110 protein-coding genes and 1 tRNA gene (2 of these 111 running past the window's edge) are annotated in these 112,609 nt (G+C 65.1%); 52 read left to right on the top strand and 59 right to left on the bottom strand.

What is annotated here, in order from left to right; all coding sequences use genetic code 11:
- On the bottom strand, positions 1–710 hold the 5' portion of the coding sequence (gene kbl / locus V3596_RS05725) for a glycine C-acetyltransferase (RefSeq protein WP_334276703.1). 490 nt of this gene lie to the left of the window's left edge; only the first 710 of its 1,200 coding nucleotides appear in the window; it begins with the start codon at positions 708–710; its stop codon lies off the left edge, out of view.
- Positions 711–806: 96 nt separating this feature from the next.
- Here kbl and V3596_RS05720 point away from each other — a divergent pair, with 96 nt between their 5' ends.
- Positions 807–1,385 (top strand): helix-turn-helix domain-containing protein, encoded by a 579-nt coding sequence (locus tag V3596_RS05720; protein WP_334276702.1) that lies wholly within the window; start codon positions 807–809, stop codon positions 1,383–1,385.
- Here the strand turns inward: V3596_RS05720 and V3596_RS05715 are convergent.
- Positions 1,347–2,642 carry a YihY family inner membrane protein gene (locus V3596_RS05715; RefSeq protein WP_334276700.1) on the bottom strand — a complete coding sequence of 432 codons (1,296 nt, stop codon included), beginning with the start codon at positions 2,640–2,642 and terminating at the stop codon, positions 1,347–1,349. The genes V3596_RS05720 and V3596_RS05715 overlap by 39 nt on opposite strands.
- A 19-nt stretch (positions 2,643–2,661) precedes the next feature.
- On the opposite strand from V3596_RS05715, the gene V3596_RS05710 reads away from it, so the two are divergent.
- Positions 2,662–3,072, top strand: a complete 411-nt coding sequence (locus tag V3596_RS05710) for a DUF2069 domain-containing protein (RefSeq protein ID WP_395386061.1) — start codon at positions 2,662–2,664, stop codon at positions 3,070–3,072.
- Positions 3,069–4,478 (top strand): FAD-binding oxidoreductase, encoded by a 1,410-nt coding sequence (locus tag V3596_RS05705; RefSeq protein WP_334276698.1) that lies wholly within the window; start codon positions 3,069–3,071, stop codon positions 4,476–4,478. The genes V3596_RS05710 and V3596_RS05705 overlap by 4 nt, the downstream gene beginning before the upstream one ends.
- Here V3596_RS05705 and V3596_RS05700 read toward each other — a convergent pair whose 3' ends face one another.
- From V3596_RS05700 to rpsO, 24 genes are all read right to left on the bottom strand, one after another.
- Positions 4,479–7,712, bottom strand: coding sequence for an efflux RND transporter permease subunit (locus tag V3596_RS05700; RefSeq protein WP_334276696.1), 3,234 nt, complete (start codon positions 7,710–7,712; stop codon positions 4,479–4,481).
- A gap of 10 nt (positions 7,713–7,722) precedes the next feature.
- Positions 7,723–8,880 carry an efflux RND transporter periplasmic adaptor subunit gene (locus V3596_RS05695; protein ID WP_334276695.1) on the bottom strand — a complete coding sequence of 386 codons (1,158 nt, stop codon included), beginning with the start codon at positions 8,878–8,880 and terminating at the stop codon, positions 7,723–7,725.
- Positions 8,881–9,088: 208 nt separating this feature from the next.
- Positions 9,089–9,679, bottom strand: coding sequence for an NUDIX hydrolase (locus V3596_RS05690; RefSeq protein ID WP_334276694.1), 591 nt, complete (start codon positions 9,677–9,679; stop codon positions 9,089–9,091).
- A complete protein-coding gene (locus tag V3596_RS05685) occupies positions 9,669–9,977 on the bottom strand; it encodes a DUF2818 family protein (RefSeq protein WP_334276693.1) in 309 nt (102 codons plus the stop codon). The genes V3596_RS05690 and V3596_RS05685 overlap by 11 nt, the downstream gene beginning before the upstream one ends.
- A 9-nt stretch (positions 9,978–9,986) precedes the next feature.
- Positions 9,987–11,459 (bottom strand): NADH-quinone oxidoreductase subunit NuoN, encoded by a 1,473-nt coding sequence (nuoN, locus tag V3596_RS05680; protein WP_334277349.1) that lies wholly within the window; start codon positions 11,457–11,459, stop codon positions 9,987–9,989.
- Between the two features lie 19 nt (positions 11,460–11,478).
- Positions 11,479–12,954, bottom strand: a complete 1,476-nt coding sequence (locus tag V3596_RS05675) for an NADH-quinone oxidoreductase subunit M (RefSeq protein WP_334276692.1) — start codon at positions 12,952–12,954, stop codon at positions 11,479–11,481.
- A 19-nt stretch (positions 12,955–12,973) separates the two neighbouring features.
- Entirely contained in the window at positions 12,974–15,022 is a 2,049-nt protein-coding gene (gene nuoL, locus V3596_RS05670) for an NADH-quinone oxidoreductase subunit L (protein ID WP_334276690.1), read from the bottom strand.
- 17 nt (positions 15,023–15,039) lie between these two features.
- Positions 15,040–15,354: an NADH-quinone oxidoreductase subunit NuoK gene (gene nuoK, locus V3596_RS05665; protein ID WP_395386056.1), complete on the bottom strand. Its 315-nt coding sequence runs from the start codon at positions 15,352–15,354 to the stop codon at positions 15,040–15,042.
- Complete coding sequence (locus V3596_RS05660) at positions 15,354–15,995, bottom strand: NADH-quinone oxidoreductase subunit J (RefSeq protein ID WP_334276687.1); 642 nt, start codon at positions 15,993–15,995, stop codon at positions 15,354–15,356. Before V3596_RS05660 ends, nuoK begins: the two co-directional genes overlap by 1 nt.
- A gap of 54 nt (positions 15,996–16,049) precedes the next feature.
- Complete coding sequence (nuoI, locus tag V3596_RS05655; protein ID WP_334276686.1) at positions 16,050–16,538, bottom strand: NADH-quinone oxidoreductase subunit NuoI; 489 nt, start codon at positions 16,536–16,538, stop codon at positions 16,050–16,052.
- Positions 16,539–16,622: 84 nt separating this feature from the next.
- Positions 16,623–17,720, bottom strand: a complete 1,098-nt coding sequence (nuoH, locus tag V3596_RS05650; RefSeq protein ID WP_334276685.1) for an NADH-quinone oxidoreductase subunit NuoH — start codon at positions 17,718–17,720, stop codon at positions 16,623–16,625.
- A 13-nt stretch (positions 17,721–17,733) separates the two neighbouring features.
- The gene (nuoG, locus tag V3596_RS05645; protein WP_334276684.1) at positions 17,734–20,091 is read right to left on the bottom strand and encodes an NADH-quinone oxidoreductase subunit NuoG; all 2,358 of its coding nucleotides are present in this window, start codon (positions 20,089–20,091) and stop codon (positions 17,734–17,736) included.
- 18 nt (positions 20,092–20,109) lie between these two features.
- Positions 20,110–21,480 (bottom strand): NADH-quinone oxidoreductase subunit NuoF, encoded by a 1,371-nt coding sequence (gene nuoF, locus V3596_RS05640; RefSeq protein ID WP_334276683.1) that lies wholly within the window; start codon positions 21,478–21,480, stop codon positions 20,110–20,112.
- A 13-nt stretch (positions 21,481–21,493) separates the two neighbouring features.
- Positions 21,494–22,003, bottom strand: a complete 510-nt coding sequence (locus V3596_RS05635) for an NADH-quinone oxidoreductase subunit NuoE family protein (protein WP_334276682.1) — start codon at positions 22,001–22,003, stop codon at positions 21,494–21,496.
- 8 nt (positions 22,004–22,011) lie between these two features.
- Positions 22,012–23,265: an NADH-quinone oxidoreductase subunit D gene (locus tag V3596_RS05630; RefSeq protein ID WP_334276681.1), complete on the bottom strand. Its 1,254-nt coding sequence runs from the start codon at positions 23,263–23,265 to the stop codon at positions 22,012–22,014.
- An 87-nt stretch (positions 23,266–23,352) separates the two neighbouring features.
- A complete protein-coding gene (locus V3596_RS05625) occupies positions 23,353–23,949 on the bottom strand; it encodes an NADH-quinone oxidoreductase subunit C (RefSeq protein WP_334276680.1) in 597 nt (198 codons plus the stop codon).
- Positions 23,946–24,425 (bottom strand): NuoB/complex I 20 kDa subunit family protein, encoded by a 480-nt coding sequence (locus V3596_RS05620; RefSeq protein ID WP_282825147.1) that lies wholly within the window; start codon positions 24,423–24,425, stop codon positions 23,946–23,948. The genes V3596_RS05625 and V3596_RS05620 overlap by 4 nt, the downstream gene beginning before the upstream one ends.
- Positions 24,426–24,557: 132 nt before the next feature.
- Entirely contained in the window at positions 24,558–24,917 is a 360-nt protein-coding gene (locus V3596_RS05615) for an NADH-quinone oxidoreductase subunit A (protein WP_334276678.1), read from the bottom strand.
- A gap of 194 nt (positions 24,918–25,111) precedes the next feature.
- A tRNA-Leu gene (locus V3596_RS05610) sits at positions 25,112–25,196 on the bottom strand.
- A gap of 196 nt (positions 25,197–25,392) precedes the next feature.
- Entirely contained in the window at positions 25,393–25,767 is a 375-nt protein-coding gene (secG, locus tag V3596_RS05605; RefSeq protein WP_334276677.1) for a preprotein translocase subunit SecG, read from the bottom strand.
- 61 nt (positions 25,768–25,828) lie between these two features.
- Complete coding sequence (gene tpiA / locus V3596_RS05600) at positions 25,829–26,578, bottom strand: triose-phosphate isomerase (protein ID WP_334276676.1); 750 nt, start codon at positions 26,576–26,578, stop codon at positions 25,829–25,831.
- Between the two features lie 10 nt (positions 26,579–26,588).
- Complete coding sequence (locus V3596_RS05595; RefSeq protein ID WP_334276675.1) at positions 26,589–27,575, bottom strand: NAD(P)H-quinone oxidoreductase; 987 nt, start codon at positions 27,573–27,575, stop codon at positions 26,589–26,591.
- Positions 27,576–27,615: 40 nt separating this feature from the next.
- The gene (pnp, locus tag V3596_RS05590) at positions 27,616–29,742 is read right to left on the bottom strand and encodes a polyribonucleotide nucleotidyltransferase (protein WP_334276673.1); all 2,127 of its coding nucleotides are present in this window, start codon (positions 29,740–29,742) and stop codon (positions 27,616–27,618) included.
- Between the two features lie 216 nt (positions 29,743–29,958).
- Entirely contained in the window at positions 29,959–30,228 is a 270-nt protein-coding gene (rpsO, locus tag V3596_RS05585) for a 30S ribosomal protein S15 (protein WP_334276672.1), read from the bottom strand.
- Between the two features lie 355 nt (positions 30,229–30,583).
- Between rpsO and V3596_RS05580 the strand changes: the two genes are divergently transcribed.
- The gene (locus V3596_RS05580; protein WP_334276670.1) at positions 30,584–30,997 is read left to right on the top strand and encodes an Hsp20/alpha crystallin family protein; all 414 of its coding nucleotides are present in this window, start codon (positions 30,584–30,586) and stop codon (positions 30,995–30,997) included.
- Here V3596_RS05580 and tsaD read toward each other — a convergent pair.
- The 10 genes from tsaD to uvrB form a co-directional block, all read right to left on the bottom strand.
- Positions 30,990–32,030, bottom strand: coding sequence for a tRNA (adenosine(37)-N6)-threonylcarbamoyltransferase complex transferase subunit TsaD (gene tsaD / locus V3596_RS05575; RefSeq protein ID WP_334276668.1), 1,041 nt, complete (start codon positions 32,028–32,030; stop codon positions 30,990–30,992). The genes V3596_RS05580 and tsaD overlap by 8 nt on opposite strands.
- A 4-nt stretch (positions 32,031–32,034) precedes the next feature.
- The gene (gene fdx / locus V3596_RS05570) at positions 32,035–32,370 is read right to left on the bottom strand and encodes an ISC system 2Fe-2S type ferredoxin (RefSeq protein ID WP_334276666.1); all 336 of its coding nucleotides are present in this window, start codon (positions 32,368–32,370) and stop codon (positions 32,035–32,037) included.
- Positions 32,371–32,390: 20 nt separating this feature from the next.
- Positions 32,391–34,247: a Fe-S protein assembly chaperone HscA gene (gene hscA, locus V3596_RS05565; protein ID WP_334276664.1), complete on the bottom strand. Its 1,857-nt coding sequence runs from the start codon at positions 34,245–34,247 to the stop codon at positions 32,391–32,393.
- Positions 34,248–34,250: 3 nt separating this feature from the next.
- Positions 34,251–34,769 (bottom strand): Fe-S protein assembly co-chaperone HscB, encoded by a 519-nt coding sequence (gene hscB / locus V3596_RS05560; RefSeq protein WP_334276663.1) that lies wholly within the window; start codon positions 34,767–34,769, stop codon positions 34,251–34,253.
- Positions 34,770–34,833: 64 nt separating this feature from the next.
- Positions 34,834–35,157 (bottom strand): iron-sulfur cluster assembly protein IscA, encoded by a 324-nt coding sequence (gene iscA / locus V3596_RS05555; RefSeq protein WP_334276662.1) that lies wholly within the window; start codon positions 35,155–35,157, stop codon positions 34,834–34,836.
- A gap of 11 nt (positions 35,158–35,168) precedes the next feature.
- On the bottom strand, positions 35,169–35,555 hold the full coding sequence (gene iscU / locus V3596_RS05550; RefSeq protein WP_334276661.1) for a Fe-S cluster assembly scaffold IscU: 387 nt from the start codon (positions 35,553–35,555) through the stop codon (positions 35,169–35,171).
- A 26-nt stretch (positions 35,556–35,581) separates the two neighbouring features.
- Entirely contained in the window at positions 35,582–36,802 is a 1,221-nt protein-coding gene (locus V3596_RS05545) for an IscS subfamily cysteine desulfurase (protein WP_334276660.1), read from the bottom strand.
- 25 nt (positions 36,803–36,827) lie between these two features.
- On the bottom strand, positions 36,828–37,361 hold the full coding sequence (locus V3596_RS05540) for a Fe-S cluster assembly transcription factor (protein ID WP_334276658.1): 534 nt from the start codon (positions 37,359–37,361) through the stop codon (positions 36,828–36,830).
- Between the two features lie 212 nt (positions 37,362–37,573).
- A complete protein-coding gene (locus tag V3596_RS05535; protein ID WP_334276657.1) occupies positions 37,574–38,083 on the bottom strand; it encodes a low molecular weight protein-tyrosine-phosphatase in 510 nt (169 codons plus the stop codon).
- Complete coding sequence (gene uvrB / locus V3596_RS05530) at positions 38,084–40,204, bottom strand: excinuclease ABC subunit UvrB (protein ID WP_416383962.1); 2,121 nt, start codon at positions 40,202–40,204, stop codon at positions 38,084–38,086.
- A gap of 152 nt (positions 40,205–40,356) precedes the next feature.
- On the opposite strand from uvrB, the gene V3596_RS05525 reads away from it, so the two are divergent.
- The 8 genes from V3596_RS05525 (at position 40,357) to V3596_RS05490 (ending at position 46,502) form a co-directional block, all read left to right on the top strand.
- The gene (locus V3596_RS05525) at positions 40,357–41,559 is read left to right on the top strand and encodes an amino acid aminotransferase (protein ID WP_334276655.1); all 1,203 of its coding nucleotides are present in this window, start codon (positions 40,357–40,359) and stop codon (positions 41,557–41,559) included.
- Between the two features lie 152 nt (positions 41,560–41,711).
- The gene (locus V3596_RS05520; RefSeq protein WP_334276654.1) at positions 41,712–43,019 is read left to right on the top strand and encodes a polyhydroxyalkanoate depolymerase; all 1,308 of its coding nucleotides are present in this window, start codon (positions 41,712–41,714) and stop codon (positions 43,017–43,019) included.
- The gene (gene rsxB / locus V3596_RS05515) at positions 43,016–43,690 is read left to right on the top strand and encodes an electron transport complex subunit RsxB (RefSeq protein WP_334276652.1); all 675 of its coding nucleotides are present in this window, start codon (positions 43,016–43,018) and stop codon (positions 43,688–43,690) included. The genes V3596_RS05520 and rsxB overlap by 4 nt, the downstream gene beginning before the upstream one ends.
- A 4-nt stretch (positions 43,691–43,694) precedes the next feature.
- Positions 43,695–44,354 (top strand): endonuclease III, encoded by a 660-nt coding sequence (nth, locus tag V3596_RS05510; protein WP_334276650.1) that lies wholly within the window; start codon positions 43,695–43,697, stop codon positions 44,352–44,354.
- 46 nt (positions 44,355–44,400) lie between these two features.
- Positions 44,401–44,616, top strand: coding sequence for a DUF904 domain-containing protein (locus V3596_RS05505; RefSeq protein ID WP_334276648.1), 216 nt, complete (start codon positions 44,401–44,403; stop codon positions 44,614–44,616).
- 2 nt (positions 44,617–44,618) lie between these two features.
- Entirely contained in the window at positions 44,619–44,963 is a 345-nt protein-coding gene (locus V3596_RS05500; RefSeq protein ID WP_334276646.1) for a cell division protein ZapA, read from the top strand.
- A gap of 283 nt (positions 44,964–45,246) precedes the next feature.
- Positions 45,247–45,693, top strand: coding sequence for an EVE domain-containing protein (locus V3596_RS05495; protein WP_334276645.1), 447 nt, complete (start codon positions 45,247–45,249; stop codon positions 45,691–45,693).
- A complete protein-coding gene (locus V3596_RS05490; protein WP_334276644.1) occupies positions 45,693–46,502 on the top strand; it encodes a sulfite exporter TauE/SafE family protein in 810 nt (269 codons plus the stop codon). The genes V3596_RS05495 and V3596_RS05490 overlap by 1 nt, the downstream gene beginning before the upstream one ends.
- A 34-nt stretch (positions 46,503–46,536) precedes the next feature.
- On the opposite strand, the gene V3596_RS05485 is transcribed toward V3596_RS05490, so the two are convergent.
- Positions 46,537–47,571 (bottom strand): GGDEF domain-containing protein, encoded by a 1,035-nt coding sequence (locus V3596_RS05485; protein ID WP_334276643.1) that lies wholly within the window; start codon positions 47,569–47,571, stop codon positions 46,537–46,539.
- Between the two features lie 300 nt (positions 47,572–47,871).
- Here V3596_RS05485 and V3596_RS05480 point away from each other — a divergent pair, with 300 nt between their 5' ends.
- The 6 genes from V3596_RS05480 (at position 47,872) to V3596_RS05455 (ending at position 52,955) form a co-directional block, all read left to right on the top strand.
- Positions 47,872–49,083 (top strand): BaiN/RdsA family NAD(P)/FAD-dependent oxidoreductase, encoded by a 1,212-nt coding sequence (locus tag V3596_RS05480; protein ID WP_334276642.1) that lies wholly within the window; start codon positions 47,872–47,874, stop codon positions 49,081–49,083.
- 183 nt (positions 49,084–49,266) lie between these two features.
- The gene (rpsU, locus tag V3596_RS05475; protein WP_007833691.1) at positions 49,267–49,479 is read left to right on the top strand and encodes a 30S ribosomal protein S21; all 213 of its coding nucleotides are present in this window, start codon (positions 49,267–49,269) and stop codon (positions 49,477–49,479) included.
- A 133-nt stretch (positions 49,480–49,612) separates the two neighbouring features.
- Entirely contained in the window at positions 49,613–50,059 is a 447-nt protein-coding gene (locus V3596_RS05470) for a GatB/YqeY domain-containing protein (protein ID WP_334276624.1), read from the top strand.
- 13 nt (positions 50,060–50,072) lie between these two features.
- Entirely contained in the window at positions 50,073–50,414 is a 342-nt protein-coding gene (locus tag V3596_RS05465) for a protein tyrosine phosphatase family protein (protein ID WP_334276623.1), read from the top strand.
- A gap of 145 nt (positions 50,415–50,559) precedes the next feature.
- Positions 50,560–51,159: a TRAP transporter small permease subunit gene (locus tag V3596_RS05460; protein ID WP_334276621.1), complete on the top strand. Its 600-nt coding sequence runs from the start codon at positions 50,560–50,562 to the stop codon at positions 51,157–51,159.
- Positions 51,160–51,161: 2 nt separating this feature from the next.
- Entirely contained in the window at positions 51,162–52,955 is a 1,794-nt protein-coding gene (locus V3596_RS05455) for a TRAP transporter large permease (protein WP_334276620.1), read from the top strand.
- A gap of 102 nt (positions 52,956–53,057) precedes the next feature.
- On the opposite strand, the gene V3596_RS05450 is transcribed toward V3596_RS05455, so the two are convergent.
- Together V3596_RS05450 and pmbA are read right to left on the bottom strand one after the other, a co-directional pair.
- Positions 53,058–54,143, bottom strand: coding sequence for a TRAP transporter substrate-binding protein (locus V3596_RS05450; RefSeq protein ID WP_334276619.1), 1,086 nt, complete (start codon positions 54,141–54,143; stop codon positions 53,058–53,060).
- Between the two features lie 140 nt (positions 54,144–54,283).
- The gene (gene pmbA, locus V3596_RS05445) at positions 54,284–55,666 is read right to left on the bottom strand and encodes a metalloprotease PmbA (protein ID WP_334276618.1); all 1,383 of its coding nucleotides are present in this window, start codon (positions 55,664–55,666) and stop codon (positions 54,284–54,286) included.
- 65 nt (positions 55,667–55,731) lie between these two features.
- Between pmbA and yjgA the strand changes: the two genes are divergently transcribed.
- The 3 genes from yjgA to V3596_RS05430 are packed head-to-tail and all read left to right on the top strand — an operon-like array spanning position 55,732 to position 57,324.
- Positions 55,732–56,277: a ribosome biogenesis factor YjgA gene (gene yjgA / locus V3596_RS05440; RefSeq protein WP_334276617.1), complete on the top strand. Its 546-nt coding sequence runs from the start codon at positions 55,732–55,734 to the stop codon at positions 56,275–56,277.
- A complete protein-coding gene (gene mog, locus V3596_RS05435) occupies positions 56,270–56,851 on the top strand; it encodes a molybdopterin adenylyltransferase (protein ID WP_334276615.1) in 582 nt (193 codons plus the stop codon). Before yjgA ends, mog begins: the two co-directional genes overlap by 8 nt.
- Complete coding sequence (locus tag V3596_RS05430) at positions 56,848–57,324, top strand: FKBP-type peptidyl-prolyl cis-trans isomerase (RefSeq protein WP_334276614.1); 477 nt, start codon at positions 56,848–56,850, stop codon at positions 57,322–57,324. The genes mog and V3596_RS05430 overlap by 4 nt, the downstream gene beginning before the upstream one ends.
- 8 nt (positions 57,325–57,332) lie before the next feature.
- On the opposite strand, the gene cysE is transcribed toward V3596_RS05430, so the two are convergent.
- Both cysE and V3596_RS05420 read right to left on the bottom strand, forming a co-directional pair.
- The gene (gene cysE / locus V3596_RS05425) at positions 57,333–58,106 is read right to left on the bottom strand and encodes a serine O-acetyltransferase (RefSeq protein ID WP_334276612.1); all 774 of its coding nucleotides are present in this window, start codon (positions 58,104–58,106) and stop codon (positions 57,333–57,335) included.
- A 100-nt stretch (positions 58,107–58,206) separates the two neighbouring features.
- Positions 58,207–58,947, bottom strand: a complete 741-nt coding sequence (locus V3596_RS05420) for an RNA methyltransferase (protein ID WP_395386027.1) — start codon at positions 58,945–58,947, stop codon at positions 58,207–58,209.
- Between the two features lie 136 nt (positions 58,948–59,083).
- On the opposite strand from V3596_RS05420, the gene V3596_RS05415 reads away from it, so the two are divergent.
- From V3596_RS05415 to V3596_RS05375, 9 genes are all read left to right on the top strand, one after another.
- Positions 59,084–60,034: an inositol monophosphatase family protein gene (locus V3596_RS05415; protein WP_334276609.1), complete on the top strand. Its 951-nt coding sequence runs from the start codon at positions 59,084–59,086 to the stop codon at positions 60,032–60,034.
- Between the two features lie 67 nt (positions 60,035–60,101).
- Complete coding sequence (mutS, locus tag V3596_RS05410; RefSeq protein ID WP_334276607.1) at positions 60,102–62,696, top strand: DNA mismatch repair protein MutS; 2,595 nt, start codon at positions 60,102–60,104, stop codon at positions 62,694–62,696.
- Entirely contained in the window at positions 62,696–63,532 is an 837-nt protein-coding gene (locus V3596_RS05405) for an alpha/beta hydrolase (protein ID WP_334276605.1), read from the top strand. The genes mutS and V3596_RS05405 overlap by 1 nt, the downstream gene beginning before the upstream one ends.
- Before the next feature lie 47 nt (positions 63,533–63,579).
- Positions 63,580–65,223, top strand: coding sequence for a CTP synthase (locus V3596_RS05400; RefSeq protein ID WP_334276604.1), 1,644 nt, complete (start codon positions 63,580–63,582; stop codon positions 65,221–65,223).
- Between the two features lie 116 nt (positions 65,224–65,339).
- Positions 65,340–66,626: a phosphopyruvate hydratase gene (gene eno / locus V3596_RS05395; RefSeq protein ID WP_334276603.1), complete on the top strand. Its 1,287-nt coding sequence runs from the start codon at positions 65,340–65,342 to the stop codon at positions 66,624–66,626.
- Positions 66,627–66,647: 21 nt separating this feature from the next.
- Complete coding sequence (ftsB, locus tag V3596_RS05390) at positions 66,648–66,917, top strand: cell division protein FtsB (RefSeq protein ID WP_334276602.1); 270 nt, start codon at positions 66,648–66,650, stop codon at positions 66,915–66,917.
- An 18-nt stretch (positions 66,918–66,935) separates the two neighbouring features.
- Positions 66,936–67,574: a nicotinamide riboside transporter PnuC gene (pnuC, locus tag V3596_RS05385; RefSeq protein ID WP_334276601.1), complete on the top strand. Its 639-nt coding sequence runs from the start codon at positions 66,936–66,938 to the stop codon at positions 67,572–67,574.
- Positions 67,567–68,244 carry an ATP-binding protein gene (locus tag V3596_RS05380; protein ID WP_334276600.1) on the top strand — a complete coding sequence of 226 codons (678 nt, stop codon included), beginning with the start codon at positions 67,567–67,569 and terminating at the stop codon, positions 68,242–68,244. Before pnuC ends, V3596_RS05380 begins: the two co-directional genes overlap by 8 nt.
- A 77-nt stretch (positions 68,245–68,321) precedes the next feature.
- Positions 68,322–70,004 (top strand): bifunctional metallophosphatase/5'-nucleotidase, encoded by a 1,683-nt coding sequence (locus V3596_RS05375; RefSeq protein WP_334276599.1) that lies wholly within the window; start codon positions 68,322–68,324, stop codon positions 70,002–70,004.
- 44 nt (positions 70,005–70,048) lie between these two features.
- On the opposite strand, the gene hslO is transcribed toward V3596_RS05375, so the two are convergent.
- From hslO to V3596_RS05355, 4 genes are all read right to left on the bottom strand, one after another.
- Positions 70,049–71,002: an Hsp33 family molecular chaperone HslO gene (gene hslO, locus V3596_RS05370; RefSeq protein WP_334276598.1), complete on the bottom strand. Its 954-nt coding sequence runs from the start codon at positions 71,000–71,002 to the stop codon at positions 70,049–70,051.
- Positions 70,999–71,526: a gamma carbonic anhydrase family protein gene (locus tag V3596_RS05365; RefSeq protein WP_334276596.1), complete on the bottom strand. Its 528-nt coding sequence runs from the start codon at positions 71,524–71,526 to the stop codon at positions 70,999–71,001. Before V3596_RS05365 ends, hslO begins: the two co-directional genes overlap by 4 nt.
- Before the next feature lie 70 nt (positions 71,527–71,596).
- Positions 71,597–72,376: a ferritin-like domain-containing protein gene (locus V3596_RS05360; protein WP_334276594.1), complete on the bottom strand. Its 780-nt coding sequence runs from the start codon at positions 72,374–72,376 to the stop codon at positions 71,597–71,599.
- Positions 72,377–72,394: 18 nt separating this feature from the next.
- Positions 72,395–73,225 carry an SOS response-associated peptidase gene (locus V3596_RS05355; protein ID WP_334276592.1) on the bottom strand — a complete coding sequence of 277 codons (831 nt, stop codon included), beginning with the start codon at positions 73,223–73,225 and terminating at the stop codon, positions 72,395–72,397.
- Positions 73,226–73,340: 115 nt separating this feature from the next.
- Between V3596_RS05355 and V3596_RS05350 the strand changes: the two genes are divergently transcribed.
- The 5 genes from V3596_RS05350 (at position 73,341) to V3596_RS05330 (ending at position 76,555) form a co-directional block, all read left to right on the top strand.
- A complete protein-coding gene (locus tag V3596_RS05350) occupies positions 73,341–73,640 on the top strand; it encodes a hypothetical protein (RefSeq protein ID WP_334276590.1) in 300 nt (99 codons plus the stop codon).
- Between the two features lie 131 nt (positions 73,641–73,771).
- Positions 73,772–74,515 (top strand): TerC family protein, encoded by a 744-nt coding sequence (locus V3596_RS05345; RefSeq protein ID WP_334276589.1) that lies wholly within the window; start codon positions 73,772–73,774, stop codon positions 74,513–74,515.
- Positions 74,516–74,556: 41 nt separating this feature from the next.
- Complete coding sequence (locus V3596_RS05340; protein WP_334276588.1) at positions 74,557–75,246, top strand: Bax inhibitor-1/YccA family protein; 690 nt, start codon at positions 74,557–74,559, stop codon at positions 75,244–75,246.
- A gap of 92 nt (positions 75,247–75,338) precedes the next feature.
- Complete coding sequence (locus tag V3596_RS05335) at positions 75,339–76,259, top strand: DMT family transporter (protein ID WP_334276587.1); 921 nt, start codon at positions 75,339–75,341, stop codon at positions 76,257–76,259.
- A gap of 134 nt (positions 76,260–76,393) precedes the next feature.
- Positions 76,394–76,555, top strand: coding sequence for a hypothetical protein (locus V3596_RS05330; protein ID WP_334276586.1), 162 nt, complete (start codon positions 76,394–76,396; stop codon positions 76,553–76,555).
- A 4-nt stretch (positions 76,556–76,559) separates the two neighbouring features.
- Here the strand turns inward: V3596_RS05330 and V3596_RS05325 are convergent, their stop codons facing one another.
- Positions 76,560–77,030: an Lrp/AsnC family transcriptional regulator gene (locus V3596_RS05325; RefSeq protein WP_334276584.1), complete on the bottom strand. Its 471-nt coding sequence runs from the start codon at positions 77,028–77,030 to the stop codon at positions 76,560–76,562.
- Positions 77,031–77,171: 141 nt separating this feature from the next.
- Between V3596_RS05325 and aptA the strand changes: the two genes are divergently transcribed.
- On the top strand, positions 77,172–78,491 hold the full coding sequence (aptA, locus tag V3596_RS05320; RefSeq protein ID WP_334276583.1) for an omega-aminotransferase AptA: 1,320 nt from the start codon (positions 77,172–77,174) through the stop codon (positions 78,489–78,491).
- A gap of 35 nt (positions 78,492–78,526) precedes the next feature.
- On the opposite strand, the gene V3596_RS05315 is transcribed toward aptA, so the two are convergent.
- The gene (locus V3596_RS05315) at positions 78,527–79,462 is read right to left on the bottom strand and encodes a class I SAM-dependent methyltransferase (RefSeq protein ID WP_334276582.1); all 936 of its coding nucleotides are present in this window, start codon (positions 79,460–79,462) and stop codon (positions 78,527–78,529) included.
- 109 nt (positions 79,463–79,571) lie between these two features.
- Between V3596_RS05315 and V3596_RS05310 the strand changes: the two genes are divergently transcribed.
- Both V3596_RS05310 and V3596_RS05305 read left to right on the top strand, forming a co-directional pair.
- Positions 79,572–80,078, top strand: a complete 507-nt coding sequence (locus V3596_RS05310; protein WP_334276581.1) for a (2Fe-2S)-binding protein — start codon at positions 79,572–79,574, stop codon at positions 80,076–80,078.
- A complete protein-coding gene (locus tag V3596_RS05305) occupies positions 80,075–82,306 on the top strand; it encodes a xanthine dehydrogenase family protein molybdopterin-binding subunit (RefSeq protein WP_334276580.1) in 2,232 nt (743 codons plus the stop codon). Before V3596_RS05310 ends, V3596_RS05305 begins: the two co-directional genes overlap by 4 nt.
- A gap of 10 nt (positions 82,307–82,316) precedes the next feature.
- Here V3596_RS05305 and V3596_RS05300 read toward each other — a convergent pair whose 3' ends face one another.
- The gene (locus tag V3596_RS05300; RefSeq protein WP_334276579.1) at positions 82,317–84,416 is read right to left on the bottom strand and encodes a TonB-dependent receptor plug domain-containing protein; all 2,100 of its coding nucleotides are present in this window, start codon (positions 84,414–84,416) and stop codon (positions 82,317–82,319) included.
- 78 nt (positions 84,417–84,494) lie between these two features.
- Between V3596_RS05300 and V3596_RS05295 the strand changes: the two genes are divergently transcribed.
- A complete protein-coding gene (locus tag V3596_RS05295; RefSeq protein WP_334276578.1) occupies positions 84,495–85,145 on the top strand; it encodes a YfiR family protein in 651 nt (216 codons plus the stop codon).
- An 8-nt stretch (positions 85,146–85,153) separates the two neighbouring features.
- Positions 85,154–86,773 carry an ATP-binding protein gene (locus V3596_RS05290; protein ID WP_334276576.1) on the top strand — a complete coding sequence of 540 codons (1,620 nt, stop codon included), beginning with the start codon at positions 85,154–85,156 and terminating at the stop codon, positions 86,771–86,773.
- 33 nt (positions 86,774–86,806) lie between these two features.
- Here the strand turns inward: V3596_RS05290 and V3596_RS05285 are convergent, their stop codons facing one another.
- Positions 86,807–88,429, bottom strand: a complete 1,623-nt coding sequence (locus tag V3596_RS05285; RefSeq protein WP_334276575.1) for an N-acyl-D-amino-acid deacylase family protein — start codon at positions 88,427–88,429, stop codon at positions 86,807–86,809.
- Positions 88,430–88,553: 124 nt separating this feature from the next.
- Here V3596_RS05285 and V3596_RS05280 point away from each other — a divergent pair, with 124 nt between their 5' ends.
- The 10 genes from V3596_RS05280 (at position 88,554) to V3596_RS05235 (ending at position 99,266) form a co-directional block, all read left to right on the top strand.
- The gene (locus V3596_RS05280) at positions 88,554–88,910 is read left to right on the top strand and encodes a DUF2946 family protein (RefSeq protein ID WP_334276574.1); all 357 of its coding nucleotides are present in this window, start codon (positions 88,554–88,556) and stop codon (positions 88,908–88,910) included.
- A gap of 180 nt (positions 88,911–89,090) precedes the next feature.
- On the top strand, positions 89,091–90,275 hold the full coding sequence (locus V3596_RS05275) for a TolC family protein (RefSeq protein WP_334276573.1): 1,185 nt from the start codon (positions 89,091–89,093) through the stop codon (positions 90,273–90,275).
- Positions 90,272–90,829, top strand: a complete 558-nt coding sequence (locus V3596_RS05270) for a hypothetical protein (RefSeq protein ID WP_334276572.1) — start codon at positions 90,272–90,274, stop codon at positions 90,827–90,829. The genes V3596_RS05275 and V3596_RS05270 overlap by 4 nt, the downstream gene beginning before the upstream one ends.
- Positions 90,826–91,920 carry an efflux RND transporter periplasmic adaptor subunit gene (locus V3596_RS05265; RefSeq protein WP_334276570.1) on the top strand — a complete coding sequence of 365 codons (1,095 nt, stop codon included), beginning with the start codon at positions 90,826–90,828 and terminating at the stop codon, positions 91,918–91,920. Before V3596_RS05270 ends, V3596_RS05265 begins: the two co-directional genes overlap by 4 nt.
- A gap of 9 nt (positions 91,921–91,929) precedes the next feature.
- Complete coding sequence (locus tag V3596_RS05260; protein ID WP_334276568.1) at positions 91,930–95,124, top strand: efflux RND transporter permease subunit; 3,195 nt, start codon at positions 91,930–91,932, stop codon at positions 95,122–95,124.
- Positions 95,125–95,145: 21 nt separating this feature from the next.
- Positions 95,146–95,517 carry a hypothetical protein gene (locus V3596_RS05255; protein WP_334276567.1) on the top strand — a complete coding sequence of 124 codons (372 nt, stop codon included), beginning with the start codon at positions 95,146–95,148 and terminating at the stop codon, positions 95,515–95,517.
- Positions 95,518–95,561: 44 nt separating this feature from the next.
- Positions 95,562–96,500 (top strand): DMT family transporter, encoded by a 939-nt coding sequence (locus tag V3596_RS05250; RefSeq protein WP_334276566.1) that lies wholly within the window; start codon positions 95,562–95,564, stop codon positions 96,498–96,500.
- Positions 96,501–96,543: 43 nt separating this feature from the next.
- Positions 96,544–97,533 carry a succinylglutamate desuccinylase/aspartoacylase family protein gene (locus V3596_RS05245; RefSeq protein ID WP_334276565.1) on the top strand — a complete coding sequence of 330 codons (990 nt, stop codon included), beginning with the start codon at positions 96,544–96,546 and terminating at the stop codon, positions 97,531–97,533.
- On the top strand, positions 97,530–98,186 hold the full coding sequence (locus V3596_RS05240; protein ID WP_334276564.1) for a DsbA family oxidoreductase: 657 nt from the start codon (positions 97,530–97,532) through the stop codon (positions 98,184–98,186). The genes V3596_RS05245 and V3596_RS05240 overlap by 4 nt, the downstream gene beginning before the upstream one ends.
- A gap of 99 nt (positions 98,187–98,285) precedes the next feature.
- Entirely contained in the window at positions 98,286–99,266 is a 981-nt protein-coding gene (locus tag V3596_RS05235) for a recombination-associated protein RdgC (protein ID WP_334276563.1), read from the top strand.
- 2 nt (positions 99,267–99,268) lie between these two features.
- On the opposite strand, the gene V3596_RS05230 is transcribed toward V3596_RS05235, so the two are convergent.
- From V3596_RS05230 to dusA, 3 genes are all read right to left on the bottom strand, one after another.
- The gene (locus V3596_RS05230) at positions 99,269–100,510 is read right to left on the bottom strand and encodes a DEAD/DEAH box helicase (protein WP_334276562.1); all 1,242 of its coding nucleotides are present in this window, start codon (positions 100,508–100,510) and stop codon (positions 99,269–99,271) included.
- Between the two features lie 31 nt (positions 100,511–100,541).
- Positions 100,542–101,090, bottom strand: coding sequence for a methylated-DNA--[protein]-cysteine S-methyltransferase (locus V3596_RS05225; protein WP_334277347.1), 549 nt, complete (start codon positions 101,088–101,090; stop codon positions 100,542–100,544).
- Between the two features lie 108 nt (positions 101,091–101,198).
- A complete protein-coding gene (gene dusA / locus V3596_RS05220) occupies positions 101,199–102,245 on the bottom strand; it encodes a tRNA dihydrouridine(20/20a) synthase DusA (RefSeq protein ID WP_334276561.1) in 1,047 nt (348 codons plus the stop codon).
- A gap of 123 nt (positions 102,246–102,368) precedes the next feature.
- Here dusA and V3596_RS05215 point away from each other — a divergent pair, with 123 nt between their 5' ends.
- A complete protein-coding gene (locus tag V3596_RS05215) occupies positions 102,369–103,811 on the top strand; it encodes a putative bifunctional diguanylate cyclase/phosphodiesterase (RefSeq protein WP_334276560.1) in 1,443 nt (480 codons plus the stop codon).
- Here the strand turns inward: V3596_RS05215 and V3596_RS05210 are convergent.
- From V3596_RS05210 to V3596_RS05195, 4 genes are all read right to left on the bottom strand, one after another.
- Positions 103,753–105,318, bottom strand: coding sequence for a hypothetical protein (locus V3596_RS05210; RefSeq protein ID WP_334276559.1), 1,566 nt, complete (start codon positions 105,316–105,318; stop codon positions 103,753–103,755). The genes V3596_RS05215 and V3596_RS05210 overlap by 59 nt on opposite strands.
- Entirely contained in the window at positions 105,315–106,187 is an 873-nt protein-coding gene (locus tag V3596_RS05205; protein WP_334276558.1) for an ABC transporter ATP-binding protein, read from the bottom strand. The genes V3596_RS05210 and V3596_RS05205 overlap by 4 nt, the downstream gene beginning before the upstream one ends.
- Positions 106,188–106,323: 136 nt before the next feature.
- Positions 106,324–106,854, bottom strand: a complete 531-nt coding sequence (locus V3596_RS05200) for a hypothetical protein (protein WP_334276557.1) — start codon at positions 106,852–106,854, stop codon at positions 106,324–106,326.
- Positions 106,855–106,877: 23 nt separating this feature from the next.
- The gene (locus V3596_RS05195) at positions 106,878–108,536 is read right to left on the bottom strand and encodes a formate--tetrahydrofolate ligase (protein WP_334276556.1); all 1,659 of its coding nucleotides are present in this window, start codon (positions 108,534–108,536) and stop codon (positions 106,878–106,880) included.
- Between the two features lie 222 nt (positions 108,537–108,758).
- On the opposite strand from V3596_RS05195, the gene V3596_RS05190 reads away from it, so the two are divergent.
- Positions 108,759–110,180 carry a putative bifunctional diguanylate cyclase/phosphodiesterase gene (locus tag V3596_RS05190; RefSeq protein ID WP_334276555.1) on the top strand — a complete coding sequence of 474 codons (1,422 nt, stop codon included), beginning with the start codon at positions 108,759–108,761 and terminating at the stop codon, positions 110,178–110,180.
- A gap of 6 nt (positions 110,181–110,186) precedes the next feature.
- Here V3596_RS05190 and V3596_RS05185 read toward each other — a convergent pair whose 3' ends face one another.
- The 3 genes from V3596_RS05185 to typA form a co-directional block, all read right to left on the bottom strand.
- Positions 110,187–111,308: an enoyl-CoA hydratase/isomerase family protein gene (locus V3596_RS05185; protein ID WP_334276553.1), complete on the bottom strand. Its 1,122-nt coding sequence runs from the start codon at positions 111,306–111,308 to the stop codon at positions 110,187–110,189.
- A 28-nt stretch (positions 111,309–111,336) separates the two neighbouring features.
- Positions 111,337–112,230 carry a DMT family transporter gene (locus V3596_RS05180; RefSeq protein WP_334276552.1) on the bottom strand — a complete coding sequence of 298 codons (894 nt, stop codon included), beginning with the start codon at positions 112,228–112,230 and terminating at the stop codon, positions 111,337–111,339.
- A gap of 106 nt (positions 112,231–112,336) precedes the next feature.
- Positions 112,337–112,609 carry the 3' end of a translational GTPase TypA gene (typA, locus tag V3596_RS05175; protein WP_334276551.1) on the bottom strand. It continues 1,551 nt past the right edge of the window, so 273 of the gene's 1,824 nt are visible here — the last part of the coding sequence; its start codon lies off the right edge, out of view — the gene reads right to left on this strand; its stop codon occupies positions 112,337–112,339.

Below are 112,609 nucleotides of genomic sequence, written 5' to 3'. Positions count from 1 at the left end.
ATGTCGATCTTGCCAAAGACATTGCGGTACTCATGCGTGCCGCGTCCGGTCTTGCCCAGGAAGCCGCTGGCATGGCATTCGTCGATGCCCAGCAGCGCGCCGTAGCGGTCACAGATCTCGCGGATCTTGTCGAGCTGGGCGATGGTGCCGTCCATCGAGAACACGCCGTCGGTGAACACCAGGGTGAAGCGGGCGCCAGCAGCCTTGGCTTCTTCTAGGCAACGCTCCAGGTCGGCCAGGTCGTTGTGCTTGTAGCGGAAGCGCTTGGCCTTGCACAGGCGGATGCCGTCGATGATGGAGGCGTGGTTCAGCTCGTCACTGATGATGGCGTCCTGCTCACCCAGCAGCGGCTCGAACAGGCCGCCGTTGGCGTCAAAGGCTGCTGCGTAGAGGATGGTGTCCTCGGTGCCGAGGAATTTGGCAAGGCGCTGTTCCAGCGTCTTGTGCAGGTCCTGCGTGCCGCAGATGAAGCGCACCGATGAAAGGCCGTAGCCGTGCGTGCGCAGCGCCTCGTGCGCTGCCTCGATCACGGCCGGGTGAGAAGACAGGCCCAGGTAATTGTTGGCGCAGAGGTTGATCACGTCGCGGCCGTCTGCCGTGTGCACCAGCGAACCCTGCGGCGTGGTGATGATGCGCTCGCTTTTGTAGAGGCCGGCTTCGCGGATGGCTTGCAGCTCCTGCTGCAGATGTTCGTAGAACGCTGTGGTCATGGCCTCACTCCTGGTGCACAATTCACTAAACAGAACGTAGTTCGGTATATCGAACTTTCGTGCAGTATCACGGAATTGCTTTTCAAGGTCAAGCTCATGTCCATTCCCGCGTCCGATGTTCTCGAGCCTCCCCGCGTGGGCGCCACCTTGCAGGCGCTGCGCCAGGCCCAAGGCCTGTCGCTGGACGAGCTGTCGCGCCGCGCCGGCGTCAGCAAGTCGATGCTCTCGCAGATCGAACGCAACCAGGCCAATCCGACCGTGGCCGTGGTCTGGCGTCTGGCGAACGCCTTGCGGGTGGAGTTGTCGGAGCTGCTCGGCGGCGAGCGACCGGCGGCGCCGGCCATTGAGACCGTGGCCTCGCATGCCACGCCCAGCCTCAGCAGCCCGGATGGGCTTTGCACCTTGCGCATCCTCGGCCCCATCGACCTGGCTGGCCAGTTCGAGTGGTATGAGCTGACGGTCCAGCCCGGCGGCTCGCTGGAATCAGCGGCGCATGAGCCGGGTTCTCGTGAGCACCTGAGCGTGCTCAGCGGTTCGCTGGAAGTGACGGCCGGCGGCAACAGCCAGGTCCTGAAGGCCGGCGAGACGGCCCGCTACGCGGTGGACGGACCGCATTCGATCCGCAACCGCGGCAAGTCAAACGCCAGCGCGCTGCTGGTTGTCCTGCACAGCTAGGAGTTCGGCCAAGGAGCAGCGCTGCCAGTCTGATCGGGCCCAGAGCGGCGCCAGCGGCCCGCCTGTCTCGGCCAGCAAGGCCTTGAGCAAGGGCTCGGCCCGCACCTGTTGCGGCGCGATCAGGAGCGCCAGGCGCTGCGCGCCCTCCTCTTCCAGCCGGCCAAGCCAGTCAAGCTCCTGCAAGGAATCAAGGATGGGCTCTAGCTGCAGCGGATCAACCCGCAGCCGCCGCGCCAGCGAGAGGCTGCTCAAGCCGCCCTCACCAGCTTGCTGGGCCTGCCACAGCATGCGCAAGGCATCCAGCCCCAGGCCCAGCTGCCAACCCGCCGTCTCGCGGCGCGGATGGATGCGCCCGGCCAGCGCCGGCGCATTGGCGGCCAGCAGCGCACCCGCCAGCACGATCACCCAGCCCAGGTACATCCAGATCAGGAAGATCGGCACAGTGGCGAAGGCGCCGTAGAGCGTCGAATAGGTGGGCACCTGTTTCATGTACCAGGCCAGGAGGCTCTTGGCGGCGTTGAAGCCCAGGGCGACGAATACACCGCCGGACAAGGCATGGCGCCAGCGCACATGGGTGTTGGGCACATAGTGGAAGAGCCCCGCCACGCCCAGCGTCAGGATGACGAACTCGATGGTGTTCAGCAGCGACTCCAGGCCGCCGGGCATCTTGGTGACCACGCCCTTGCCGGCAGAGATTGCATAGCTGGTGAAGGCCAGACTGCCGCCCAGCAGCAAGGGACCGAGCGTCAGCGCCGCCCAGTAGACCAGCACGCGCTGCGCAATCGGGCGCGGGCGTTTGACGCGCCAGATCACATTGAGCGTCCGGTCGATGGTCAGCATCAGGGTGAGCGCGGTGGCGCCAAGAAAGATCAGGCCCACCAGGCCCAGGCGATTGGCCTTGGCGGCGAACTGGGTCAGCGCCAGCATCACCGGGCGCGCGATGTTGTCGGGAATGAGGCTTTGCAGGAAGTACTTCTCCAGCGCCGTCTGGAAGGAGGCAAAGATCGGGAAAGCCGTGAACAGGGCCAGCATCACTGTGAGCAGCGGCACCAGCGAAATCAGCGTGGTGAAGGTCAGACTGCCAGCGGTGAGGCCCAGCCGGTCCTCCCGGAAACGCAGTTGCAGAAGGCGCACGCTCTCGCGCCAGGGCCATGCCGCCAGCACGGCGGGCAATTCAGAAATCAGCCGCCAGGCCGTGCCGGGCTTGTTTTCAGAGCTCTCAGCGGCGTCTGCGGTGTTGGGAATCGAAGTCGTCATGCTGGCTATGATGCCAGCCATGTCCAGTGCCCTGCCCGCCAAGCCCCTCACGCCCACCAATCGCAGCATCGCCAGCACCGAAGAACAGCTGTCGCGCTGGCTCGCACTGCTTGGCGTGGCGGGTCTTTTCGTGCTCTGCCTGGCCTGGGAACTCTGGCTCGCGCCCACGGGCCGCGGCACGCTGGCCATCAAGGCGCTGCCCCTGCTCCTGCCGCTGCTGGGCCTCTGGCGCTACCGGCTCTACACCTTCCGCTGGCTGAGCCTGATGATCTGGCTGTACTGTGGCGAGGGCCTCGTGCGTGCCACCAGCGAGCAAGGCATCGGCGCCTGGCTGGCCTGGGCTGAAGTGGCACTGTCGACCCTCGTCTTCATCGCCTGCTCGATGCAGGTGAGGCAGCGGCTGCGCGCCGCCAAAGCCGTGCAGCAATGAATGCCGCTGCGCTGCTGACCGAGCTGCGTGCCGCGGTCGGCGAGGCGCAGGTCCTGCAGGGCGAGGCTTGCGCGCCGTTCGAGCTCGACTGGCGCAAGCGCTGGCCGGGCAAGGCCCTGGCCGTGGTGCGGCCTGGCAGCACCGAAGAAGTCGCTGCCGCAGTGCGCGCCTGCGCAACGCATGGCGCAAGCTTGGTACCCCAAGGCGGCAACACCGGCCTGGTCGGCGGTGGCGTGCCGGATGCCAGCGGGCAGCAGGTGCTGCTGAGCCTGCAGCGGCTGAACCGCGTCCGCGAAATCGACAATGCCAATCTGACGCTGACGGCCGAGGCCGGATGCATCCTGCAAACCATCCAGGACGCCGCCGAGGCTCAAGGCCTGCTGTTCCCCTTGAGCCTGGCGGCCGAAGGCTCATGCACGATTGGCGGCAATCTCTCGACCAATGCCGGCGGCACCCAGGTGCTGCGCTATGGCAATGCCCGCGAACTCTGCCTCGGGCTTGAAGTGGTGACGGCCACCGGCGAAGTCTGGCAAGGGCTCTCGGGCCTGCGCAAGGACAACACCGGCTACGACCTGCGCGACCTCTTCATCGGCAGCGAGGGCACGCTGGGCATCATCACGGCAGCGACCCTGAAGCTCCATCCCCAGCCGCTGGCGCAGATGACGGCACTGGCCGCCTGTCCGACGCTTGAAGCCGCCGTGTCACTGCTGAGCCTGGCGCGAGCACGGGCCGGCTCAGGCCTGACCGGCTTCGAGGTAATGAATGCGTTCTCCTTGGCCCTGGTGCGCAAGCACCTGCCGCAACTGCGCCAGCCGCTTGCGGAATCACCCTGGACGGTGCTGCTGGAAATCTCCGACAGCGAGAGCGTTGCCCACGCCCGCTCGCTCTTCGAGGGCTTGCTGGAAGCCGCGCTGGATGCCGGCACGATCACCGATGCCGCCGTGGCGGAAAGCCAGGCGCAGTCCAAGACCTTCTGGCATTTGCGTGAATCGATACCGCTCGCGCAAAGCGAGGAAGGCCTCAACATCAAGCACGACATCGCCCTGCCCGTCTCGGCGATCCCGGCTTTTGTTGCGCAGACCGATGCAGCCCTGGCCCGGCAGTTCCCGGGCGTTCGCATGGTCGACTTCGGCCATCTGGGCGACGGCAACCTGCACTACAACGTGCAAGCGCCTGAAGGCGTGGCACCAGGCGAGTTCCTGAAGGCCAACGAGGCCGCAGTCAACGCCATCGTCTACGACCAGGTGGGCCGCTTTGGCGGCTCGATCTCGGCCGAGCATGGCATCGGCCAGTTGAAGCGCGAGGAACTGGCTGCGCGCAAGGACCCCGTCGCCCTGCACCTGATGCGGCAAGTAAAAAAGGCCCTGGATCCCCAGGGCCTCTTCAATCCGAATCGCGTCCTCTGATCAGTCCGCGCCCGGAGCCAGCTGTGCAGGCACGCGGCGACCGCGTGCGGCGTTCACACCCTTCTTCAGCACTCGGTAGATGAAGCGGATCAGCGTCAGGAACAGCAGGACTTCGACAAAGGTCGCCAGGAAGGCCCACAGGCCGCCCGCCGCGCCCCAGCGCGCAGCACGCGCATGGAACTTCGCTGCCATGCTGTCACGCTTGGTCTCGATGCTGTCGTAGAAAGTCGGCACCATCAGAAGCGTCAGGAAGGTCGAGGTGATCGTGCCACCGATGATGGCCACGGCCATCGGGCGGTAGAACTCCGCGCCCTCGCCGATGCCGATGGCCACCGGCATCATGCCGGCGATCAGTGCGAAGGTAGTCATCAGAATCGGGCGGAAGCGCTTGCGGCCTGCATGCATCAGCGCCTCTTCGCGACTCACGCCATTGGCCTCCTCCTGGCGCGCCGCGTCGAGCAGCAGGATCGCGTTCTTGGCCACCAGGCCCGCCAGCATGATGATGCCGATGAAGCTCATCAGGTTCAGCGTGCCCTTGGTCAGCAGCAGTGCCACGACCACGCCGATCAGCGACAGTGGTTGCGACAGCATGACGCCCAATGGCGCAGTGAAGGAGTTGAACTGCATCACCAGGATCAGATACATCAGGCCAATACCAGCCACCAGGGCGATGGTCATCGCGCTGAAGACTTCCTGCTGGTCCTTGGATCCGCCAGCCAGCTTGATGCCATAGCCTGGCGGGAAGTTCATCTTCTTGGCCAGGGCCATGGCGTCCTTCGTCACGTCGCCAGCGGCACGACCCTGCACGTTGGCGGAGACACCGATCACCCGTTTGCCGTCCAGGTGCTGAATTGTGGCCGGTGCCTTGCCCATGGTGATCGTGGCGATCTGGTCCAGTGGCACCATCTGGCCGGAACCGGCAACGGTGATCGGCAGACGCTCGATATTGCCGGCGTCCACGCGGTCGCTCGGCTGCAGGCGCACTGAGACATCACGTGTCACACCCGTCGGATCGACCCAGTCGCCCACCTGGATGCCTGCGAAGGCAACGCGCAGCGCGTTGGCCGCATCGCCCACCGAGATACCCAGCTGGTTGGCCAGGCCGCGATGCAGCTCGACCTGGAGCTCGTTCTGCGCGTTCTGCTGCGACAGCGCGACGTCGACTGCCCCTGGCACCTTGCGCAGCTGGCGCATGAAGTCCTCGGTCAGCTCCAGCAGCTTGCGGGTATCGGAGCCGTAGAAGCGGATCTGCACCGGCTTCTGGCCACCGCCGCCGCTGAAGTCATCGAGCACCGCAAACTCCGCGCCTGTCAGGCTCTCCAGATGCTTGCGCATCTCGGTGCCGATCTCCTGCGCGCTGCGCTTGCGCTCGTAGCTCTTGCCGATGTTGATGTAGAGCTTGCCGCCATTCACGTTGACGAAGGCGTCGGTGCTCTTCTTCTCCTTGATCAGCTGCGCCTTCTCCTCCACTGACGCCAGCTTGCGGCGGGCGTACTCGAGGCTGGAGCTCGGCGGCGTGCGCACTTCCACGGCAATGGTGTCGGAGTCGCTCGAGGGCAGGAAGCTGGTGCCACCGAACTTGACCTGCAGAAAGATGGCCAGCACGAAACTCAGGAAGGCAATCACGCCCATCTTGACGCGATGGTGCAGCGCCCAGGCGATCACGTTGCCGTAGCGGTCGGCCTGATGGTCGAACCATTCATTGAAGCGATGCAGGAGCTTGGAGATGCCCTTCTTCGGCTGCAGATGATGGTTCGGCGGGTCACCCCAGAAGGCCGACAGCATCGGATCCAGCGTGAAGGAGATCAAGAGGCTCACCAGCACCGAAGCCACCACGGTCAGGCCGAAGGGCCGGAACCATTCGCCCGAGATGCCGGGCATGAAGGCCACTGGCACGAACACCGCCACGATGGAGAACGTGGTGGCCGCCACGGCCATGCCGATTTCGGCCGTGCCCTTCAGTGCAGCCGTCATGCGGTCCGCACCACGCTCCATGTGGCGGACGATGTTCTCCCGGACGACGATGGCGTCATCGATCAGCACACCGATGGCCAGCGACAGGCCCAGGAGGCTCATGAAATTCAGTGTGAAGCCGAAAATCCAGACGGCGATGAATGCCGCAATCACCGACGTCGGCAGCGAGGTGGCCGTGATCAGGGTGGAACGCCAGGAGTTCAGGAAGGCATAGACCACGAAGATGGTCAGGCCGGCACCGAACACCAACGCATGGATCACGTTGTTGAGGCTGTCCTGTGCGTTCTTGCCGCCGTCCTGCGTAATCTCGAGCGTGGTGCCGGGCGGCAGCAGGTTCTTGTTGGCGTCATCGACCAGCTTGCGCACCTCGTCGGCCACGCTGACCGTGGAGGCTTCGCGCGAGCGGGTAATGGACAGGCCGACATTGGGCCGGCCATTGCGGATCGACAGGGTCTGGCGCTCGGAGAAGCCGTCCTTGACCGTGGCCACCTGGCCCAGGCGCACCAGCTCGTTGGCATTGCGCTTGATGACGATGCGCTCGAAGTCCACCGGCTGCGCGATGCGGCCGACCAGTCGGATGCTCTGGTCCTCGAACTCGCCGCGCACCTTGCCCACCGGGGCAGAGATGTTCTGGCGCTGCAGGGCGCTGGTGACCTCGCTGACCGAGACATTGAACTCGCGCAGCTTCTGACCCGACAGCAGGACCGAGAGCTCGCGGTTCAGCGAACCGAAGATCTCGACCGTGCCCACGCCGGCCACGCCGCGGAAGCGGTCGGCCAACTGGTCTTCCGCGATGCGCGAGATCTCGGCGTGGCTGAGCGTCTTGCTCTCAAGCGACACCTGCATGATGGGCTGGGCGGACGGGTCAGCGCGGCGGATGATGGGCTCGCGCATTTCCTGCGGCAGCTGATAGCGCACCGAGGCAATGGCGTTGCGCACGTCGTCGGCCGCCTCGATCATGTTCTTCTTGAAGTCGAACTTCAGGAAGAAGGTGGCCTGTCCTTCATTGGCGCCGGCCTGCACCTCGGTCACGCCAGGCACGGCGAGCAGCGGCTTCTCGATGCGATTGACGATCTCCCGCTCCGAGGTTTCGGGTGAGGCGCCGGGATAGGGAATGGAGACGAAGAGGAACGGCACCTCGACGTCGGGGTTCTGGTTGACGCGCAGCTTGGACAGCGCCATCAGGCCCAGCGCCATCAGGCTGATGATGCAGACGATGGTCGCTATCGGCTTCTTGATCGAAAAATCTGAGATCAGCATGGCGTGCTCCTCAGGCTGCGGCGGAGGCCGGTGCCGAAGCGGGCTTGGCAGCGGCCGGTGCGGCGGCCTTGACCGTTACGGCCGAGCCCTCCACCAGGGTACGGCTGGGGTTGCGCAGCACGATGTCACCCACCTTCAGGCCCGCAGCGACCACGTATTCGCCGCGGCGCTCGTCACGCGCGCCCAGGGTCAGCGGCTGGCGATGCAGCTTGCCGCCCTGCACGATCCAGGCATAGACCTGGTCGCCGTCGCGCTGCATGTCGGCGTCGTCCAGCATCAGGGCGGCGGACTTGACCGTGCGAACAAAGCCTTCACCATAGAGGCCCGAGACTGATGCGGCACGCTTGTCGTTCAGCTCAACCAGCACCGCGATCTGGCGGCTGACCGGATTGGCCGACACATCGATGCGTCGGATGCGGCCTTCGATGCGCTCCTGGCTGGCGCCGACGATGCGCAGGTCCACGTCCTGGCCCAGCTTCAGCTCGGCCCGGCGGTCGGCAGAGACGAAGCCTTCAAAACGCATGGAGCTCGGGTCGATGACCTTGAGCAGCTCCTTGCCGGTCTGGGCGGTGTCGCCGGGCGACACGCGGCGCTCGCTGATCACGCCGTCAAAAGGCGCGCGCACCTCGGTGCGGGCCATGTTCTGGCGGGCTGCAACCAGGCGGGCCTCGGCGGCGACCTTGTCGCTCTGCGTTGAGGTGCGGCGGTTGGCCGAATCCTCGAGCGCCTGCTGGGAAATCATGCCCTGAGCCTGCAGCGTCTTCTGGCGCTGGTACTGGCGCTCGGCCTGCTCGAAGTTCTCGCGAGCGGCACGGGCAGCTTCCTCTGCGGAGTTCAGGCTGTCACGGATGGAGGTGGCATCGAGTTGCACCAGCAGATCGCCGCGGCGCACCGTCTCACCGTTCTCCTTCAGCACATGCAGTACAACGGCAGAGAGCTCGGCGCGCAGATCGGCGCGCTTCTCGGGCTGGACGGCGCCGGTGATCAGCGGGCCGGTGCCGTGCTCGGATTCGCCCATGACAATCCGGTCTTCAACGGCCAGCTGCATGGTGGGCGTTTCCTTGCTTGCATCGTTCTTCTCGGCATTGCCGTTCTGGCAGCCGGAAAGGCCCAGCATCAAAGCCGCCACCAATACAGCCGTGGCAAAGGGAATGTGGCGCGTCGTCATGCTCTCTCCGAATGTGTTTTTTGGTGGGGCAACATCGCCCACTTGCAAAGCGGCGCAAGCATACCCATGCCGAATGACACAGCCATCAGTCATGTGACAAGTTGCGTAGTTCTGGCCGATCAGCTGCACCTGCGTGCGACGAACTGCAGATGGCCTGTTTCCGGAATCGTAATTTTTCCGCCGGCAGCCTGGCCGGACCAAGGCCAGACTACTTCTTCCAGGCCAGTTCCCACTCGCCGTCCTGCCAGCGGGTCAGCCACAGCAGGCCGATCAGGGTCTTGGCGTCGGTGAGCTCGCCATTGGCGGCCAGCGCGTCGAGCTCGGTCGTCGTGTGCGTGACGACGTCGAGGAACTCGCCTTCGTCGAGCTTGCGCTCGCCCTGGGTCAGGCCGCGTGCGAAAAAGATCTCTATGCCTTCGGTTGAGTAGGCAATCGCGTTGTGCAGCACGCCGGCATGCGCCCATTCCTTGGCGCTGTAGCCGGTTTCTTCCAGCAGTTCGCGCTTGGCGCAGGCCAGCGGCGATTCGTTCGGGTCCAGCTTGCCGGCTGGAAATTCCAGCATCACGCGGCCCATCGGGTGGCGGAACTGGCGCTCCATCAGCAACTGGCCCTTGTCCAGGATGGGCACGATCATCACGGCGCCCGGATGGACGATGTACTCACGGCCGGTTTCCTTGCCGTCGGGCAGGCGAACACGATCGCGGCGTACGTCGAGGAAGTTGCCGCGGAAGGCTTGCGTCGATTCGATCAGCGTTTCGCTGATCGCTGCATCGCCCTTGGCTGCATCGTCAGGCTTCATTGCGATGACGGCGCAGATAGCACCAGACAAAGCCGGGAAAGCCGAACACCAGGTAGACGCAAGCGGCCGCCGCGTAGAACTCCCAGCCTTGCGGCTGGCGTTGGCCCTGGCTGGCCTCGAGCGCGAAGCCGATGCCCAGGGTCAAGAGGCCAAGAAGCGCCAACTCCAGCAGGCGCCAGCCCACGTTCTTGTGCGCGAGGCGAGGCCCCACCAGCAGCAGCCGCGAGCTGAAATACGGCGCATTGGCCGAGATCAGCGCGACCAGCAACACCAGCCAGATGGCTGCAGACTGATTCATCCTTGTGGATCAGGAAGCCAGCGCGAGCAGGATGGCGCGCTTGCACATGTCCATCAGGCCGCCCGGCAGCAGACCGAAGACCAGCACCGCCACACCATTCAGCGACATGACCAGGCGCACGTCGGTGGGCGCGGTCAGCGGGCTGTTGTCGGTCGGCTCGTCGAAGAACATCACCTTGATGACACGCAGATAGTAGAAGGCGCCGATCAGTGACAACACCACGGCAGCGATGGCCAGCCAGAGGTACAGATTCACGCCGGTGCTCACCATGGCCTGCAGCACAGCCAGCTTGGCGTAGAAGCCAGCGGTCAGCGGAATGCCGGCCAGAGACAGCATGAACACCAGCATCATCAGCGCATACCAGGGGCTGCGGCGATAAAGGCCGGCCAGGTCGCCGATCTCTTCCGACTCATGGCCCTGGCGCGACAGCAGCAGGATCATGCCGAAGCTGCCCAGCGTGGTCAGCACATAGGTGACCGTGTAGAACATGGCCGAGCTGTAGGCGTTGGCAGCCGACAGCGTATTGAAGTTCACCACGCCGGAGGCCATGCCCAGGAGCATGAAACCCATCTGGGCGATGGTCGAGTAAGCAAGCATGCGCTTGAGGTTGGTCTGCGCGATGGCGGCGAGGTTGCCCACCACCAGCGAGACCAGCGCCATCACGATCAGCATCTGCTGCCAGTCCACGGCCAGGCCCACCATGCCGTCCACCAGCAAGCGCATGGTGATGGCGAAGGCTGCCAGCTTCGGCGCGGCGCCGATCATCAGCGTGACTGCGGTCGGAGCGCCTTGGTAGACGTCGGGCACCCACATATGGAACGGCGCCGCACCGAGCTTGAAGCCGAGGCCGGCCACGATGAAGACCAGGCCGAAGATCAGCACCGACTTGTTGACCGCACCGGCGCTGATCACTTCGAACACGCGCGGGATCGACAGCGAACCCGTGGCGCCGTACATCATCGACAGGCCGTACAACAGGAAGCCGCTGGCCAGGGCGCCCAGCACGAAGTACTTCATCGCTGCTTCGGTCGAAATTGCATGGTCACGGCGCAGGGCCACGAGCGCATACAGCGACAGGCTCATCAGTTCCAGGCCAAGATAGATGACCAGGAAGTTGTTGGCCGAGAGCATGACGCTCACGCCCAGCAGCGAGAACAGCGAGAGCGTGAACAGCTCGCCCTTGAGCATGTCGCGTGCGCCGGCATAGGGCCGCGCATAGACCAGGCTCACCATCACCGCCACACAGGCGAAGAAGGCCAGCAGATGGCCCATGGGGTCGGAGACCACCATGCCCTGCATGCCATATTCGGTCAGGCCGCTGTTGAAGTAGCCGATGTGCATCACGCCCACGGCCGCCAGCGTGAGCTGAGTCAGCAGATAGGTGGGTGTGCGGCGCGCATCGGTGACGAAGAGGTCGACCATCGCCACCACGCAGGCCATGGCCAGCAGGACGATTTCGGGATAGACCGAGAGCCAGTTCATAGTGTTCACCTTGGGCGCCTCAGTGGATCTTGGAGACGGCCACGTGCTTGAGCAACTCGGTCACTGAAGCGTGCATCACGTCGGTAAAGGGTTTGGGATAGACGCCCATGAAGAGCGTTGCCGCGGCCAGCACGGCCAGCATCGAGAACTCGCGGGCGTTCACGTCCTTGAGTTCGCGCACATGGTCGTTGCCAATCGCGCCGAAGTAGACGCGCTTGTACATCCACAGCGTGTAGGCCGCGCCGAACACCAGGGCCGTGGCCGCGATGGCACCTAGCCAGAAGTCGAACTTCACGGTACCCAGGATGACCATCCACTCGCCGACGAAACCGCCGGTGGCCGGCAGGCCGCAGTTGGCCATGGCGAAGAACAGCGCCAACGCCGCGAACTTGGGCATGGTGTTGACCACACCGCCGTAGTCGGCGATTTCACGCGAATGCACGCGGTCGTACAGAACGCCGATGCACAAGAACATGGCGCCGGACACGAAACCGTGCGAGATCATCTGCACGATGCCGCCGGAAATGCCGAGCTCGTTGTAGATGAAGAAGCCCAAGGTCACGAAGCCCATGTGCGCGATGGACGAATAGGCCACCAGCTTCTTCATGTCGGTCTGCACCAGGGCCACGAGGCCGATGTAGACCACGGCGATCAGCGACAGCGCGATGATGAACCACGACCAGTGATGCGCAGCATCGGGCGCAATGGGCATCGAGAAGCGCAGGAAGCCGTAGGCACCCAGCTTCAGCATGATGGCGGCCAGCACCACCGATCCACCGGTAGGCGCTTCGACGTGGGCGTCTGGCAGCCAGGTGTGCACCGGCCACATCGGCACCTTGACCGAGAAGGCGGCAAAGAAGGCGAAGAACAGCAGCGTCTGCGCATCCATGGCCAGCGGCAGCTTGTGCCAGGTGAGGATGTCGAAGCTGCCGCCCGACTTGGTGTAGAGGTACAGCAGCGCGATCAGCATCAGCAGCGAACCGGCCAGCGTGTACAGGAAGAATTTGAAGGCCGCATAGACGCGCCGCGGGCCGCCCCAGACACCGATGATGATGTACATCGGGATCAGCGTGGCCTCGAAGAACACGTAGAACAGCATGCCGTCGAGCGCGCAGAACACGCCGATCATCAGACCCGAGAGGATCAGGAAGGCGCCAAGGTACTGATGCGCACGCTCGGTGATCACCTCCCAGGCCGCGACCACGACGATCACGGTGATGAAGGCCGTCAGCGGCACGAACCACATCGAGATGCCATCCACACCCAGGTGGTAGTGGATATTGAAGCGTTCGATCCAGGGCAGGTTCTCGCTGAACTGCATCGCAGCCGTGCCGTTGTCGAAGCCGCTGATCAGCGGCAGCGTGACGGCAAGACCCGCAATGGCGGCCAGCAAGGCCATCCAGCGTGCGGCATTGGCCTGGTGTTCACGACCGAGCATCAGCAGCAGCACGCCGCTGACAACGGGCAACCAGATGGCAAGACTCAACAATCCCATTCTTCTTCTCCGCCTCTGATCAAAGACCCGCCAGGGCCTTGAATTGAGGCCACATATAGGGCCACAGCTGCCAGCTCATCAGGCCGATCACACCCAGGATCATCACCAGGGCGTACCAGTACAGGTGGCCGGTCTGGACTCGGCGCACGATGCCGGCAATGCCGCCCACCGCCTTGGCCGAACCATTGATCAGCACACCGTCGATCACCATGCCATCGCCGCCCTTCCAAAGGCCCGTACCAAGCAGGCGGGCCGCGCGGGCAAGGATGTTCTCATTGATCCAGTCCATGAAGTACTTGTTCTCGAGCACGACGATGACCGGACGCAAGACCTTGCCGATGGTGGCCGGAATGCTCGGCGCGACCATGTAGAACACATAGGCGGTAACGACGCCAGCCAGGGCCAGCCAGAACGGCAAGGCGGTCAGGCCGTGCGTGGCCATGGCCACGGCGCCATGGAACTCGTGGGCCAGCTCGCTCATCGCGTGGTGGACCTCGTGGTTCACGAAGATCGCGTCCTTGAAGAAGTCGCCGAACAGCATCGGCTGGATCGCCAGGAAGCCGATCACGACAGAGGGGATAGCCAGCAGGATCAGCGGCGCGGTGACCACCCAGGGCGACTCATGCGGCTCATGGTGCTCGTCGCCATGATCGTCGTGATGATCATGTTCGCCCGGGAATGGCTTGTGGTGGAAGTTTTCCTTGCCATGGAAGACCAGGAAGTACATCCGGAAGGAATAGAAGGCCGTGACGAAGACGCCGATGATCACCGCCAGGTAGGCGAACTGCGCGCCCGGCAAGTGGCTGGCATGCACCGCCTCGATGATCGAGTCCTTGGAGTAGAAGCCAGAGAACAGCGGCGTGCCGATCAAGGCCAGCGAACCCAAGAGCGAGGTGATCCAGGTGATGGGCATGTACTTGCGCAGGCCGCCCATGTTGCGGATGTCCTGGTCATGGTGCATGCCGATGATCACCGAGCCGGCACCGAGGAACAGCAAAGCCTTGAAGAAGGCGTGCGTCATCAGGTGGAACACGGCAACCGAGTAGGCCGAGGCACCCAGCGCCACGGTCATGTAGCCCAGCTGCGAGAGCGTCGAGTACGCGACGACGCGCTTGATGTCGTTCTGGATGATGCCCAGGAAGCCCATGAACAGCGCCGTGATCGCGCCGATCACCAGCACGAAGTTCAGCGCCGTGTCCGACAGCTCGAACAGCGGGCTCATGCGAGCCACCATGAAGATGCCGGCAGTCACCATCGTGGCCGCGTGGATCAGCGCCGAGATCGGGGTCGGGCCTTCCATGGAATCAGGCAGCCAGACATGCAGCGGGAACTGCGCCGACTTGCCCATCGCACCGATGAACAGGCAGATGCAGGCCACGCTCAGCATCATCCAGTCCGAACCCCACAGCGGCGCATTGAACTTGACCTGTGCCAGCTCGGCCGACTTGCCGAACAGTTCGGCGTAGTTCAATGAACCGCCATAGGCCACCAGCAGGCCGATACCGAGGATGAAGCCGAAGTCGCCCACGCGGTTGACCAGGAAGGCCTTCATGTTGGCGAAGATCGCCGTCGGCTTGGTGTACCAGAAGCCGATCAAGAGGTACGACACCAGGCCCACTGCTTCCCAGCCGAAGAACAGCTGCAGCATGTTGTTGCTCATCACGAGCATCAACATCGAGAAGGTGAACAGCGAGATGTAGCTGAAGAAGCGCTGGTAGCCCGGGTCTTCTTCCATGTAGCCGATGGTGTAGATGTGCACCATCAGCGACACGAAGGTCACCACGCACATCATCATCGCCGTCAGGCCGTCGACCAGGAATCCAACCTCCATCTTGAGGCCGCCAAGCACCATCCATTCATAGATGGTTTCGTTGAAACGGGCGCCGTCCACGGCGACCGACTTCAGCGTCATCGCCGAGATGATGAAGGCGATCAGCACGCCGAGGATGGTGATGCTGTGGGCACCGCGGCGGCCGATCTGCTTGCCGAAGAAACCGGCGGCGATGGCACCGACCAGCGGCGCCATCGGCACCGCGAGCAGCATGTTTTGCGAAAGTGTTGCGGACATCTTGATGCGTCTTCCCTTTAGCCCTTCAGCGCGTCGAGTTCTTCGACGTTGATGCTGGCGCGGTTGCGGAACAGCACGACCAGGATCGCGAGGCCAATGGCCGACTCGGCCGCCGCCACGGTCAGGATGAAGAACACAAACACCTGGCCCGCCATGTCACCCAGGTAGTGGGAGAAGGCGACGAAGTTCAGGTTGACCGCCAGCAGCATCAGCTCGATGGCCATCAGCAGCACAATCAGGTTCTTGCGGTTCAGGAAGATGCCGATCACCGACAGCGCGAACAGGATCGCGCCCAGCGTCAGGAAATGTCCCAGGGTCAATGCGCCCAGCATCATGCAGCTCCCGTGTTGTTGTCGGCTGCGGGCGCCGCAGGCGCCTCGACAGTCGGCGCCATCTTGATGATGCGCAGACGGTCGGCCTTCTTGACCTTGACCTGCTCCGAAGGGTCTTGCGAACGCGAGTCCTTGCGGCGGCGCAGCGTCAAGGCAATGGCGGCAATGATGGCCACCAGCAGCAGCACGGCAGCGATCTGCAGCGGATACAGGTAATGCGTGTAGACCTCGATGCCCAGCAGCTTGGTATTGCCGAGTTTGGCCGCGGCAGCGCTCAGTTCTGGCGCTTCCTTCAGTCGGAAGCCCGGCATCAGGATGGCGGCCATTTCCAGCGCGATCAGCACACCCACCAAGGCGGCCATCGGCAGGTGCTTCCAGAAGCCGTCCCTCACCCGGTCGCTGGTGATGTCCAGCATCATCACGACGAAGAGGAAGAGCACCATCACGGCGCCGATGTAGACCAGCACCAGCGTGATGGCCAGGAACTCGGCCTTCAGGAGCATCCAGACGCAGGAGGCGCTGAAGAAGGCGAGTATCAGGAACAGCGCCGAATGCACGGTGGACTTGGCCGTGATCACACGGACGGAAGCCCCCAGCAGCACGGCTGAGAAGACATAGAACAGGGCGGTGGTGATATCCATAGCTAGCTCGGCAAGTCCTAAGCAGCAGTCCTGGCTTGAACCAGGTCAGCCGACTCAGCGGTACTTGGCGTCGGCCTCCTTTTGGGCTGCGATCTGCGGTTCATAGCGATCACCCACGGCAAGCAACATCTCCTTCGTGAAGTAGAGGTCGCCACGCTTTTCGCCGTGGTATTCAAAGATCGAGGTTTCCACGATGGAGTCCACCGGGCAGCTTTCTTCGCAGAAGCCGCAGAAGATGCACTTGGTCAGGTCGATGTCGTAGCGCGTGGTGCGGCGCGAGCCGTCGTCACGCACATCGGACTCGATGGTGATGGCCATGGCCGGGCACACCGCCTCACAGAGCTTGCAGGCGATGCAACGCTCTTCACCGTTCTCATAGCGGCGCAACGCATGCAGGCCACGGAAACGCGGCGACAGCGGCGTCTTCTCTTCCGGGAACTGCACCGTGATGTTGCGCGACAGGAAATGGCGGCCGGTCAGGGCCATGCCCTTGAACAGCTCGGTGAGCAAAAAGCTCTTGAAGAAATGGGCGACTGAACTCATGCCTGCCTCCGCAGAGCCGCCTCAAGGAGGCAGGAGCCCCCTCGGGGGGCAGAGAACAAAGTGAACGTGGGGGCAGTCATTACGTCACTTCCAGATATTGAAGGGAGACTGAATCCACAGGCCGACCACGACCAACCAGACCAGCGTCACGGGAATGAAGATCTTCCAGCCCAGACGCATGATCTGGTCATAGCGGAAGCGCGGGAAGGTGGCGCGGACCCACAGGAAGCAGGTGACCACGAAGAAGGTCTTGCCGAACAACCAGCACCAGTTCCAGAAAGCCATCGAGTTCTTGATGAACTCGGGCGTATCCATGCCCAGCAGGCTGAACGAGATCGGTGCCGACCAGCCGCCCAGGAACAGCACGACCGCGAGGCACGACACCAGAATCATGTTGGCGTACTCGGCCAGGAAAAACATCGCGAACGACATGCCCGAGTACTCGATCATGTGGCCGGCCACGATTTCCGACTCGCCTTCCACCACGTCGAACGGATGGCGGTTGGTTTCAGCCAGGCCCGAGATGAAGTAGACGACGAAGATAGGCAGCAGCGGCAGCCAGTTCCACGACAGGAAGTTGACGCCCATTGAGGCAAATCGGCCGGTCTCTTGCGAGACGACGATGTCGGTCATGTTCATGCTGCCGCTGGTCATCAGCACGATCACAAGGGCAAAGCCCATGGCGATTTCGTACGAGACCATCTGTGCCGAGGCACGCAGCGCGCCGAGGAAGGCGTACTTGGAGTTCGAGGCCCAGCCGGCAATGATCACGCCGTACACCTCGAGCGAGGTGATGGCCATCAGGAACAGCAGGCCCGCGTTCACGTTGGCAACCGCCGCTTCCGGTCCGAAGGGCACGACCGCCCAGGCGGCCAGCGCCGGCATGATGGTCATGATCGGGCCGAGGAAGAACAGGCCGCGGTTGGCCTTGGCCGGTAGGATGATCTCCTTGAAGATCAGCTTCACGGCATCGGCAATCGGGGTCAGCAGGCCATAAGGACCCACGCGGTTCGGGCCCGGGCGGATCTGCGACCAGCCGATGGCCTTGCGCTCCCACAGCGTCAGATAAGCCACGCAGACCATCAGCGGCGCCACGACCGCAACGATCTTGAGCAGGCTCCAGACCACCGGCCACAGAGCGCCCAGCAGGGAGGCGCCGGTTTGGAAGAGGGTGTCGATCATGCTTGTTCCTGCCTCACACCTTGGCCACGGTCAGTGTGCCAAACAGGGCACCCAGCGCCTGTGTCTCGGCCAGACCGGCCGGCACGCGCACCACGTTGGCGGGCAGCGCGGCGTCGAGCTTGGCGCTCAACTGGGCCGAGCCGGCACCTTCCTGGCTGACCAGGATCTTGTTCGCTTCCGCCGTCAGGCCCAGCTGCTGCCACAGAGCGCTGGACAAGCTGGCGAACGGCGCATTGCGGGCGTCGTTGGTCAGTTGCAGCGAGGGGGCATTGCGGACCAGCGAATCGGTGGCGTAGATCGGCACGTCGGCCAGGCGTTCGAGCTTGGAAACATCGCCGCCCTCACCTGTCGTCAGCATCACGGCGGCATCGCCGGCGTTGCTCAGGCGAGCACTCAGGTCTGCATCGACACCCAGCGCTTCATTGCGAACCTGCTCGGAGCTCTCCTGCTCGAAGCCGCTCAGGCCCAGCACATTGGCCAGCACGCGCAGCACCTTCCAGCCCGGACGGGTTTCGGCCAGCGGCTTGACGACGCCGACGAAGCTCTGCAGGCGACCTTCGGCATTGACGAAGGAGCCCGAGGTTTCGGTGAACGGCGCGATAGGCAGCAGCACATCTGCGTAGTCGAGGCCTGTCTTGAACGGGCTCATTACGACGACCATCTCGGCCACCTGCAGCGCCTTGGCAGCAGCTGCGGCATTGGCCGAATCGAGCACTGGGTCGGTATTCAGGAGCAGCAGCGCCTTGAGGGCCGAAGTGCCGCTGAGCATCTGGCCAGCGTTCAGGCCACCCGCCACGGGCGTTGCGCCCACCAGCTGTGCCCCAACGGTATTGGCTGCAGCGGTCAGGTAGCCGACGCGGGCGCCAGTCTTGTCGGCAATCCAGTTGGCCAGCGACAGCAATTGCGCCGCTTGCGGATGTTGCGCGGCGGCATTGCCGAGCAGCAGCGCCTTGCGCTGGCCGCTCCACAGGGCAGCAGCGATGCGCTTGGCGGCTTCCGACGATTGCGCGGCCACCGGGGCTGCGACGCCAGCCAACTCGGCCACAGCAGCGGCCACGCCAGCCAGCTCAGCCAGCCAGGCACTCGGTGCGGCGACAACCCGCTCGGCCACATTCATCAGCCAATCTTCAACCGAGCCGGAGATGCTCATCACCTTGGCACCACGGCGGGCCGCCTGGCGCAGGCGCTGCGCAAACAGCGGATGGTCCTTGCGCAGGAAGGAGCCGATCACCAGTGCGCGGTCCAGCGTGCTCAGCTCGGCGATGGGCAGGCCCAGCCAAAATGCCTGAGGCCCTGCCTTGCCGGCCTCAGCCGCATTGCTGAAATCAGTATGGCGCAGGCGGTAGTCGACGTTCTGGCTGCCCAGGGCGCGAGTCAGCTGCGACAGCAGGTGCAGCTCTTCCACCGTGCTGTGGGCCGAGCCCAGCGCGCCGATGGAAGCGGCGCCATGATCATTCTTGATGCTCTTCAAGCCGTTGGCCACGTACTCCAGCGCCGTGGTCCAGTCAACGCTCTTCCAGGCGCCGCCCTGCTTGATCATCGGGGCGGTCAGGCGCGCATCGCTGTTCAGCGCTTCGTACGAGAAGCGGTCGCGGTCGGCGATCCAGCATTCGTTGACGTCTTCGTTCTCCAGCGGCACGACGCGCATCACCTGCTGGCCCTTGACCTGGACGATCAGGTTGGCACCAGTGGAATCATGCGGCGAAACGCTCTTGCGGCGCGACAGCTCCCAGGTGCGGGCGCTGTAGCGGAAAGGCTTGCTGGTGAGCGCACCGACCGGGCAGATGTCGATCATGTTGCCCGACAGCTCAGAATCGACCGTGCGGCCGACGAAGGTCTGGATCTCGCTGTGCTCGCCGCGGTGGGCCATGCCAAGTTCCATCTGGCCGGCAATTTCCTGGCCGAAGCGGACGCAGCGCGTGCAATGGATGCAACGGCTCATCTCTTCCATCGAGACCAGCGGGCCGATGTTCTTGTGGAACACCACGCGCTTCTCTTCCGAGTAGCGCGACTTGCCCGAGCCGTAGCCCACGGCCAGATCCTGCAGCTGGCACTCGCCGCCCTGGTCGCAGATCGGGCAATCCAGCGGATGGTTGATCAGCAGGAATTCCATCACGCCCTGCTGGGCCTTCAGCGCCTTCTCGCTCTTGGTGCGCACGATCATGCCTTGCGTCACCGGCGTGGCGCAGGCGGGCATGGGCTTTGGTGCCTTCTCCACGTCCACCAGGCACATGCGGCAGTTGGCGGCGATGGAGAGCTTCTTGTGATAGCAGAAGTGCGGAATGTAGGTGCCGGCCTTCTCGGCCGCATGCATCACCATGCTGCCTTCGAGCACCTCAATCTTCTTGCCGTCGAGTTCGATTTCAACCATGTTCTGTCCTGGCTCGGCTCAAGCCGCCTTCGCGGGTTGCGCGGTTTTTTGCGCCTGTTCGATCATCTGCACGAACTCGCTCTTGAAGTTCTTGATCATGGCGCGCACCGGCATTGCGGCGGCATCGCCCAGCGCGCAGATGGTGCGGCCCTGGATGTTGTCGGCCACGGAGTTCAGCAGATCGAGGTCGTCCTTGCGGCCTTGGCCGTTGGCGATGCGCTCGATCACGCGGTGCATCCAACCCGTGCCTTCGCGGCAAGGCGTGCATTGGCCGCAGCTCTCGTGGGCATAGAAGTAGGATAGGCGCAGGAGGCTGTTCACCATGCAGCGTGAGTCGTCCATCACGATGACGGCGCCCGAACCCAGCATGGAGCCGGCCTTGGCGATGGAGTCATAGTCCATCGTGCACTGCATCATCACTTCGGCCGTCAGCACCGGGGCCGACGATCCGCCAGGAATCACAGCCTTCAGCGTGCGGCCCTTGCGCACACCACCGGCCAGCTCCAGCAGCTTGCTGAACGGCGTGCCCAATGGAATCTCGTAGTTGCCAGGACGCTCGACGTCGCCCGAGATCGAGAAGATCTTGGTGCCACCGTTGTTGGGCTTGCCGATCTCCAGATAGGGCTGGCCGCCGTTGCGGATGATCCAGGGCACCGCCGCGAAGGTCTCGGTGTTGTTGATCGTGGTCGGTTTGCCGTACAGGCCGTAGCTGGCCGGGAACGGCGGCTTGAAACGCGGCTGGCCCTTCTTGCCTTCGAGCGACTCAAGCAAAGCGGTTTCTTCGCCGCAGATGTAGGCGCCGAAACCGTGGAAGGCATGCAGCTGGAAGCTGAAGTCCGAACCCAGGATGTTGTCGCCCAGCAGGCCGGCGGCGCGCGCCTCTTCCAGGGCCGCTTCAAAGCGCTCGTAGACCTCGAAGATCTCGCCGTGGATGTAGTTGTAGCCCGTCTTGATGCCCATCGCGTAGGCGGCGATGGCCATGCCTTCGATGACGATGTGCGGGTTGAACATCAGGATGTCGCGATCCTTACAGGTGCCCGGCTCGCCTTCGTCCGAGTTGCAGACCAGGTACTTCGCGCCCGGGAACTGGCGGGGCATGAAGCTCCACTTCAGGCCCGTGGGGAAACCGGCACCGCCACGGCCGCGCAGGCCCGAGGCCTTGACCTCGGCGATCACCTGGTCCGACGTCATGCCGGGCGCCTGGCCTTCAGCGACCGGAGCGCCGTCCTTGCCGAGGATCTTGCGCAGCGCCGCGTAACCGCCACGCGCTTCGTAGTCCTTCAGGCTCCAGTTCTTGCCATCGAGGCCGGCATAGATCTGCGGGCCGATGTGGCGGTCGTGGAAACAGGTCTCGATGCCTGTCGCTTGAAACTTGGAGAGATCCAGCATGCTAGTTCGACCCTCAGTTCTTGGCCGCGTGGGCACGCAGCGTGTCGACCAGCTCGTCCAGGCGCGAGGTGCTCATGAAGCTGCACATCTGGCGGTCGTTGACCAGCATCACCGGCGCATCGGCGCAGGCACCCAGGCATTCGCTCTTCTGCACGGTGAACATGCCGTCAGCCGTCGTGCCGCCCTGCTCGATGCCGAGCTTGTGGCAGAGATGGTCGAGTGCGTTTTGACCATCGCGCAGTTGGCACGGCAGGTTGGCGCAGACATTCAGCTTGAACTTGCCGACCTTCTGCTGGTTGTACATGTTGTAGAAGGTCGTGACCTCGTACACGGCGATGGCCGGCATGCCCAGATAGGCGGCAATCGCGTCTTCGCTCGCGCGCGAAACGAAGCCTTCTTCCTGCTGCACGATGGCCAGGCAGGCCATAACGGCCGACTGTTTCTGGTCGGCCGGGTACTTGGCAACCTCACGCGCAAAACGCGCGGCGGTAGCCTCGGTCAGGGTGTATTCAGCAGTGCTCATCGCAGTACTCATCGATCGATCTCACCGAACACGATGTCCATCGTGCCGATCACGGCCACGGCATCGGCAATCATGTGGCCGCGCGACATTTCGTCGAGCGCCGCCAGATGCGAGAAGCCTGGTGCACGGATCTTCAGGCGGTAAGGCTTGTTGGCACCATCGCTGACGATGTAGATGCCGAACTCGCCCTTCGGGTGCTCCACGGCAGCATAGGCCTCGCCTTCCGGCACGCGGAAGCCTTCGGTGAAGAGCTTGAAGTGGTGGATCAGCTCTTCCATGTTCGACTTCATGTCGACGCGCGAAGGCGGAGCCACCTTGTGGTTGTCGGTGATGACCGGGCCGGGGTTCTTGCGCAGCCATTCAACGCATTGCTGGATGATGCGGTTGGACTGGCGCATTTCCTCGACACGCACGACATAACGGTCGTACGTATCGCCTTCCACGCCGACCGGCACGTCGAAGTCCATCTTGTCGTAGACATCGTAGGGCTGGGTCTTGCGCAGGTCCCAGGCGATGCCGGAGCCGCGCAGCATGGCGCCGGTGAGGCCAAGATTCAGCGCGCGCTCGGGCGTGACCACGCCAATGCCCACGGTGCGCTGCTTCCAGATCCGGTTGTCGGTCAGCAATGTTTCGTAGTCGTCGACGTTCTTCGGGAAGCGCTTGCAGAAGTCGTCAATGAAATCCAGCAGCGAGCCCTGGCGGTTCTCGTTCAGCTGGGCGATCGTCTTGGCGTTCTTGATCTTGGAGACCTGGTACTGCGGCATCACGTCCGGCAGGTCGCGATAGACGCCGCCCGGACGGAAATAGGCCGCGTGCATGCGCGCGCCCGACACCGCCTCATACATGTCAAACAGATCCTCACGCTCGCGGAAGCAGTAGATGAGGATGTTCATCGCGCCGCAATCCAGGCCATGGCAGCCCAGCCACAGCAGGTGGTTCAGCAGACGCGTGATCTCGGCATACATCACGCGGATGTATTGCGCGCGGATCGGCACTTCCAGGCCCAGCATCTTCTCGATGGCCAGGCAGTAGGCATGCTCGTTGGCCATCATCGACACGTAGTCGAGGCGGTCCATGTAGGGCAGCGACTGGATATAGGTCTTGCTCTCGGCCAGCTTCTCGGTGGCGCGGTGCAGGAGGCCGATGTGCGGGTCGGCTCTTTGGATCACTTCGCCATCGAGTTCGAGGACGAGGCGGAGAACACCGTGCGCAGCAGGATGCTGCGGGCCGAAGTTCAGGGTGTAGTTTTTGATGTCGGCCATGAATCAGGACTCCCGCTGGGCCGCCCCGAGGGAGGCCTGCGCCCCCTCGAGGGGCAGCGAACGAAGTTGAGCGTGGGGGTCAAACATTTACAGCCCGCCGTAGTTGTCTTCGCGGATCACGCGCGGCGTGATTTCACGCGGCTCAATCGTGACCGGCTGGTAGATCACGCGCTTCTGCTCGGCGTCGTAGCGCATCTCGACATGACCCGAGGTCGGGAAGTCCTTGCGCATCGGGTGGCCGATGAAGCCGTAGTCGGTCAGGATGCGGCGCAGGTCTTCATGGCCTTCGAAGATGATGCCGTAGAGGTCAAAGGCCTCGCGCTCGAACCAGTTGGCAGCCGTCCAGATTGGAGTGACGGCGGCAACGCAGGGAAAGTCGTCGTCAGCAGCGAAAACCTTCAGGCGCAGGCGCCAGTTCTTGCTGACCGACAGCAGGTGCGTGGAGACGGCGAAGCGCGGGCCTTCGTAGCCACCATTGCCGTACTCGGAGTAGTCGAGGCCGCAAAGGTCGATCAGTTGCTCGAATTTCAGTTCCGGGTGATCACGCAGGATGGTGGCCACCTCGAAGTAGTCCTTGGGCGCTACGCGCAGCGTCAGCTCGCCAAGGGCACTCTTCAAATCGACGATTCGCTCGCCGAGTGCGGCTTGCAGCGCCGCCTGCAGGGTGTCGAGTTTCGTGCTCATGCGCGGGCAATCGTGTTTTCGCGACGGATCTTGGCCTGCAGCTGCAGGATGCCATAGAGCAGCGCCTCGGCCGTGGGCGGACAGCCCGGTACATAGACGTCCACCGGCACGATGCGGTCGCAGCCGCGCACGACGGAATAGCTGTAGTGGTAGTAGCCACCGCCATTGGCGCAGGAGCCCATCGATAGCACCCAGCGCGGCTCGGCCATCTGGTCGTAGACCTTGCGCAGGGCCGGCGCCATCTTGTTGCACAGCGTGCCGGCCACGATCATCAGGTCAGACTGACGCGGGCTGGGGCGGAACAACATGCCGAAGCGGTCGATGTCGTAGCGTGCCGCACCGGCGTGCATCATCTCGACCGCACAGCAAGCGAGGCCGAATGTCATCGGCCACAGGGAACCGGTCTTGGACCAGTTGATCAGCTTGTCGACCGAGGTGGTGACAAAGCCTTCTTTCAAAACGCCTTCAATACCCATAGCAAGCTTTCAAACGTTCGCAGCCCTTTTGGGCCGAGCGCCGGGCCGCTCCCAAGCCGGCCCCGTGGCCAGCCGCCAGGCTGGCATCCCTCCGGGGGATCGACCAATGTACCCATTGGGCGAGGGGCATCATCATTCCCAGTCCAGAGCGCCTTTTTTCCACTCGTAGGCAAAGCCCACGACGAGGATGCCCAGGAAAATCATCATCGCCCAGAAACCTGTCGCGCCGATTTCACGCAGGGACACGGCCCAGGGAAACAGGAAGGCGATTTCGAGGTCAAACAGGATGAACAGAATGGCCACGAGGTAGTAGCGCACGTCGAACTTCATTCGCGCGTCGTCAAAGGCCTCGAAGCCGCATTCGTAAGGGGAGTTTTTGGCCTGATCCGGCCGATTCGGGCCCATGATGTAGCCCAGGACCTGGGGGATGATCCCCACCGCTGCGCCGACCAAGATGAAGAGGATGACGGGTAGGTACTGATCCAGGCTCACAGCAATTGCTCTCGGTTGAACTGACTCACGACCTCCGGGCCGCAGATCAGCAAAAGCAACGGGCGCGCCGCCAGCGGTATTCTTCAATATCGCTCACGGACCGCGCCCGCCTTGTCCCCTGCAACGCATTCACGCTGCGACAGGGCGCACGGCCGTAGCATAAAGGCTCCAGCCCTTGCTCCGACCGAATAATCTGGTGCCGTCGGCGAGACTCGAACTCGCACAGCTTTCGCCACTACCCCCTCAAGATAGCGTGTCTACCAATTTCACCACGACGGCGTGTCGTATCGACTGACTTACTGAATTACCTTGCTGTTCGACTTGCGTGAGGATTGCTTACCGAACAGCCTCGCATTCTATACCGAAATATTGAGGCTCCAGAGGAGTCGAGCCCTCTTTCGCCTGTGTGAGATCAAGAGAATTGCAAGCACTGTGCGAGAGGCGTCACAGCGCTTGCGGGTCCCTCACTGTGGCTTCAGTTCGAGGCAGCCGAGGCGGCAGGCAGGGCATTCGGCACAGCCGTCGGCAGCGCGGCCGCGGAAGCTGCATCGGCACCCGGCGCGGCACGGTCCAGCACGGTTTGTGCGGAGTCCGTGGCCGGTGCGCTTGCGCGGTGGTTGGCCATGTAGGCCAGGGCCAGCGTGCAGACGAAGAAGACCGTGGCGCAGACGGCCGTGGTGCGCGACAGGAAGTTGGCGCTGCCCGTAGCACCGAAGAGGCTGCCCGATGCGCCGCTGCCGAAGGAGGCCCCCATGTCGGCACCCTTGCCATGCTGAACCAGCACCAGGCCGATCATCACCAGCGCGCTCAGCAGTTGCACCAGCAACACGATATTCATCATCACTTGCATTTCAAACTCTCCAGGTTTCTCGTATTCATTGCGAGCACAGCAAAAAGCCGCGCTCTCGCATTCAGGTTTGCGCAGCGCGGCAGATCGCTGCAAAGTCGGCCGCCTTCAAGGCAGCGCCACCAATCAGGCCGCCATCGATGTCAGCCTGCGCGAAGAGCTGGGCCGCGTTGTCCGGCTTGACGCTGCCGCCGTAGAGGATGCGCATGGCATCCGCCTTCTGCGTGGCGGCATGCAACTGGGCGCGCAGCACATGGTGCACCGCTTGAGCTTGCTCGGGCGTGGCAGTGAGCCCCGTGCCGATGGCCCAGACCGGCTCATAGGCCACCACGATTTCGCCGATGCAGTGCGTCAGCGTGTGGATCACCGCAGCCAGCTGGCGCTTGACCACGGCCTCGGTTTGACCCGCCTCGCGCTCCGCCAGCGTTTCGCCGACGCAGACGATGGGCGTGACGCCATGCGCCAGCGCAGCCTTGGCCTTGTCAGCCACCAACTGGTCGCTTTCGCGATGGAAGGCACGACGCTCGGAGTGACCGACGATCACGTAGCGGCAGCCGATGTCATGGAGCATGGCTGACGACACCTCGCCGGTGAAGGCACCCTGCTCGTGCGCTGAGCAATCCTGCGCGCCGAAGCCGATGCTCACACCAGTCAATGCCAGCGCGGTTTCGCTGATGTAGGGGAAAGGCACGCAGACCGCCACATCGGCATTCCACGGACCCGCCTCTTTCAGACCCGCCAGCAACACGGCATTGGCAGCGCGGCTGCCATGCATCTTCCAGTTGCCGACGACGAGTTTTCTTCTTTGGCTCATATCTCAATCCTCACCAGGCCAGCACGATCTTGCCGACATGCTCGCCCGACTCCATCAGCGCATGCGCTGAAGCGGCTTCAGACGCGGGCAGCTCACGATAGATGACCGGAGCGATTGCACGGCTGACCAACAAGGGCCAGACCTTCTCGCGCAGCTCCTTCGCCACGCCAGCCTTGAAGGCCAGCGAGCGCGGGCGCAACGTCGAGCCACTGATCGTCAGCCGACGACGCAAGACCTGACCCGCATCGAACTTCGCATCCACACCACCCTGCACCGCGATGATGACCATGCGGCCATCGTCAGCGAGGCATTGCACACCGCGCTCCACATAGGAGCCCGCCACCATGTCCAGGATCACATCGACACCGCGGCCACCCGTGGCGGCCTTGGCTTCCGCGACGAAGTCCTGCTCGCGGTAGTTGATCGCCACATCGGCACCCAGCTTCAGGCAGGCAGCGGCCTTGTAGTCATTGCCCACAGTCACCAGCACGCGCGCTCCAAAGGCTTTTGCCAGCTGAATGGCTGTCACGCCAATGCCGCTGCTGCCACCGTGCACCAGCAGCGTCTCGCCACCCTTCAACCCCGCCCGGCCGAACAAGTTCGACCAGACGGTGAACAAGGTTTCCGGCAGGCTCGCGGCCTCGGCCATGCTCCAGCCTTCGGGCACCGGCAGGCACTGAGCCAGCGGCGCTACGCAAGCTTCGGCATAGCCGCCGCCCGACACCAGCGCACACACCGCGTCGCCCAGCTTGAAGCCGGCCACCGCCAGCTCGCCCGCATCACCAGCGACGATGCGCCCCGCCACTTCCAGGCCAGGCAGATCGCTGGCGCCAGGCGGCGGCGGGTAGGCGCCCTTGCGTTGCAGCACGTCGGGGCGGTTGACGCCATACGCCTCAACCGCGATCAGGCATTCGCCCGCTCCGGCTTGCGGCAGCGGGCGCTCGATCACTTGCAGCACCTCAGGGCCGCCGGGGCGGCTGATGGCGATGGCGCGCATGTTTGCTCGCTGTCCTGCCTTGATGCGGCGCTTCGCCAGCTTATTGCTGGGGAGCTTCTGCAGCCGGCGCTGCGTCGCGCTCGATCAGGGCCTTCATCGACAGCTTGATGCGGCCCTTTTCGTCCGTCTCGAGGACCTTGACCTTGACGATCTGGCCTTCGCTCAGGAAGTCGGTGACCTTCTCGACGCGCTGGTGCGCGATCTGGCTGATGTGCAGCAGGCCGTCCTTGCCGGGCAGCAGGTTCACCAGGGCACCGAAGTCCAGGATCTTGGTGATCGGACCTTCGTAGACCTTGCCGATTTCGACTTCGGCGGTGATTTCCTGGATGCGCTTCTTGGCATGCTCGGCCTTGTCGGCGTCGGTCGAGGCGATCGTGATGGTGCCGTCTTCGCCGATGTCGATCGTGGTGCCGGTTTCTTCGGTCAGCGCACGGATGGTGGCGCCGCCCTTGCCGATCACGTCACGGATCTTCTCGGGGTTGATCTTCATCGTGTACAGACGCGGAGCGAACTGCGACACCTCGGTGTTGGCCGTGCCCATGGCTTCGACCATCTTTCCGAGGATGTGCAGGCGGGCTTCCTTGGCTTGCGCCAGCGCAACCTGCATGATTTCCTTGGTGATGCCCTGGATCTTGATGTCCATCTGCAGGGCCGTGATGCCGGCGGTCGTGCCGGCCACCTTGAAGTCCATGTCGCCCAGGTGATCTTCGTCGCCCAGGATGTCGGTCAGCACGGCGAAGCGGTTGGCATCCTTGATCAGGCCCATGGCGATACCGGCCACGTGGGCCTTCATCGGCACGCCAGCGTCCATCAGTGCCAGGCAGCCGCCGCAGACCGAAGCCATCGACGAGGAACCATTGGACTCTGTAATTTCCGAGACCACGCGCATCGTGTACGGGAAGTCTTCCTTGCTCGGCAGCGCAGCGATGAGCGCGCGCTTGGCCAGGCGGCCGTGGCCGATTTCGCGGCGCTTCGGGCTGCCCACGCGACCGGTTTCGCCGGTGGCGAACGGAGGCATGTTGTAGTGCATCATGAAGCGGTCTTCGAACTCGCCGGCCAGCGCGTCGATGCGCTGGGCGTCACGGTCGGTACCCAGCGTGGCAACGACCAGGCCTTGGGTTTCACCACGGGTGAACAGGGCCGAACCATGGGTGCGGGGCAGCACGCCGTTGCGGATCTCGATGGCGCGCACGGTGCGGGTGTCGCGACCGTCAATGCGGGGCTCGCCGGCCAGGATCTGGCCGCGGACGATGCGGGCTTCGATCTCGAACAGCAGGCCGTCGACTTCGACGCCGTCGAACTCAACGCCTTCGGCCTTCAGGGCTTCCTTGACGCTCGAGTAGACCGCGCGGCAGGCTTCCGTACGGGCTTGCTTGGAGCGGATCTGGTAAGCGGCGCGCAGCTTTTCTTCGGCCAGGCCGTTGACCTTGGCGATGAAGGGCTCGTTCTTGGCAGGAGCCTTCCAGTCCCACACCGGCTTGCCGGCGTCACGCACCAGCTCGTGGATCGCGTTGATGGCGATCTTGCTTTGCTCGTGACCGTAGACCACGCCACCCAGCATCACGTCTTCGCTCAGCTGGTCGGCTTCGGACTCGACCATCAGCACAGCGGCTTCGGTGCCGGCGACGACCAGGTCCATCTTGGAGTCGATCAGGGCAGTCTTGCCCGGGTTCAGGATGTACTCGCCATTGACATAGCCCACGCGAGCGGCACCGATCGGGCCGCTGAACGGGATGCCGGAAACGGCCAGGGCAGCGCTGGAAGCAATCAGGGCGGCGATGTCGGCCTGGACTTCAGGGTTCAGCGACAGCACGTGCACCACGACCTGGACTTCATTGAAGAAGCCCTCCGGGAACAGCGGGCGGATCGGGCGGTCGATCAGGCGCGAGGTCAGGGTCTCGAGCTCGCTCGGACGGCCTTCACGCTTGAAGAAGCTGCCGGGGATCTTGCCGGCGGCGTAGGTCTTCTCGATGTAGTCGACGGTCAGCGGAAAGAAGTCCTGGCCAGCCTTGGCCTGGGACTTGGCAACCACGGTGGCCAGCACCACGGTGTCGTCGATGTTCACCAGCACGGCACCCGACGATTGGCGGGCGATCTCGCCGGTTTCCATCGTGACGGTGTGGGGACCCCATTGGAAGGTCTTGGTGACTTTGTTGAACATGCTCATGTCATCTCCTCTTGAGTCGAGCCGCTTGCGGTGCGGGCTCAATACCGGGAGTGAAGCTGGGTTTGGCGGGATGCCATTCCATCGGGGTTCGTGATTCAAAACCCGATGGAATGACACATCGTCGCCACGTCAGCTCGTCTCCAGCTGCGGTTCAGAAAGACAAAGAGCCTGTGCTGGCTTTGCAGTCCAGACAGGCTCTTTCACTTCGTCGCCAGATTACTTGCGCAGGCCCAGCTTCTGGATCAGCGCGGTGTAGCGGTCAGCGTCCTTGCGCTTCAGGTAGGACAGCAGGCTCTTGCGCGTGTTGACCATCTTCAGCAGACCGCGACGGCCGTGGTGGTCCTTGGCGTGGGTCTTGAAATGGGGGGTCAGGTCGTTGATGCGAGCGGTCAGCAGAGCAACTTGGACTTCCGGGGATCCGGTGTCATTGGCGCTGCGAGCGTTCGACTTGACGATTTCTGCCTTCTTGATATCGGCGACTGCCATGGTGCGTTCCTAGATGTCGGAAGCCGCTGGGCAGCGCAATGCTAGCTCGCAGACGGTTTCCAGGTTTTAACTTGCGGTCACAGGTGAAACCGACCCGTGCCGTGCCTTGATTCACTACCAAGCCACGAATGGCCAAACAGCAAAACCTGCGGATTGTAGCCCAAGTCTGGGGGTTGCCCTGAAGGGGTGACCTGGAAGATGGCCAAGCGATCGGACTTGGGGCTGCTCGCGCCGCTTCCAAGTCCCTCGAACCTGTATTTCTTCAGGCCCTTGAAAGGCCTCTCGGCGGGCCAAGTTTGGGATTCATGGGCGCCGCAGCGTGCCTTGCAACCCACCCTCCCAAGGAGCGAAGACCATGTTTGTGATCCCCATGACCCGCCATTCCGCCGACCTGTCGCAACGCATCGAACGCCTGTTCAATGTCGACCCCGATGCCCGCGCCCTGCGCAGCCCGGCGCTGGACGTGACCGAAAGTGACCAGAGCTACACCCTGCAGCTGGACCTGCCCGGCATCGCCAAGGAAGCCGTGAAGATCCGCATTGAAGGCCGCCGCGTCAGCGTCGATGCCGAACAGGCCCTGCCGGTCGCCCTGCCCGATGGCGAGCGCGTCCTGCATCGTGAGCGTTCGGTGACCCGCTTCTCGCGCAGCATTGCCCTGCCCCAGGAACTCGACCAGGCCGGCTCCAGCGCCAAGCTGGAGAACGGTGTGCTGACCCTCTCCCTGGCCAAGCGCGTGCCGGCCGGTGCCGGCGAGCTGAGCGTCAGCTGACTTCGCCCAAGGCCCAGCGCGGCCGGACCTCGAATCCGCCGCCGCTGGGCGCCGTTGCACCGATGCCGCGTTGCAGGCGCAGCGCAGCCGCCATGGCGATCATGGCGCCGTTGTCGGTGCACAGGCTCAGCTCGGGGTAGTGAACGCGGATGCCGCGCTTGGCACAGGCCGCGTTCAACTGTTCGCGCAGCATCCTGTTGGCGCCCACGCCACCAGCCACGACCAGGCGCTTCAGCCCTGATTCCTTCAAGGCCAGCAGAGACTTTTTCAAAAGCACCTCGACGATGGCCGCCTGCGTCGACGCCGCCAGATCAGCCCGCTGCTGCTCGGTCGGCGCATCGCCCAGTTTCTTCACTTGCGTCAACACTGCTGTCTTCAAGCCGGCGAAGCTGAAGTCAGGCTTGCCGCTGTGCATCAGCGGCCGAGGCAAGGCAAAGGCTTCCGGATTGCCGGTTTCGGCCAACTTGGCCAGATGCGGGCCGCCTGGATAGGGAAGGCCCAGGAGCTTCGCGCTCTTGTCGAACGCTTCGCCTGCCGCATCGTCAATCGTTTCACCCAGCAGCTCGTAGCTGCCGACTTCATCGACGCGCATCAGCTGCGTGTGGCCGCCAGAAACCAGCAGGGCCACGAAGGGAAACTCCGGTGGATCGCTGGACAGGAAGGGCGAAAGCAGGTGGCCTTCAAGGTGATGAACCGCCATCGTCGGCTTGCCCAGCGCCGCGGCAAGCGATACAGCCACGCCCGCGCCGACCAGCAAGGCACCGGCAAGTCCCGGGCCTTGCGTGTACGCAATGACGTCAACATCGGCCAGCGAGGCCTGGGCACGCGCCAGGACCTCGCGGGTCAAGGGAATCACGCGGCGAATATGGTCGCGCGAGGCCAGCTCGGGCACCACGCCGCCATAAGCCTGGTGCATGGAGATCTGGCTGTGCAGGGCGTCGGCGAGCAGCTTGGGTGAGCCGCCCTGCTCGGTGAACTCGACCAGGGCCACGCCGGTCTCATCGCAACTCGACTCGAAACCCAGCACGCGCATGGCTTCAGCCTTCCTTGGCGTGATTGATCGAATACTTCGGAATCTCGACCGTCACGTCCTTCTGGCCCAGGATGGCCTGGCAGCTCAGGCGCGAGTTGGCCTCCAGGCCCCAGGCACGGTCCAGCATGTCTTCCTCGCCCTCTTCCATCTCGGACAGCGAGGCAAAGCCCTCGCGCACGATGACATGGCAGGTGGTGCAGGCGCAGACCTGGTCGCAGGCGTGTTCGATGTCGATATGGTTGTCCAGCAGCGCTTCGCAGATCGAAGTACCAGCCGGCGCTGTGACCGACCTGCCATCCGGGCAGTACTCGGCGTGCGGAAGAATCTTGATGATGGGCATGGGGGCCTCTGCCTAACTCTTTAAACCTGATCGATGTTGCGGCCAGCCAGGGCCTGATGGATGCCTCGGTTCATGCGCGCGGCGGCAAAGGCTTCGGTACCCTTGGCCAGCGCTTCGACGGCGGCATCGATGGCATGCGAGTCTTCGCCCTTGGCGGTTTCGTTCATGGCTGCCAAGAGCCTTGCAATATCGGCACGCTCAGCATCGGTCAGCAAATCACCGTCAGCGTTCAGTGCCGAATGCGTGGCGAGCAGCATGCGCTCGGCTTCCACGCGCGCTTCGCGCAGCGCGCGGGCCTGCATGTCCGACTCAGCGGAGGCGAAACCGTCCTTCAGCATGCCCGCAATCTGATCGTCCGACAGCCCGTAGCTTGGCTTGACCTGCACGGCAGCCTCGACGCCCGAGCCCAGCTCCTTGGCCGAAACGCTCAACAAGCCATCAGCATCGACCTGGAAGCTCACGCGGATGCGCGCCGCACCGGCCACCATCGGCGGAATGCCACGCAGCTCGAAACGTGCCAGCGAGCGGCATTCGCTCACCAGTTCGCGTTCGCCTTGCAGCACGTGGATGGCCATGGCGGTCTGGCCGTCCTTGAACGTCGTGAAGTCCTGCGCCTTGGCAATGGGGATCGTGGCATTGCGCTCGATCACACGTTCGACCAGGCCGCCCATGGTTTCAAGCCCCAGCGAAAGCGGGATCACGTCCAGCAAGAGGATCTCGCCATCGGCGGCATTGCCGGCCAGCTGATTGGCCTGGATGGCCGCGCCCAGCGCCACCACTTCGTCCGGATTCAGGTTGGTCAGCACCTCGCGGCCGAACAGCTCGCCGACAGCACGGCGAACACAAGGCATGCGCGTGGAGCCGCCGACCATCACCGTGCCCTGCACCGCATCGGGCTTCACCTTGGCATCGCGCAGCACGCGGCGCACCGAAGCCAGGGTCTTGGCAATCAAAGGTTCGGCCAGCGCCTCGAACTGGGCGCGGCTGACGATGACATTGAGCTCGCCGCCATCGAGGACGCAATGCAAGGCGGTGGAATCGACATCCGACAAGGCTTCCTTGGCCAGGCGCGCAGCGACCAGCACGGCCCGCTTGTCATGCGCGCTTTCGGCGCTGCGCCCGGACTGGGCCAAGGCCCAGTCGGCCAGCGCACGGTCAAAGTCGTCGCCGCCCAGTGCTGCATCGCCGCCGGTAGCCACGACCTCGAACACGCCCTGGGTCAGGCGCAGGAGCGAAATATCGAAGGTGCCGCCGCCGAGGTCGTAGACCGCGTAGAGCCCTTCGCTGCCATTGTCCAGGCCATAGGCAATCGCCGCGGCCGTAGGCTCGTTGATCAGGCGCAGGACATTGAGACCGGCGAGTTGCGCCGCATCCTTCGTCGCCTGACGCTGCGCATCGTCAAAGTAGGCCGGCACCGTGATCACGGCACCGAACAGGTCGTCGGCAAAACTGTCTTCGGCGCGATAGCGCAGGGTCGCCAGGATCTCGGCCGAAACTTCCACCGGCGACTTCAGGCCATGTCGCGTGTGCAGGCTCAGCATGCCCGGCGTGTCTTCGAACTCGTAGGGCAGCTTCTCGCGGTTGGCGATGTCGGCCAGTGAGCGCCCCATGAAGCGCTTAACCGAAACGATGGTGTTCTCCGGGTCTTCGGCCTGGGCCTCGAAGGCCTCGGCGCCAATCTGGCGTCTACCCTCATCCAGGTAGCGAACCGCTGAGGGCAGGATCACACGCCCCTGTTCGTCGGGCAGGCATTCGGCCACGCCACTGCGCACCGAAGCGACCAGCGAGTGCGTGGTGCCCAGGTCGATGCCGACCGCGATGCGACGCTCATGCGGATTGGGCGATTGGCCGGGTTCGGAAATCTGCAGCAAAGCCATGTCTTAGTGTCCCAGGGCGTCCAGGCGCTTATCGATGTCGGCGCGGAAGCGCGCCACGAACATCAGCGCCCTCACCCGCTTGGCCGCTTCGGCCGGATCATTCTTCTCGTCGAGCAACTCGCCGGCTTCGGCCAGCAGGCCGCGCTCACGGGCCAGCACTTGTTCGTCCAGCGCTTCAATGGCGGCCGCGCCGCTCGCCTCATCAAGCGCCTCGCGCCATTCCATCTGTTCCATCAGGAAGGCGGCCGGCATGCTTGTGTTCTCGTTGGCCTGCAAGGCCGCGCCACGCAGTTCGCAAAGGTAGCCTGCGCGCTTTTGCGGATCGCGCAGGCGCTGGTGCGCCTCGTTCACGCGCAGGGCCCATTGCATGGCCTGGCGCTGGGCCGATCCGCCTTCGGCGGCGAACTTGTCCGGATGGACCTTGGCGGCGAGTGCCTTCCAGCGCGCCTCGATATCGGCCGCATCCTGCGCAAAGCGCTGGGGCAGGCCGAAGAGGCTGAAGTCGTCGTCGTCGAGGCGCATGGTCGGTGGAGAAAGCAAAAAGCGCGGCCTTTCAAGCCGCGCCACTGTGGATGCCGCCCGGACTTTACACGCGGAAGGACTCGCCGCAGCCGCAGCGGTCCTTCTCACGCGGATTGCGGAACTTGAAACCCTCGTTGAGGCCTTCGCGCACGAAGTCGAGTTCGGTGCCGTCCAGGTATGGCAGGCTTTTCGGGTCGATCAGGATCTTCACGCCATGGCCCTCGAAGATCACATCCTCGGGCGCGAACTCGTCGGCGTACTCAAGCTTGTAGGCCAGACCCGAGCAGCCGGTGGTCTTGACGCCGAGGCGTACACCGACACCGCGACCGCGCTTTGCGATGTAGCGGGTGACATGGCGTGCAGCTGCTTCGGTCAGAGTGACGGACATCGGCTCAGCCCTTATTGCGAGTGCTTGGCGCGGTAGTCGTCCACCGCGGCCTTGATCGCGTCTTCGGCCAGGATGGAGCAATGGATCTTGACCGGCGGCAGCGCCAGCTCTTCGGCGATCTGCGTGTTCTTGATCGAGAGCGCCTGGTCCAGACTCTTGCCCTTGACCCATTCGGTCACCAGCGAACTGGAGGCGATGGCCGAACCGCAGCCATAGGTCTTGAACTTGGCGTCCTCGATCAGGCCCGTGGCCGGGTTGACCTTGATCTGCAGCTTCATCACGTCGCCGCAGGCCGGTGCGCCGACCATGCCCGTGCCCACGGTCTCGTCGCCCTTTTCGAAGGCGCCGACATTGCGGGGGTTTTCGTAATGGTCGATGACTTTTTCGCTGTATGCCATGGTGTTCTCCTAATTCGTTCGTTCGATCAGTGTGCTGCCCACTGGATGGTGCTCAGATCGATGCCGTCCTTGTACATGTCCCACAGCGGCGAGAGCTCGCGCAGCTTGGCCACGCGGTCTTTCAGTATCGTCACTGCGTAGTCGATTTCTTCTTCGGTCGTGAAGCGGCCGATGGTCATGCGCAGCGAGGAATGCGCCAGCTCGTCGCTGCGGCCCAGGGCGCGCAAGACATAGCTCGGCTCCAGGCTGGCCGAGGTGCAGGCCGAGCCCGAGGACACGGCAATGCCCTTCACGCCCATGATCAGCGACTCGCCTTCCACGTAGTTGAACGAGATGTTCAGGTTGTGCGGCACGCGGCGTTCCATGTCGCCGTTGACGAAGACCTGCTCGATGTCCTTCAGGCCGTTCAGGAGACGCTGCTGCAGCGCGCGGATGCGCTCGCCCTCGGTGGCCATTTCCTCGCGGGCGATGCGGAAGGCCTCGCCCATGCCGACGATCTGGTGCGTGGGCAGGGTGCCCGAGCGCATGCCGCGCTCATGACCACCGCCGTGCATCTGGGCTTCCAGGCGCACGCGCGGCTTGCGGCGCACATACAGGGCGCCGATGCCCTTGGGGCCATAGGTCTTGTGGGAAGCCAGGCTCAGCAAGTCGACCGGCAGCGTGGCCATGTCGATCTGCACCTTGCCGGTGGCCTGCGCCGCATCGACGTGGAAGATGATGCCGCGCTCGCGGCAGATCGTGCCAATGGCCGGAATGTCCTGAATGACACCGATCTCGTTGTTCACGAACATGACCGAGACCAGGATGGTGTCGGGCCGCAGCGCGGCCTTGAACACCTCCAGGTCGAGCAAGCCATCTTCCTTCACGGAGAGATAGGTCACCTCGAAGCCCTGGCGCTCCAGTTCACGCGTGGTGTCGAGCACGGCCTTGTGCTCGGTCTTCACCGTGATGATGTGCTTGCCGCGGCTTTGGTAAAAGTGGGCAGCGCCCTTGATGGCAAGGTTGTTGGACTCGGTGGCACCCGAGGTCCAGACGATTTCGCGCGGGTCGGCGCCGATCAGCGCAGCCACCTGCTCGCGCGCCTTTTCAACGGCGGCTTCGGCTTCCCAGCCCCAGGCGTGGCTGCGCGATGCCGGGTTGCCGAAATGCTCGCGCAACCACGGGATCATGGCGTCGACGACGCGCGGGTCTACCGGCGTCGTCGCGCCGTAATCCATGTAGATGGGGAAGTGAGGCGTCATGTCCATGAGACTTCTTCTTTTGGCTGGCTGCTTATTTGCTGAAGGCGTTGCCGAGGGCAAAGACCGAATTCGGGGCGGTGATGCGGATGGGCTTGACCACGGGCTGGCTGGAGATGGCGCGCTTGATGGGTGCTTCCTCGATGGTCACGCCCTTGGCCAACTGGTCTTCAACCAGCTTGCGCAGCGAAACGGAGTCGAGGTACTCGATCATCTTGGCATTGAGGCTGGTCCACAGCTCATGCGTGATGCACTTGCCGGTGTCTTCGCCCATGCAGTTTTCCTTGCCGCCGCAACCGGTGGCGTCGATCGGCTCGTCCACGGCGACAATGATGTCGGCCACCGTGATCTCGCTGGACTTGCGTCCCAGCGAATAGCCGCCGCCCGGGCCACGGGTGCTTTCCACCAGCTCATGGCGGCGCAGCTTGCCGAACAGTTGCTCGAGATAGGACAGGGAAATCTGCTGCCGCTGGCTGATGGCAGCCAGGGCAACCGGACCGCCGTTTTCGCGCAGCGCCAGATCAATCATCGCAGTGACGGCAAAACGGCCTTTGGTGGTGAGACGCATATCAAGCTCCTGATAGTCCGGCCCGATCCGGCGGATCGAGCCCTTGGCAGCGGCCAGTGCTCAGGTCCTGCCCATCCCAAGAATTCAAGCGCCAGCCTGGCGGGTTAACCCTTGGGTAAGTCCGACTATTTTACTCAATTATGGGCAGGCTTGCTGGGGACGCCCACGCGGCGGCCTGCAAGCCCCTGGCAAAGCTGGGGTTTGACCCAGCCTCAGGCGCCCGGGCTCTTGAGACGCTCGGCCAATTCGCCGGCAAGCTGGGCGCAGCGTGGCTCGATCAGGTCCAGCACCCGGTCAAAGCCGGACGGCCCGCCGTAGAACGGATCGGGCACGTCGGCATCACCCAGCAGCAAGGCCAACCGACCCTGCAACTCGGCCGGGCAACGCTTGCGCAAGGAGGCGAGATGCCCCTGGTCCATCGCCAGAACGAGATCGAAACGCTCAAAATCCGCGCGCTCAAAGCGGCGAGCCCGCTGCCGCGAGAGGTCGTAGCCGCGGTGCGCGGCATGCTTTTGCGAACGCTTGTCCGGCGGCTCGCCAACATGAAAGCTCTCCAGGCCGGCCGAGTCGACCAACACCTGCTTGTCGAGTCCGAGCTCGGCCAAGCGCTTTTCCAGCACGGCCTGTGCGGTGGGTGAGCGGCAGATATTGCCCGAGCAAACCATGAGCACGCTCAGACGCGGCTTGCGGCCCAGCATGCGGTCCAACAATGGCTTGATCACTCAGCGACTTCCCTTGGCAGCCTCGATCGGCACGATATTGTCGTGCACCGCAGCACCAAAGGCCTGCTCGCGCAGTTGCGCCAACTGGTCGCGCATGCGGGCGGCCTGCTCGAACTCGAGGTTGCGGGCATGCTCCAGCATCTTCTTCTCCAGCTGGACGATGCGCTTGCTCAAGTCCTTCTCGGACATCTCCTCGACCTCGGCCGCCGCGATCAACTTGTGATCGTCGCGACCCGGCTTGTCCGAGTACACGCCTTCGATCAGCTCCTTGATCCGCTTTTGCACACTGCGCGGCGTGATGCCGTTGGCCGTATTGAATTCGATCTGCTTGGCGCGGCGGCGTTCGGTTTCGCCGATGGCCTTGCGCATCGACTCGGTGATGCGGTCGGCGTAAAGAATCGCCTTGCCGTTCAGGTTGCGCGCCGCGCGGCCAATCGTCTGGATCAGGCTGCGCTCGGAACGCAGAAAGCCTTCCTTGTCGGCATCCAGGATGGCCACCAGGGACACCTCGGGAATATCCAGGCCTTCGCGCAGCAAGTTGATGCCGACCAGCACGTCGAAAGTACCAAGGCGCAGGTCGCGCAGGATCTCGACCCGCTCCACCGTGTCCACGTCGGAGTGCAGATAGCGCACCTTGACGCCGTTGTCGGTCAGGTAGTCGGTCAGCTGCTCGGCCATGCGCTTGGTCAGCGTCGTGATCAGCACGCGCTCGCCCACCTCGACGCGATGCCGAATCTCCTGCAGAACATCGTCCACCTGGTGAGTGGCGGGCCGCACTTCGACCTCGGGATCGACCAGCCCGGTCGGCCGCACCACCTGCTCCACCACCTGCCCGGCGTTCTGCTGTTCATAGGCAGCCGGCGTTGCGGAGACAAATACGGCCTGCCGCATCTTGCGTTCGAACTCCTCGAACTTCAGCGGCCGGTTGTCCAGCGCCGAAGGCAGGCGGAAGCCGTATTCAGACAGCGTCGTCTTGCGCGCGCGGTCGCCGTTGTACATGCCGCCGAACTGGCCGATCAGGACATGGCTCTCATCCAGGAACATCAGGGCATCGGGCGGCAGATAGTCCACCAGCGTGGGCGGCGGCTCGCCCGGCGCCGCGCCAGAGAGGTGGCGCGAGTAGTTCTCGATGCCCTTGCAGTGGCCCACCTCCTGCAGCATTTCGAGATCGAAACGGGTGCGCTGCTCCAGGCGCTGCGCCTCCACGAGCTTGCCTTCCTTGACGAAGAAGCCGAGCCGCTCGCGCAGCTCTTCCTTGATCGTCTCGATGGCCGCCAGCACTCTTTCCCGGGGCGTGACGTAGTGGCTGCTCGGATAGACCGTGAAACGCGGAATCTTCTGGCGGATCTGGCCGGTGAGCGGATCGAACAGCGACATGCTTTCGACTTCATCGTCAAACAGCTCGATGCGCAGGGCGAGTTCCGAATGCTCGGCCGGAAACACATCGATGGTGTCGCCGCGAACACGGAAATGGCCGCGGCTGAATTCCATCTCGTTGCGCGTGTACTGCATGCGAATCAGCTGGGCAATCACGTCGCGCTGGCCCATCTTGTCGCCGCTGCGCAGCGTCATCACCATCTGGTGATAGTCGCTCGGGTTGCCGATGCCGTAGATCGCAGATACCGAAGCCACGATCACCACATCGCGCCGCTCCAGGAGGCTCTTGGTGCAGGACAGGCGCAACTGTTCGATCTGCTCGTTGATCGCGCTGTCCTTCTCGATGAACATGTCCCGCTGCGGCACATAGGCCTCGGGCTGGTAGTAGTCGTAGTAGCTGACGAAGTACTCGACCGCATTCTTCGGGAAGAACTCGCGGAACTCGCTGTAGAGCTGGGCTGCCAGCGTCTTGTTGGGCGCGAACACGATGGCCGGCCGGCCCAGGCGGGCGATCACATTGGCCATGGTGTAGGTCTTGCCGGAGCCGGTCACGCCCAGCAGCGTCTGGTAGCTCAGGCCGTCGTTGATGCCTTCGCAGAGCTGGGCAATCGCCGTGGGTTGGTCGCCCGCCGGCGGAAATGGCTGGAAAAGCTGGAACGGCGAGCCTTCGAAGCTGACGAACTCGCCCTTCGGCTCTTCGCTGGCTTCCTCTGGAACGGGCATGACGGCAGTCGCTTTTTGCATCGGGAATTCCCTGAGCTGCCATCCCGCCGCCGCCTAGAATTGGCGTCGCTGACGTTGGCAACCAACAGCCCGACAGCGTAGCGCAGTCAAACCGGAAACGCCGGCCTGCCACCCAAGCCCTCATGCCACCGTACTGTCAGGAAAGAGCTTCCATGTCCTTGTTCTCCGCCGTCGCCATGGCCCCGCGTGACCCCATCCTGGGCCTCAACGAGCAGTTCAACGCCGACACCAACCCGGCCAAGGTCAATCTGGGCGTCGGCGTGTACTACGACGAGAACGGCAAGCTGCCGCTGCTGCGCTGCGTGGCCGAGGCCGAAGCCGGCATGCAGGCCGCCCCGAAAGCCCGCGGCTACCTGCCGATCGACGGCATCGCCGCCTATGACAAGGCCGTGCAGGGCCTGGTCTTTGGTGCGGACAGCGACATCCTGAAGGCCGGCCGCGTGGCCACGGTGCAGGCCATCGGCGGGACCGGCGGCCTGAAGATCGGCGCCGATTTCCTGCAGAAGCTCAATCCCGCCGCCAAGGTCCTGATCTCGGACCCGAGCTGGGAAAACCACCGCGCGTTGTTCACCAATGCCGGTTTCACGGTCGACGCCTATCCCTACTACGACGCCGAGAACCGCGGCATCAACTTCGCCGGCATGCTGGCCGCATTGAACGCAGCGCCGGCCCGTACGGTCGTCGTGCTGCACGCCTGCTGCCACAACCCGACCGGCTACGACCTGACCGCCGCCCAGTGGGAGCAGGTTGTTGCCGCCGTCAAGGCTCGCGGCCTGGTGGCTTTCCTCGACATGGCCTACCAGGGCTTTGGCGAAGGCATTGCCGAAGACGGCGCGGTAATCCAGCAGTTCCTGGCCGCCGGTCTGGACTTCTTTGTCTCTACGAGTTTCTCGAAGAGCTTCTCGCTCTATGGCGAGCGCGTCGGCGCCCTGAGCGTGGTCTGCGCCTCGGCTGACGAAACGGCCAAGGTCCTGAGCCAGCTCAAGATCGTGATCCGCACCAACTACTCCAACCCTCCCACTCATGGCGCACAGGTCGTGGCAACCGTGCTGGGCACGCCGGCCCTGCGCTCGATGTGGGAAGAAGAGCTGGCCGGCATGCGCGTGCGCATCAAGGCCATGCGCGGCGCCCTGGTGGCGGCCCTGAAGGCCGCTGGCGTCACTGCCGACCTGGAGTTCGTCACCCGCCAGAAGGGCATGTTCAGCTATTCGGGCCTGAATGCGGCCCAGATGCAGCGGCTGCGCAGCGAGTTCGGCATCTATGGTGTGGACTCGGGTCGCATCTGCGTGGCCGCGCTGAACGAAAAGAACCTGCCGGCAGTCGCCGCGGCCATGGCGGCCGTCATGCGCGGCTGAAGCTCGCTCCATCGATGTGCGCAAAGCGCCATTTTTTGGCGCCAAGGCCCCGATCTGGGGCCCAAACCCCGGATTGGTGCTGATGCTGCATTGCACAAATTGAGGCAAGATAGGGCCTTCCCTGCCCTGCCCCAAGCTCAAAGGTTGCCCACATGCTGTATCAGTTCTTCGAAACCCAGCGCGCCCTGCTGAGCCCCTTCTCGGAGTTCGCCAGCGCCTCGGCCAAGCTCTACAGCCACCCGCTGTCGCCCTTCACGCACACGCCGATGGCGCAGCGCGTCTCTGCCGGCCTGGACCTGATGCACCGACTGGCCAAGGACTACGAGAAGCCGGAATTCAATATCCGTGGCGTCGAGGTCGATGGCGTGGAAGTGGCTGTGCAGGAGCTGGTGCCGATCACCAAGCCCTTCTGTCGCCTCTTGCGCTTCAAGCGCTACACCGACGACGTGGCCGTGCTGACCAAGATGAAGGACCAGCCGACCGTGCTGGTCGTGGCGCCGCTCTCCGGCCACCACTCGACGCTCCTGCGCGAGACCGTGCGCACGCTCCTGAAGGACCACAAGGTCTACATCACTGACTGGACCGATGCCCGCATGGTGCCGACCGACGTCGGCGCCTTCCACCTGGACGACTACATCGCGTATGTGCAGGAGTTCATCCGCCACGTCGGCCCGAACTCGCATGTGATGTCGGTCTGCCAGCCCACCGTGCCGGTGCTGGCGGCGATTTCGCTGATGGCCTCCAACTGCGAACAGACCCCGATCACGATGACCATGATGGGTGGCCCCATCGACGCCCGCAAGAGTCCGACGGCCGTCAACAACCTGGCAATGAACAAGAGCCACAGCTGGTTCGAGAACAACGTCATCTTCCGTGTGCCGACGAACTTCCCGGGCGCTGGCCGAGCGGTCTACCCTGGCTTCCTGCAGCACACCGGCTTTGTGGCCATGAACCCCGACCGCCACCTGAGCTCACACTACGACTACTTCCTGGACCTGGTGCGCGGCGACGGCGACAGTGCCGAGTCGCACCGCCAGTTCTACGACGAATACAACGCCGTGCTGGACATGCCGGCCGAGTACTACCTCGAAACCATCAAGACCGTGTTCCAGGACTTCGCGCTCGTGAACGGCACCTGGGAAGTGAACGGCCAACTGGTGCGCCCGCAGGACATCAAGACCACAGCCCTGCTGACAGTGGAAGGCGAGCTGGACGACATCTCCGGCGCCGGCCAGACCCGTGCGGCGCACGACCTGTGCGAAGGCATTCCCAAGGGCCACCAGTTCCACTACGACGCGATCGGCGCCGGCCACTACGGCATCTTCTCGGGCCGCCGCTGGCGTGAAAAGGTCTATCCGGAGGTGCGCGACTTCATCGCCAAGTACCAGGCCAAGCCCTTGTCGCCCGCGGCCAAGGCGACGGCACCGGCCAAGCGCGCCCGAAAGCCCGCCGGCCGATGAGCTCGACAGCCCCGGACGAGCTGGCGAACCTGGTTCAACAGCTCGACCAGGCGCTGCCGCAAACCCAATGCACCCGCTGCGGATACCCCGATTGCCGCAGCTATGCCGCGGCCGTAGCGTCCGGCGAAGCCGAGATCAATCAATGCCCACCCGGTGGTGACGAGGGCGTGCGCCGCCTGGCTGCTCTGACCGGCAAGGCAATACTCGCGCTCAATCCCGAGAACGGCATCGAAGCCGCGCGCGCATTGGCTGTCATTGATGAGAGCTGGTGCATCGGCTGCACCCTTTGCATCAAGGCCTGCCCGGTCGACTGCATCGTCGGCGCGCCCAAGCAGATGCATGTGATCGTCAACGAGCAATGCACCGGCTGCGAGCTCTGCATCCCAGCCTGCCCGGTCGACTGCATCTCCATGGTCGAGGTCAGCGGTGGTCGCACCGCCTGGGAGGCCTGGAGCAAGCCGCAAGCCGATGAGGCGCGTCAGCGCTACCGATTCCATCAGATGCGGGTGGCTCGCGCCGAGGTCGAGAATGAAGAGCGCCTGCGCCAGAAGGCGCAAGCCAAGCTGGCTGACATTGCCGCGGCCTCCAAGCTCACCGATCCCAAGGCCCTGGATGCCAAGCGCGCCATCATCGAAGCCGCCCTGGCGCGCGCGCGGGCTCGCGCAAAATGAGGGCATGAATCCTCAGCAGATCCGCGAGTTCTTCGCCATCCTCGAGCGCGCCAATCCGGCGCCGCAGACCGAGCTTGAGTACGCCAGTGTGTTTGAGCTGTTGGCCGCCGTGCTGCTGTCTGCGCAAGCCACCGACGTGGGCGTCAACAAGGCGACTCGCAAGCTCTTTCCGGTGGCCAATACGCCGGCCAAGATTCTCGCGCTCGGCGTCGAGGGCCTGGAGGCCTACATCCGCACCATCGGCCTTTACCGCACCAAGGCCAGGAACCTGCACGAGACCTGCCGCATCCTGCTGGAGCAGCATGAGGGCAATGTGCCGCGCAGCCGTGAAGCGTTGGAGGCCTTGCCCGGTGTCGGCCGCAAGACTGCCAATGTCGTGCTCAACGTGGCCTTTGGCGAACCGACCGTGGCGGTAGACACGCACATCTTTCGAGTCTCCAACATCACGGGCCTCGCTCCTGGCAAGAACGTGATGGCCGTCGAACAGGGCCTGCTCAAGCGCATTCCGCCGGAGTACCTGGTCGACGCGCATCACTGGCTGATCCTGCATGGCCGCTATGTCTGCCAGGCTCGCCGGCCGCAGTGCGAACGTTGCGCGGTTGCCAACTGTTGCGACCACGGCCGCGCCCTGGCCGCCAAGGAGGCACGGACCCTGCCGGCCTGACGCCTACAATCAGCCGCCCGCGCTGCCACCATCAAGCCACGCATCCATGCCAAGCCTCACCGATCTTCTCGAACGCGTAGAGCGGCTGCTGCTGCGCCATGACGAACTCAAGCGCACCAACACGCTGCTGCAGGAACAGGTGCAAGCCCTGAGCCAGGAGCGCGACAGCCTGCGCTCGCGACTGGGCGCGGCCCGCTCGCGCATCGACGCCTTGCTCGAGCGCCTGCCCGTTGAAACCACCGAACCCGGGAAGAACAGCTGAATATGAAGCAGATGGAAGTCACCATCATGGGCCAGAGCTATCTGCTGGGCTGCCCCGAAGGCGGCGCTGACACGCTGGGCCGCGCCGTGGCCCAGGTGGACCGCGAGATGTGTGCGATCCGCGATGCCGGCAAGGTCAAGGCGCGCGAGCGCATCGCCGTGCTGGCAGCGCTGAATGTGGCCTATCAGCTGGCAGAGCAAGGCAGCAAGCCTGCAGCGGCGCCCAAGGCCACAGTGCCTGCGAGTACAGCGGCAGCCGCCCTGCCTCAAGACCTGCCTGAAAGCGAACTCGACGCTTTGATGCAGCGCCTCGATGCCGCCCTGGCCGAAGACGGTCAGTTGCTCTGAAGATCGCTGAGCCGGGCCCGGCCGGCGCGTAGAATCCACACTGTCCATCGCGTTCGCGTGAGTCTTATATTTCCTTGACCGATGCTCTATGAGCAGGGGCTTGGAACATCGCCCGGTTGGTGTGATCGTCTCGCGTCAGATGAACCCGAAGCTCGGCTGACCTCGCCCACCTGAATCCCCGGGTTCAGGAATGCGGCTCATGGCTCGCGATGGACACCTTTCTCCCTTCGTTTCTCCCTTCCAGACCACCGACCCAGCGAGGCCCACGGTGAATTATTGGTTGATGAAATCCGAGCCCGAAGAATGCTCGATCGACGACCTGGCCGCCGCGCCGGGCCAAACCGTCCCCTGGATCGGCGTGCGTAACTACCAGGCACGCAACTTCATGCGTGATGGCATGCACCTCGGCGATGGCGTCCTGTTCTATCACTCGTCCTGCCCGCAGCCCGGCATCGCTGGTCTTGCCGAAGTGGCCAGCAGCGCCTACCCGGACGCCAGTCAGTTCGACGTCAAGAGTCCCTATTTCGACGCCAAGGCCAAGCCCGACGAGCCGCGCTGGCTTCATGTTGACGTGAAGCTTCGCAAGAAGACCCGGCTTCTGAGTCTGCCCGAGATGAAGGCCGCACCCAAGCTGGCCACGATGCGCACGCTGCAACCGGGCAATCGACTGTCGATTACACCGGTGAGCCCTCAGGAATGGGCCGAGGTCTGCCGGCTGCTGGGTGTTTGATGGACGCTTTGCTGCTCGCTGAATTGCTGGGACTCGGGCTCGTGTCCGGATTCCTGGCGGGCCTCCTGGGCATTGGCGGCGGCATGCTGATGGTGCCCCTGCTGACCGCACTGCTCTCGCAGCGCGGCGTGAACGCAGACATGTCGGTCAAGATGGCCATCGCCACCTCGATGGCGACCATCATGTTCACCTCGCTCTCCAGCGTGCGCGCCCATCACAAGCGCGGCGCCGTGCGCTGGGACATCGTGCGGCACATGGCACCCGGCATCCTGGTAGGCGGCCTGGCGGCGGGTGCCGGTGTCTTTGCCCTGATCAAGGGCGCCTCGCTCGCCTTGGTCTTCGCAGCCTTCGTCGGGTTTTCGGCCTTGCAGATGCTGCGCGACAGGAAGCCCGCGCCGAGCCGACAGCTTCCCGAGCGCGCCGCCCTCGTGGGCGTGGGCTCGGGCATCGGCCTGCTGTCGGGCCTCGTGGGGGCTGGCGGCGGCTTTGTTTCGGTGCCCTTCATGGCCTGGTGCAATGTGCCTATCCACAATGCCGTAGCGACGAGCGCCGCCCTGGGCTTCCCGATAGCGCTGGCCAATACCTTTGGCTATCTGCTCGGCGGCTGGGACCTGGAGCCGACGCTGCCGGGCGCGATGGGCTACCTCTACCTGCCGGCACTGGCCGTGATTGCCCTGGCCAGCGTGACGATGGCGCCGCTGGGTGCACGTGCGGCTCACGCCCTGGACGTGAAGCAGCTCAAGCGCGCTTTCGCCTGCCTGCTGTTCCTGCTGGCCGGCTACATGCTCTACAAAGGCCTGATCAGCTGATCAGCTGATCAGCCGATCAACCAAAACCTGCGACTCAGGGCAGGACGGCGAAGGGAATGGACGCCAGCACGACCTGGTTGCCGCCGCGGCGTTGCGCTTCCTGCACTGCGGCCTCGCTGGCTGTCAGCAAGTCTTCCTGCTTGGAGGCCGTGTGCGGGAAGCTGGCAACGCCCAGCGACAAGGACAGGCCCAGGTCCTGCCCATTCAGCACCACGATCTGCGCCATGCATTGACGGCGCAATTGCTCCATTCGCGCATGAGCAGTGGCCAGGCCCACACCCGACAGCAGCACCGCAAAGCGCTGCTCGCCGACGCGGCAGGCCGCGTCCATCGCACGGGTGTTGGCGCGCAGCATGCGACCGACACCTTCCAGCATGCGTTGCTGGGCCTCGGCGCCCAACGCCTCCAGCTTGGCAGGCGAGCCGTCCAGCGCAATCATCACCAGCGCGAACTCGCGGTGCTCGCGGGTTGACAGATCGATCTCGCGCAGCAACTGGTCGTCGAACTGCGCACGCAGGTACAGGCCGGAGACATCATCACGGCCGCTGCCAAGCTGAATCTCGCGGCGCAATTGCTCCAGCGCCTTCTGCTGCTGCTCGATCTGCTGCAAGGCGCGCTGCAGGTGGCTTTCGCGGTGGCGCTCTTCGGTGCGCTCAACCCATAGCGACATCAGGAATTCGCTGCCGACCGGTGCCCGGGTGACCGAGAACTCGCGGCGGCGGCCGCCGAGCTCGAGCTTGTGCTCGCTGAGCACGGTTGTGCGCTGAGCCATCACCGTCTGCTCGACACGGCGCATGGCGACCACCTCATCGGCGCGCATCAACTCGTTGTCGGTGCTACCGACCACGCCAGCCTCACGGTCAAACAAGGCATCCAGACCCGGACTGGCGTAGACATAGCGGCCCGTGGCCAGCGACTTGACCGCCACCAGGCTGCCTTGCGGCTCGATCAGGCTCAGCAAGCGCTGCGCTGCCTCCTGCTCAGGCACGGCCAAGCCGGTCAGCCATTGGCCGAATGGGCCGATGGGCGGTGGCGTGTTGGCGCCAGGCGCAGAAGCAGATGTATCCATGAACCCTCGAGATCAGCGGCCTGTCCAAGCGACAGGCCTGCAAAATTCATCCCTGCAAGAGCGGGGTCGGTCGAATGTAGATGCCACTACCTGCACCGCCAAGTGCCAGATGCGACAGTCTTGCCACGCCCCCCTAGCTTGCTCGCCCGGGATCGTAGCCACATCGAAACCTGTCCTGCTCATGCAACGACCGATGTTCGCACCGAAATGCGCGCGCGCAGCAGGGGAAAAGCACCTGTCTGAGGGGGCAAAAGCGCATTGCCGGCAGCCGTGGATTCGCTCGGCGACAATCCCGAGCTCATGCAGAACTTCGATTTGACTGTGGTAGGCGCCGGTGCAGCCGGCCTTTTTTGTGCCGGCATTGCGGGCCAACTGGGCCTGCGCGTGCTGCTGATCGACCATGCAGACAAGCTGGCCGAGAAGATCCGCATCTCCGGTGGCGGCCGTTGCAACTTCACCAATCGCGAAGCGACGCCGTCCAATTTCCTCTCCGAGAACCCGAATTTCTGCCGCTCAGCCCTGGCCCGCTACACGCCCAAGGACTTCATCGAGCTGGTGCAGCGCCACGGGATCGCTTTCCACGAGAAGCACAAGGGCCAGCTGTTCTGCGACCACTCGAGCGAGCAGATCATCCAGATGCTGGTGAAGGAGTGCGATGCAGGCGGCGTTGAGCGTTGGCAGCCCTGCACCGTGGCCGACCTGCGCCAGGCCGCTGTAGGAGGATTCGAGATCGAGACCTCGCGGGGCCAGGTCTTGAGTCGCCGCGTCGTGGTCGCCACCGGCGGCCTCTCCATCCCGAAGATCGGCGCGAGCGACTGGGGTCTGCGCCTCGCGCAGCGCTTTGGACATCGCATCGTCGAGCCGCGCCCGGCGTTGGTGCCGCTGACCTTTGCGCCGGAGGACTGGGCACCGTTTGCCGAGCTGGCCGGGCTCTCGCTGCCCGTTGAGCTTTCATGCGGCCAAGGCAAGGCCAAGGGGCGCTTCCTGGAAGACCTGCTCTTCACTCACCGCGGGCTGAGCGGCCCTGCCATCCTGCAGATTTCCAGCTTCTGGACCGAAGGCCAGGACTTGCAGCTGGACCTGGCCCCCGAGACCGATCTCGCAGCCGCCCTGCGAGACTTGAAGGCCAATTCACGCCGACACCTCGGCAACGAGCTTGCTACGCTGCTGCCTTCACGCCTAGCGCAGGCCTGGATAGAACGGCTGAAGCTCGACGCCAGCCGCCCGATGCCGGAGTGCAAGGACAAGGACCTGCAGACGCTCGCCGATTCGCTGAAGCGCTGGACCTTGAAGCCCAATGGCAGCGAAGGCTGGCGCAAGGCCGAGGTGATGCGCGGCGGTGTCGACACCCGGGAACTCAGTTCGCAGAGCCTGGAGAGCCAGCGAGTGCCAGGCCTGCATTTCATTGGTGAAGTGGTCGACGTGACAGGCTGGCTGGGGGGCTACAACTTCCAGTGGGCCTGGGCCAGCGCGGCAGCCTGCGCGCGCGCGGCGGCGACGGCTCCTGTTTGAATTCCCAGGCGCATTTTGGCAATTGTTTGATTTTCGGGCTACAATCGCTGTCTTTGCTGGCAAAACCCTGCGCGTCGATTCGGTAGCGGAGAGTCCGGACCACCGCTTCAGAGGCTGCATCGTTGAATTCTCTCGATCAGGCCACTGGCGAACACCGAGCGCATTATTAGGAACCACTGTTTCATGACCACCATTCGCGTCAAAGAGAACGAGCCCTTCGATGTGGCTCTGCGCCGTTTCAAGCGCACCATCGAAAAACTGGGCCTGCTGACCGATCTGCGCGCCCGCGAGTTCTACGAGAAGCCCACGGCTGAGCGCAAGCGCAAGAAGGCTGCCGCCGTCAAGCGCCACTACAAGCGCGTGCGCAGCATGCAGCTGCCGAAGAAGCTGTACTGATTCTCTCCTTCGGGAATCATGAGCTTCACGTGGGCCTCAGGGTCCGCGAAGGAACAAAGCCCGCACAGGACGCTGCCGCGGGCTTTTTCTATTTCCGCTCCAGAATCGACGCATTGAACAAGGAAGACCTGCCATGAGCTTGAAAGACCGCATCACCGAAGACATGAAGGCCGCGATGCGCGCCAAGGAAAGCGAGCGCCTGACCACCATCCGCATGCTGCTCGCTGCCGTGAAGCAAAAGGAAGTCGATGAGCGCATCGTGGTCGACGATGTAGCCCTGGTGGCCATCGTCGACAAGCTGATCAAGCAGCGCAAGGATTCGATCAGCCAGTTCACGGCCGCTGGCCGCATGGACCTGGCCGACAAGGAAACCGCCGAGCTCGCCGTGCTGGAAGCCTATCTGCCGCAGCGACTGTCGGCCGAAGAGATCAGCGCCGCGGTTGCCGCCATCGTGTCCGAACTCGGCGCCAAGGGCCCGGGCGACATGGGCAAGGTGATGGGCGCCGTCAAGGCTCAATTGGCTGGCAAGGCCGACATGGGCCTGGTGTCCGCTGCCGTCAAGGCCGCACTGGCACCGTAAGCACGAGGCTGCCATGACCCTGCCTCTTCAGCAGCTCGCCGCCGGCTTCTGCACCGCTCCGCAACTGACGCCCGAAGCAATGGCAGAAGCCGCCGCAGCCGGCTTCAAGACGGTGATCAACAACCGCCCGGATTTCGAGGGCGGCCCCGATCAGCCGACCAGCGCCGCGATGGCGGCCGCAGCCAATGCTGCCGGCCTTGAATACCGCCACCTGCCCGTGGCTGGCGGCTATCAGTCGCCGGAAGAGATCGCTGCCTTCCGTCAGCTGATCGACACCCTGCCGCGACCCATCCTCGCGTTCTGCCGTTCAGGCGCACGCTCGGGCCGCCTGTTCCAAGCCGCATCCCAGGGCTAACCCGCCTGGGACTTGCCCTAGGCGCACGCAGGCTTTCAGGCTGAGGTCAGCGCCCCCTCTTAAAGTCCCGCTTGTCTGCGCCACCAGCATCGTGCGGTGGCGCGCTTGCCCTGGATGGCGACCGACAAGGTCGCAGGAGATCGCGGTGTCTGCCCTACTCAAACTCTCAGACCTCATCGACGGCCTGAATCGCTTCATTGGCCGATGGGTCATCTGGCTGATCCTGGCCTCGACGGCCATCAGTGCCGTCAATGCGGTCATCCGCAAGGCCTTCAACTACAGCTCCAACGCCTTCCTCGAGGTTCAGTGGTACCTGTTCGCGGCCTCCTTCATGATGGCGGCTGGCTACACGCTCTTGAACAACGAGCATGTGCGCATCGACGTGGTGGTGGGCCGCTTCTCCAAGCGCGTGCAGACCTGGCTTGATGTCTTCGGCTTTACCGTCTTCCTGCTTCCCCTGTGCGGCGTGGTGCTGTACCTCGGTGTGCCCTTCTTCCTGCAGGGCCTGCGCTCGGGCGAGATGTCCTCCAACGCCGGCGGGCTCATCATGTGGCCGGTCTACCTGATGATTCCCGTGGGCTTCAGCCTGCTGCTGCTGCAGGGCATCAGCGAGCTGATCAAGCGCATCGCGTTCCTGATGGGCCTGATTGACGACCCCACCAAGAAGGCCGAGACCAAGAGCGCCGAAGAGGAACTGGCCGAAGCCATCCGTCTGCAGGCCGAACAAGCAGCACGAAAGGCCTGAACATGGAATTCCTCGCTGCCAACCTCGCCCCCATCATGTTCGTGGGGCTGATCGTTTTCCTGCTGATGGGCTTCCCCGTCGCGTTCAGCCTGGGCGCCTGCGGCCTGTTCTTCGGTCTGGTCGGCATCGAGCTGGGCGTGCTGCCTGCCTCGCTACTGCAGGCCCTGCCGCTGCGCATATTCGGCATCATGCGCAATGACACGCTGCTGGCGATCCCATTCTTCACCCTGATGGGGCTGATACTGGAGCGCTCCGGCATGGCCGAAGACCTGCTGGACACCATCGGCCAGCTGTTCGGCCCCATCCGCGGCGGCCTGGCCTTCGCTGTGATCTTCGTTGGCGCCCTGCTGGCGGCCACCACCGGCGTGGTCGCTGCCTCGGTGATCTCGATGGGCCTGATCTCGCTGCCCATCATGCTGCGCTACGGCTACGACCGCCGTGTGGCCTCTGGCGTGATCGCGGCCTCAGGCACGCTGGCCCAGATCATTCCACCCTCCCTGGTGCTGATCATCCTGGCCGACCAGCTCGGCAAGAGCGTTGGTGACATGTACAAGGGCGCCTTCGTGCCCGGCTTCCTGCTGACGGCCTTCTATACGCTTTACGTCGTCGGCATTGCCATCTTCCGGCCGAAATGGGTGCCGGCCCTGCCGCTGGAAGCGCGCTCCATCCGCGAGGACAACGGCAAGAGCGGCCTGCGCTCACTGGCCATCCTGACCCTGGTCTGCACCGCGGTCGCTATCTACTTCGGCCAGCACTATGCCCAGGTGCTGAGCTACTTCAAGGGTGAATCCATCGCCAGCGTGCCGACCGACGAAACCATCGTCGTGGCCCTGTCTGCGGGCGTAGGCCTGGCCTTCGTCGCGGCCGTGCTCAGCAAGGTCCTGAAGCTCGGCCTGCTGTCGCGCATCGCCGAGCGGGTCACCTTCGTCCTGATACCCCCGCTGGCGCTGATCTTCCTGGTCCTGGGCACCATCTTCCTCGGCATCGCCACACCCACCGAAGGCGGCGCCATGGGCGCGATGGGCGCCTTCCTGATGGCAGCCGCACGCGGCCGCATCTCGATGAAGCTGATGAGCCAGGCGCTGACGTCGACCACCAAGCTGTCCTGCTTCGTCGTCTTCATCCTGATCGGCTCCACGGTGTTCAGCCTGTCCTTCCAGGGCGTGGATGGTCCGCGATGGGTCGAACACCTGCTGACCGGCCTCCCGGGCGGGCAGCTCGGCTTCCTGATCTTCGTGAACCTGCTGATCTTCATCCTTGCCTTCTTCCTGGACTTCTTCGAGCTGTCCTTCATCGTGGTGCCGCTGCTGGCGCCGGTGGCCGAGAAGCTGGGCATCGACCTGATATGGTTCGGCGTGCTGCTGGGCGTGAACATGCAGACCTCGTTCATGCATCCGCCATTCGGCTTTGCGCTGTTCTACCTGCGCAGCGTGGCCCCGCTGAGCGACTACATCGACCGCCTGACCGGCAAAAAGGTGGAGCGCGTCACCACGGGCCAGATCTACTGGGGCGCCGTGCCCTTCGTGCTGATCCAGATCGTCATGGTGGGCCTGATCATTGCCTTCCCGGGCATCGTCTCCAGCGGCCTGGACAAGAAAGAGGTCTACGACATGGACAAGGTTCAGCGCGAGATGGAGGCCAATATGCCGCCGCCGGCCGAGCTGACCGTGCCGGATGCGGCCGATGCAGCCTCGGAGCCGGCATCGGCCGCTTCGTCGGCCGCGTCCGCTCCGGCGACTGCCGACGACGATCCGATGAAGGCGCTGGAAGAGGCGATGAAGAGGGAAAAGAAGTAGCCCGCGCGGCCTACCGCAGACCCAACAAAAAGGGCGACCGCGAGGGTCGCCCTTTTTGTTTCGGTCCCACGCCTGCGAGAGGCACGGGACCAGCCCTGAATCTCAGAGCTTTTGCTTGGCCATGAAATTGTCGAAGCCGTTCTCGGCGAAGCGGAACCACAGCACCTGATCACGCTGGAAATTGCGCAGGTCGGCGTAGATCTTCTTCCATTCGGGGCTCTTGGCGCCGTTGGCCGCGAACACTTCCATGGAGGCCTTGAAGGACGCTTCCAGCACCTGCTGCGAGAAAGGCAGGACCTTGGTCTTGGCGGCGTACAACTGCTTCAAGGCGATAGGGTTCAGTGCGTCGTACTTGGACAGCATGTCCACGCTGGCCAGTGCCGCGGCGGCCTCGATGATGGCCTTGTACTCTGGCGTCAGTGCATCCAGAGCCTTCTGGTTGATGAAGAAGTCGACTTCGGGGCCGCCTTCCCACCAGCCCGGGTAGTAGTAGAAGGGCGCGACCTTGTTGAAGCCGAGCTTCTGGTCGTCGTAGGGGCCCACCCATTCAGCCGCGTCAATCGTGCCCTTCTCCAGCGCCTGGTAGATCTCGCCACCTGGCAGGCTTTGCGGCACGGCGCCGAGCTTTTGCATCACTTCACCGACCAGGCCGCCGCCCAGGCGCATCTTCAGGCCCTTGAAGTCGGCCACAGACTTGATCTCCTTGCGGAACCAGCCGCCCATCTGCGTGCCGGTGTTGCCGCCGGCCAGGCTGGTCATGCCGTAATTGGCATAGAACTCGTTCATCAGCTTGCGCCCGTTGCCATGCGTCATCCATGCCGTCATCTGGCGCGCATTGAGGCCGAAGGGAATCGCCGAGCCCAGCGCAAAAGCAGGGTTCTTGCCGTAGAAGTAGTAAGGCACGGTGTGGCACATCTCGACGGTGCCGTTCTGCACGCCGTCCACCACGCCGAACGGGGGCATCAGCTCGCCACCCGAGTGCACCGAGATCTCGAACTTGCCGCCCGACATGGCCTTCACGGCCTTGGAAAAAACCTCGGCGCCACCGTAAATGGTGTCCAGCGACTTCGGAAAACTCGAGGCCAGGCGCCAGCGCACATTGGCCTGCGCATGCACAACAGCCGGCGCGGCGCCGGCTGCGAGAACACCGGCAATACCGGCGCTGCGAACAAAGGAACGACGCTCCATCTCTTGTCTCCTGATGTGGGAAATGCAGTCTATAGCCGAACGATTCTAGGAGTCGTCCGGCACGGTCATTTCCCAGGAGAAACCCGGCGCATTGCCAGGCGCCGGCGTCAGGGCCGCGTCAGCTTTTTGCTAGCTCCAGCTCAGCTGCCGGCGAGCTTCATGCGCGCCAGCAGCACCGAGCCGATGGTCTTGGTGCCGAGCGTGTAACGGTCGGTGCCAATGCCAACGATCTGCTGAAACATCTCGCGCAGATTGCCGGCAATCGTGACCTCGTGGACCGGGTAGGCGATCTCGCCGTTCTCGACCCAGTAGCCGCTCGCGCCGCGCGAGTAGTCGCCGGTCACGTAGTTCACGCCCTGCCCCATCAGCTCGGTCACGAAAAGCCCGGTCCCCAGGCGGCGCAACATGGTCTTCAGATCATCGCCGGGCGCGGTGAGGCGGCTGCTCATCACCAGGTTGTGTGAACCGCCGGCATGGCCGGTCGTGCGCATGCCCAGCTTGCGAGCCGAATAGGTGGAGAGGAAGTAGCCTTGCAGCACGCCAGCCTCGACCACACTGCGAGCGCGGGTGAGCACCCCTTCATCATCGAAGGGCGAGCTGCCCTTGCCACGTTGCACATGCGGGTCTTCAGAGATGTCGATATGCGATGCCATCACCGGCGTGCCCAGGCTGTCGAGCAGGAAGCTGGCCTTGCGATAGAGCGCGCCGCCGCTGGTGGCCTGCACCAGGGCGCCGAGCAGGCCGGCGGCCACGGTGCTTTCGAACAGCACAGGCACTTCAGCCGTCTTGACCTTGCGGGCCTTCAGGCGCGAAAGCGCTCGCTCGGCCGCGTAGCGGCCCACCGCTTCAGGCTTGGCCAGGTCGCCGGCCGCGCGCATCGAGCTGTACCAGGAGTCGCGCTGCATGCCGGCGCCGCGGCCGGCGATGGGCGCCACCGAGATCGAATGGCGCGAGCTCGCATAGCCGCCACTGAAACCGCGTGTGTTGCCAGATATGAAATGAGATTGCTGCGCCGAAACCGCGGCGCCTTCGGAGTTGGTGACGCGCGAATCGGTTGCAAAGGCCGCCGCCTCGCAGCGCAAGGCCAGTTCAGCGGCCTTCTCGGCGCTCAGGTCCCAGGGATGGAACAAGTCCAGCTCGGGACGGGAGGCTGAGTCAAGCGACAGGTCCTCCACATCCGGCAGGCCTGCCACCGGGTCTTCGGCCGTGAAGCGGGCGATGTCATAAGCGGCCCGCACCGTGTCCTTCAAGGCTTGCGGTGAGAAGTCCGAAGTCGAGGCGTTGCCGCGGCGCTGGCCCAGGTAGACCGAGATGCCCAGCGACTTGTCGCGATTGAGCTCCACATTTTCCAGCTCACCCTTGCGCACCGAGACCGACAGCCCGCAGCCTTCGGACGCTTCCGCCCCGGCGTCGCTGGCGCCGAGCCGCTTGGCTTCGGCCAGCGCGTCCGCCACCAACTGGCGAAACTGGTCCGGCGAATAGGCGAATCCATGGGCGGCGGAAGACGGCTTGGAGCTGGGCATGGGGTTTGTCTGGAGGTGGGGCGCTTATCATACGGGCCCTTCCCATCGCCTTCTTTCTTCTCACCATGCGACACCACGAAGCCGAACCGGCGTCCGAAGACGACGACTTCGACCGCCCCAGCAAGAGCCAGAAGAAGCGCGACAGCCACGATCTGCAGGACCTCGGCGAGGACCTGCTGACCCTGCCGGCCAGCCGCCTGGAACCCTTGAACCTGCCCGAGATCCTGCTCGAGGCCATACGCGACGCCAAGAAGATCACCGCCCACGAAGGCCGGCGCCGCCAGATGCAGTACCTGGGCAAGCTGATGCGCCGCGAAGACCCGGAGCCGATCCGCGAAGCCGTGGCCGCCTTCAAGCTGGGCCATGCGCTAGACAGCCTCGCCCTGCACCAGGCCGAGCGCTGGCGCGAGCGCCTCTTGGGCAGCGACAACGAGCTGCAGGTCTTCATCGCCGAACACACCGGCACCGATGTGCAGCAATTGCGCAGCCTGGTGCGCGCTGCTCGCAAGGATGCGTCGGCTGCGCCTGAGCAACGCAGCGGCCGTGCGTTCCGCGAACTGTTCCAGTTCATCAAGAGCGCCCTGCTGAACAAGGCACAGGCCGATGAGTGAGCCCGTCCAGGGTGTGCGGATCGGCATCGTGTCGATCAGCGACCGTGCCTCGACCGGTGTCTACGAAGACAAGGGCCTGCCGGCGCTGCAGGCATGGCTCAGCAGCGCCCTGCTCAACCCGATTGAATTCCAGCCACGTCTGATTCCGGACGAGCGCCCGCTCATCGCCGCCACGCTGCGCGAGCTGGTTGATGAGGCCAGGTGCGATCTGGTGTTGACCACCGGCGGCACCGGCCCGGCGCTGCGCGACGTCACGCCCGAAGCCACGCTGGACGTGGCCGACCGCGAGATGCCCGGCTTTGGCGAGCAGATGCGCCAGATCTCCCTGCACTTCGTGCCCACCGCCATCCTCTCTCGCCAGGTGGCGGTGATACGCGGCCGGGCCTTGATCATCAACCTGCCCGGCCAGCCCAAGGCGATTGCAGAGACCTTGGCCGGGCACCCGGCCGCCAGTGGCATCTTTGCTGCCGTGCCGTATTGCATCGACCTGATCGGCGGCCCCTATCTTGAAACCCGCGAGGAGGTCTGCATGGCCTTCCGCCCGAAATCGGCGCAACGCCCCAACCAATCATGAAAATCACCAAGGACACCATCGTCACCATGCACCTGAAGGTGGCTGACGGCAAAGGCCAATTGATCGAAGCCTCCAAGGAGCCCATGGCCTGCCTGATCGGCGGCTATGGCAACACCCTGCCGGCCGTGGAAGAAGCGCTGGAAGGCCAGGAAGCCGGCTACCAGGTCACGCTGAACCTGACGCCCGACAAGGCCTTCGGCGAGCGCGATGAAGCGCTGGCTCGCACGCTGGCGAAGAAGGATTTCCCGCCCGGCGTCAAGGTCGGCGGCCAACTCGAACTGCGCGAAGGCGACGGCGAGTTCAAGCTCTACAACGTGGTCAAGATCAAGGGCGACACCGTGCTGCTGGATGGCAACCATCCGCTGGCTGGCATGACGCTGAAGGTCGCCATCAAGGTCGTGTCGGTTCGCGCCGCCACGGCCGAAGAAGTGGCACACGGCCATGCGCATGGCGCGCATGGCGTTCACCACTAAGCAGCGCGCTACTTGCTGACGAGCTGATTCAGCTTGTCAGCCTCGAAATGCTCGGTCAGCGCCGCATCCGCCGGGACGCAGTCCTTGCGGGCTGCGGAAGCCGACAGGGTCTCGATGGCCTTCCAAAGCAGCGCGATCTGGTGCTCATGACCGGCCGCGTTGTCGATCAAGCCCTTCATCGCTTGCGCCACCGGGTCATCGCCCGCGGTCACGCCGTAGGCCGAGAAGCCCATCTTGGCCGCCACCTCTTCACGCTTGGCATCGGCCTGCGCCTCGATGATGCGGGCCGGGTTGCCCACGGCCGTCGCACCGGCCGGCACCGGCCTTGTCACCACCGCGCCTGAGCCCACACGGGCACCAGCGCCGATCGTGAAGCCGCCCAGCACGCAGGCATTGGCGCCGATGATCACGCCGGCTTCCAGCGTCGGGTGCCGCTTGGCGCCCTTCACCAAGGCCGTGCCGCCCAGCGTCACACCCTGATAGATCGTGCAGCCGTCGCCGATCTCGGCCATCTCGCCGATGACGATGCCCATGCCGTGGTCGATGAAGACCCGGCGACCGATGGTGGCGCCCGGATGGATCTCGATGCCGGTCAGGAAGCGGCCGATGTTGGACAGGAAGCGCCCCAGCCACTTCATGCCGTTGCGCCAGCACCAGTGTGAGAGGCGATGGATTTGCAGCGCATGCAGACCCGGATAACAGGTCAGCACCTCCCAGGTCGACCGGGCAGCCGGATCGCGCTCGAGGATGCAGGCGATGTCTTCGCGGAGGCGCTGGAACATGGACAGGTGTTTGCTATGAGGGCCGGCCAGTTTAGTTCCGACATCACATCCTTGCAGGATGTGAGTCTTCTCTGAAGCGCAAGCGCTTTTGCTATCGCCATCAACCCTTGTCGGTTGGGGCTTCTTTCGCCATCGCGCGAGCAATGCCACGCAGGATGTGGACCTCTTCGACCGTCAGCTGAGCGCGATTGAACAGCTGATTCAGACGCGGCATCAGTTTCTTGGGCGCCGCCGGGTCGAGGTAGCCAATCGCCTCCAGCGAGCTCTGCAAATGTGTGAGCAGGCCCTGCACTGCTCGAGCATCGGCGATGTTGGCGTCCGGCGTCCGCGGCGCCACCTCGAAGCCGCCCAGCGCCTGGCGCCAGTCATAGGCCAGCAATTGCACCGCCTGGGCGAGGTTGAGCGAGCCGTAGTCCGGATGCGTGGGAATCGACAGCACCGCGTGGCAGCGGTAGACGTCCTCATTGCTCATGCCATAGCGCTCGGAGCCGAAGACCAGGCCGAGCTTGTGGCCCGAGCTCGCCAACTCGGAGAACAGCGAGCGTGGCTCGCGCGTTGGCGGGCCGAAGTCGCGCGGCGTCATGGCCGTGGCGCAGGCGAAGCTGACGCCCTCCAGCGCCTCTTCCAGCGTTTCTGTGATGCGGGCCCGGGCCAGGATATCGGCCGCGCCGCTGGCCATGGCTACCGTCTCTTCCTGGCTCAAGACATCGGCAAACCGGGGCTTGACCAGCACCAGTTCGGAGAAGCCCATCACTTTCATCGCCCGCGCGGTGGCACCCACATTGCCCGGGTGGCTGGTCTGGATCAGGATGAATCGTGTGGATTCCACGGGCGCACTCATTGGGGATTTCCCGGCTCTCGGCTAAAATGCGCAATTATCCGTGGCACTCAATGCAGCCCAGCTGCCGCCACTCGCTCTTTCTTTTCGCCAGTCCACCTCTTATTTTTCGCCGCATTCCGTCGAAGGGTTCCAACGCATGACGCAAGCTTCACTCCATCCCATGCTCAATGTCGCCATCAAGGCGGCGCGCGCGGCCGGTGCCATCATCAACCGCGCTTCGATGGATCTCGACATCCTGAAAATCAACACGAAGGCACCCAATGACTTCGTGACCGAGGTGGACCAGGCCGCCGAAGAAGTGATCATCGAAACGCTTCTCCAGGCCTACCCCGACCACGGCATCCTCGCCGAAGAGTCGGGCCGCACTCGCGGCAACAAGACTTCCGAATTCGTCTGGATCATCGATCCGCTGGACGGCACCACCAACTTCATCCACGGTTTCCCGGTGTACTGCGTGTCGATCGCGCTGGCCCACCGCGGCGTGATCCAGCAGGCCGTGGTCTACGACCCGACCCGCAACGACCTGTTCTACGCCACCAAGGGCCGCGGCGCCTACCTGAACGACAAGCGCCTGCGCGTCTCCAAGCGCACCCGCATGAGCGACGCCCTGATCGGCACCGGCTTCCCCTTCCGCAAGGGCGACAACTTCAAGCGCTACGTGAAGATGTTCGAAGAGGTGATGCAGCAATGCGCCGGCCTGCGCCGGCCGGGCGCTGCGGCCCTGGACCTCTGCTACGTGGCAGCGGGCTACTACGACGCCTTCTTCGAAACCGGCCTGCAGCCCTGGGACCTGGCAGCCGGCTCGCTGATTGTCACCGAAGCCGGTGGCCTGATCGGCAATTTCACCGGCGAGAGCGACTACCTGTACCAGCGCGAAGTCGTGGCCGGCGGTCCGAAGATCTACGGCCAGCTCGTGCAGATCCTGACGCCCTACACCCGCGTGATCAAGGCCGAGGAAGAAACAGCGACCGCGGCGGCAGCCAAGCCGGCCGCCAAGAGCGCGGCCGAAGCTGTGGCCGAAGATGCGGCGCCCAAGAAGCGCGCAGCGGTGCGCATCAAGAAGTCGGACAACGGCGCGCCGGTCTAAACTTCCTCTCAAGACACCTGCCAAAGCCCTCTGTCGAGGGCTTTGTTCTTTCTTCGCCGCCCTGCCGATGAGCCAAGCTGCTGCCGCTTCCGCCGACTTTTCCGCCCACACGCCCGTGATGCAGCAATACCTGCGTCTCAAGTCCGCCCATCCGGACGACCTGGTGTTCTTCCGCATGGGCGACTTCTACGAGGTCTTCTACGACGACGCCCGCAAGGCCAACCAGCTGCTGGACATCACGCTGACCACCCGCGGCCAGAGCGGCGGCGAACCCGTGGTGATGGCGGGCGTGCCGGTGCATGCGCTGGAGTCGTATCTCGCCAAGCTGATCAAGCTGGGCGTGGCCGTGGCCATTGCCGAGCAGGTGGGCGATGTGGCCACGAGCAAGGGCCCGGTCGAGCGCAAGATCGTTCGCGTGGTCACGCCAGGCACGGTGACCGACAGCGAGCTGCTGGCGGACAAGCAGGATTCGGTGCTGCTGGCGGTGACGACTCAGGGCAAGACCTTTGGCCTGGCCTGGCTGTCGCTGACCCAGGGCCAGATCGGCCTGTCGGAATGCAAGGAGGCCGAGCTGCCTTCGTGGCTGGCGCGGCTTGCACCCGCTGAAGTGCTGGTGGACCGAGAGCGCCAGCCCGGCGCCGTGCTGGTGGCGCGCCTGCCAGTGACCAACCGGCCGAGCTGGCAGTTCGACTCTCAGCTCGGCGCCCGCAAGCTCTGCGAGCAGCTCGGCGTGGCCAGCCTGGCTGGCTTCAATGCGCAAGAGCTGACCGCCGCGCAGGCCGCAGCAGCCGCGCTCTTGAGCTTTGCCGAGCACACGCAAGGCCGCGCGCTGGCCCATGTGAAGTCCTTGCAGGTGCAGCGCAGCTCCGAGCTGCTGGATCTGCCGCCGGCCAGCCAGCGCAACCTCGAACTCACGCAGACCCTGCGCGGCGAAACCTCGCCCACCCTGCTCTCGCTGCTGGACAGCTGCCGCACCGGCATGGGCAGCCGCGCGCTGCGCCAGTGGCTCCTGCACCCCAAGCGCGAACGCGCCGAGGCCATGGCCCGACACGGGGCCATCGATGCACTGATGCGCAGCGGCTTCGAGCGGCTGCGCGACTCGCTGCGCCATGTGTCTGATGTCGAGCGCATTGCCGCCCGCATCGCCCTGCGCCAGGTGCGCCCGCGCGAGCTGACCGGCTTGCGCGCCACGCTGCAGGCCCTGCCGCAGTTGCAAGCCACGCTGCCCGCCGGCTCGCCGCTGATCGACCAGATGGCCGAAGGCCTGCGTGCCTCGCCACACATCGAAGAACTGCTGCGCCACGCGATTGCCGAAGAGCCGGCCGTGCTGATGCGCGACGGCGGCGTGATCGCCACCGGCTTCGATGCCGAGCTGGACGAGCTGCGCGGCATCCAGAACAACTGCGACGCCTTCCTGCTCGACCTGGAAACCCGTGAGCGCGCCCGCACGGCAATAGCCAACCTGCGAGTCCAGTACAACAAGGTCCATGGCTTCTACATCGAGGTCACGCAGGGCCAGGTCGACAAGGTGCCGATGGACTACCAGCGCCGCCAGACCCTGAAGAACGCCGAGCGCTACATCACGCCGGAGCTGAAGGCTTTCGAAGACAAGGCGCTGTCGGCCAACGAGCGAGCGCTGGCACGCGAGAAGTATCTGTACGAGCTGGTGATCGACCAGCTCAATGAGGAGCTGCAGCCCCTGACCCGCCTGGGCCGCGCATTGGCAAGCCTGGATGCGCTGGCTGCGCTGGCCGAACGCGCCGCCACCTTGAACTGGTGCCGGCCGGAATTCGTCAGCCAGCCCTGCATCGAGATCCTCGGCGGCCGCCATCCGGTCGTCGAAATGCGCTTGCGAGAAACGGGCGCTGGTGAGTTCATGGCGAATGACTGCCGGCTCGATGCGCGCACCCGCATGCTCGTGATCACCGGCCCGAACATGGGCGGCAAGAGCACCTTCATGCGCCAGGTGGCGCTGATTGCGCTGCTGGCCGCCATCGGCAGTTTCGTGCCGGCGACCAGCTGCCGCCTTGGACCGATCGACGCGATCCACACCCGCATCGGAGCGGCGGACGACCTGGCCAACGCGCAGTCGACCTTCATGATGGAGATGACCGAGGCCGCCGCCATCCTGCACAGCGCGACGGACGCCTCCCTGGTGCTGATGGACGAGATCGGCCGCGGCACGTCCACATTCGACGGCCTCGCCCTGGCCGGCGCCATCGCCAGCCATCTGCATGACAAGTGCAAGGCCTTCACGCTGTTTGCCACGCACTATTTCGAACTGACCGAGTTCCCGACCAAGCACAGCCAGGCAAGCAACTGCCATGTCGGGGCGGCGGAGAGTGGCGACGACATCGTCTTCCTGCATGAGATCCAACCAGGGCCGGCCAGCCGCAGCTACGGCGTGCAGGTCGCCCGCCTGGCCGGCATGCCCACGAGCCTGGTGCGCCAGGCGCGCGCCACGCTCGAAGCGCTGGAAAACAAGGCCAGCGAAGGCGTGCAGCAGATCGACCTGTTCGCCGCGCCGCCGCCGGAAAACCCGGTCGCTGTCGCTGCCGAGACCCATGCCTTGCTCGATGCCGTGCATGATCTGGATCCCGATGCCATGACGCCCCGCGAGGCACTCGAGGCGCTGTACCGCCTGAAGACCCTCACGAAATGATGAGTTCCAAGACCCTTGTCTTCACGCATGCCAATGGCTTTCCCGCTGGCTGCTATCGCACGCTGTTCGAGATCTGGCGCCAGGCCGGCTGGCACGTTCATGCCTTGCCGATGGTCGGCCACGATCCGGCCTACCCGGTCACCAGCAACTGGCCGCATCTGCGTGATCAGCTGATCCATTTCATCGAGGACGAGGTCAAGCCGCCTGGCCCGGTGATGCTGGTCGGGCATTCGCTGGGCGGAGCTCTGAGCATGCTGGCGGCCTGCCGCCGGCCCGAGCTGGCCGCAGGGCTCCTGATGATCGACTCTCCAGTCGTGAGCGGCTGGCGGGCCCACAGCATCCAGGTGATGAAGGCGATGCGGCTGATGCACAAGGTCTCGCCGGGCAAGGTCTCGAGCCAGCGCCGCTACCAATGGCCCAGCCGCGAGGCGGTGCAGCAGCATTTTGCTTCCAAGCACAAGTTCGCCCGCTGGGACCCGCGCGTGCTGGCCGACTACGTAGCGAGCGGCTTCGTCGAGCGCGAGGGGCAGATCGAGCTGGCCTTCCGGCGCGAGGTCGAGACCAAGATCTACGACACGCTGCCGCACAACGTCGACCGCATCCTGCACCGCCATGCGCCCAGATGCCCGGTCGGTTTCATCGCTGGCACCAGGTCTGAAGAGCTGCGCCAGGCCGGCATGGCGGCCTCGAAAGCGCTGGCCCGCCGCCATTTTGAGTGGATGGAAGGCACGCATCTGTTTCCCTTCGAGAAGCCGGACGAGACGGCGGCCCTGGTGCTGCGCATGCTGGGTGAATTGCAGGATGACTCGCGGGTGCTTGCCAGCGCATCGCTATAATCGCAATTTCCCACTACAGCGTCCCGCACGGCCGGGCGCTGCAAGCAATGACCAAGTACGTCTTCGTCACCGGCGGTGTGGTGTCCTCTCTCGGCAAGGGCATTGCATCGGCCTCTCTGGCTGCCATCCTCGAATCGCGCGGCCTCAAAGTCACCCTCATCAAGCTGGACCCGTACATCAACGTCGATCCAGGCACGATGTCCCCCTTCCAGCACGGCGAAGTCTTTGTCACTGACGACGGCGCGGAAACCGACCTGGACCTGGGCCACTACGAACGCTTCATCACGACAAGGATGAAGAAGAGCAACAACTTCACCACCGGACAGATCTACATGTCGGTGCTGGAGAAGGAGCGCCGTGGTGACTACCTGGGCAAGACTGTGCAGGTGATTCCGCACATCACCAACGAAATGCAGGAATTCATCCGCCGCGGCGCTGGCCACGGCACGCCGGATGCAGTCGATGTGGCCATCGTTGAAATCGGCGGCACCGTCGGCGACATCGAGTCGCTGCCCTTCCTGGAAGCCGCACGCCAGATGAGCCTGAAGGCCGGGCCGAACAATGTCGCCTTCGTCCACCTGACCTACGTGCCCTGGATCGCCGCCGCTGGCGAGCTCAAGACCAAGCCCACCCAGCACACGGTGCAAAAGCTGCGCGAAATCGGTATCCAGCCGGACGCGCTGCTGTGCCGCGCCGACCGCCGAATCCCTGACGACGAGCGCGAGAAGATTTCGCTGTTCACCAACGTCGCCGAGTACGGCGTGATTTCCATGTGGGACGTCAACACCATCTACAAGGTGCCCCGCATGCTGCATGAGCAGGGCCTGGACCAGCTGATCTGCACCAAGCTGCAGCTCAACACCAAGTCCGCCGACCTGAAGCGTTGGGACCACCTGGTGCACGAGGTCGAGAACCCGGCCAAGCAGGTCACCATCGCCATGTGCGGCAAGTACACCGACCTGTCGGACTCGTACAAGTCGCTGAACGAGGCCCTGCGCCATGCCGGCATCCACAACCATGCCGGCGTGAAGATCGAGTACGTCGATTCCGAGTTGCTCACCAAGGACAACATCGACCAGCTCCAGCAGTTCGACGCCATCCTGGTGCCCGGCGGCTTCGGCAAGCGCGGCGTGGAAGGCAAGATCCTGGCGGCGCAATATGCCCGCGAGCACAAGATTCCCTACCTCGGCATCTGCCTCGGGATGCAGGTCGCGACCATCGAGTACGCCCGCCACATGGCCGGCCTCGAGGGCGCGAACTCCACCGAGTTCGACCCGGCCACACCGCACCCGGTGATCGCCCTGATCGACGAATGGCAGGACGCCGACGGCACGATCCAGAAGCGCGACGAGAAAAGCGACCTGGGCGGCACGATGCGCCTCGGCGCGCAGAGCTCGGACGTCAAGAGCGGCACGCTGGCGCATGACATCTACGGCCCGGTCGTGACCGAGCGTCACCGCCACCGCTTTGAAGCCAACGAGCACTACCTCGACCGCTTGCAGGAAGCCGGCCTGGTGATCTCGGCCATCACCCAGCGCGAAAAACTCACCGAAATGGTCGAGCTGCCGCGCACGGTGCACCCCTGGTTCGTCGGTGTGCAGTTCCACCCCGAGTTCAAGTCCACGCCCTGGGACGGCCATCCGCTGTTCACCGCCTTCATCAAGGCAGCGCTGGAACACAAGAAGGGCTGAACGCCTTGGACCGCCCTGCGCTGTTCATCAATTGCTCAGCAAGATGTTCAGCGCAGGTAACGGATCGCTGGCAGGATGCGGCCCGAACAGATTTTTTGACTCTTGGAGACTTTTGAATGAGCGCCATTGTTGACATCGTCGGTCGCGAGATCCTGGACAGCCGCGGCAACCCTACCGTCGAATGCGACGTGCTGCTCGAGTCGGGCGTGATGGGCCGCGCGGCCGTGCCCTCGGGCGCCTCCACCGGCTCGCGTGAAGCCATCGAGCTGCGCGACGGCGACAAGAGCCGCTACCTTGGCAAGGGCGTGTTGAAGGCCGTCGAGCACATCAACACCGAAATCTCCGAAGCCGTGCTGGGCCTGGATGCTGCCGAGCAGGCCTTCCTGGACAAGACCCTGATCGACCTCGATGGCACCGAGAACAAGAGCCGCCTGGGCGCCAACGCGATGCTGGCCGTCTCTATGGCCGTGGCCCGCGCCGCCGCTGAAGAATCCGGCCTGCCGCTGTACCGCTACTTCGGCGGCATGGGCTCGATGCAGCTGCCGGTGCCGATGATGAACGTCATCAACGGCGGCGCCCACGCGAACAACTCGCTGGACCTGCAAGAGCTGATGATCATCCCCGTTGGCGCACCGTCGTTCCGCGAAGCACTGCGCTGGGGCGCCGAGGTCTTCCACGCGCTGAAGAAGATCCTGCACGACAAGCACATCAGCACGGCAGTGGGCGACGAAGGCGGCTTCGCGCCCAGCGTCGAAAGCCATGAAGCCGCGATCCAGATGATCCTGGACGCCATCGACAAGGCCGGCTACACCGCCGGCGAGCAGATCGCCATCGGCCTGGACTGCGCCGCCAGCGAGTTCTACAAGGACGGCAAGTACGTGCTCGAAGGCGAAGGCGGCATCAGCCTCACGTCGCAGGAGTGGACCGACATGCTGGCCACCTGGTGCGACAAGTACCCGATCATCTCGATCGAAGACGGCATGGCCGAAGGCGACTGGGACGGCTGGAAGATCCTGACCGACCGCTTGGGGCACAACGTGCAGATCGTCGGCGACGACCTCTTCGTCACCAACACCAAGATCCTGAAGGAAGGCATCGACAAGGGCATTGCCAACTCGATCCTGATCAAGATCAACCAGATCGGCACCCTGACCGAAACCTTCGCCGCCATCGAAATGGCCAAGCGCGCTGGCTACACGGCCGTGATTTCGCACCGCTCGGGTGAAACCGAAGACTCGACGATCTCGGACATCGCGGTCGGCACCAATGCCGGCCAGATCAAGACGGGTTCTCTGAGCCGCTCGGACCGCATGGCCAAGTACAACCAGCTGCTGCGCATCGAAGAAGACCTCGGTGACATCGCGACCTACCCGGGCCGCGCCGCCTTCTACAACTTGCGCTGAGCCAAGGCTACACTCCGGCGCGTGAGAGTTCTTAGCGTCATCCTCGCTGCCTTCCTCTTGCTGATCCAGGGTCAACTCTGGTTCGGCAAGGGTGGCATCGGCCGCGGGGTGCAATTGCGCGAGGAGCTGCGCGTGGCGGAAGCCGCCAACGACAAGGCACGTGCGCGCAACGCGCAGCTCGAAGCCGAGCTGCGCGACCTGCGCGAAGGCCTGGAGATGGTCGAGGAAAAGGCCCGCTTCGAGCTGGGCATGGTCAAGCCCGACGAAATCTTCGTCCAGGTTCTGCGCTGACACCTCGCCTGGTTCGCGATGGACGCCCTGCTGCTCTCGCTGCAACCACTGTTTGCGTCCGCGTTTGAATTGCTGGGCAGCCCGATCACCTGGGCCGAGCTCATTGCCTTCGTGCTCGCGGTCTGGATGGTGATCTGCAATATGCGGGTCCATGCGCTGGCCTGGCCGCTCGCGTTCATCAGCTCACTGCTCTACTTCCTGCTGTTCTGGAGCGGCAAGCTCTACGGTGAAGCCTCGCTGCAGCTGGTGTTTGCCGCACTCTCCATCTGGGGCTGGTGGCAATGGCTGCGTGGCACGGCCGACGACGGTAGCGCGCTGCGCGTTCGACTCCTGAGCCCTCGCGGTCGCCTCACCGCGATTGCACTGACGCTGCTGGCCTGGCCTGCGCTCGGCCTGTTCCTGGCCCGCCAGACCGATTCCACCGTGCCCTACTGGGACGCCTTCCCCACCGTCGCCAGCCTGCTCGGCCAATGGCTGCTGGGCCGCAAGTACCAAGAGAACTGGAGCGTATGGATCATCGTCAACACGGTCAGCGTGGCGCTGTTCGCCTACAAGGGCTACTGGTTGACGGTGGTGCTCTACGCTGTGTTCATCCCCATGTCGATGGCCGGCTGGCGCGCCTGGCAGCGCCAGCTGATCAAGACGGCCCATGCCTGATCGCGGTCCACCGCTGATCGTCGCCATCGTCGGCGCCGAGAGCAGTGGCAAGTCAACGCTTGCACAGGCCTTGCATGAAAGGCTCTCGGCGGAGGGCTTGCGATGTGCCCTGATCGGCGAATGGCTGCGCGACTGGTGCTCGCATGAGGGGCGCACGCCGCGCCAGGAGGAGCAGGCCGGCATCGCTGCCGAGCAGGCTCGTCGCATCGAGCTGGCCGGCCAGTCGCACGAGCTGGTCATCTGCGACACCACCCCGCTGATGACGGCGGTCTACAGTGAATTCATCTTCGGCGACCGCTCCCTTTACAGCGAAGCGCTGCGCTTCCAGCAGCACTGCTCGCTGACGCTGCTCACGGCACTGGACCTGCCCTGGGTGGCCGATGGGCATCAACGCCAGAGTCCGGAAGTACAGGCGCCGGTCGACGCCCTGATCCGGCGCAGCCTGCTGGACGCGGGACTGGCCTGGTCGCTCATCGGTGGCCATGGGGAAAGGCGCCTGGAAGCCGCGCTGGACGTGCTCTCGCCCCTGCTCGCCCGGCCGGATCGAACGGCCGGCCTGTTCAGCCGCCTGCAGGCGCAGCAGGCCGCGCAAAAGCCCTGGCGCTGGCCGTGCGAGCAGTGCGACCAGCCCGAGTGCGAACATCGCTTGCTCGCAGAGCGCCCCCGCTGAACACGATCCGCCGCTCCGACACAAAGGGCAAACGTTTGGTCCCTAGAATCTGCAGCTCCGCCGCCCGGATGTCGTCCATGCTGAAGCCCCTTCTTCGCCGCTCCCTGTCTCTTGCGCTTGCCGCCGCCGTGCTCACCGGCTGTGCCACACGGCAGGATGTGCCGACCGGGCCTGTCAGCGTGCGCCTCCTGGCAATCAATGATTTCCATGGCAATGTGATGCCGCCTCGCGAGGGCATCGCCTTGCCGGACCCGGCCAATCCGGGCAAGAAGATTCACGTCAATGCCGGTGGCGCCGAGCACATGGCCACCTTGGTCAAGCAACTACGGGATGGCCAACGCCACAGCGTCTTCGTCGCGGCCGGAGATCTGGTGGGCGCCAGCCCACTGCTGTCGGCGCTGTTCAATGACGAGCCGACCATCCGATCGCTGAGCCTGATGGGGCTGGAGCTGAGCGCGGTCGGCAATCACGAGTTCGACAATGGACTGGACGAACTGCTGCGCAAGCAGAACGGCGGCTGCCATCCCAAGGACGGCTGCAAAGGTCCCGAGCCCTTCAAGGGCGCTGGCTACAAGTACCTGGCCGCCAGCACCATCAACCTGAAGACCGGCAAGCCCGTGCTGCCGCCCTACGAGATCCGGCGCTTCGACGGCATCCCGGTGGCCTTCATCGGCATGGCGCTGCGCGGCACGCCGGAGCTGATCAGCCCGGCCGCGGCGCAAGGCCTGCGCTTTGACGATGAAGTCGAGACGGTCCACAAGCTGCTGCCCGAACTGCGGACCCAGGGCGTGGAAGCCTTTGTGCTGCTGATCCATGAAGGCGGCTACCCGAGCGGCGGCCCCAATGAATGCCCCAGTCTGTCGGGCGCCATTGTCGGCCTGGTGAAGAAGCTGGATCCGGCGGTTGGCCTGGTGATCAGCGGCCACACCCACCGCTCCTATGTCTGCCGCTTCGACGGCCGCCTGGTGACCAGTGCAGAGCGCTATGGCACGCTGGTTTCCGCCATCGACCTCAAGCTCGACCCCAAGACCCGCAAGCTCATCTCGGCTGAAGCGCGCAACGAAGTGGTCGACACTGCGCTCTACGCCAAGGACCCTGAGCAAACCAGCCTCCTGGCTGCCTACCAAGCGCAGTCTGCTTCACTGATCAATCGGGTGGTTGCCCGCATCCACGAAACCATCGCGCAGGAGGCTGACCGCACCGGCGTCAGCCCCATGGGCCAGCTGATTGCCGATGCCTACCTGGATGCCACCGCGGCGCCCGAACAGGGCGGCGCCCACCTTGCCTTGGTCAACCAGACCGGCGTGCGCCGCGGCCTGGTTCTGCGTGGCGATGGTTCGATCACATTTGGCGACGTCTATGCCGCCCAGCCCTTCAAGAACGAACTGGTCACCGTGAGCCTCACCGGCGAGGAACTGCGCCGGGTGCTGGAGCAGCAATGGCGCCCGCCCACCCAGCGCAATTCGCCACTGCCGGTGTCCAAGGGCTTCAGCTACAGCTGGGACGGCAAGCGACCCGTGGGCCAGCGCGTACTGCCCGAGACCATGATGCTGAACGGCAAGCTGATCGATCCAAAGGCGATCTACCGCGTCACGACCAATGACTATCTGAGCACCGGTGGCGACGGCTACACCAGCTTTGCTGCCGGCAAGGCGCCTCAGATCGGTCGCTCCGACCTGGAAGTGGTGATCGAGTATCTCGAGAAGACCGGCGAACCGGTGCGCGCGCCCCTCATGGACCGGGTGCGTCGCATCGACTGACGACACGGCAGCTGGCCCGGTGCGGCGCGGCGCCGGGGCGGGACTTACTGCATCGTGCTGCTGCCGCCGGACTGCGCCGCCTTGTCCGAGAACAGCTCACCCACATCGACGGCGTCGAAGCTGTATTGCAAGCCGCAGAAGTCGCAACCCACTTCCACGTCGCCGCGTTCGGCCAGCACCGAGTCGATTTCCTCGCGACCCAGGCCCTTGAGCATCTGGCCCACTCGCGGGCGCGAGCAACTGCAGGCAAAGCGCGGCTCGGTGGGCTCAAAACGCTGCAGACCCTCCTGCCAGTAGAGCCGACGCAGCAAGGTGTCTGCATCCAGCGTCAGGAGCTCCTCGCGCGTCAGCGATGAAGCCAGCGTGGCCATGCGATTGAAGGCGTCGGTGATGTCTTCGGCACTGGCCTTCTTGCCCTGCAGATTGCCTTCGCCTTCGATCGGCAGATGCTGAATCAGCAGACCTGCGGCGATCTCGTCGTTCGCGGCCAGGACCAGCTTGGTATCGAGCTGCTCGGACTGCAGCATGTAGTTGCCGAGCACGTCCGCAAGGCTTTGCAGCGGCTCATGCTCCTGGCCGTGCAGCGACACCACGCCCTGGTAGGGCTGCTGGCCCGGCAGCTTGTTCAGCGGGTCCAGCGTGATCGCGCAGCGGCCCTTGCCATGGACATTGAGCATCTGCTGCAAGCCGGCGCCGGCCGGCACTTCGCCCACCACCTTGGCGGTGGCGCGAAAAGTGAGGTCAGGCCGGGCCTCGGCCACGATCAGCTTCAGGGGGCCATCGCCCATCACCTGCATCACCAGCGAACCATTGAACTTGATGTTGGCCTGCATCAGCACGCTGGCCGCCGTCATTTCGCCGAGCAGCTCGCGCACCTCGGTCGGAAAGGCACCACTGGACTCGCGTCGCTTCAGCACCTCGCGCCACCCTTCGGTCAGACGCACCAGCAGGCCGCGCACCGGCAGACCTTCAAACAAGAATTTGTGCAATTCACTCATTCGGCAATCTTCTTCAATTCGGCCGCATAGCGGCGGCCATTCGCGATGTAATGTTCGGCGCTGGCCTTGAAGCCGGCCATTTGCTCGGCGGTCAATTCGCGTACCACCTTGGCAGGGCTGCCCATGATCAGCGAGCCGTCCGGGAACTCCTTGCCTTCGGTGACCAGCGAGCCGGCACCCACCAGGCAGTTCCTGCCGATGCGCGCGCCGTTCAGCACCACGGCGCCGATGCCGATCAGGGAATAGTCGCCAACCGTGCAGCCATGCAGCATGACCTGGTGGCCCACCGTGACGCCTTCGCCCAGCGTGAGCGGAAAACCGTGGTCGGCATGAAGCACCGAGCCATCCTGGATATTGCTGCCGCGGCCGATATGCAGGGAATCGGAATCGCCACGCAAGACCGCGTTGAACCAGATGCTGACATCTTCCGCCAGCGTCACGCGGCCGATCACCTGCGCACTCTCGGCCACCCAGGCCGAGTCGGCGACATCGGGCTGCCACTCGCCCAGTTGATAAACGGCCATTGCTTGTGCTCCCGACACGCGCAGGGCTGACGCCGCGCAAAGTAACGATTTTACGGACGGATCCTTGAGTTCAGGTCTGCAGCGCAGTCAACTCCGCTTCATCGAAGCCAGCCAAGCGCCGGGCCTCCAGATTGAACGGTGCCCGCAGCTTCGGCGCTTCGTACTTCTCCGCCAGCTCGGCGTAGGTGCTGACAGGATCCAGGCCACGCTGCTGGCACAGGTATCGGTACCAGCGATTGCCGCAGGCGACGTGCCCGATCTCGTCGCGCAGGATCAGGTCCAGGATTTCACCGGCCCGGTGGTCGCCGGCACCCACGAGCTTGCGTTTCACGGCCGGCGAGGCGTCCAAGCCCCGTGCTTCCAGCGTGCGCGGCACCAGTGCGATGCGCGCCAGGATGTCGTGCTTGGTGCGCTCGGCCATTTCCCAAAGCGCGTTGTGCGCATCGAAGGAGCCGTAGTCGAAACCCATCGCGACCAGGTGCTCACGCAAGAGCGTGAAGTGCAGCGCTTCTTCCTTGGCGATGGCAACCCAGTCGCGGTAGAACTGCTCGGGCATGCCATCGAAGCGCCAGCAGACGTCAACGGCCAGATCGACCGCATTCAGCTCGATGTGCGCGATGGAGTGGATCAGCGCGGCACGACCTTCGACGGTGCGCAGCGAACCATGCGTCAAGCCCTTGTGCGTCACCAGTACCGGCCTGGCCGGACGACCCGGAATGCCTGCTGGCTCAACGAGTCTTGCAGCCGCATCGACAGGCTGGGAAGCATCCAGCGCAAGAGCCAGGCGAACCTTTTCAAGCGCGTCTCGCTCCAGCAGTGGCGCCAGTGTGCTTTCTCTCAGGGAACTCATCCGCCGATTGTAGAAAAGCTAGAACAGATCGCCCGATTGCGGACCCTCGTCTGCCGCCTTGTCCGTCTTCGCTGCCACGCCTGGCCTCGACCTGGCCTGGCGCGCCTTCAGCATCCGGGCCTTGGGGTTTGTGGATGCCTCGCGCCACTCGTCGGCAAACATGTCGGGCGCTGACGCCCAGGCCTTGGGCTCGGGCAAGTCCTTCCATGGCAAGGGCTCGGGATAGGCATGCAAGAGCTCGGCAGGATACTGAACAAGGTACTTCTGCGCCTCCTCGTTCGAGCAGTGCAGCCAGTCGTCGTAGTCCGTTTCATGCAGGATCACTGGCATGCGCTTCTCGTCTTGCGGCGCATGAAAGCGCCGATAGAGGGCGTGGTCGTCTGCGTTCACCGTCAGCATGGTGAAACTCAGGACTTCCTGGCCCTTGGGGTCGTGCCAGACGCCCCAAAGGCCGGCCACGCCGATGGGGCCGCCGTCCAGCCGCTTGATCGCCCACCGAACCGGATCCCCCGACTCATAGCATGGTTCGTACAGCAGCTCGGCCGGTATCACGCAGCGGTGCTCGGTTTGCCAAGCCTTCCTGAAGCTTGGCTTGCTCGTCTTCGTTTCGGAGCGGCAGTTGTAGGTCTTGCGACCAAAGGCAAGGTTCTCGGCCCACTCCGGCAGCAGTCCGAACAGGCCGATGAGGCAGGCCTTGGCCAATTGCTCACGATGGCTGGCACGGACAATGAACGGCGCCTGCATGCCCACGGCCGTGAACTCGGGCGGCTCCACCTCGTCAGGGCGGACCACGCCAAAGTGCGCGAGCAGGCGATCCTGCAGCGTGACCGGCTTGTAGTTCGAGCACATGCTTTGGCATTCTTCAACGACAGGACCCCATGCTAGCGGCTCCTCCTGCGCACCCGTACGCACCCGTGCGGGCAGTTTCCTGCAAGCACGGCCGCGCCCAGGTAAAATGCGCTCCGTGATCCAACGCCTTGTCGCCATCCTGATGCTGAGCCTGCTCTTCCTGAGCGCAGGCACGGCCGTTGCCGGGCCCGAATTGGGCGTTGGCAGCACGCTGCAAGTCGCGCTGGACGATGGCAGGGACGGCAGCGACGACATGAACGGCGGCGAAGCCGGCTTTGAAGCATCGGAAGCCGTCACCGCCCCAGGCGCCAGCCTGATCCCGCGCAGTGCCTTCTGCCTGCCCGCCCAAGCCGACAGCCCGCTGCCGGCCGCGCCCTTCCTCAAAGGGCCCAAGCGCCCACCACGCGCGGCCTGAATCAGCGCCGCCCGGCCGTCGCCTAGCGCGCCTGGCCTATCCTTGCCCTTACCTTCACTTGCCTCGTCGGCGCCCGACCGTTGTCCAGAGCCCTTGGCTCAGGCCGCCTCGGACGCCAACCACCCGAACCCATGGAACTGCTGCTCGACCCCAACCTCTGGATCGCCTTTGCGATGTTGACCGCCCTGGAAATCGTCCTGGGCATCGACAACATCATCTTCATCTCCATCCTGGTGGGCCGGCTTCCGCCCGAACAGCGCGACAAGGCTCGTCGCCTGGGCCTGGGCTTTGCAATGGCCTCGCGCCTGGCACTCTTGTTCTCGCTCAGCTGGGTGATGGGCCTGACCGACGACCTGTTCACGGTCCTCGGCCAGGGCATCAGCGGGCGCGACCTGGTGCTGCTGCTGGGTGGCCTGTTCCTGCTCTACAAGGCTTCGCACGAGATCTTCGTGGAGGTCGAGGCCAGGGAACAGGACGGCCCGCCGCCCGCCGATGCGGCCGCCTTGAAGGCCGCGGGCAAGAAGGCCTTCTGGATGGTGATCGGCCAGATCGCGATCATCGACATCGTGTTCTCGCTGGATTCGGTGATCACCGCCGTGGGCATGGTCGACCAGATCTGGGTGATGGTGGCGGCCGTGGTGGTCTCGGTGCTGATGATGCTGGTGGCAGCCAAGCCGATCGGTGAGTTCGTCGACCGCCATCCTTCGGTCAAGGTGCTGGCGCTGGCCTTCCTGGTGATGGTGGGCATGGCGCTGACGGCCGAAGCCTTCGACCAGCATGTGCCCAAGGGCTACATCTACGCGGCCATGTGCTTCTCGCTGGCCGTCGAAGCCCTGAACATCCGCGCCCGCGCCAAGCGCCGGGCCAAGGCTTGAATCTCTCGAACCCCTTTGTCTTCAAACAAGGAGCTGTTGATATGAACCAGAACGTCCAAACCTTCCCGGCTGGCAATGCCAGCGTCGCCGCGCAGCGCAACCGCGTGCTGCGCAATACCTACTGGCTGCTGGCGCTCTCGATGGTGCCCACGGTGCTGGGTGCCTGGATCGGCGTGAGCACCGGCCTGTCGCGTGCCATGTCGCCGATGGTCGGCCTGATCGTCTTCATGGCCGGCGCCTTCGGCTTCATGTACCTGATCGAGAAGAACAAGAACTCGGCCGCCGGCGTGCCACTCCTGCTGGCCTTCACCTTCTTCATGGGCCTGATGCTGTCGCGCCTGGTCGGTGCGGTGCTGGGCCTTTCCAACGGCGCGGGCCTGATCATGACGGCCTTCACCGGCACCGGCCTGATCTTCCTGGGCATGGCCACGCTCTCCAGCGTGATCAAGCGCGACCTTTCCGGCATGGGCAAGGCCTTGTTCATCGGCATGATCATGCTGGTCGTGGCGGGCATCGCCAATGTGTTCCTGCAGAGCAGCGCCTTGATGTTGACGCTGTCGGTGCTGGCCATCGGCATCTTCTCGGCCTTCATCCTCTATGACCTGAAGCGTGTTCAGGACGGTGAAGAAACCAACTACATCACCGCCACGCTGAGCGTCTACCTGAGCCTGTACAACGTGTTCCAGTCGCTCCTGTCACTGCTGGGCATCTTCGGCAGCCGCGACGAGTAAGCGGCAAGCTTTTCTCCACTGAAGCAGCCAGGCGCAAAGCCTGACTTGAGGGCGGGACCGATAATCCCGCCCTCTTTTTCATTGCCGCCACCGTGTCTCGCATCCAAGCCAATCTCCTGCTGCTCGTCATTGCCCTGATCTGGGGCTCCGCCTTCGTGGCACAGAGCCAGGGCATGGCAGACGTGGGGCCCATGCTGTTCACCGGCGTGCGCTTCCTGATCGGCGCCGCGGTCGTGGCTCCGCTGGCCTGGCGGGAATGGAAGCAACTGGCTCGCCAGGGCAAGACACCCACCGCTACTGACGCCAGGCACATCGGCGGCCTGGGCCTCCTGATGCTGGTGGGCGCGGCGCTGCAACAGGTCGGCATCATCTCCACCTCGGTCACCAACGCGGGATTCCTGACGGCGCTCTATGTGCCCCTGGTGCCGGTGCTGTCCTGGCTGTGGCTGCGCCAGTTGCCGCATTGGTCGGTCTGGCCGGGCGCACTGGCCTGCCTGGTGGGCGCCTTCCTGCTCTCCGGCGCGCACGAGTTGAACATCGGCGTCGGTGATCTCTGGGTGATCGCTTCGGCCCTGCCCTGGGCCGTGCATGTGCTGTTTGTCGGCCGCGTGGCCGACAAGCTGGCCGCCCCCTTCCTCGTCGCCTGCGGCCAGTTCCTGGTCTGCGGCAGCCTGGCCTTGGTCTACAGCCTGTTCATGGAGCCGGTCAGCCTGAAGGGCTTGATTGCAGCAGCCGGCCCCATCGCCTACACCGGCGTCCTGTCAGTGGGCGTGGCCTTCACCGCCCAGGTCGTGGCGCAACGCTACGCCCATGCCGCGGACGCCGCGATCATCCTCTCGAGCGAAACCCTGTTCGCAGCGGTGTTCGGCTATCTGATGATGGGTGACCGCCTGAATCCTGCCGGCTTTGCCGGATGCGCGCTGATCCTGGGCAGCATGCTCGTGATCCAGTTGCTGCCGCTGTTCAGGATGGGTCGACACAAACCCGCTTCGGTCCTGGACCATCCGGTGTGATTGGGCCTTGGCAGCGGGGTTTTAGCGAAACCTTCTGACACCGCATACGCAGTGTCATAGGGTTTTCACTGAATTCAACGAGACTTCTTTTCAAGCCACCCGCCGGGTGGTCTTCAGAAGAAGCGAATTGATTCATGAGCACCGTCCCCCTGTTCCTCACGCAATCGCAGCAATACCTGTTCAAGCCCTCCCGCGGTGACCGGCCGTTCGGCAACTGGACAGAAACCTACGGCCTGCCTCTGCTGCTTGCCGCGTTTGCCGCCACGTCTCTTGTGGCCCTGCTCCAGCAAGCCTGAACACTCAGAGTTCGAACGCGGTCGTCTTCTTGATCGTGCGCAGCACCAGCATCGAATTGGAGCGCGCCACCTCGGGCAGATGCATCAGCACCTGGCTGTGCATGCGCTCCAGATCTTCGGAATCGCGATAGGCGAAGCGGATCAGATAGTCGTTGCTGCCGGCCACATAGAAGCAGTCCAGGATGTCCGGGCTGTCGCGCACCGCCTGCTCGAAGGCCGACAGCGCAGCAGGGCTGACGCGCTCGAGGTTGATGATGGTGTAGCTCGTGCCCTGCTTGCCCACGGCCTTGGGGTTGACCAGGGCCACGTATCGATCGATCACGCCGCTGTCTTCCAGCTGCTTGACGCGCCGCAGGCACGCTGAAGGGCTCAGATGCACACGCTGGGCGAGGTCCACGTTGGAGAGCCGGCCGTCTTGTTGCAGCTCGCGCAGGATGGCCCTGTCGATCGCATCCAGTATCACTTCTGAAGCCATTGCTCGAATTTTCTGCGAAAACGTCATCATGCCACCGCAGCGAATTGCTCAAACCAGGGCTTGCCCTCGTCGAATGAGCCTGCACATTGCGCGCTGATCTGCCTAGACTGCGCGCATCCCCGGAACCCGCAGGAGCGCCTCATGGCCCAAGACCTCAATGCCAATCTCGACGCCTATTGGATGCCCTTCACCGCCAACCGCCAGTTCAAGAAGGCACCCCGCCTCCTGACCCGCGCGGATGGCATGTACTTCACCGACGACAAGGGCCGCCAGATCCTCGACGGCATCGCCGGCCTCTGGTGCGTGAACGCCGGTCACAACCGGCCCAAGATCGTGAAGGCGATCCAGGAGCAGGCCGCCGAAATGGACTTCGCGCCGCCCTTCCAGATGGGCCACCCCAAGGCCTTCGAACTGGCCGAGAAGCTGGTGCAGCTGACGCCGGCCGGGCTCAACAAAGTTTTCTACACGAATTCGGGTTCGGAGTCGGTCGACACTGCGCTGAAGATGGCCATCGCCTATCACCGCGTACGCGGCGAAGGCGCGCGCACGAGATTGATAGGCCGCGAGCGCGGCTACCACGGCGTCAACTTCGGCGGCATCTCGGTCGGCGGCATGGTGGCCAACCGCAAGATGTTCGGCACCATGCTGGGCGGCGTGGACCACATCCGCCACACGCACGACCCAGCGCGCAATGCCTTCAGCGTGGGCCAGCCGGCCCATGGCGCAGAGTTCGCAGACGATCTTGAAAAACTGATCGCCCTGCACGACGCATCCACCATCGCGGCCGTGATCGTCGAGCCCGTTGCGGGTTCAACGGGCGTGCTCATTCCGCCGCAAGGCTATCTGCAGCGCCTGCGCCAGATCTGCGACAAGCACGGCATTCTGCTGATCTTCGACGAGGTGATCACCGGTTTCGGCCGCACCGGCAATCCGTTTGCAGCGCAGACCTTCGGCGTGACGCCCGACCTGATGACGGTGGCCAAGGGCCTCACCAACGGCTGCGTGCCCATGGGCGCGGTATTCGCGACGCAGAACATCTACGACGCCTTCATGAACGGCCCCGAACACCTGATCGAGTTCTTCCACGGCTACACCTACTCGGCGCATCCGCTGGCCTGTGCCGCTGCCCTCGGCACGCTGGAAACCTATGCCGATGAAGGACTGCTCACCCGCGCTGCCGAGATGCAGGGCTACTTCGCCGAGTGCCTGCATTCGCTGAAAGGCGAGCCCAACGTGATCGACATCCGCAATATCGGCCTGATCGGCGGTGTGGAGCTGACGCCGCTGCCTGGCGAGCCGGCCAAGCGCGCATTCAATGTGTTTCTCGATTGCTGGGACAAGGGCCTGCTGGTGCGCACCACCGGTGATACGGTGGCCCTGTCGCCGCCACTGGTCATCGAGCGGGAACATATCGACCGCATCATCGACACCTTGCGCGGCGCGCTGAGACGGGCCGCCTGAGGAGCAAGAGAGAATCGAGCCGGCGCAATGCGAGCTCAGGCCTGAGCGAGTTCAGGCGCGCGGTAGACCAGCACCTTGAGCGAGCGCTCCTCGGACACATCGGCAAAGACGGCCGGGTTGGCCACCCGCTCGACGAACTGAAGTTCCGGCGCCAGCGCGTGCATCTGGTCTTGCAAGAAGGCCAGGCCCAGCTCGGGCGCGTTGAGGCACAAGAGCGCATGACCGCCCGGCACCAGGAGGTCGGGCAGGCGGCGCATCAGGCGCGCATAGTCCTTGGTCGCCACGAAGCTGCCCTTCTGGTAGCTCGGCGGGTCCACGATGATCAGTTCGTAAGGCCCGCCGCGGCTGATCTTGCCCCAGGTGCTGAAGATGTCATGCGCCAGGAAGCTGGCGCCAGAGCTGATGCCATTGAGCTGGTGGTTCTGCTGGCCGATGGTCAGCGCGCCCTGGCTCATGTCGAGGTTGAGCACCTGCCGCGCGCCAGCTTGCAAGGCCACGACCGAAAAGGCGCAGGTGTAGGCAAACAGGTTCAGCACCTTGACTCGCTGGCGTGCCGCCACATGCTCGCGCACCCAGCGCCGGCCTTCGGCCATGTCCAGGAAGAGGCCATGGTTCTGGCCCTTGAGCACATGGATGCGAAAGCGCGCGCAGTCCTCGCTCACCACATGGGGCTCGGGCACGGCGCCGGCCAGCACTCGCGTTTCAGCACGGCCTTCGCTGCGGCACTGGAAGACGAGGTTGAAGGCCTGTTCAGGAGCGATCTGCTGCCAGCGGGCCGACAAGGCGGCCTGCAGTGCGGCAAGCTCTTCGTCAGAGACCGGTTTGAAACTGGTCAGTAGCCACACCGGCGCGAAGTAGTCCAGCACCCACTGCTCGCAGCCAGGATGCAGCCCGCCGCGGCCGTGAAACAGACGCTCGGCCTCGGTGGCGGGCAGCTCCATCGTGGCGATGACATTCAAAAGTGCTTGCATGGGGCGTTCAGCGATCAGGGCGCGCGAGCTTAGCCCATGCCGCCCGGCAAATACGCGCAGCACGCGCTAAGCTGCGCGCCATTGCACATTTCGCAGCGAGGCCGAGCCCATGCCCATCTACAGCCTGAACATCAACGGAGCCAAGCGCGAGGTGGACGTCGCCGCCGAAACACCGCTGCTCTGGGTGCTTCGCGATGCACTCGACCTCACAGGCAGCAAGTACGGTTGCGGCGTCGGTGCCTGCGGCGCCTGCACGGTGCACCTCAATGGCGTGCCCACGCGCTCCTGCATGACGCCGGTCGCCACGGTGGGCCGCAAGCAGGTCACCACCATCGAAGGGCTCGATGGCAAGGGCAGGCATCCGCTGCAACTGGCCTGGCTTGAGCTGGACGTGCCGCAATGCGGCTACTGCCAGGCCGGCCAGTTGATGAGCGCTGCAGCCCTGCTCAAAGAAAACCCGAAACCGACCGACGCCGATATCGACGGCGCGATGTCCGGCAATCTCTGCCGCTGTGCGACCTACACCCGCATCCGCGCCGGCATCCACCGCGCCGCGGAAATCGCGGCAGCCCCGGCACAGCCGGCCGCGAAGACTGGCAAGAAGGTGGGCGCATGAACAAGACCGTCGGCACCACGCGCCGCGCTTTCCTGCGCAACACCGCCCTGGGCAGCGGTGGCCTGGTCCTGGGCCTGTACCTGAACGACGCTGCGCAGGCGGCGGTTGCCGCGCAGTCGCCGGGCAGCACGTTCAAGCCCAATGCCTTCATCAGCATCTCCGACCAGGGCGTGGTCACCCTGATCTCCAAGCAGCCCGAGATCGGCCAGGGCATCAAGACCTCGCTGCCCATGGTGCTGGCCGAAGAGCTGAGCGTGAATTGGCAGGACGTGCGCATCGTGCAAGGCGACCTGGACCCGATCTACGGCAGCCAGAGTGCCGGCGGTTCCACGTCCACGCCGACAAACTACCAGGACTTCCTGCGCCTCGGCGCCACAGCCCGTACCCTGCTCACACAAGCGGCGGCTGAAACCTGGGGCGTGCCGGCGGACGAATGCGCGGCCGAGAACTCCTTTGTGGTTCACGCTAAGACGCAGCGCAAGCTGAGCTACGCCTCGCTGGCCGCCAAGGCCGCAACGCTGCCCGTACCCGCTGCAGCCACGATCAAGCTGAAGTCACCCAAGGACTACAAGCTGCTCGGCCAGCGCATCGGCGGCGTCGACAACGAGGCCGTCGTGACCGGCAAGCCGCTATTCGGCATCGACATCAAACTGCCCGGCATGCTGTATGCCGTCTACGAGAAATGCCCGGTCTTCGGCGGCAAGGTCGTAAGCGCGAACCTGGCGGCAATCAAGGCCTTGCCGGGCGTAACGGACGCCTTTGTGATCGATGGCACGGCCAATCTGAACGGCCTGATGCCAGGCGTTGCCATCGTGGCCGAATCGACCTGGGCGGCCTTCAGCGCACGCAAGCAACTCAAGGTTCAATGGGATGAAGGCGCGGCAGCCACGCAGAGCTGGGACGGCTTCACACGCCAGGCCGAGTCGCTCGCCAAGCAGGCTGGCACGCAAGTGCAGCGCAAGGACGGCGACGTCAATGCCGCACTGGCCTCCGCTGCCAAGACCGTGGAAGCGGCCTACAGCTACCCCTTCATCTCGCACGCGAGCATGGAGCCGCAGAACTGCACGGCCTGGTGGAAGGATGGCAGGCTGGAACTCTGGGCGCCAACGCAGAACCCGGCCTCGGGCCAGAACCTGGTGGTCAACACCCTGGGCATTCCCAAGGAAAAGATCACCCTGCACATCACGCGCAGCGGCGGCGGTTTCGGCCGACGCCTGAGCTCAGACTTCATCGTCGAAGCCGCAGCCATCGCGCAGCGCGTGGCCGCGCCCGTCAAACTGACCTGGACCCGTGAAGACGACCTGCGCCACGACCATTTCCGCGCCGGCGGCTTCCACTTCCTGCGTGGCGGCGTCGATGCGCAAGGCAGGCTGACGGCCTGGCACAACCACTTCGTCACCTTCGCCAACCGCGTGATGCGCGACGGCAAGTCAGTGCTGCAGCCGGGCAGCGGCGCCAACCTCTCGGGCGATGAATTCCCGGGCCGCTGGCTTGCCAACTGCCTGATCGAGCAGACGCCGCTGGAATGCAACATCCCCATGGGTCCCTGGCGCGCGCCGGGCAGCAATGTGTTCGCCTGGGTGTTCCACAGCTTCATCGACGAGCTGGCCCATGCCGCCGGGCGCGACCCGCTCGAGTTCCGCCTTGAGTTGCTCGGCGAGCGAGACCTCGTGCCCGGTACCGGCGAGCGTGGCACGCCCTACAACGTGGGCCGCATGCGCGCGGTGCTGAAGGAGGTGGCAGCCAGGGCTGGCTGGGGCAGCAAGAAGTTCCCGCGCGGCCAGGGCGCCGGCATCGCCTTCCATTTCAGCCATCGCGGCTACATCGCCGAGGTGGCCGAGGTCACGGTGTCAAAGTCTGGCCAGTTGAAGGTGGACCGGGTCGTCGTCGTTTCCGACATCGGCTCGCAGATCGTCAACCTGAGCGGCGCCGAGAACCAGGTCGAAGGCTCGGTGATCGACGGCCTCGGCACCCTGATGCATCCCGAGCTGGACATCCAGCGCGGCCGCATCGTGCAGGGCAATTTTGGCGAGTACCCGCTCTTGCGCATTGCCGACACGCCGCCCAGGATCGAGGTGCATTTCCTGCGCAGCGATCAGCCGGTGACCGGCCTGGGCGAGCCCGCCTTCCCGCCGCTGGCACCGGCGGTCTGCAATGCGATCTTCGCGGCCACGGGCAAGCGCGTGCGGCAGTTGCCCTTGAGCCGGACGGATCTGAGCTGGCGCTGAAGCTCTGGCGCTACCAGCGCCAGCGCAGTTGCGCCGAAACCGATGGCGCCTGGAGCCGAACCTGGCTCACATGGTTGAGGTAGTTGCGCTTGTTGAGGCGTTCGTCGAACCAGCCGGCGATGTTGTAGGCATGCAGACTGGCCTCGAGGTCCTGCTCGCCCTTCCAGAGAAGCCCGGCATTGAAATAGACATTGCGATCCGCCACGGCTGCGGGGTCGGCCGAGGTGGCCGCCAGCCCGCCGCGCAGGCGCAGGCTGTCCAGGTAGCGCAGCCGGTCGGCGGTCCCGGAGAAACCGTGATAGACAACGGCATTGGCCCACCAGCTGACTCCTGGCGCCAGCGGACCGCGGGCCGTGAGCTTGCTCAGATGATTGGCGTAGCCATTGAGGCTGCGGCCGTAGCCATTGGGCGCGGCAGTGACCTGCGTGTCGGTGACACCCGGCGCCAGGCTGAATGACTCCAGGCCGACCCATGCATGCGAGGCGCTGAACTCGCCCCCCAGCCAGCGCCCGGTCCAAGATGCCTCGACACCATGGCTGCGCTGTGTACCGACCGGCTGGCTGCGCACCTGATTCTCGGCCGTCTGAACGAAGCCGATCACTCGCAGCCGGTTGATGAAGGCATTCAGGTCCACATGCCCGTACTGGCTGCTGCGCCAGCGGTAGAGCAGCTCCAGGCTGTCCTGCGTTTCAAAGGCGTGGCCGCCGGCGCCGCCAGCATGCAACTCGTCCTCGAAACCCGCGCGCTGCGCTCGCGAGGCTGCCAGCGTGAGGTGACCCTGTGCCGAGACATGGCAGCCATAGGAGGCCCGCGGCGAGGTGCTGAAGCCGGCGGTCGAATGCTTCTCGAGGCGCAGGCCGGCAATCAGCGTGCAGTGCTCGCTCAGCTTGAGCTGGTCTTCGGCAAAGCCGGACAGTGCCCGCGTGCCCCAGGCCGGCATGCCCCCGGGATAGATCTCGGAGCTGGGCACCTGATCCGGGTAGCCCGGGCTGCGCCGCCCGACGTAACGCCATTCCTGGCTTGCGCCCGCACTGAGCTCATGCGCCTGGACGCGCTGGCGCCAGAGGCCACGCAGCGCGACCCGGTCCTCGCGGTTGGTGAACAAGGTACCGAAGACCGGGGCCCGCTCCTCATAGTCGGTGCTGACCGCCTCGACGGACGCGCTCCAGCGTGCCTCGCCCAGCGTCCGTCGAAATTCCTGGTGCGCGGACAACTGCTGGTAGCCGAACTCCATCGCTGCATACGGCTGCGGACTGCTCGCGCTTGCATTGCCAACGGGGCGCAGCGCCACCTGCAGCACCGACGGAGCGCTCATCTCTCCCCCGCGGGTGTAGCGCAGGTGCCCGTCGCTGCCCTCGTCCCACCAGCGCAGCGCCAGCTTGACCGGTGCGCGATCGCGGTACTGCGCCCTGTCGGCGCTAAAGGGCAAGGCGTCCGTGCGGCCATCCGCGCCCACGGCATCGCCCCAGCGCGTGCCCAGCGCCGTGCCGAACACCAGCGGCGCATCTCGATTCGCTGCACCCGCATAGTCGGCCACGCCACCGAACCACTGCCATTGCAGCGCACCAAGGCGACCGGCGCAGGAGAGTTCGACGCTGGCGAAACGCTCGACAGCGCCCGCCCTCAGTCCACCCTCGCAACCCGCTTTGCTTGCCCGACGCTGCATGATGTTGATCGTCATCGCCACCGCACCCAAACCGTTCACCGCCGCGGCAGCACCATGTACCACTTCGACATGGTCGATGTCGCCGAGCAGCGGCAGGTCACGCTCGGTGTAAGCGCCGGCATGAGAGAAATGGTTGAGGTTCTGACCATCGAGCAGCAGCAGGTACTTGTCGTCGCGGTTTGAGACGATGCCGCGCATGCCCAGGTGCGACATGCCGAAGCTGTGGTAGACCCATTGCAGGCCGGGCACCTGCATCTCGAGCAGCTCATTGAGGCTGCGCGCGCCCGACGCGAGGATGGCCTCACGCTCAATGCGCGTGATGCGGCTCGGCGCCACCAGAGTACTGGTCGGCGCGAGCGTGGCGGAGCTGGCCACGCGCACCTCGAGCAACTCATCGAAGCTGAGATCCAGCAGTTCCCTGTCAGGCCCGGACTCGGCGGCCATCGCAGCGCAGCCAGCGCTCAACAAAAGCGCAAGCAGGTACTTTCCCTTCGCAGCCTGGGTCATGTGAGAGAGCGTTCCGTGGCTGTGTCGCGGTACAGTTTAATCACACCCAGGGCAAAAGCGCTGGAACAACGGACCACGATGCTTTTCACCGTATTGCGTCCTCATCGCAGTCGCTACGGCCGCCCTGTGCTGGCCGGTTTGCTGCTGACGTGCACGCTGCTGGCGCCGCTCCACGCGGAGCCGGTCGTGCAAAGCGACGAGTACCGGCTGAAAGCCGCCTTCATCTTTAACTTCAGCCAATTCATCGACTGGCCGCCCAGCGCGTTTGCCGCCGAGGAGGCTCCGCTGCGCCTGTGCCTGCTGGGCCGCGATCCTTTCGGGGAGTCGTTGAAGGCGCTGGAGAAGCGGCGCTCCAAGGGGCGCGCCATCGCGGTGCAGCAGGTGCGCTCGCTGGCGGAGGCGCGCAACTGCCATGTGCTCTATATCGATGATCCACAAGAAGCGCTCGGCAATGCAGAACTCGCGCGAGGCCTGGGCAACGCCCCGGTGCTGACGATCAGCAGCGCGCCAGACGTCACCAGCAAGGGCATTGGCATAGGCTTCGTCAGCCAGTCAGACAAGTTGCGCTGGTCGCTCAACCTCGACGCCCTGAAGCGTGCCCAGTTGCGCGTCAGTGCCAAGCTGATCGAAGTGGCCATCTCGGTCACCGGCGAAGCCAGGAACTGAGGACAGCGATGCTGCAACGGTATTCCCTGCGCATCCAGCTGCTGATGATGGCCATGGCCGTGGTGGCGCTGGCCCTGCTGATCGCCGGCGGCCTGCTGCACCTGACGGACCGGCGCCAGAGCCGCGAGGCCGTCGCGGCCGAAATGCTCTCGCTGGCGCAACTCGTCGCCAATCGCAGCGCCGCTGCAATCGCCTTCACGGACGAGGCAACGGCGCGTGAAAACCTGACCGCCCTCGCCCGGCTGGATCAGGTCGGCCGCGCCTGCCTGTACAGCACCGACAACCCGGCCTTCGTCATCGGCCAGCAGGCTGCCGACACCTGCACGCCCATGGGCAATGCGAGCGAGGTCTGGCAAACCATCGACGGCGATGTTGCCCGGGTCCAGGTGCCGGTCTTTTCTGGTGAGTCGGTGATCGGCGCCGTACAGATCGAATCTTCGGCCCAGCCGCTGGCTGCGCGTGCACGCACGCGCATGATCTCGCTGGCACTGGCGCTGGCGGTCGGGCTTGCGGCCGCGCTGGCCCTGGCGCTTCGCTTGCAGCGCGTCATCACGCGGCCGATCTCACGCGTGCGCGATGTGGCTACCGCGATCATCGAGAGCCACGACTACCGTCTGCGCGCTCCCGACCTCGGCAAGCACGAGGTCGGGAGCCTGGCCGACGCATTCAACGCCATGCTGACGGAGATCACTGAACTCACCGCGCAACTGGAAGCGCGCGTGCAGGCACGCACTGCCGAGCTGGCCCGGACCAATGGCTCACTGCAGGAAGCGCTCGACTCGCTGCGGCTGGCGCAAAGCGAGCTGATACAGCGGGAGAAGCTGGCCTCCCTCGGCTCGCTGGTGGCAGGCATTGCGCACGAGCTGAACACGCCACTGGGCAACAGCGTGACCGTGGCCAGCACGCTGCCGCCGATGATCAGCAGGCTGCGGCAGCAAATCGCCGACGGCACGCTGCGCAAGTCGACCGCGCTGGACGCGCTGCAGCAGCTCGATGCCGGCGCCGACCTGCTCGAGCGCAACCTCGAACGCGCCAGCCACCTGATCTCGCGCTTCAAGCAGGTGGCCGTCGATCAGACCAGCGAGCAGCGGCGCAGCTTCGACCTCGCCGACATCGTGGGCAAGGTCGTGGACACGCTGCGGCATCAGTTCAAGTACGGCGCGCACTCGGTGGAAATCGACATCGAACCGGGCCTGGCACTCGACAGTTACCCCGGCCCGCTCGGGCAGGTGATCACCAATCTGGTGATGAATGCATTGATCCATGCCTTTGGACCGGAGCTGGGCCGAGCCGGGCAGATCCTGATTCGCAATCGACCAACAAGCGAAGGACACGTGCTGCTGGAGGTGCGCGACAACGGCAGTGGCATCGCAGCCGCCCACCTGGCCCGCATCTTCGACCCCTTCTTCACCACGCGCATGGGCCAGGGCGGCAGCGGCCTGGGGCTCAACATCGTCTACAACATCGTGGTGTCGACACTCGGCGGCTCGATCAAGGTGGCGAGCACCGTGGGCGACGGAACGAGCTTCACGATCCGCCTGCCGATCCACGCGCCGGAGCCGGCCGACGAAGCCACGCCAGATCGAATTCGCACGGCCGGCGGCGCCAGCCAGGCCTCAGGCAGCTGACCCCACCCTGGACATCAGCGTGCATTGCTGTGGCTAGCGGGCCGCCGGCCCGCGCAGTGCCGCGCCCGCCTTGGCGCCGCTGTGCTTGCCGGCCTCCATCGTCACCACGCCATTGATCACCACCAGGTCGAAGCCTTCGGACAGCTGGTGCGGATGCTCGAAGGTGGCCCGGTCCCGGACTGTCTTGTCGTCGAAGATCACGATGTCGGCCGCATAGCCCGGGCGCAGCAGGCCGCGGTCATTCAGCTGGAAGCGCTGGGCCGCGAGCGATGTCATGCGGCGCACCGCCTCTTCCAATCGCATCACCTGCTCTTCACGCACGTATTTGCCGAGCACGCGCGCATTGGTGCCGTAGCTGCGCGGATGCGGCATGCCGGTGCCGCTCTGCACGCCGCCATCGGCGCCGACCATCGCAAAAGGCCAGGCCATGATGCGGCGCACGTCCTCTTCGCTCATGCCATGGAAGGTCATCTGCGCGCCGCCGGCCTGCACGATGTCCAGCAGGGTCTGGATCTCGGCCTCCATGGTCGCCGGACGGCCGCGCTGCTGATTGATCTGGCTGAGGTTGCGACCGTTCAGCGCCGGCTCAGGCGCATGGCGGGCCACCACCGCATAGGAAAAATCGGGCCGCTTGTTGCGCTGGGCGCTTTTCAGGATGTCGGCGGCGATGCGGGCGCGGTCGGCCGGGTCGGCCAGGCGCTTGGCAATCGCGGCTTGGCCGCCCTCCACTGCCCAATCGGGCAGCACGACGCTCAGCTGTGTGCTGCTGGCGGTGTACGGATATTGATCGATGGTCACGTCCAGCCCGTCGGCCCGGGCCTTCTCGATCAAGGCCAGGGTCTCTCGCGAGCGGCCCCAGTTGGCCGGCGCGCCGACCTTGAAGTGCGAGATCTGCACCGGCAGGCCGGCTTGCCGGCCGATGTCCAGCGCCTCGTTGATCGCCTCGACCACCTTGCTGCCCTCGTCCCGGATGTGGGAGGCATAGACGCCGTGGTGGCGCGCCGCCGCGCGGGCCAGGCCCACTACCTCGGGCGTGTCGCTGTAGAGGCCAGGCAAATAGATGAGGCCGGTCGAAAGGCCAACGGCGCCGTCGTCCATCGCCTGGTCCACCAGCGTTTCCATGCGCTTTTGCTCCGCAGGCGTGGCCGCGCGGCGCTCCAGGCCCATCACCTGCTTGCGCACCGTGTTGTGACCGACGAGGGAGGCCACATTGACCGACACGCCCTCCTTGGCCATGCGCTCGAAGAAGGCCTTGATGCCCAGTTCGTCCGAGGCCCCGCAGTTGCCGGTGATGAGCGTCGTGACGCCGTCATGAACGAAGTTGTCGGCCGTGGGCCGCGCGAACAGGTTGCCCTCGATGTGGGCGTGCGTGTCGATGAAGCCAGGCGCGACGATATGGTCGCGCGCGTCGAATACGCGCCGGGCCTGCACCGTGCCCAGCTGGCCCATGGCCACGATGCGGCCGCCCCGCACCGCCACATCGCCACGCACCCAGGCGTTGCCGCTGCCATCGACGATGCGGCCGTTGCGGATCAACAGGTCCACGGCGGGCTCCTTGACCTGCAGCGGTGCGTTGCCGCAGGAGCCAAGGGTCAGGAGAGCAGCGCAGGCGAGCAGGAAGCTGAGGCGGCGCAAGGTAGAACGGGTTGAAAGCATGGCTTGAAGACAAAAGCGTGGGGGCGCCCTCATTATGAAAAGCTGCATGCGCCGGGCAAGAGCCGATACCCGCGGACAGGCCGCATTGCGTACGCTGGCCGCCCGCTCCGATACACTGCCGACCATGCCCCGCCGCCTCGTCGCCCTGCTGATTGCCTTCTGCCTTTGCTGGCAGTCGCTGGCGTTTGCGGGCGTCGAAGTGCTCGTGCGCAAGGGCGAGGCGCAGCAGCATGCGCTGATGCATTTCGAGGGTCAGGCCCACCATCACCATGATGAGCACGGCGGCGTGCACAAGGATGCATCCGGCGCTTCGACCCAGCATGCGATGGACGATGCCTGCATGTTCTGCCCGGCCCTGATCCAGGACCTGCGGCTGACCTTGCCCATGCTGCGGCCCGATGCGCCACTGGAAGCGCTGGCCAGCGAGCCTGCGCTGCCCTTCCTGCCCGCCTTCGAGCGGCCTCCCAAACCGACGATCTGATCCCTGGTCGCGGCAGCGACGCCTGGTGCTGGTCCATCCGATGGCCGGCCTGCGGCAGCTGTCCGCCTTGACGCAGCCCAATCTGGCCGCGTTTCACCGCACAGATGATCGTCACTGATGAATCGCTTATCAAAAGCAAGCCCATGGCCTCGGCCATGGCGTGCTGCCTGCCTGCTCGCCTTGTTGGCAGCGGCGGGCGGCAGCTCTGCGCAAGGCGCCAAGACGGCCCCGACGCCGCTGACGCTCGGCCAGGCACTGCAAGCGGCCTGGACCCGCTCTCTCGATTCCACCGAAGCGCAGGGCCGGCAACGGCGTGTCGAGGCCGACCGGCAGCTTGCCGGCTCCTGGCTCGCCGCGCCGCCCAGCCTGGGCATCAGCCAGCGCCAGGGCCGCGGCGCCATCGGCGATCAGCGCGAGACCGAGCTGGAACTTGCCGCGCCGCTGTGGCGCCCAGGTCAGCGCCAGGCCAACAACCTGAGCGCCCAGGCCGAGGCCGAATGGTCGGCAGCCAGCGAGCAGGCCGCCCGGCTGCGCCTGGCCGGCCAATTGCGCGAGATCGCGGGCAAGCTGCAACTGCTGGCGGGAGATGTGCGGCAGGCCGAGCTGCAACAGCAACTGCTGGCGCAAGTGGCTGCCGACGTGGATCGCCGCGTCAAGGCTGGTGACCTGGCGCCGGCCGACGGCCTCGCCGCGCGCGCCGAAACGCTGGCTGCTGCGAGCCAGTTGCGCGAGCTGCAACAGGCGCTCGCCACGCAACACGCAGCCTGGCAGCTCATGACCGGTTTGCAGGAACTGCCGCCCGCAGAAGGGTCGGCGAATGCCCCGGCCGTGCTGGACAGCCATCCGGATTTGCAGCTGGCCGATGCCGCCGTCAAGCGCAGCAGCCAGCGCCTGGCCCAGCTGCGCAGCCAGCGCAACGCGCCGCCGGAGGTGGGCGTGGGCCTGCGCCAGGAGCGGCCCGGCCAGGGCCAGCCCGGGCAGAACAGTGTCACGCTCAGCTTGCGCATTCCCATCGGCAGCGAGACCCACAGCGGCCCACAGGAAGCTGCGGCGCTGGCTGAGCAGGACCTGGCCCTCGCGCAGCGGCAGCGCCTGCAGCTGCAACTGCATGCCGAGCTGAGCCTGGCCCGCAAGGCTCTCAGCGCAGCGCAGTCGCAGGCGGCAGCGGAGGCAGAACGCGCCAGCCTGCTGCGCCAACGCGCCGACTGGCTGGACAAGGCCTTCAAGGCCGGCGAAACCGCCCTGCCCGAACTCTTGCGCGCCCTCGCCGCCGCCGCCCAGGCAGAAGCCTCGGCGGCGCGCCAGCAAGCCGCACTTGCCGTTGCCCATGGCCGGCTACAACAAGCTCTTGGATTGATCCCATGAAACACCTCTTCTCATTGCCAGCCCTGCTGCTGGCCAGCGCGGCAGCCTTCGCCCATGGCGGTGACGACCATGGCAGCAAGCCACCACCTGCCGCCACCACCGCCTTGCCAAGGCTGGAAGCCCATACCGAGCTGTTCGAGCTGGTCGCCAGGCTCGATGTGAATGAGCTCTCGCTGATGATCGACCGCTATGCCAGCAACGAACCCCTGCTCAACGCCAGCGTCGAACTGGAGTCTGGCGGCCGCAAGGCCAAGGCCGCGTTCCATGCTGACAGCGGCAGCTACGAGGTCGACGACAAGGCCTTCCTGACGCTGCTGGCCACGCCGGGCGAGCATGCGCTGGTGATCACCGTGCGGGCAGGCGCAGAAGCTGACCTGCTCGATGGTGTGCTGCATGTGACCGCTGCCGGCGAACAGACCGACGTCCATGCAGGTCACGGCCAAGGACGCAGCCCCTGGCTGTGGGCCGGGCTCGCTGCGCCGCTGATTGCGGCCGCCGCCTGGTGGCGCCGCCGCTCGCTGCGTCGCTCGGTTTTCAAGGGAGGCCTGGCATGAAGACCGCGCTGATGACACTCGCGCTGCTGCTTGCAGGCACAGCCTTCGCCCACGGCCCCGACGGCGACAAGCACGAGGAGACGTCGGCCGTCGGCAGCGGCGGCCTCGCGCGCCTGCCGGACGGCAGCGTGCAGGTGCCCAAGCTGGCCCAGCGCCGCATGGCCATCCGGACCGTCCTCGCGGCCGAGAGCGAAGCGGCTGCCACGCTGCAGCTGCCCGGCCGCGTGATCGCCGACCCGAACGCCAGCGGCCAGGTCCAGTCTGCTCACGGCGGACGCATCGAGGCCGGTCCACGCGGCCTGCCGCTGCCCGGGCAGAAGGTGCAGGCGGGCGAGGTGCTTGCCTGGGTTCGCCACCATGCCGAGCCCTATGCCTATGCCGCCCAGCAGGCGCAACGCAGCGAATTGCAGGCTGCACGGCTGCTGGCCGAGAGTCGCCTCAAGCGGCTCGAGTCGCTGGAAGGCACGGTGCCTCGCAAGGACATCGAGGCCGCGCGCGTCGAGCTTGCTTCGCTCGCTGCCCGTGAGAAGGGCGTGGCCGAGAGCATCAGCGCCCGCGAAGCGCTGCGTGCGCCGATCTCTGGCGTCGTGGCGCGCAGCGAGCTGAAGGTCGGCGCCATCGTCGAAAGCCGCGAGCTGCTGGTCGAGGTCGTCGATCCGGCGCGCTGGATCATCGAAGCCACCAGCACCGACGCAGCGCTCGCCAGCCGCATTGCCGGCGCCAGGCTGGCGGAGCCCGGCGGTGCGGAGCTGCAAGTGCTGGGCGCTGCGCGGGTGCTGCGCGACGGCGTCTTGCCAATCAACTTCCGCATCCGCTCCAAGGCCGATGCGGCGCTGTCGCAAGGCCAGTCCGTCGGCGTGATCGTGCAGCTGAGCGACAAGCGCAAGGGCGTGCGATTGCCTTCGGCCGCCGTGGTGCGCGGCACAGCCAACGAGGCCGTCGTCTGGGTCAAGACGGGCGCCGAACGCTACCGCCCGGCGCCCGTGCAGACGCAGCCGCTCGATGACAGCACGGTGCTGGTCACGCAAGGCCTTGCGGCCGGCCAGCGCGTGGTGATCCAGGGCGCTGCCCTGGTCGCGCAGATCCGCTGAGGAACACCCATGGTCTTCAACTGGATCGTTCAAGCGAGCCTGCGCAACCGGCTTTTCGTGCTGGCCTTTGCCGCGCTCTTGATGGCCTATGGCCTCATCAGCGCCTGGCGCACGCCGGTCGATGTGTTTCCCGATCTCAACAAGCCCTTGGTGACGGTGCTGACCGAAGCCGGCGGCATGGCGCCCGAGGAGGTGGAGCAGCTCGTCACCGTGCCGGTGGAAACCGCGCTCAACGGCATGCCCGGCGTCAGCCGCGTGCGTTCGACTTCGGGCGTTGGCCTGTCCATCGCCTATGCCGAGTTCGACTGGGGCACCGACATCTTCCGCAACCGCCAGCTGGTGGCCGAACGCCTGGCGCAGCTGCGCAGCCAGCTGCCTGAAGGCGTGTCGCCGACCATGGGTCCGGTCTCGTCCATCATGGGTGAGGTGATGCTGATCGCCCTGCCCTTGGGTGAGCAGGAGCAGACGGCGCCGGGCCGCCCCAAGGCGTCTGCTATCCCCTCGGGGGATCGGCCGGCGTACTCGGCGGACGAGGGGTCATCATCCCTTCCGATGAAGGCGCGTGAGTACGTGGACTTTGTCTTGCGGCCACGGCTGCTCAGCATCCCCGGCATCGCGCAGGTCGTGCCCATCGGTGGTGAAGTGCGGCAGCTCCGCGTCGAGCCTGACCTGCAGAAAATGGCGCAGCTGGGCCTCTCGCTGACCCAGCTCGAGCAGTCGCTGCGCGGCTATGCTGGCAATGCCGGCGGCGGCTTCGTGGACCTGAATGGCCGCGAGTACCTGATCCGCCACCTGTCGCGCACCAGCAAGCTGCAAGACCTGCAGGCCTTGGCGGTCGCCTGGAAAGACGGCCGCCCGGTGCGCCTCGAACAGGTCGCCCAGGTGCGTTTCGCTCCCGCCATCAAGCGCGGCGACGCCGGCTACCAGGGCCGGCCGGCCGTGGTCATCAGCGTACAGAAGCAGCCGAATGCCGACACGGTGCGCCTGAGCCGCTCCATCGACCTTGCCCTGGCCGAACTGAAGGCGGGCCTGCCCAAGAGCCTCTCGGCGCCACGCGTGCTGTTCCGCCAGGCGGACTTCATCGAAGCATCCATCGGCAATGTCGGCGAGGCCCTGCGCGACGGCGCGGTGATGGTGGCGATCGTGTTGTTCGCCTTTCTGCTGTCCGCCCGCACGACCCTGATCTCGCTCCTGGCGATTCCGCTGTCGCTGGCGGTCACGGCCCTGGTGTTCCGGCTGCTGGACCAGTCGATCAACGTGATGACCCTGGGAGGCCTGGCCATTGCCATCGGCGAGCTGGTGGACGATGCGGTGGTCGACGTGGAAAACATCCTGCGCCGGCTCAAGGCCAATCGCACAGCTGCGAATCCCCTGCCGCTGCTGGAGCTGCTGCGACAGGCCAGCGTGGAGGTGCGCTCGGGCATCGTCTATGCAACGGTGATCGTGGTGCTGGTCTTCGTGCCACTGTTTGCGCTGCCCGGCATCGAAGGCCGGCTGTTCGCGCCGCTGGGCATCGCCTACATCGTCTCCATCCTCGCCTCCATGCTGGTCTCGATGACGGTGACACCGGTGCTGTGCAGCTTCCTCCTGCCCGGCATGAAGCGGCTTGACCATGGCGACAGCCCGCTGGTCGCACGGCTCAAGCACTGGGACGCGCGGCTGCTGCGCTGGTCGTTCCCGCGCTCGAAGCGGCTGGTGGCGGTGGCCTTGCTGTCGGTGGCTGCGGCGGCGGCCAGCATTCCCTTCTTCCCGCGCACCTTCCTGCCAGCCTTCAACGAAGGATCGCTGGTGCTGTCGCTGCTGTTCAACCCTGGCACTTCGCTGGCCGAGACCAATCGCTTGGGCGCCCAGGCCGAGCAATTGATCGCCACGGTGCCAGGTGTGGCGCAGGTGGGCCGCCGCACCGGCCGTGCCGAGCTCGACGAGCATGCCGAAGGCGTGCATTCCTCCGAGATCGACATCGACCTGAAGCAGGGCGGCAAGGGCGTGGACAGGCAGGCGCTGCTGGCCGAGGTGCGGGCGCGCCTGGCGTCGATGCCGGCACAGATCTCCATCGGCCAGCCTATTTCGCACCGGCTGGACCACCTGCTCTCCGGCGTGCGCGCACAGATCGCGATCAAGGTTTTCGGTGACGACACCGACACCTTGCGCGGCCTGGCCGAGCAACTGCGGCAGCAGCTCGCCCCGTTGCCAGGCCTGGTGGACCTGACGGTCGAGAAACAGGTCTTGATTCCGCAGATGCTGGTGCGCATCGACCATGAACGCCTGGCCCGCACGGGCCTGGCGCCAGGCGAGGCGCTGCGCATCCTGCAGGCGCTCACCGACGGCAGCCCGAGCGGGCAGATCGTCGATGGCGCGCGCCGCTACGAGCTGCTGGTGAGGTTGCCGGAAGGCCAGCGCGGGCCGCAAGACCTGGCCCGCATGCTGGTGGACACGCCGGCCGGCCGCTTGCCCGTGTCCAGCTTCGCCAGCATCGAGGAGTCCGATGGCCCGAACCAGATCGGCCGCGAGAACGGCCGGCGGCGCATCGTGCTGTATGCCAATACCGACGGCACGGACATGGCCCATGTGATTGCGGACATCCGCGAAATCGTGGCCAAGACGGAGTTGCCCACCGGCAGCTTCATCAGCCTGGAGGGCCAGTTCCAGGCGCAGGAGCAGGCGACCCAGCTCATCCTTGCGCTTTCGCTGATTTCGCTGGCCCTGATCTTCCTGGTGCTCTACTCACGCTATCGCTCGGCCCGCCTGGCAGCCATCATCATGGCCAATATCCCGCTGGCCCTGATTGGCAGCGTGGTGGCAATGTGGATGGCGGATGTGAGTCTCTCGGTGGCCACCATGGTGGGCTTCATCACGCTGGCCGGCATCGCCACGCGCAACGGCATCCTGAAGATCAGCCACTACGTGAACCTCTGCCGCTTCGAGGGCGAAAGCTTCGGCCAGGCGATGATCGTGCGTGGCTCGCTGGAGCGGCTGACGCCGGTCTTGATGACCGCCCTGGTGGCGGCCTTCGCATTGACGCCGCTGCTGTTGGCCGGGGATGCGCCGGGCAAGGAAATCCTGCATCCGGTGGCCGTGGTGATCTTCGGTGGCCTGGTCAGCTCGACCCTGCTCGACACCCTGCTGACGCCCCTGCTCTACTGGCGCTTTGGCCGCCGTGCCACTGAAAGGCTGCTGGCAGGCGCCAGCCAGGAGGCCCTTTGATCTCGGAACGGAATCATGCAAATGAAGAACACTTTTGTCGCCATGGCGCTGGCTGTGGCCGGTACGGTTTCGGGCGCGGTGCAGGAGATCCGCTGGAACGACGCGGGACTCCATGCGCAGGCGCTCGACGTTGCCCCAGGCAAGTTCGCCGAGGTCTGCGGGCCGCTGAAGGCCGGCGAGCAGGTGACCTGGTCCTTCGAGGCCGACGGCCCCATGAACTTCAACATCCACTATCACGAGGGCGACAAGGTCAGCTACCCGGCCCGTGAGAACGGCGTGAGCAAGCGCGCGGGCGAACTCAAGGTCGAACTCGACCACGGATACTGCTGGATGTGGAGCAACAAGGGCACACAGCCGGTCCGGCTGAAACTGGAGTTGCGGCACAAGCGCTGAGGACCCGCTGCGCACCGATCCCCCTTTCCCCCGCACCAAGCCCCATGAATTCCACCCACGTCCGCTGGCTGGCCTATGGCAGCCTGGCCCTCAGCACCAGCCTGGTCGGCAGCTACATCGGCCTGTCCAAGCTCCTGCTGGCCGCTTTCCCGGTCTTCCTGCTGGCCTGGCTGCGCTTCGGCCTGGCCGCCGTGCTGATGCTGCCCTGGCTGCGCAAGGACCCGGGCGAAGCGCCGCTGGACGCTCGCACGCACGGGCTGCTGTTTCTCGAATCCTTCGTCGGCAATTTCCTGTTCTCGATCTGCCTGCTGTTCGGCCTGCAGCGCAGCTCAGCGCTGGCGGCCGGCGTCATCATGGCGGGCATTCCGGCCGCAGTGGCCCTGCTCAGCTGGATGTTCCTGAAGGAGCGCATCTCGGGCCGCGTCGCCCTCGCCATTGCCTGCTGCGTGGCCGGCATCGCGCTGGTGGCCTTCGACCGCCCAGGCGGCCAGGCACAGACGAGCCTGCTCGGCGGCTTGCTCCTGCTGGCGGCCGTGTTCTGCGAAGCCGCCTACGTGGTGATCGGCAAGCGCCTCACGGCCAGTCTCTCGCCGCGCCGCATCAGTGCGCTGATCAATGGCTGGGGGCTGATCCTGGTCACGCCGCTGGGCCTGTGGCAGGCGGCCAGCTTCGATTTCGGCATACCTGCGCTGAGTGAATGGCTGGGGCTGCTCGGCTATGCCGCCGCCGCGAGCGTCATCACCGTCTGGCTGTGGATGACCGGCCTGAAGCGCATTCCCGCCGCGCAGGCCGGTGTCTTCATGGTCTTCCTGCCCCTGGCCACCGGCCTCGTGGGCATTGCCTTCCTGGGCGAGCAGCTGAGCCTCGTGCAGGCCCTGGCCTACGGCCTGGCGCTGCTTGGCGTGGTGCTCGCGACCACCGCACCGGCCACCGCTCATGAGTCTGGCCAGAAAAGCTATACCCCCGGACCGGCCAAGCCTTGAGCTCATGCCGGAGAATGACGGCCAATCCTTGCTGCAAATCATCATGACGACGCCCCATCCGACCCATCTGCGCATCCACCAACTCGCCGGCCTGAAGCCGGGCCCGAAGCTGTTGGTGACCGGCGCCGTTCACGGCAACGAAACCGCTGGCGTGGCCGGCATCGAGCGCGTGTTGAAGCAATTCGATGCCGGCGAGCTGACGCTTCTGTGCGGCACGCTGACGATGATCCCCATCGTCAACCCGCTGGCGCACCGTCTGCAGCGCCGTGAAGGCGAGCGCAACCTGAACCGCAACCTGCGCCCGGCGCCGATTCCACAGGACTTCGAAGACCGCATCGCCAATCAGCTCTGCCCGTGGCTGGCGCATGCCGATGTGCTCTTAGACCTGCACAGCTTCAACAACCCCGGCCCGGCCTTCGCCATGATGGGCCCGCGTGACAACGATAGCGATCTGGAGCCCTTCCGCCACGAGAAGGCGGAGGCTGCGCTCGCTGCCTGCGTGGGCACCGGCCGCATCGTCGAAGGCTGGCTCTCGACCTATGCGCTGGGCCTGCAGCGCCGCGCCGCGCGCCAGGGCGACGGCTCGCGCCAGGCCAGCCTGGTGCAGGACCCGCACTACGGCGTTGGCACCACCGAATACATGCGCAGCCAGGGCGGCTACTGCATCACGCTGGAATGCGGCCAGCATGTGGACCCGCAAGGCCCCGAGGTCGCCTACAAGGCCATCCTGCGCACCTTGACGCTTCTGGGCATGATCGCACCGGGTGCCGTGGAGCTGGCCGACCCGAACCGTCCGATCGAAGTGCTGCAGCTCTACGAGGTGATCGACCGTGAGCATGCCGACGACCAGTTCGCCCGCGAATGGGCCAGCTTCGACGAAGTGAGCGAAGGCCAGTTGATCGGCACCAGGCATGACGGCAAGCCGGTGCACGCACCCAGCGGTGGCCGCATCGTCTTTCCCAACAACAAGGCGCAGCCAGGCCAGGAATGGTTCTACCTGGCCCGCCCGAGCGACCGGAAACTGAAGCCATGACAGCCAAACAGCTCAAGATCGATTTCGTCTCCGACGTCTCCTGCCCCTGGTGCGCCATCGGGCTGAAGTCGCTCGAGCAGGCGCTCGGCAACCTCGCAGGCCAGGTTCAGGCCGAGCTGCATTTCCAGCCCTTCGAGCTGAACCCGCAGATGGTGCCCGGAGGCGAGGAGATCAACGAGCACCTGCAGCGCAAGTACGGCGCGAGCCTCGACCAGCTGCAGGCCACCCGCCAGGCGATCCGCGAGCGCGGCGCGGCCTTGGGCTTCAAGTTCAGCGTCGAGGCACGGGACCGGATCTACAACAGCTTCGACGCCCATCGCCTCCTCCACTGGGCCGGCCTGCAGGGCGGCAGCTTCCAGCGCGACCTGAAACTGGCGCTGCTTGGCGCCTATTTCACCGATGGGCTCAACCCCGGGGACCATGAAACGCTGGTCGCGCGCGCGGCCTCGGTCGGTCTGGACGCCGCGACCGCGCATGAAGTGCTGATCTCCGGCCAGTACACGGCCGAGGTGCGCGAGCGCCAGGCCTTCTACAACAGCCAGGGCATCCATTCGGTGCCTTCGGTGATCATCAATGACCGCCACCTTATCCAGGGCGGCCAGCCCCCTGAGGTTTTCCAGCAGGCATTGCTGCAGATTGCGGCCCAGGGCTGAGCGACAATCAAGCCCTGATTTCATCGGCGCGCCCCGTTGTGAAACGCAACGGGGCGCGCTGCATTTCCAGTCCCCATGCTTGATGGCAGGTAGAAGCAAGTGTTCAAGAACCTGATGGTGTACCGCGTCGGCGCCGAGTGGCAGGCCGACGTCGAGAAGATCGAAGAAGCGCTGGCCGCGGGCCGCTTTGTTGAATGTGGCGCCACGCAGGCGCAGTCCATTGGCTGGGTGCCGCCGCGCGGCGTCGAGCATGGCGTGCTGGTCGAGGCCATCGACGGCCACCTGCTCCTGAAGCTGATGGTCGAGCAGCGCGTGCTGCCGAGCTCGGTGGTCAAGCGCCGCGTCGAAGAAATGGCCGCCGCCGAAGAAGCGCAGAACGGCCGCAAGCCGGGCAAGAAGGCGCTCAAGGAAATGAAGGAGTTCGCCACGCAGGAACTGCTGCCGATGGCCTTCACCAAGCAGGGCAGCATCCGCGTCTGGATCGCGCCGCAGCAGCGCCTCTTGATGATCGACGCCTCCAGCCCGGCACGTGCCGAAGAGGTGGTGAGCCTCCTGATCAAGTCGCTGGACGGCCTGTCGCTGCACCTGATCCAGACTGCCGAATCGCCCGCCGTCTGCATGGCCGCCTGGCTGATGGACGGCCAGCCGCCGCATGAGTTCACCATCGATCGCGATTGCGAATTGAAGAGCGGCGACGAGATGAAGTCGGTCGTGCGCTACGCCCGCCACGCCCTCGACATCGAAGAGGTGCGCATGCACCTGCAAAGCGGCAAGGCGCCGACCAAGCTGGCGCTCTCGTGGCGCGACCGCGTGTCCTTCATGCTGACCGACACGCTGCAGATCAAGAAGATCTCCTTCCTGGACCTGGTGTTCGAAGGCAAGGACAAGCCGGCCAAGGACGAGGCGTTTGACGCCGACATGTCGCTCTCCACGCTGGAACTCGGCGAGCTGATCCCGGCGCTGATCGAAGGCCTGGGCGGCGAGCACGACTTCTTCGGCTCGGCGCCCGCTTCGACGGAAACATCAAAGCCCACGCTGGTCAAAGAAACGGCGCTGGAGGGCGCCGCACCCTGGGATTGAAATCAGTCGACTGAGCCCGACGCGGCCGCTGCGGCGGCCGCCCTGAGCTTGTCCTTCTTGCTCGGCCGCTTGCCCTTGATGCCGCCGTTCGGGTCGGACAAGGGCAGCTCTTCGCTCGCTTCGAACCCGTCGATCTGCTCGCGCATCACGCGCTGGCCCTGGCGTTTCTCGATCAGGCGGAAATGCGCTTCGGCCGCCGCCGGCACAAAGCTCACGGCCATGCCCGTGGCGCCGGCGCGGCCGGTGCGGCCGATGCGGTGCGTGTAATCGGCCGGCGAGCGCGGCAGGTCGTAATTGACGACCACCGGCAGGTCCGGAATATCCAGACCGCGGGCCGCCACATCGGTGGCCACCAGCACCTGCACCTCGCCGCTCTTCAGCGCCGCCAGCACTTGCGTGCGCGCACCCTGGCTCAACTCGCCGTGCAAGGCCGCGGCCTTGAAGCCGGTGTTCCAGAGCTTGTCCGACACATGCTCGGCCGCATAGCGCGTGGCAACGAAGACCAGCGCCCGCTCCCAGCCTTCGGCCTTGAGCAGGTGGCGCAAGAGCGGCGTGCGCTTGGCCTGGTCCACGACGATGGATCGCTGCGTGATCGCATCGGTTCGCACCGGCTCGGGCGCGATCTCGATGCGCCGCGGCTCACGCAAATGAGCGGCAGCCAACGCCTCGACCGGTTTCGGGAAGGTGGCCGAGAACAACAGAGTCTGTCGTTGCGCCGGCAACAGGCCCAGCACGCGCTGCAGCTCTTCGGCAAAGCCGAGCGACAGCAGGCGATCGGCCTCGTCCAGCACCAGCGTGCTCACGCCATCGAGGCGCAGCGCGTTGTGATCCACCACATCGAGCAAACGGCCTGGCGTGGCCACCACGATGTCGGCACCGCCGCGCAGCCCCATCAGTTGCGGGTTGATCGAGACACCGCCGAACAGCACGGCAATCTTCAGTCGCTCGGGCAGGTGGCGAGCCAGCTCGCGCAAGACCTCGCCCACTTGAACGGCCAGCTCACGTGTCGGCAGCAACAGCAAGGCGCGGGGTTGGCGCGCAGGAGCAGATTGCAGCAGGCGCTGCAGCAGAGGCAGGGCAAAGGCGGCGGTCTTGCCGGAGCCGGTCTGGGCCAGGGCGAGCAGGTCGCCACCGGTGAGGACGGCAGGAATCGCAGCGGCCTGGATGGCCGTGGGGGCGTGGTAGCCCTGCTCGCGCACCGCGCGGAGCAAGGCGGGCGACAGGCCCAGGGTTTGAAAAGACATGGCGGATTGTAGGTTTGCCGGCTCCGCCGTCTCAGAACAGCGAACTCTGTTCGCCTGCCTGCTGGCCGGTGGCGCGCGCTTCCATCGTCAAAAGCTTCAGCTTCGTCTGCACGCCGCCATGAGCAGAAAAACCGGTGCCGACGCCACCGCTGCCCATCACGCGATGGCAGGGCACGATGGGCGCAAAGGGGTTGCTGCCTTCGGCCTGGCCCACGGCTCGTGCCGCGCCGGGCAGGCCGAGCGCCATGGCCAGCTCGCCATAGGTGCGGGTCTGGCCGACCGGGATCTGCCGCGTCAAGACATGGACCTTGCGGTTGAACTCGGGCACGCCCTCCTCGTCCAGCTCGACCTCCAGCAGGTCGCGCACCTCGCCGCTCAGCAGCGCCGTCACGCCCTGGATGGCATGGCGCACCGCGGCCGGCAGGTCATTGGATTCAACCGCCGACGGGAAGCGAACACGCATGCGGTCTCGCGTGGCAGCTGCGCTTTCTTCGGGCAGCTGCGAGCCGCGGATGCCGCCCGCTTCGCTCCAGGCGATGCCGCAAGTGCCCAGTGGCGTGTCGTAGCAGTGGAAGAACATCCGCTTCAATGCGCATCCTCCTTGGTGCAGAAGGCCCGCGCTTCGGCGGGTGCCGCCCGCAAGCGCGTGTTCAGGCAGTCGTCCAGCAGGCAGACGAGGCGCAGCATTTCAAGCCGGCTGGGGATGGCGGTTGCTGGATTGATGTTCTGCGGCATCGGCCGCAATACCCCGCCGCGCGGCATCAGCCAGCGCCGCCACTTCACGAGCCGGCAGCGCCTTCATCTTGTGATCGCTCCAGATCTGGCGCCAGCGGCGCGCGCCGGCCTCGCCATTCCACAGCCCCAGCGCATGCCGCATGGCCTGAGGCCAGTGGCGACGCGTGGCCTGGCTGCGATGGTCCAGCCATTCGACCCAGGCCGCCTCGACCTGCTCCCGGCTTTCGGCCGGCCCGGCCTGACCGAAGAAGCGCTGATCCCAGCCGGCCATCTGCCAGGGCTCGTGATAGGCCTGGCGGCCCACCATCACGCCGTCCACATGCTGGAGCTGCCGCTCGATCTCCTCATCGCTCTTCACTCCGCCGTTCAGCACGATGGTCAGCTGCGGGAACTCGCGCTTCAACTGGTGCACCAGCTCGTAGCGCAGCGGCGGGATCTCGCGGTTTTCCTTCGGCGAGAGGCCTTGCAGCCAGGCATTGCGCGCATGGACGATGAACACCTCGCAACCAGCCTCGGCAATCGTGCCGACGAAATCGCGCACGAAGTCATAGCTCTCCTCGCGGTCGATGCCGATGCGGTGCTTGACCGTCACCGGAATTCCCACCACATCGCGCATCGCCTTCACGCCATCAGCCACGAGCTTGGGCTCGGCCATCAGGCAGGCACCGAATGCGCCCTTCTGCACCCGTTCGCTGGGGCAACCGCAGTTCAGGTTGACCTCGTCGTAACCCCACTTCTCGGCCAGCCTGGCGCAGGCCGCCAGGTCGGCCGGCTCGCTGCCGCCCAGTTGCAAGGCGACCGGATGCTCGACGGCGTCGTAGTCCAGGTGCCGAGGCACATCGCCATGCAGCAGCGCACCGGTGGTCACCATCTCGGTGTACAGGCGGGCCTGGCGGGTCAACAGGCGATGGAAGACGCGACAGGGGCTGTCGGTCCAGTCGAGCATGGGGGCGACCGAAAGGCGCCAAGGAGAGGAAAGCGATGGAAGAGAAGCGTTCACCGCGACATTATCCCAGCGCTGCCCCGGCGCGCGCTTTCGCGGGACTTGCCAACTCGGCGTACTGCCTATAAAAGCGGCAGGTACGCCTGCCAGAAAACAAGCAGGCAGCAGCAGGGAGCAGCGATGGACAACAGCCTGGGCGATGACGCAGGCTTTTATCGCGGGGTCTGGCTGAGCCAGCTCCGCCGGCTCAATGCCGCCGAGGCACCGGCCTCAGCTGCCTTTGACAGGCGCCGCCGCCGCGTGCTGCTGCTGGGAGCTGGCGCCACCCTGCTCAGCTCCATCCCGTGGATGCTGTTCTTCGTCTACATCGATCACCCGACAGCCGCCCTAGGCGAAGCCGCGGTGGCCCTCGCCGCCGTTGGCGTCCTGCAGCTGACGCGTCTGCGCCTGATGAGGCTTGCCAGCCTGGTGTTCTCGCTCTCCTCCCTGCTGGCCCTGTGGGGCCTGACGCTGGCCACCGATGTGCCCACGCCGTCCATGCCGCGCAGTCTCCATCTCCTGATGATTCCGCTCTTCGTCGGCAGCTTCTTCCTCTTGCAGCAGGACAGACGCCATTGGCGCTGGTCGCTACCGATGCTGACACTGGCGAGCTTCGCGGTGCTGTCGGGTCACACCGGCGGATTCGGCTTCCGGCCTGTGCTGCCCGATGAAATGCGCGCACCCGCCATATGGTGGGTGACCGCCTTTACTGTGGGCATGCTGTACGCGCTGCTGAGCGCCATCCTCGGCGAATCCAAAGAGAACTCGGCCCTGGAGTCGGAGCTCCTGCGCGCGCTGGGCTCGGGCGAGATCCAGGTGCATCTGCAGGCGCAGTGCGATGTATCGGGCCGCATCGTCGGTGCCGAGGCCTTGATGCGCTGGCAGCATCCGCAGCGCGGCTTTGTCTCACCGGCGGAGTTCATCCCGGTGGCAGAACGCAGCGGCCTGATCGTGCCAGCCGGTGAAGTCGTGGCCCGCCAGGTCTGCGCCGTGCTGCTGCGCTGGCGTCATGAGCCGGCGCTTGCTGGCATGACGGTGTCGATCAATGTGAGCCCAGGCCAGATCCGCGATGCACGCGCGATGCAAAGGCTGCTGGACATCGTCACCGAGCCTGGCCTGCCGCATGGCGCGATCAAGTTCGAGCTGACGGAGTCGGTCTTCGTGGAAGACTTCCGGGGCGTGCGCGAGCGCATGGCCGAATGCCGGTCGCGCGGCATTCGCATGGCGCTGGACGACTTCGGCACCGGTTTTTCATCGCTGAGCTACCTGAAGCTCCTGCCGCTGGACCAGCTCAAGATCGACCAGAGCTTCGTGCGCGGCTTGCCCGGCGACGCTGGCGCCGTGGCCATCACCCGCACCATCATCGGCCTGAGCCGCGAGCTGGGCCTGGAAACCGTGGCCGAGGGTGTCGAGACCGCGGCCCAGGCCGAGGCCCTGCTGCAACTGGGCTGCAGCACGCATCAGGGCTTTTTCTACGCACGCCCGCTGCCGGTGCCTGAATTCGAAGCCCTGGTGCGCGCGCCGCTCAAGCGTGCCGCCGCTGGTTCAAGCCCAGCCCTGCAGCCAGCAGAGCCAGTGCAATGAGCAGATAGCTGCCCACCGTGGTCGCATTGGCCGAGCCATTGAAACCCATGGGGTCAAACCACGCCATCTTGGGCGTCTGCACCGACAGGTAGAAACCGAACAGGAAGAGCGACAGATAGGCCCGCCCGCTGCCGGTGCTCTGGCCCAGGAAGCTGGCCACGGCACTCAGGAAGATCAAGCCACTCAGCAAGGCCGCGGCCAGCAAGGGCTGCTCAACACTCCAGCGCAAGAGCACCGGCAGGCTGAAGATCACGCCCAAGACGAGGCTGGCCAGCCATTGGCGCAGGTAGCGGGCCCGCGGGCCGCCCAAAGTCACGTTGGTCAAGGCCAGGGCACGCGCCTGATGGTCGCGGGCAGCAATATCGCTGATCAGGATGCCCCAGAGCACGGCCGCCGCACAAAGCACCGGCCCAAGGCGATGGGCCGGGCTGGCAACGCCGGCCACGATCACACCCGCGCCGAGCAGCAAGGCGAGCGGGCTGACACTCAGGCTGACCACGGTCTCGGCCGCCACCTGACCCGCGAGGCCCGGCCAGCGGGCACACAGCGGCAGCAGGCGGTTCACGGCCCGGCTCAGCGGCTGAAGCAGGTGTTGAACCCAGGCCAGCAGTGCAAACAGCTTGCCGTTTTCACGTGCCTTGACCTTGTCTGGCGAATAGCGGTGGAACAGCGCGACCGCCAGGCCGAGCGGCAGCAGGGCCAGCAGCGCTGAACCCAGGCGCAGCGCCAGCAACTGCGGACTCCAGAATCCGTCCGGCGCCGGCAGTACCGGCAGGCTGCTGTCGAAGGGCGAACCGCCAATGCTGAAGTGCTGGACATGCAGCAGCTCGCTCATTCGCACGATATGGCTGGTCAGGCCCGAGATATCAAACACCTGCCAGCCGCTGAGACTGGGCTGCGCGGCGCTCAAGGTGACTGGCATGAACATGAACTGGGCCACCCAGAGCATGAAGAACAGCAGGTCGCCGCGCTTGCCCATCAGCGGAGCCCAGGCGTCGCAGAGCGTGGCCACACTGGCGGCCAGCATCAGTGTCGGGGTCAGCACCAGCAGATAGGTCTGCAGATAGACCCAGGGCTGCAAAGGCCCTTCGCCACGCACCAGATGCAGCACCCAGACGCTGAGCATCAAGGCGCCCATCAGCGACAGCAGATACAGCACCGCGCCGCACCAGCGGGCCAGCAGGAACAAGACATTGCCAACCGGCGCGCTGGCCAGCAGTCCGCCCGTGCCGCTGCGCAGGTCCTCCTGCGTGCGGCCGCGCACCAGGTAGAAGCCCGCCAGGCCCATCAGCATGCCGGCGATCGTGGCTGTGCCAAAGGCCAGAGTGAGGCTCTCGTAGGCCACGCGCTGCTTGCCCATGGTCATCATCGCCCGGCCACCAGCGGGGTCAGCCACCACCAGCCAGCTGATGACGATGACGGCCAGCACGCAGACCAGCGAACCGATGCGGCGCGAGCGCAGCCGCAGTTCGTTCAGCACCAGCGCCTTGAATGCCGCCGGGTTCATGCCGGCACCGCCTGCGCTGCATAGCGCTGTGCCATCAAGGCTTCTTCCAGACTCGGTTCGCTGACGCTCGCACCAACGCAGGGTTGCTCGGCATGGGCCATGCGGGCGTTGATCAGGCCGCCCTGCCGTTGCGCCTGCAGCATGTGGATGCCCTGGCCGCGCAGCGCCTCATAGTGGTCAAGTGCCAGTTGCGCACTCCAGACCTGGCCGCGAGCGCGCTCCAGCAATTGCGCGGGCGTCGCCAGGTCCACCAGCTTGCCCTGGCGCATGATGGCCAGGCGCTCGGCCATGTTCTCGACGTCGGAGACGATGTGGGTCGACACGATCACCAGCTTGGAAAATCCGATCTCGGCCAGCAGGTTGCGAAAGCGCAGGCGCTCTTCAGGGTCGAGGCCGGCGGTGGGCTCGTCGACGATCAGCACATCCGGGTCGTTCAGCAAGGCTTGGGCAATGCCCAGGCGCTGGCGCATGCCGCCCGAGAAGCCGATGGCCGGGCGGTTGGCCTGCTCGGCCAGGTTGACCAGCTCCAGCAGGCGGCGAATGCGCGCCGGGTCGCGCACGCCTTTGAGCGCGGCGAAGTACTGCAGGAATTCGAGCGCCGTGAGATGCGGGAACACGCCGAAGTCCTGCGGCAGATAGCCCAGGCGGCGGCGCATCAGCTCGGGCTTGGCAACGATGCACTGGCCGTCCAGCAGGATGCGGCCGCTGGTGGGCTTGGTGAGCGTGGCCAGCATCTGCATCAGCGTGCTCTTGCCGGCGCCGTTGTGGCCGATCAGGCCGAGCACGCCCGGCCCCAGCTCCAGCGAAACGCCGTCCAGCGCGCGCAGCTTGCCGCCGTACACCTTCACCAAGTTCTGGATGCTCAACATTGCTCGACCCCTCGCCTTGCTCGACGCTTGAAAAGCCGGCAGGTTAGCGAGGGGCCCGCCCCTACGCCGCCGAGCTACGACACAAGGCATGGCGGCCGGGACAGGCAGCAGATGCAGGCGACGGGCCGCTGCAGGCTCAGGCCGGGCTGGCGGCCGATGCGGCAGTTGCTGGAGGCACCGGGCAGGACTGCGCCGCGCCCATGCCCTTCAGGAAGGCACGCCGCGAGCGGCCCGCCATGACAGCCGCCGCCACCTCCCTGGAATAGCGCTCCGCACCGCTGAGCTTGCGCAGCCAGCCGCGGAACGGCAGCAAGCCTTCGGCGGTTCGCCGCAAGGCGTCCACGGCAGCGTCACCCGCAGCCTCACCGCCCTTCTCAACCAGCCCTTGCTCGGCCCGCTGCGACGGCGCATCAATGTCGGGGCCGAGCGCCTCGTCCAAAGGCTGTATCGCCGCCAGCAGGCCGGTGCAGCTGCTGTCTGCCGGCCGCTTGTACGGCGCCCCCTGGGCGTCCAGCAAGGCCTGCGGAATCTTGTCCTTGACCAGATTCAGATCGTTCAGCGGCGCGGCGGCAGCCGAACCGACACGCGCGCCGGTATCGGGCTTGCTGGCGCAGGCCGTGAGCCCGAGCACTGCAAGGATCAACAGCAAGGAATGACGCTTGTACATGGCTCCCCTTTTCGTCGACAAGTTCAGAACAGTCCGCTGATGCGACCGTGGGCATCGACATCGATGCGCTCAGCCGCGGGCACTTTTGGCAGGCCCGGCATCGTCATGATGTCGCCACAGATGGCGGTGACAAAACCAGCGCCCGCATTGAGCCTGAGCTCGCGCACCCGCAAGGCATGGCCGATGGGTGCAGCCAGCAGCTTGGCGTCGCTGCTGAAGGAGTACTGCGTCTTGGCAATGCAGACCGGCAGGCCGCCAAAGCCCAGGGCCTGCAATTCGCCGAGCTGGGCACGGGCCTTGGGTTCCCAGTCCACCGATTCAGCGTGATAGATCTTGCGCGCCACCGCGGCGATCTTCTCGTCCAGCGGCAGTTCGTCTTCATAGAGCAGCTGCATCCTTGCCGCGCCGCTGGCGCAGGCTTTGACCACCTCGCGAGCCAGCTCGGCCGCACCTGCCCCACCTTCGGCCCAATGCGAGGCCAGCACGCAGGGGACTTCGAGTGCTGCGCATTCACGCTCGATCATTGCAATCTCTTCCGGCGTGTCGCCATCGAAGCGGTTGATCGAGACGATGGCCGGCAGGCCATAGTGCAGGCGCACATTGGCAACATGGCGGCGCAAATTGGCCAGGCCCTCCTGCAGCGCCTCCAGCCCCTGCAAGGCGCCACCATGATGGCGCAAGGCTCGCACCGTGGCGACGATGACGGCGCAGCCCGGGCGCAGGCCCGACTGCCGGCACTTGATGTCGATGAACTTCTCGGCACCGAGGTCGGCGCCAAAGCCTGCTTCGGTCACCACGTAGTCGGCCAGCTTGAGCGCCGTCTGGGTCGCGATCAGCGAATTGCAGCCATGCGCGATATTGGCAAACGGCCCGCCGTGCACAAAGGCCGGATTGCCCTCGAGCGTCTGCACGAGGTTGGGCGCCAGCGCGTCTTTCAGCAGGGCGGCCATCGCGCCGTCGGCCTTGAGCTGCCGCGCGGTGATCGGCAACTTGCTGCTCGTGTAGCCCACCACGATACGACCGAGCCTTTCCTTCAGATCGGCCAGCGACGTGGCCAGGCACAGGATCGCCATCACCTCGGAGGCCACCACGATGTCGAAGCCGTCTTCGCGAGGATAGCCATTGCCTGGGCCGCCGAGGGCGACAGTGATCTCACGCAGGGCTCGGTCGTTCATGTCGACCACGCGGCGCCAGACGATGCGCCGCACATCCAGGCCGAGCGCATTGCCATGGTGGACATGGTTGTCGATCAGCGCGGCCAGCAGGTTGTTGGCCAGCGCGATGGCATGGAAGTCGCCGGTGAAGTGGAGGTTGATGTCCTCCATCGGCACGATCTGCGCAAGGCCGCCACCGGCCGCACCGCCCTTCATGCCAAAACAGGGCCCCAGCGAAGGCTCGCGCAGGCAGATGATGGCGTTCTGACCGATGTGGTTCAGCGCGTCACCGAGGCCCACTGTCGTGGTGGTCTTGCCCTCGCCCGGCGGCGTGGGCGTGATGGCGGTGACCAGCACCAGGTGACCGTCAGGTCGGCCTTGCAGCTTCTCGATCTGTTCCAGCGAGAGCTTGGCCTTGTACCGGCCATAGGGGCTCAAGGACCCTTCGGGGACTCCCAGGCGCCGTACGGCCAGGGGAACGATGGGCTGTAGCGTCGCCGCCTGGGCGATCTCGATGTCTGTGCGCATGGGCTGGGAACAATCCTTCGTGGGGATGGGCCGCGCCAGACAGCGCGCGGCATTGCGGGGTTGCGCGCGATTATGGCCAAGCACTCAGGTCCCGCAATTGGGCGAAATTCGCACAACTAGGCGCATATACGGATGACGCGGCATCAAGGACTCGCGGACATTGCTGGCAAGACCAAAAGATTTCGCGTCCATCACGCCTCGGCGTGGGAAAGAGCCAGCAGCATGCTCGAAGAGTCGCTTGGGATCGGCCGGCCGCTGTCGAGCTGGCCATCGCCAGCTCAACTGCTGGCACGCTTCAACAATGCGGAAGGCACCCTGCCGCAGCCCTTTGATCGCCGCCGCCGGCGCATGCTGATCACGGGCAGCTGGTTCACCATCGGCACCATTGCCTTCTGGGCCAGCTTCTTCGCCTTGAAGAACCAGCTCTGGCTGACGGTGCTGGACCTGGGCCTGGCGGCATCGGCCGGCCTGGTGCTGTGGCTGGTGCAGCGCAAGCAGGTGCGCCTGGCAGGCATGATCTTTCTCTTTGTCTGCCTGGGCTTTCTGCTGACCGTGGCCGGCCTGGCGGACATACCCACCGTGGTGGCGCCGCGCACGCTGCACCTCTACATGGTTCCCTTGACGGTCTATAGCGTGTTCCTGCTGCAGCATGAGCGCTTTGCGGTGCGCGCCGCCGTGGTGATCATCGTGCTGACCTGCTTCGCCGTGCTGGCAATGGCGCCGGTCGATCTGGCCCACGAGCACTTCATGAACGAGGCGCAGCGGCGCGTGGGCGCCGTGATCAACGTGGTCAGCGCCACCGTGCTGCTGTTCATGATCATCGACATCATGCTGCGCGAAGCCAAGGAAACCTCGGCGCTCGAGCTCGATTTCGCCCGCGCCGTGGCCACCGGCGAAATCCAGGCCTATCTGCAGGCCCAGTGCACGGCGGATGGCCGCATCGTCGGTGCCGAAGCCCTGATGCGCTGGCGCCATTCCAAGCGGGGCTATGTCTCGCCCGCCGAGTTCATTCCGATGGCCGAGCGATCAGGCCTGATCGTGCCGGCAGGCGAGCAGATCGCAGCCATCGTCTGCAAGGCCCTGCACGCCTGGGAAGATGATCCGGTGCTGAGCCAGCTGACCGTGTCCGTCAATGTCAGCTCGGCCCAGCTCTATTCCGGCGCCTCGACCACCAAGCTGCTGGGGACCGTGCACGAAGCAGAGACGCCGCCGGCCTCGCTCAAGTTCGAGCTGACCGAGTCGATGTTCGTCGAGGACTTCGAGGCCGTGCGCAGCAAGATGGAGCAGATCCGCGGCCAGGGCATACGCATGGCGCTGGACGATTTCGGCACCGGCTTTTCTTCGCTGGCCTATCTGAAGCTGCTGCCGCTGGATCAGATCAAGGTCGACCAGAGCTTTGTGCGCGACCTGCCTGGCGATGCGAGCGCAGCCAAGATCGCCGCCACCATCGTCCACCTCGGTGAGGACCTCGGTCTCGAAGTGGTGGCCGAAGGTGTGGAGAACCATGCGCAGCTGCAGGCCTTGCAGGCCATGGGCTGCCGGATCTTCCAGGGCTTTCTGTTCTCGCGCCCTGTGCCTATCGAGGAATTCGAGGCGTTGGCCCGCAGCGGCAAGCCGCTGCCAGCCGCCCCACGCCCCGCCTGATCAGCTTCAGGCCAGGCCGCGCAGCGGATGCTCGGCCGGCGCCCAGGGGCTGGCGAAGAACTCGGCCACCATGGCCGGCGTCACGTCTTCGATGCGCGCCGGGTTCCAGCGCGGGCTGTGGTCCTTGTCGACCGCCAGCGCACGGATGCCCTCCACCGTTTCCGAGGCCGCGCCAGGGCGTAGATGGAAGCAGCGGTGCACCAGGTCACGCTCCAAGCGCAGGTCTTCGGCGAGGCTCAGCTTGCGGGCGCGGCGGATCAGTTCCAGCGTGACGGCCAGCATCAGCGGCGAACGCTTGCGCAAGGTGGCCAGCGTCTCCATCGACCAGGCATCGCCCGCGGCCTGCAGCGACTCGCAGATTGCCAGCACCGTGGGCTTGGAGAAGTGCAGGTCGATGCGACGGCGCAGCTCCAGGTCGTCGGCCGGCGCTGCGAGATCGACCCGCTCCATCACCGTGGCCACGACATGCTCGGCGCTCGGCTGCTCACCGCGACGGAAGGCCTCGATGATGATGGGCAACTCGCCGCTGCGCACGAATACATCGCCCAAACCCAGGGCGATGGCGTCGCCAGCACCCACGGCATGCCCGGTCAGGGCCAGCCATTCGCCGCTGCTGCCCGGGCATTGCGCGAGGAACCAGCCACCGCCCACGTCGGGGAACAGGCCGATATTGGTCTCGGGCATGGCCAGCTTGGAATGTTCGGTCAGCACGCGCAACTTGGCGCCCTGGCTGATGCCCATGCCACCGCCCATCACCACGCCATCCATCAGGGCGATATAGGGTTTGGGATAGGCGTGGATCAGGTGGTTCAGCGCGTACTCTTCAGTGAAGAAGTCTTCCAGCGCCTTGTCACCGGCCAGGGCGGCCTGGTGGAAGAAGCGGATGTCTCCACCGGCGCAGAAAGCCGCAGGCTTGCCTTCGCGTCCGGCGCCGAGGATGACCACGGCTTCGATGGCCGGCGCTGCGGCCCAGGCCTTCAGGAGTGCCGTGAGGTCACGGATCATCGCCAGCGACAGCGCATTCAGCGCGTTCGCGCGGTTCAAGGTGATCAGCCCCAGGCAGCCGTTGACTTCGGCCAGGACCTGGCCCTCGGATTGCAGCGGGGGGATCAACGGTGCGGCGCTCATGCCAGGAACTCCAGTTTCTTTGATTGCTTCATTGTGGCCGGCGCTGCCGTAGCGCCAGGATTTCATTGCCTGCCAGGGCGGCCAGCAGGGTAGCACCGCCGATGAGCGTGGCGCCAGCCGGGGCTTCCCCGGCACCCAGCCAGGCCCACAGCACGCCGAAGATCACCTCCAGCTGGCCGAGCAAGGCGATCTCCGGCGCGGGCAGTACCCGCGAAAGCCGCACGACCAGCAAACAGGGAATGGCCAGCTGGCAAAGCCCCAGGAATCCGAGCAGGCCCAGATCATGGGCTGAAGCCTGGAAGGGCCAGGCAAGTGGCAGGGTGAGCAGAGCTGAGATCAGGGCGCCGATCAGCACGGCGGGCAACATGTCCTGGCCCGGCGCAAGCGCGTCGGGATCGGCGTTGCCATGGGTGGCGCGCTGTAGCAGCGTCCAATTCGTTGCGGCTGCCAGCGGCACCAGCAGGGCCACCAGCACGCCCGCGAGCCCTGCCCCATCCGCCTCCTGGCCGAACATCCAGGCAATACCCAGCGTGGCCATGCCAATCGCTGCCCAGGTCCGGGCCGGCAGGCGGTGATGCAGAAAGAGGCGCGAGAACAGCGCGGTCAGCAAGGGCCCCAGCGCCATCGTCACCAGCACCGTCGCCACGCTGGCCATGGTGATTGCCACCATGAAGGCCGTGAACATCGCCGCCCAGCAGGCGCCCGACAGCCAGACCAGCCGCGGCGCCCGCAAAAGCTGACCCCACAAGGCCGGGCCGCGCAGCCAGCGCAGGAGCACGATCAAGGACAGCGCATTGAACGCGCTGCGCCAGAACGTAACCTCGAAACTGCGCGCCGCCTCCAGATGCCGCGTGACCACGCCCGCCGTGCTCCACAGCAGCGTGACCAGGATCATCAACAGGAGGGCATGACGATGGCTCATGAATTGAGAGCGCCCCTTTCGGGGCGCGGGCGTCTGTCTGACTGGAGCCCCCTCATGGAGGGGGCTGGGGGAGCTCACTTGACCGCGCAGAGCGCGCGTCGTGCGCTCAAGCGCGCGACGCGCGCTTGCGTTCGTTTTCCGTGAGGAATCGCTTGCGGACACGCACGCTCTTGGGCGTGATTTCGACCAGCTCGTCGTCGTCGATGAAGTCGACACCGTATTCCAGCGTCAGGTCGATGGGCGGCGTGATCTTGATCGCGTCTTCCTTGCCGCTGACGCGGAAGTTGGTCAGCTGCTTGGTACGGGTGGCGTTCACGACCAGGTCGTTGTCGCGGTTGTGGATGCCGACGATCATGCCTTCGTAGACCGGGTCATTCGG

The sequence above is a fragment of the Roseateles microcysteis genome, assembly GCF_036880965.1.
Classification (GTDB): Bacteria; Pseudomonadota; Gammaproteobacteria; order Burkholderiales; family Burkholderiaceae_C; genus JAUASW01.
The sequence above is the reverse complement of the archived record's forward strand: the minus strand, read 5'-3'. Positions and strand labels throughout refer to the sequence as shown.

Coding starts and splice junctions, on each gene's coding strand:
- V3596_RS05720 (WP_334276702.1), top strand. CDS start 807: ATGTCCATTCCCGCGTCCGATGTTCTCGAGCCTCCCCGCGTGGGCGCC.
- V3596_RS05715 (WP_334276700.1), bottom strand. CDS start 2,642: ATGACGACTTCGATTCCCAACACCGCAGACGCCGCTGAGAGCTCTGAA.
- V3596_RS05710 (WP_395386061.1), top strand. CDS start 2,662: ATGTCCAGTGCCCTGCCCGCCAAGCCCCTCACGCCCACCAATCGCAGC.
- V3596_RS05705 (WP_334276698.1), top strand. CDS start 3,069: ATGAATGCCGCTGCGCTGCTGACCGAGCTGCGTGCCGCGGTCGGCGAG.
- V3596_RS05700 (WP_334276696.1), bottom strand. CDS start 7,712: ATGCTGATCTCAGATTTTTCGATCAAGAAGCCGATAGCGACCATCGTC.
- V3596_RS05695 (WP_334276695.1), bottom strand. CDS start 8,880: ATGACGACGCGCCACATTCCCTTTGCCACGGCTGTATTGGTGGCGGCT.
- V3596_RS05690 (WP_334276694.1), bottom strand. CDS start 9,679: ATGAAGCCTGACGATGCAGCCAAGGGCGATGCAGCGATCAGCGAAACG.
- V3596_RS05685 (WP_334276693.1), bottom strand. CDS start 9,977: ATGAATCAGTCTGCAGCCATCTGGCTGGTGTTGCTGGTCGCGCTGATC.
- nuoN (WP_334277349.1), bottom strand. CDS start 11,459: ATGAACTGGCTCTCGGTCTATCCCGAAATCGTCCTGCTGGCCATGGCC.
- V3596_RS05675 (WP_334276692.1), bottom strand. CDS start 12,954: ATGGGATTGTTGAGTCTTGCCATCTGGTTGCCCGTTGTCAGCGGCGTG.
- nuoL (WP_334276690.1), bottom strand. CDS start 15,022: ATGTCCGCAACACTTTCGCAAAACATGCTGCTCGCGGTGCCGATGGCG.
- nuoK (WP_395386056.1), bottom strand. CDS start 15,354: ATGCTGGGCGCATTGACCCTGGGACATTTCCTGACGCTGGGCGCGATC.
- V3596_RS05660 (WP_334276687.1), bottom strand. CDS start 15,995: ATGGATATCACCACCGCCCTGTTCTATGTCTTCTCAGCCGTGCTGCTG.
- nuoI (WP_334276686.1), bottom strand. CDS start 16,538: ATGAGTTCAGTCGCCCATTTCTTCAAGAGCTTTTTGCTCACCGAGCTG.
- nuoH (WP_334276685.1), bottom strand. CDS start 17,720: ATGATCGACACCCTCTTCCAAACCGGCGCCTCCCTGCTGGGCGCTCTG.
- nuoG (WP_334276684.1), bottom strand. CDS start 20,091: ATGGTTGAAATCGAACTCGACGGCAAGAAGATTGAGGTGCTCGAAGGC.
- nuoF (WP_334276683.1), bottom strand. CDS start 21,480: ATGCTGGATCTCTCCAAGTTTCAAGCGACAGGCATCGAGACCTGTTTC.
- V3596_RS05635 (WP_334276682.1), bottom strand. CDS start 22,003: ATGAGCACTGCTGAATACACCCTGACCGAGGCTACCGCCGCGCGTTTT.
- V3596_RS05630 (WP_334276681.1), bottom strand. CDS start 23,265: ATGGCCGACATCAAAAACTACACCCTGAACTTCGGCCCGCAGCATCCT.
- V3596_RS05625 (WP_334276680.1), bottom strand. CDS start 23,949: ATGAGCACGAAACTCGACACCCTGCAGGCGGCGCTGCAAGCCGCACTC.
- V3596_RS05620 (WP_282825147.1), bottom strand. CDS start 24,425: ATGGGTATTGAAGGCGTTTTGAAAGAAGGCTTTGTCACCACCTCGGTC.
- secG (WP_334276677.1), bottom strand. CDS start 25,767: ATGCAAGTGATGATGAATATCGTGTTGCTGGTGCAACTGCTGAGCGCG.
- tpiA (WP_334276676.1), bottom strand. CDS start 26,578: ATGAGCCAAAGAAGAAAACTCGTCGTCGGCAACTGGAAGATGCATGGC.
- V3596_RS05595 (WP_334276675.1), bottom strand. CDS start 27,575: ATGCGCGCCATCGCCATCAGCCGCCCCGGCGGCCCTGAGGTGCTGCAA.
- pnp (WP_334276673.1), bottom strand. CDS start 29,742: ATGAGCATGTTCAACAAAGTCACCAAGACCTTCCAATGGGGTCCCCAC.
- rpsO (WP_334276672.1), bottom strand. CDS start 30,228: ATGGCAGTCGCCGATATCAAGAAGGCAGAAATCGTCAAGTCGAACGCT.
- V3596_RS05580 (WP_334276670.1), top strand. CDS start 30,584: ATGTTTGTGATCCCCATGACCCGCCATTCCGCCGACCTGTCGCAACGC.
- tsaD (WP_334276668.1), bottom strand. CDS start 32,030: ATGCGCGTGCTGGGTTTCGAGTCGAGTTGCGATGAGACCGGCGTGGCC.
- fdx (WP_334276666.1), bottom strand. CDS start 32,370: ATGCCCATCATCAAGATTCTTCCGCACGCCGAGTACTGCCCGGATGGC.
- hscA (WP_334276664.1), bottom strand. CDS start 34,247: ATGGCTTTGCTGCAGATTTCCGAACCCGGCCAATCGCCCAATCCGCAT.
- hscB (WP_334276663.1), bottom strand. CDS start 34,769: ATGCGCCTCGACGACGACGACTTCAGCCTCTTCGGCCTGCCCCAGCGC.
- iscA (WP_334276662.1), bottom strand. CDS start 35,157: ATGTCCGTCACTCTGACCGAAGCAGCTGCACGCCATGTCACCCGCTAC.
- iscU (WP_334276661.1), bottom strand. CDS start 35,555: ATGGCATACAGCGAAAAAGTCATCGACCATTACGAAAACCCCCGCAAT.
- V3596_RS05545 (WP_334276660.1), bottom strand. CDS start 36,802: ATGGACATGACGCCTCACTTCCCCATCTACATGGATTACGGCGCGACG.
- V3596_RS05540 (WP_334276658.1), bottom strand. CDS start 37,361: ATGCGTCTCACCACCAAAGGCCGTTTTGCCGTCACTGCGATGATTGAT.
- uvrB (WP_416383962.1), bottom strand. CDS start 40,204: ATGCAAAAAGCGACTGCCGTCATGCCCGTTCCAGAGGAAGCCAGCGAA.
- V3596_RS05525 (WP_334276655.1), top strand. CDS start 40,357: ATGTCCTTGTTCTCCGCCGTCGCCATGGCCCCGCGTGACCCCATCCTG.
- V3596_RS05520 (WP_334276654.1), top strand. CDS start 41,712: ATGCTGTATCAGTTCTTCGAAACCCAGCGCGCCCTGCTGAGCCCCTTC.
- rsxB (WP_334276652.1), top strand. CDS start 43,016: ATGAGCTCGACAGCCCCGGACGAGCTGGCGAACCTGGTTCAACAGCTC.
- nth (WP_334276650.1), top strand. CDS start 43,695: ATGAATCCTCAGCAGATCCGCGAGTTCTTCGCCATCCTCGAGCGCGCC.
- V3596_RS05505 (WP_334276648.1), top strand. CDS start 44,401: ATGCCAAGCCTCACCGATCTTCTCGAACGCGTAGAGCGGCTGCTGCTG.
- V3596_RS05500 (WP_334276646.1), top strand. CDS start 44,619: ATGAAGCAGATGGAAGTCACCATCATGGGCCAGAGCTATCTGCTGGGC.
- V3596_RS05495 (WP_334276645.1), top strand. CDS start 45,247: ATGAAATCCGAGCCCGAAGAATGCTCGATCGACGACCTGGCCGCCGCG.
- V3596_RS05490 (WP_334276644.1), top strand. CDS start 45,693: ATGGACGCTTTGCTGCTCGCTGAATTGCTGGGACTCGGGCTCGTGTCC.
- V3596_RS05485 (WP_334276643.1), bottom strand. CDS start 47,571: ATGGATACATCTGCTTCTGCGCCTGGCGCCAACACGCCACCGCCCATC.
- V3596_RS05480 (WP_334276642.1), top strand. CDS start 47,872: ATGCAGAACTTCGATTTGACTGTGGTAGGCGCCGGTGCAGCCGGCCTT.
- rpsU (WP_007833691.1), top strand. CDS start 49,267: ATGACCACCATTCGCGTCAAAGAGAACGAGCCCTTCGATGTGGCTCTG.
- V3596_RS05470 (WP_334276624.1), top strand. CDS start 49,613: ATGAGCTTGAAAGACCGCATCACCGAAGACATGAAGGCCGCGATGCGC.
- V3596_RS05465 (WP_334276623.1), top strand. CDS start 50,073: ATGACCCTGCCTCTTCAGCAGCTCGCCGCCGGCTTCTGCACCGCTCCG.
- V3596_RS05455 (WP_334276620.1), top strand. CDS start 51,162: ATGGAATTCCTCGCTGCCAACCTCGCCCCCATCATGTTCGTGGGGCTG.
- V3596_RS05450 (WP_334276619.1), bottom strand. CDS start 54,143: ATGGAGCGTCGTTCCTTTGTTCGCAGCGCCGGTATTGCCGGTGTTCTC.
- pmbA (WP_334276618.1), bottom strand. CDS start 55,666: ATGCCCAGCTCCAAGCCGTCTTCCGCCGCCCATGGATTCGCCTATTCG.
- yjgA (WP_334276617.1), top strand. CDS start 55,732: ATGCGACACCACGAAGCCGAACCGGCGTCCGAAGACGACGACTTCGAC.
- mog (WP_334276615.1), top strand. CDS start 56,270: ATGAGTGAGCCCGTCCAGGGTGTGCGGATCGGCATCGTGTCGATCAGC.
- V3596_RS05430 (WP_334276614.1), top strand. CDS start 56,848: ATGAAAATCACCAAGGACACCATCGTCACCATGCACCTGAAGGTGGCT.
- cysE (WP_334276612.1), bottom strand. CDS start 58,106: ATGTTCCAGCGCCTCCGCGAAGACATCGCCTGCATCCTCGAGCGCGAT.
- V3596_RS05420 (WP_395386027.1), bottom strand. CDS start 58,947: ATGAGTGCGCCCGTGGAATCCACACGATTCATCCTGATCCAGACCAGC.
- V3596_RS05415 (WP_334276609.1), top strand. CDS start 59,084: ATGACGCAAGCTTCACTCCATCCCATGCTCAATGTCGCCATCAAGGCG.
- mutS (WP_334276607.1), top strand. CDS start 60,102: ATGAGCCAAGCTGCTGCCGCTTCCGCCGACTTTTCCGCCCACACGCCC.
- V3596_RS05405 (WP_334276605.1), top strand. CDS start 62,696: ATGAGTTCCAAGACCCTTGTCTTCACGCATGCCAATGGCTTTCCCGCT.
- V3596_RS05400 (WP_334276604.1), top strand. CDS start 63,580: ATGACCAAGTACGTCTTCGTCACCGGCGGTGTGGTGTCCTCTCTCGGC.
- eno (WP_334276603.1), top strand. CDS start 65,340: ATGAGCGCCATTGTTGACATCGTCGGTCGCGAGATCCTGGACAGCCGC.
- pnuC (WP_334276601.1), top strand. CDS start 66,936: ATGGACGCCCTGCTGCTCTCGCTGCAACCACTGTTTGCGTCCGCGTTT.
- V3596_RS05380 (WP_334276600.1), top strand. CDS start 67,567: ATGCCTGATCGCGGTCCACCGCTGATCGTCGCCATCGTCGGCGCCGAG.
- V3596_RS05375 (WP_334276599.1), top strand. CDS start 68,322: ATGCTGAAGCCCCTTCTTCGCCGCTCCCTGTCTCTTGCGCTTGCCGCC.
- hslO (WP_334276598.1), bottom strand. CDS start 71,002: ATGAGTGAATTGCACAAATTCTTGTTTGAAGGTCTGCCGGTGCGCGGC.
- V3596_RS05365 (WP_334276596.1), bottom strand. CDS start 71,526: ATGGCCGTTTATCAACTGGGCGAGTGGCAGCCCGATGTCGCCGACTCG.
- V3596_RS05360 (WP_334276594.1), bottom strand. CDS start 72,376: ATGAGTTCCCTGAGAGAAAGCACACTGGCGCCACTGCTGGAGCGAGAC.
- V3596_RS05355 (WP_334276592.1), bottom strand. CDS start 73,225: ATGTGCTCGAACTACAAGCCGGTCACGCTGCAGGATCGCCTGCTCGCG.
- V3596_RS05345 (WP_334276589.1), top strand. CDS start 73,772: ATGGAACTGCTGCTCGACCCCAACCTCTGGATCGCCTTTGCGATGTTG.
- V3596_RS05340 (WP_334276588.1), top strand. CDS start 74,557: ATGAACCAGAACGTCCAAACCTTCCCGGCTGGCAATGCCAGCGTCGCC.
- V3596_RS05330 (WP_334276586.1), top strand. CDS start 76,394: ATGAGCACCGTCCCCCTGTTCCTCACGCAATCGCAGCAATACCTGTTC.
- V3596_RS05325 (WP_334276584.1), bottom strand. CDS start 77,030: ATGGCTTCAGAAGTGATACTGGATGCGATCGACAGGGCCATCCTGCGC.
- aptA (WP_334276583.1), top strand. CDS start 77,172: ATGGCCCAAGACCTCAATGCCAATCTCGACGCCTATTGGATGCCCTTC.
- V3596_RS05315 (WP_334276582.1), bottom strand. CDS start 79,462: ATGCAAGCACTTTTGAATGTCATCGCCACGATGGAGCTGCCCGCCACC.
- V3596_RS05310 (WP_334276581.1), top strand. CDS start 79,572: ATGCCCATCTACAGCCTGAACATCAACGGAGCCAAGCGCGAGGTGGAC.
- V3596_RS05305 (WP_334276580.1), top strand. CDS start 80,075: ATGAACAAGACCGTCGGCACCACGCGCCGCGCTTTCCTGCGCAACACC.
- V3596_RS05300 (WP_334276579.1), bottom strand. CDS start 84,416: ATGGCCGCCGAGTCCGGGCCTGACAGGGAACTGCTGGATCTCAGCTTC.
- V3596_RS05290 (WP_334276576.1), top strand. CDS start 85,154: ATGCTGCAACGGTATTCCCTGCGCATCCAGCTGCTGATGATGGCCATG.
- V3596_RS05285 (WP_334276575.1), bottom strand. CDS start 88,429: ATGCTTTCAACCCGTTCTACCTTGCGCCGCCTCAGCTTCCTGCTCGCC.
- V3596_RS05280 (WP_334276574.1), top strand. CDS start 88,554: ATGCCCCGCCGCCTCGTCGCCCTGCTGATTGCCTTCTGCCTTTGCTGG.
- V3596_RS05270 (WP_334276572.1), top strand. CDS start 90,272: ATGAAACACCTCTTCTCATTGCCAGCCCTGCTGCTGGCCAGCGCGGCA.
- V3596_RS05265 (WP_334276570.1), top strand. CDS start 90,826: ATGAAGACCGCGCTGATGACACTCGCGCTGCTGCTTGCAGGCACAGCC.
- V3596_RS05260 (WP_334276568.1), top strand. CDS start 91,930: ATGGTCTTCAACTGGATCGTTCAAGCGAGCCTGCGCAACCGGCTTTTC.
- V3596_RS05255 (WP_334276567.1), top strand. CDS start 95,146: ATGAAGAACACTTTTGTCGCCATGGCGCTGGCTGTGGCCGGTACGGTT.
- V3596_RS05250 (WP_334276566.1), top strand. CDS start 95,562: ATGAATTCCACCCACGTCCGCTGGCTGGCCTATGGCAGCCTGGCCCTC.
- V3596_RS05245 (WP_334276565.1), top strand. CDS start 96,544: ATGACGACGCCCCATCCGACCCATCTGCGCATCCACCAACTCGCCGGC.
- V3596_RS05240 (WP_334276564.1), top strand. CDS start 97,530: ATGACAGCCAAACAGCTCAAGATCGATTTCGTCTCCGACGTCTCCTGC.
- V3596_RS05230 (WP_334276562.1), bottom strand. CDS start 100,510: ATGTCTTTTCAAACCCTGGGCCTGTCGCCCGCCTTGCTCCGCGCGGTG.
- V3596_RS05225 (WP_334277347.1), bottom strand. CDS start 101,090: ATGTTCTTCCACTGCTACGACACGCCACTGGGCACTTGCGGCATCGCC.
- V3596_RS05215 (WP_334276560.1), top strand. CDS start 102,369: ATGGACAACAGCCTGGGCGATGACGCAGGCTTTTATCGCGGGGTCTGG.
- V3596_RS05210 (WP_334276559.1), bottom strand. CDS start 105,318: ATGAACCCGGCGGCATTCAAGGCGCTGGTGCTGAACGAACTGCGGCTG.
- V3596_RS05205 (WP_334276558.1), bottom strand. CDS start 106,187: ATGTTGAGCATCCAGAACTTGGTGAAGGTGTACGGCGGCAAGCTGCGC.
- V3596_RS05200 (WP_334276557.1), bottom strand. CDS start 106,854: ATGTACAAGCGTCATTCCTTGCTGTTGATCCTTGCAGTGCTCGGGCTC.
- V3596_RS05195 (WP_334276556.1), bottom strand. CDS start 108,536: ATGCGCACAGACATCGAGATCGCCCAGGCGGCGACGCTACAGCCCATC.
- V3596_RS05190 (WP_334276555.1), top strand. CDS start 108,759: ATGCTCGAAGAGTCGCTTGGGATCGGCCGGCCGCTGTCGAGCTGGCCA.
- V3596_RS05185 (WP_334276553.1), bottom strand. CDS start 111,308: ATGAGCGCCGCACCGTTGATCCCCCCGCTGCAATCCGAGGGCCAGGTC.
- V3596_RS05180 (WP_334276552.1), bottom strand. CDS start 112,230: ATGAGCCATCGTCATGCCCTCCTGTTGATGATCCTGGTCACGCTGCTG.